This window comes from Arthrobacter sp. 3Tela_A (genome assembly GCF_049311025.1).
Taxonomy (GTDB): domain Bacteria; phylum Actinomycetota; class Actinomycetes; order Actinomycetales; family Micrococcaceae; genus Arthrobacter_B.
In genome coordinates this window covers 1-112,424 of the sequence record NZ_JAXIOM010000003.1, presented here as the reverse complement: position 1 = coordinate 112,424, position 112,424 = coordinate 1, and the positions used below count along the sequence as shown (strand labels likewise).

The window sequence follows — 112,424 nt, the reverse complement described above, 5'->3', positions numbered from 1 at the left end:
TCCAGGATGCGTGCGCCGGCTGCACGGGCATGCTGCGCGAGTTCCTCGTCAAAGCCGAGGCGGGTGCGGACCAGCCCGTAGCCGGGGAAGTCCTCGAGGTCCGGCCAGGGCAGTTCGATGGTGCGGCCGGCAGCGATCAGGCGCAGCCCCTTGTTGCGGCGCCAGCCGTCGGCTTCCTTGTGCGGCAGGCCGAGGAGCTGGATTTCGCGCACGGCGCGCGGGGTCAGGCCGTCACCGCAGACCTTTTCCCGCGGAAAGGCAGTCTTCTCCAGAACCGTCACGTCAATCCCGGCCGAGGCCAGGTAGTAGGCGGCGGTGGAGCCGGCCGGGCCGGCGCCGACGATGAGGACGCTCACGCTCCGGCTGCCTCCGCAGGCTTCACTGCAGGCTTCACTGCACGGTGGATCGCAACGATTCCGCCCGAAAGATTACGGTAGGCGACGTCGTCCCAGCCCTCACCGGCAATCCAGGCTGCCAGTTCATCCTGGTTGGGCCAGGCGCGGATGGATTCGGCGAGATAAACGTAGGCGTCCGGGTTGGAGGCCACCTTGCGCGCAATCGGCGGCAGGGCGCGCATCAGGTATTCGGTGTACATGGTGCGCCACAGCGGAACCACCGGGGAGGAGAACTCGGCGATGACCAGTTTCCCGCCCGGCTTCGTGACCCGGAGCATCTCTGCCAGGGCCTTCTTCGGCTCGTTGACGTTGCGCAGCCCGAAGGAAATCGTGGTTGCGTCGAAGGAGTTGTCCTCGAAGGGCAGGTTGGTGGCGTCACCCGCTACGAAGTCAATGTCCGGGCGGCGGCGCTTGCCCACCTTGAGCATGCCAAGGGAGAAGTCGCAGGCGACAACTGAAACTCCGGCGTCGGCATAGGGCTCGCTGGAGGTGCCGGTACCGGCTGCGAGGTCCAGCACCCGGGAACCCGGGCGGGCGCCGACGGCGTCCACCACCAGGCGGCGCCAGCGGCGGGTCTGACCCATGGACAGCACATCGTTGACGATGTCGTACTTGGGAGCCACCTCATCGAACATGGCAGCGACTTCATCGGGGCGTTTTTCCAAAGTTGCGCGCTTCACCCGCTCATTGTCTCAAACAATGTTCAGGCGGCCGAACCGGCGGGTACTGGTTTGCTTTTGGCCACATACCCATGTGTTCCCGAACGCGGACGTGCTTGGCCAATGCGGGTCTCTCAGGGAGGCGGAGTAGGGTTGGAGGCATTATGACCACCCTGCGTTCCCTAACCATTCCTTTGGGCGTGCCGTCGGCCGCCATCGGGCTCCTGGAGTATCTGGTCCGCGATGACCAGCTGTGCTGGATCCGCCACGGCGAAGGCCTGGTGGGCTTCGGTGAAGTCCTGCGCCACACCTCCACCGGTCCGGACCGCTTTGACTCCGCCCGCACCTGGTGGAACGCAGTCAGCGCCGAAGCCGTCGTTGAAGACGAGGTGGAGGTTCCTGGAACGGGCCTGGCGGCTTTCGGGTCCTTCGCTTTCTCCAAGCGCTCCCCCTTCCTCTCCCGTGTAGTGGTACCCGAAATCATCGTTGGTTCCCGCAACGGCACGGCCTGGATCACGCAGACCACCGTCGATCCTGATGCAGTACTGGACCGTGAATCCGTAGTCGCGGCTCTGGCCGGGTACCTCGAGGAAATCTCTTCGGACTCGCTGTCCCTCGGCAGCGACACCATCCTTCCCGGCATGCTGTCCGAATCCGAGTGGAAGAACGCCGTCGCCCGTTCGGTGGCGCACATCGCCGCCGGCGAGCTGAGCAAGATCGTTCTGGCCCGGGACATCGTGGCCAGCCTGTCCGCTCCCATTGCCACCGCCCAGGTGCTGCGGGAACTTGCGCTGCGCTACGAGAGCTGCTGGACGTACTCCGTGGACGGGCTGATCGGGTCCACCCCGGAAATGCTGATCAAGGTGGAGGACGGCAAGGCCCGGGCCAGGGTACTGGCCGGTACGCTGGACCGTGCAACAGCCCCGCTGGATGATCCGGGCTACGCCAAGCGGGTCCTGGCCGGCTCGGAGAAGCAGCAGCACGAGCACGCGATCGCCATTGACTCGGTGACCCGCCAGCTGGAGCCCTTCACGTCTTCCATGACCTCACACAGCGAGCCGTTTGTGCTGGAGCTGCCCAACGTGTGGCACCTCGCCTCGGATGTCACCGCCGAGCTCCGGATGGAAGACGGTGCCGTACCCACGTCCCTGGACCTGGTTGAAGCGCTTCACCCGACGGCCGCCGTTTGCGGGTACCCGACCAGTGTTGCAGGCGAACTGATCAGTGAACTTGAACACATGGACCGGGGACCGTATGCCGGTCCGGTGGGATGGTTCGACGCCGCCGGCAACGGAGAATGGGGCATCGCCCTGCGCGGTGCCGTGATCGAAGAGCCCCAGACAGTCCGCCTTTATGCGGGCTGCGGGATCGTCTCAGGGTCCAATCCGGCTGCGGAGCTGGAGGAAACCTGGTCCAAGTTCCGTCCCATGCTCGAAGCGCTGGGACTGGACCGGGCACGGGTGCTCTCCGGCCAGCCTTCCTGAGCGGCGCGTACAATTTATTCCCGGAGCGCGGCTGTCTGCCGCCCTTTTCCTGCCCCCAACCGGAGCTGATGCTCCGTTCCGACCTAAGGTTCTAAACCCATGCACCACAAAGCACGCAAAGCCGTCGCCGCTGTTCTGGCCGTCGGTGCCCTCAGCCTCGCAGCCTGCAGCTCGGGGTCCGATTCGGCTGAGGACTCCGGCCTGGGACTGGTCAATGACGGCACGCTGACTGTCTGCTCCAACGTTCCGTTCCAGCCGTTCGAGTACGTGGATGACAACGGCGAGTACACCGGCTTTGACATGGACCTGACCCGCGAGATCGCCGCAGGCATGGATCTGGACTGGGAAATGCAGAATGTGAGCTTTGACGGCCTGCAGAGCGGCACCGTGCTGGCCGCCGGTCAGTGCGACGTAATCGCCGCCGCCATGTCCGTGACGCCGGAACGTGAAGCGAAGATGACGTTCTCCGAGCCGTATTATGACTCCCTCCAGTCCCTGCTGGTTCCGGCGAACTCCTCCGTGAAGTCCCTGGAGGACCTGGCCGGCAAGAAGATCGGCGTACAGCAGGGCACCACCGGTGAGTCCTACGCCCGCGACAACGCAGGCGACGCCGAGGTTGTCTCCTTCCAGACCGACGCCGAGCTCTTCCCCGCCCTGCAGGCCGGAGCCATCGACGCCGTTCTCCAGGACCTGCCGGTGAACCTGGACCACACCGACGGCGGTGCCTTCACCATCTCCGCGACCTACGAAACGGATGAAGTTTACGGCTTCGCCATGAAGAAGGACGGCAGTGAAGAACTGGCTTCCGCGGTGAACGCCCAGCTCACCGAGCTGCGGAACAACGGCAAGTACCAGGAGCTGTACGACAAGTACTTCACCGAATAGCACCCGAAGCTGCACGACGGCGCTGGCCCCGGTTCTCCCGGGTCCGCGCCGTCTGCCGTGCAGGGCATGCCGCGGCACGCTGTGACCTGCGGCACCCGGCCGAAATGGAATGCGTACAATCAAGACTGCTCGCCCATAACGACCGGGACCACCCGTGGTTCCGCCCAGCACCAAGAGAAGGTACCAATCCATGCCGTACAAAGCACGATCCTCCGTCCTGGCCGCTGCGGCGCTGTCCGCACTGGCGCTCTCCGCGTGCGGCGGCGGAAGCGACTCCGCCTCAGACTCAGGAATGAATCTGGTTTCCGAGGGCACACTCACAGTGTGCTCCGATGTTCCTTACGCTCCGTTTGAATTCGTAGGCGATGACGGCGAATACACCGGGTTCGACATGGACCTGGTCAAGGAAATCGCCGCCGGCATGGAGCTGGAACTCTCCGTACAGGATGTGGGCTTCGACGGCCTGCAGAGCGGTACCTCCCTGGCCGCAGGACAGTGCGACCTGGTAGCCAGCGCCATGACCATCACCGATGAGCGGAAGCAGAACCTCACGTTCTCCGATCCGTACTACGACTCGCTGCAGTCCATCCTCGTGCCTGAGGGCTCGGACATCACCAGCATCGAAGACCTCGCCGGCAAGAACCTGGGTGTCCAGCAGGGCACCACCGGTGAAGCGTACGCACGGGAGAACGCACCCGAGGCCGAGATCAGCTCCTTCCCGTCCGACGCCGAACTGTTCCCTGCCCTGCAGGCCGGACGGGTCGACGCCGTGCTCCAGGATCTCCCGGTCAACCTGGGCCACACCCAGGAAGGCGCCTTCACCATCGCGGAGAAGTTCGAGACCGACGAGTCCTACGGCTTTGCCATGGCCAAGGACGCCAATGAAGATCTGGTCTCCGCCGTTAACTCACAGCTCGCTGAGCTGCGTGAAAACGGAAAGTACCAGGAGATTTACGACAAGTACTTCACCGAGTAAGACCTGACTGACCGATTGCCGTCCCGGGTGGAAGACCCTGCCCGGGACGGCACCTCACTTCCGCGGAAGGCTCTCCCCCTTGAAACCGTCCACCCGCAGACGCCTCACCCGGGGCATCCTGTATGCCGTCTTCGTCCTGGCCGTTCTTGCCGTAGTCCTGCTCGCGGACTGGAAGGCAATCGGGGTCAACTTCTTTGACCCCGAAGTGGCCCGCAGGGCGTTCCCGGACATCATCACGGTGGCCGTGAAGAACACCGTCGTCTACACCATCATTGCGTTCATCGGCGGCCTGATCCTGGGCCTGATCCTCGCGCTGATGAAGCTCTCGCCCGTGGGTCCCTACCGCTGGGCGGCGACGATCTACATCGAGATCTTCCGTGGGCTCCCGGCCCTGCTGGTCATCTTCGCGATCGCCTTCGCCGTACCGATTGCGTTCAACTGGCGACCGCCGGGAGGCAGCGCCGGAGCAGGCCTCATCGCCCTCATCATGGTTTCCGGCGCCTACATTGCAGAAACCATCCGCGCCGGCATCCAGGCGGTTCCGGCCGGCCAGACTGAAGCCGCCCGCTCCCTGGGCATGGGCCCGGCCTGGACCATGATCTCCGTGACCCTTCCGCAGGCGTTCCGCATCATCACGCCGCCGCTGACCAACGAGCTGGTTATCCTGATCAAGGACACCTCGCTGCTGTTCATCGCCGGCATGGCCCTGCAGGACCGCGAACTGACCACCTTCGCCCGGGACTCCGTCTCGCAGTCCGCCAACGCCACCCCGCTGGTCCTGGCTGCGGTCATGTACCTGATCATCACCCTGCCGCTGACGCAGCTGGTCGCGAAACTCGAACGCCACAACCAGAGAGGCCGGTAACCCAGCGTGAGCACAGCTGCCCTCAATCCGTCCCCGAACAGCCCCGCCATCGAAGTTAAGAACCTGCACAAGTCCTTCGGCGACAATGAAGTCCTCAAGGGGATCGACTTCCACGTCAACCAGGGCGAAGTCGTCTGCGTCATCGGCCCGTCCGGCTCCGGCAAGTCCACGCTGCTTCGCTGCGTGAACCGGCTGGAAGAACCGACGTCCGGAACCATCCTGGTTGAGGGCACGGACATCACCGACCCTGAGACGGACCTGGACGCGGTCCGGACCCGCATCGGCATGGTGTTCCAGCAGTTCAACCTCTTCCCGCACCTGAACGTGCTGCAGAACCTGACCCTGGCCCAGCGCCGGGCGAAGAAGCGCGGCAAGGCCGAAGCCGAGGAAACCGCCATGAAGAACCTGGCGAAGGTAGGCCTGGCCGACCGTGCCAAGGCTTTCCCGGCCCAGCTCTCCGGCGGCCAGCAGCAGCGCGTGGCGATCGCCCGCGCCCTGTCCATGGACCCGGACATGATGCTCTTCGATGAACCCACCTCCGCTTTGGACCCCGAACTGGTCGGTGATGTCCTGGAGGTCATGCGCCAGCTGGCCCAGGAGGGCATGACCATGATGGTGGTGACCCATGAGATGGGCTTCGCCCGTGAAGTTGGCGACCGTGTGGTGTTCATGGACGGCGGCGTCGTCGTCGAACAGGGCGCACCGGAGGCCGTGCTGGGCAACCCGCAGCACGAGCGGACCCGTTCATTCCTCTCCAAGGTCCTTTAGCTCTTTACAACAAACGGCTGTGGCCTGCACCCTTCCCGGTGCAGGCCACAGCCGTTTTTGCTGCCGCTTTGCAGTTAGCCGACGGCGCTGTGCACCGCGGCCTGCACCCGGCGGTGCAGGGCGCGCAGGCCGGAGCGCTCCACCTTCACTTCGATGACGGACCGGCCCTGCACCGGCGCCTGCAGTGCGGCTTCCAGCTCCTCGGCCGTGCCCGCTGCCTGGTGCCGCACGCCGTAGCCTGCTGCCAGGGCAGCGAGGTCAGCCCGGTGCGGGGTTCCGAAGAAACGCTCGACGACGTCCCGGTACTCCTCCCGCTCCCCCAGTTCGCCGTGCTCAAGGGTGGTGAAGATTCCGCCGCCGGCGTCGTTCAGCACCACCAGCTGCAGGTCCGGCTCCGTCTCGCCGTCGCCAAGGAGAAGGCCGCCGGCATCGTGCAGGAAGGTGAGGTCACCAAGCAGCAGGCGTGTAGGGATTCCGTTGGACAGGGCGATGCCCGACGCCGTGGAGATGGTTCCGTCGATACCGGCCAGGCCCCGGTTGGCGTAGACGTCCAGCGGATGCCAGTTCCCGGAGGCCACCAGGTCGACGTCACGGATGGTGTTGGAGGAGCCGAGCACCAGGTTGGCATCGGAGTTCTCCCACACCAGGCCGGCAACGTGCAGCCCGCTCAGCCCGGCTTCGGCATCGAGCAGGTTCCGGATAGCGGTTCCAGCCGCGTCCGAGGCCCGCTGCCAGGTCTCCAGCCAGCCGGGGGCTCCCCGTCCTGCGAAAGCAAGCAGCGAAGCCAGGTCCGCAACAATCGTTTCGGGCCGCTTGCCGGGCGTAAACCAGTTCACCGGGCGCGGCACGTAGAGGACCTTCTTCACGTCGGGCCGGGCCAGCAGTGCGGACACCGGCCGGGACAGCGTTGGGCGGCCGAAGATGACTACACGTTCAATCTCCGGACCGAGGTCCGCAAGGAGCAGCCGGTACGCCGTGATGGCGTTGGGCCCGAAGCGGGCGTTGGAGGAGGGTTCGGCCAGCAGCGGCAGTCCGGCCCGCCGGGCGAAGATCGCGGCGGTCTCCCCTGCACCGTCGCCAGCAATCACCACCGTCCGGTGGATTCCGCCGAGCTCCGCGAGGGCGCCCGGTGTTTCCTCCGCCCCGCCAGGCGGAAGGGCATCGAAAGCTGGCTCCCCGGCGGCGCCAAGCGCGTCTGCCCCGGTGGGAATGAGCGGATCTCGGAACTGCAGGTTAATGTGCACCGGGCCGGCGGGTGTGGACCCGTCCAGCTTCGCAAACGCTGCCGCGATGGGTCCGGCGGGGTCCATGCCGGCTTCGATGTCCGCTGCCACGGCCGGGAAACGGCCGAAGATGCCGTCCTGGACGGTGGTCTGGTTGGCTCCCGTGCCGTGAAGTTCTGCCGGGCGGTCAGCGGAGAGGACCACGAGCGGAATGCCCGCGTGGTGGGCTTCCATCACGGCCGGGAGCAGTTCGCCTACGGCAGTGCCCGACGTCGTGACGACAGCTGCCGGGCGGCCGCCGCCGCGGGCAAGTCCCAGGGCTGTGAAGCCGGCGACCCGCTCATCGATGCGGACGTGCACGTGGACCCGGCCCTGCGCCTGGGCTTCGGCCAGGGCGTAGGCCAGAGGTGCGCTGCGGGATCCGGGAGCGAGCACCACATCCCTCACGCCGGTGCGGGCCAGGGCCGAGATGGCCGACCGTGCTGCCTGCAGGGAACTGAGGTCGTTTCCTTCCGCAGGTCCGGTGGTGGACTGGGTGGAGGACTGGCTGGACGAATAAGAGGATCCGGTCACTTCTCCATCCTAGGGTTCGGCGGTCCCGGGCGGTGCCTTCGAATCCGGTAACGGCCGCTGCATGACCCAACCTGCCGACCCCGGGAAGCCCCGCAGGCGCTGCAGCACACTCGTCTGCTGCAGCAGAAAGGTTTGCCCCTGAGGCAGGCGGGATTACGCCTGCCGGGCGAGCAGCCGGGCGTGCACCCGGGCCAGCCGGTCCAGCCACCACTGCTTCCGCTCCGGGGCAGCCGCGTAGCGCTCCAGCAGCTCCGCGGAAACCGGCACCCCGCGCACTGCCAGGGCACCGCCGTCGGCCACCAGCGGCTCAGCGGTGACATCGCCCTCCATCAGCGACAGGGTGCCGAGACCGCAGGCGTAGGGCAGTTCTGGCAGGGAAGCGGCCAGCGCGACTCCGGTACGGATGCCCACTGACGTGTCCAGCGCGGAGCTGACGACGGCGGGAAGCCCGGCGGCTGCCACCACCTCCAGGGCGCGGCGCACCCCGCCCAGCGGTGCTGCCTTGACCACGATCAGGTCTGCGGCGTCCTCGCGGGCCACCAGCAATGGATCGGTTTCCTTACGGACACTTTCGTCCGCGGCGATCAGCACGGGAATGCCGCGGCGGCCCAGTTCCTCCCGGACGGTGCGCAGTCCCGGAATGCCGGGGACGGGCTGTTCGGCGTATTCGAGTCCCGCTTCGGCCAGGGCTTCCAGGGCGCCGACGGCGGTGGCCACGTCCCAGCCGCCGTTGGCGTCGATGCGGATACCGGCGTTCGGCAGCAGCCGGCGTACTTCGGCCACGCGGGCGAGGTCGTCGGCGACGCTCTGTCCGCGTTCAGCGACTTTGACCTTGACGGCTGGGACGTCCCCGAACCGGGCCAGGACCTGCCCGACCTGTTCCACGCCCACGGCGGGAACAGTTCCGTTCACGGGGATCGAGGTGCGCACCGGTTCCGGATAGCCCTGCCAGGCCGCTTCGATGCCCGCTGCCAGCCAGGCGGCTGCCTCCTGGTCACCGTATTCCGGGAACGGGGAGAACTCTCCCCAGCCGGCCGGTCCGCGGAAGAGGAGCGCTTCCCGGTGCAGTATCCCGCGGAACTTCACGCGCATGGGAAGGGAAACCACGTGGGCGTTTTCCTGCAGGTCGTTCAGGGAGGGCAAGTCGTTCGGGTCCACCCGGCCAGCCTACCGCGCCGGCCCGGCGGCGCTGCCGGAGCCCGATGCACAGCCACTCCCATCGGGCCGCGTAGTCCTGCAGTACCGGCCCTGGGCAGCTGCGGTGTGGAACACTGCCCGAAGCTGCCGGGCTCACAGGAAACCTGCACGGAGGTATGGCACGCTTGAGGGGATGGATACGCGCAATCTCCTGAACAACCGCCGTCCCGTGCGGAGGCTGGCCGGGCACAATCCTGCCCTCTTTCTTTTCGCTGCACTGCTGGCTGCTGCCGGCGCCGCGGTAACGTATTTTGGCTTCGTCCGGACCACTACCGGGCAGTTCGCCGATGAATCAGCCTGGCGTGAGGCGGAGCTGGTCGCCCCGGGAACCCGGCTCCCCGCGCTTCGGTTCCTGGACAGCCTTCCCCTGGTGTCGGTGTTCATTGCGCTGGCGGTCATCGTTGCAGTAACCCTGTACCGCAGGCGCCTCTCCCCTGGCGTCATTGCCCTGGCCACGATGGCCGCAGCCAACCTTGCCACGCAGCTGCTCAAGAACCTGCTGCTGGACCGTCCCGACCGCGGCGTCATCACCCTGGACTTCAACTCCCTGCCGTCGGGCCACACCACCATGGCAGCTTCCGCCATGGCCGCGGTGTTCCTCGTCTCTTCACCCCGCTGGCGTCCGGCTGTGGCGGCCCTGGGCGGGACCTATGCCGTACTGGCAGGCTCGGCAACGTTCTTTAATCTCTGGCACCGGCCGGCCGACGTCGTTGCCGCCTTCTTCATCGTCTCGGCCTGCACTCTGGTGGGCGGCCTGATCATGATGCGCACCAACCGGGACTGGAACACCCTGCCCGCAGGCAGCCGCGGTGCGGCCGGGCGGCTTTGGACCGGGCTTTCCGTGACGGCCGGCCTGCTCGCCCTCGCGCTCTCGGCAGCCCTGTACGCCTATGCCCGCTGGGGCGGCGGCGTGGCGGGCCTGGATGAGCGTCCGCTCTACTTCTGGTGCGGACTGTCACTGATCGTTGGTGTGGGCTACGTGCTGGCTGCCCTGGGCTCCTGGCTGTTCACGCAGCAGGCCGGGGACCGCTAAGGGCCGATCCGGCGCCCTTTCGGCACGTACTTCCACAGCACTCCGGCCCCGGCGAGGCCCATGACGGCCGTGGCCGTAATTCCGGCCGAGAGCGACACCGCCGCAGTCACCGCGGAGAGCAGGCCGGGGCCGGAGAGGATCCCGATGTCCGAGAGCAGCCGCCACAGGCCCAGGAACTGCGGCCGGCCCGGCTGCGGGGAGAAATCCGCGCCCAGCGTCATGACGATGCCGGAGCCGATTCCGTTGCCGAAGCCGATCAGCAGCGCCGCCAGCAGCAGCTGCAGCGGTGTGGAGGTCAGCGGCAGCAGGCCCAGCCCGGCGGCCATCAGCAGCATGCACGGCACCGCTACGGCACGGCGGCCGCGCAGGTCCATGACCCGTCCGGCCGGATAAAAGATCAGCATGTCGATGCCGGCGGAGATGCCGTAGATCAGCGCCGTCTGGGCGGGATCAATGCCCAGGTGCTGTGCCCAGAGCGGGATGACGGCCTGCCGGGTAGCCCTCACGGCAGCAATAAGCAGCACCCCGATGCCCACCGTGCCGAAGACGCGTGAGTGGCTGTGGAGAATTGAACCGATGGTGGGCGCAGCCGTGGCCTCGTCCGCTTCCTCCGGCTGTGCATCCCGTGCTGCCCGCTTTCCCCTGCCGGGTGTACGCACGCTCAGGTCCGGAACAGTCAGGCTCAGCAGGCCTGCGGCGAACGCGGCCACGGCACCCACCCAGTACGCACCCGGCGTTCCGGCGAAGGACATCACGCCGGCAGCCGCAAACGGACCGATGAAGACACCAATGCGGTTGGAGCCGCCCAGCGTGGACAGCGCCCTCGCCCGGAACTCCAGCGGCACCGCTTCTGTGACGTAGCTCTGGCGTGCCAGCCCAAAGACGGCGCCGGCCATTCCCACCATAAAAACTGACAGGGCAAAGACCCAGAGCACGGGCACCGAAGCGGCCAGCACCATGGCCAGCGCACACCACGCCGCCGCTCCGGCCAGGGCCCACTTCTCCCCGAACCGGGTGGTGACCAGCGTGGCAGGGACGTTGGTGAGCAGGGAACCGATGCCGGTCAGCGTAACGATCGCGGCAGCAAGGGCCACGGTGGCGCCGAGGTCACGAGCGGTCAGCGCAACGACCGGGAGGATTGCCCCGATTGCCGTTCCGTAGAGCACGGTGGGGCCGAAGGCCGGGACGGCGATGCTCCGCAGTCTGAAGGTATTTATTGCTTCAGCCACTTCCAGCGTGCCAGTGTCCGCAGCCGGGTCAGCAGCGCCCGGGACTGCTCGGGTCCGTAAGGCAGGATGGGGATGGCCTTGGTCATGTCCGTCGAGGCCTGGTCCATGGCGCTGCGGGTTACGGCGACGGCGGTGCGCATCTTGTTCATTTGGGTGGTCACGAAGTCCATGTCCACCGGTTTGCCGTGTCCGGGCACCACTGTGCTGTACAGGTCTTCCAGCGCGGTGATCTTCCCCAGCGTGCGGATCCACTCTTTGGGGTAGGAGTCGCCGAAGTTCGGATCAGCTCCCTGCTCCACGAGGTCCCCGGCGAACAACACATCCCCGGCACCGACCAGCAGGTCGTGGTCGGTATGCCCGCGGCCCAGGTGGAAAAGCGTCACGGACATTCCGCCCAGGTCCAGGTCGACCGGGGCGCCATCAACCAGTTTCTGCGGCGCCACGATCGCGGTGCCCGGCCCGGTTCCGGCTGCCATGCCCGGCTCGACGGCGGCAACGGAGGAACGCTGTTCCTCACCCGAGTCGCTGATCGTCCGTGCGCAGGCGCTGGTCGCCCAGATCTCCTCGACGCCGTTGTCCATCAGGTAGGCGTTGCCGAAGTAGTGGTCGAAGTGCGCGTGGGTGTTTACGGCGATGACCGGCAGGTCAGTCAGCTTGCGGATGCCGTCCAGCAGGGCCTTCGCCTGCGCCGGACCGGCCCCGGTATCCACCAGCAGCGCCCGCTCCTGCCCGATAATCAGGCCTGAGTTCATGCCCCAGCCGGGGCTTGACCGCACATAGGTGTGCGGTGCCAGCTCCAGCCAGTCATCGGGGGTTTGCGGGGTGGTCTGCGTCATGGCGTCCGTCCTTCTGGTATCTGCGCTAACCAACCTACCGTGTGCCGGCAGTTACAGGTCAGCCAGGACGCTTCCCGGGTTCTCTATTGCATCCGCTACGTAACGAAGGAACCCGCCGGCCGTGCCGCCGTCGCACACCCGGTGGTCAAAGACCAGGGTCAGCTCCGTCATTTTCCGCACGGCCAGCTGGCCGTCCACCACCCAGGGCTTGTCGATGATGCGGCCGATGCCCAGGATCGCCGACTCCGGATAGTTGATGATCGCGGCGCTGCCGTCCACGCCGAAGACACCGTAGTTGTTCAGTGTGAAGGTTCCGCTGGTCAGTTCCGCCGGGGTGGCGGCGCCGGAGCGGGCCGACGCCGTCAGCCGCCGGATCTCGGCGTCCAGTTCCCGGGCGCTGAGCTTTTCGGCGTGCCGGATGGAGGGAACCATCAGGCCGCGGTCTGTCTGCGCGGCGAAGCCGAGGTTGACGCCGTCGAAGGCCACCAGTTCGGCATCCGGTCCGGTTCCTGCGACGTAGCGGGTGTTCAGTTCCGGGAACCGGCGCAGGCCGGCCAGTGTGAACCGGGCCAGGAAAGCCATCAGGCCCGGGGTGTTTTCCGGGTCCCGGCGCTTGAGGTCCGCACGCAGTTCCAGCAGCGCCGTGGCATCCACGTCCACCCAGACGGTGGCTTCCGGGATTTCACTGCGGCTGGCGCTGAGGTTCGCGGCGACGGTGCGGCGCAGTCCCTTGACCGGGGTGCGGGACGCGACGCCCAGGCCGGAACGCGGGTCCGTATCGCCGGGTGCCGGAGCTGCCGGCGACGCGGGCACGGGGGCCGTTGCAGGTGCGGCGGTAGATCCGGCGCTGATGGCCAGTTCGACGTCGCGGCGCAGGATCAGGCCGTCGCGTCCGGTGCCGTGTACAGAGCGCAGCGCGATTCCGGATTCGCGGGCCAGGCGGCGGACCAGCGGCGAGATGCACCGCGGTGCCTCCGAGGTTGCGGGAGCCGGGTCAGCCACCGCAACGGGTGCCGGAGCCGGCGCGGCTGCGGCCCGGCGCGGAGCGCGGGTGCGGCGGTTGGTCCCATGCCCTCCCGGAGTTCCGTAGCCGATCAGCACGTTGCCGGAACCGGCCCGTTCTTCCTGCCGGTAGGCTTCGCCGGCAGGATCGGGGTCGCCCGGTGCTGCCGGGGCGGTCGCTTCCGGTGCCGGGGCATCCGCCGTCGTGCGCACCGAAATCAGCGGCTTGCCGACGTCGATACTCTCGCCGGCAGCACCGTGCAGCGTCTGCACTACGCCCGCGAACGGGGAAGGGACCTCCACGAGCGACTTGGCGGTTTCAACTTCGGCAACGGGCTGGTCCACGGTGATGGTGTCGCCCTCGGCAACGAGCCAGTTCACCAGTTCCGCGTCGGTCAGGCCTTCTCCCAGGTCGGGGAGCAGGAAAGTGCGCACGCTCATTTGTCCTCCCACTGCAGTTCATCAACGGCGTCCAGAATCCGGTCCACGCCGGGCAGGAAGAAGTGCTCCAGTTTCGGCGCCGGATACGGGATGTCGAAGCCGGTTACCCGCAGCACGGGCGCTGCGAGTGAGTGGAAGCAGCGCTCCTGGATGCGGGCCACGATTTCGGAGGCAACAGACGCGAAGCCGGGGGCCTCGGAGATCACGACGGCGCGGCCGGTCTTGCGGACGGAAGCGCACACTGTTTCGTCGTCAAAGGGAACGATGCTGCGGACGTCGATGACCTCCAGGCTGCGGCCCTCGGCGGCAGCGGCTTCCGCGGCGGACAGGGCCGTGGAGACAGACGGCCCGTAGGCGATCAGGGTTGCGTCGGTGCCTTCGCGGGCAACCGCGGCCTTGCCGATCGCGGGGTCCGACGCGGTGGAGTGCGCTTCGAACGGTGCGCGCAGGGCTGCCAGGTCAACGACTTCCTTGGTCCAGTACAGCTTCTTGGGTTCCAGGAAGACCACCGGATCAGGGAAGCGGATGGCTTCGCGGAGCATGGTGTAGGCGTCCGCAACGGTGGCCGGGGCCAGGACGGTCAGGCCCGGAGTGTGGGCGTAGTAGGACTCGGAGGAGTCGCAGTGGTGCTCCACTCCCCCAATCCCGCCGGCGTACGGAATACGGATCACCAGGGGCAGTCTGACCTTGCCCCGGGTGCGGTTGGACATCTTGGCAACGTGGCTGACCACCTGCTCGAACGCCGGGTAGGCGAAGGCGTCGAACTGCATTTCGACCACCGGGCGGATCCCGTTCATGGCCATGCCCACGGCCATGCCCATGATGCCGGACTCCGCCAGCGGGGTATCGAAGCAGCGTTCCTCGCCGAATCGTGCGGTCAGGCCGTCGGTAATGCGGAAGACGCCGCCGAGCGGGCCGACGTCCTCGCCGAACATCACCACGGCGGAATCCGCGGCCATTTCGTCTGCCAGGGCGGTGTTCAGTGCCTTCGCGAAGGTCAGGCTGACGCGGGTGTCTTCGGGCGCAGGCGCCTGTGCTGTGACTGTCATTGGTGGCTCCTGTTAGTCCTGTGCCCGGGAAAGCTCGTCCGCGAGCAGTGCGGCCTGCTCGGCGAGCTGCGGGGTGCGGCTGTCATAGACGAAGTTGAAGAGGTCCATGGGCTCGGGCACGATGTCCGTGTTCAGGCCTTCGCGGATGCGGGCGGCAACCGTCTCTGCTGCTGCCGTCATGGTTTCCTCGGCAGCGGCGTCGAGCACCCCGAGGCCGGTGAGATAGCTGCGCAGCCGGGTCAGCGGATCGCGCGGCACCCACTTGGCGACGTCGTCGTCGGAACGGTAGCGGGTAGCGTCGTCGGCATTGGTGTGGGCCTGCATACGGTAGGTGTGCGCCTCGACCAGGGCCGGGCCGCCGCCTTCGCGGGCACGCTCGACGGCGGCGCCCAATACGGCCAGCAGTGCGGCGGCGTCGTTGCCGTCCACCCGCTCACCGGGCATGCCGTAGCCGATTGCCTTGTGCGCCAGGGACGGGGCAACGCTCTGGTTCTTCAGCGGCACGGAGATGGCGTATTCGTTGTTCTGCACAAAGAAGACCACGGGAACGTGGAAGACGGCCGCGAAGTTCAGCGCCTCGTGGAAGTCGCCTTCGCTGGTCGCGCCGTCGCCGCACATGGCCAGCACCACGGTGTTCTCACCGCGGAGCTTGGCTGCATGGGCCACGCCGACGGCGTGCAGCAGCTGGGTGGCCAGCGGCGTCGCCTGGGGTGCCACGTTGTGCTCATACGGGTCGTAGCCGGCATGCCAGTCACCCTTGAGCAGGGTCAGCACCTGCAGCGGGTCAACGCCGCGGTGGATGACGGCAACCGTGTCGCGGTAAGTCGGGAACAGCCAGTCCCCGTCGGCCAGCACGGCGGCGGCGGCAATCTGGCAGGCTTCCTGGCCGTGGGAGGAGGGGTAGACCGCCAGGCGGCCCTGCCGGACCAGGGCGTTGGCCTGGTCGTTGATGCGCCGTCCGGCCACCAGTCCTTCAAACGCGGACTTCAGGGCGTCGCCGTCGGGCAGCGGGTACTTTTCGCTGTGCCGGTGGGTGCCGTCAGCGTCGATCAGCTGGACCGGTTCGGCGGAGGGCAGCATGGTGGCGGTGCGGTCCTCGTTGTCCTCCGGCCGCGTGCCCTGTGCGGACCCGGCGCTTGTGTTCCCGGTGGGAATAGTCATTGGAATCTCCGTCTGCCGCGGCGGATGCCGGAGGGCTTTCCGGGCGTCCCGGTTCCTCCGGCGTGGGTGGAATTTCTGTAAGCCCAGTATGCGGAAGCAGACGATTCGCATCTAGCGGAGGCGGAAATCCTAGATTTTCTGCATCCTTCTGCGTATTGTGATGGACGAGTTGTAAAAGTGAGCTGGATTACTTTGAAGGACGTAGACACTATGGCCCAGGCGCCGGCGGCATTGGATGACATCGACAAGCGGATCCTGGCAGAGCTCACGCGGGACGGCCGGGCGTCCGTCAGTGCGGTGGCCGAGGCGGTCCACATTTCCCGCGCACACGCCTACTCTCGGATCTCCAAGCTGACAGGTTCCGGCGTCCTGACCCGCTTCACCGCACTGGTGGACCCGGTCAAGGCAGGCCTGCGGTCCAGTGCGTACGTCACGCTGAAGGTCCGCCAGCAGTCCTGGCGGGAACTGAAGGAAGTGCTGCGGAAAATCCCCGAGGTGCACCACGTTGCCCTGGTCGGCGGGTCCTTCGACGTGATCCTGCTGGTCCGTGCGGAGGACAACCTGCATCTGCGGCAGGTGATCTTCGACCAGCTGCAGTCCGCTCCGGGGGTGCTCGACACCCAGACGTTCCTCGTCTTTGAGGACCTCGACGTCCGCTAGCCCTCCAGGGACGGGAGGTCAGTTCTCGTCGTGCCCCTGGTCCATGCTCATCTGATCCTCGGCGGGGGGCGTCTCTCCCGGCGGAACCCCGCCGCCGGGCTCCAGGCCGGTGATGTTGCCTTCGGCCGGATCAGGATTCACCCGCCGGCCCTTCTCACCGCTGCCGGCATGGTTTCCGGTGCCCTCCTGAGTATCCGGACCCTTCTGCGCCTCGGCGGCGTTGTCAGCGTCCTTGGGCTTGTCCGGGTTGGCAGGATCATTGTTCGGATCGTAGCTTTGCGTCATCGTGGCCTTTCGGTGATGTCCCGCAGGGGGAAAACATTTAGTCAGCATACTGACGTTTCCAACCTAGCTGGATTACCGGCGGCCGGGCAATCCCTATTCGAAGAGCTCCTCTCCCACGAATCCGCCCTCCCTGGCTCCCGGCGGCACGGCGAAGACAGCCGACCCGATCGGCGTCGTCCACTCGTTGAGCAGGTCCAGCTTGTCCAGGCGCTGCTGGATCGGCACGAACTGCGCTGCGACGTCGGCCTGGAACGCCACGAAGATCTGCCCGGCGTTGGAGACCGGGCCGCCCGGCTCCGGGGCGTCGTCGTAGTTGTAGCCGCGGCGGAAGATCCGCTGGCGCGGATCATCGGGGCGGGCACGGCGCATGTGTGCGTACTCGGGGATGACCTTGAACCCGAGTCCGGTCACGGCGTCGAAATCCGGTTCGTCCCGCTCATTTTCGCCGGTCAGCGGCGCACCGTTGGCGAGCCTGCGTCCCACCGCTTCTTCCCGGCCCCGCCGGTCCAGTTCATCCCAGGTGTCCAGGTTCATCGCGATCCGGCGGACCACCATCGAGGTGCCGCCTTCCAGCCAGGCCGGAATCTCTGCGTCGCCCCACACCACCCGGTCGAATTCGGGGCTTCCGGGCAGCGCGTTCGCGGAACCGTCCACCTGACCGAACAGATTGCGCATGGTGGTGCCGGCAGGTTCGCTCCCGTAGGCATGGCGGAACCCGGGCTGGATCCAGCGCACGACGGCGAACGCACGGCTGTCCTTCAGCAGCATCCGCTGGGCGTGGGCAAGGGTCAGCGGGTCGTCGGCGCACAGCTGGAGCATCAGGTCTCCCCCGCTCCAGCGATCTTCGAGTGCATCGATGCTGAAGGAAGGAAGCGGCCCCAGCCAGGCCGGGGCCAGCTTCGGTGCGACGGCAGCCACGAGGCCGGGTCCGAACCCGAAAGTCACCGTCAGCCGTGCCGGATTCCGGGCCAGCTCAGGTTCGGTGTCCGCCAGTGCCGGTTCGCCCTGGGTGAGGGCAGCGGCGTCGTCACTGAGCATCCGCAGCCAGGACCGAATCCGGTCCCCGCCTATGCCCTCGCGCAGGTCAAGGGCAACGAAGGCAGCATATGCCCCCGGTGGCGTGGCGATCCCGGCCTGGTGGGGACCATAGAACTGAACAGTTTCCCTGCCGTTGAGCCCGGCCTCGTCCAGGCCCGTGCGTTCCAGCTCCGCGGCCGTGCCGCGGCTGCCGACCAGATGACCACCGGCAGCCGCTACAGCACCCAGACCGGCGGCAGCACCGCCGAAGAGCAGGCGGCGCCGAGCTACGCCGTGGGGTGCGGTCTCACCGCTCATCAGTGCTCCGCGGAATCGTGGGTTTCCCCACTGCCATGGCCCTCAGCGCCGTGGGTTTCAGTTCCGTGGTCCTCGTTTCCGTGGCCATCTTCGGCCCCATAGCTTTCGTTGGCTCCGGCAAAGTCCTTTGCCACTGCGTCGACGTCCAGGGTGGAACCGTCGGCCAGTTCCAGGGTGATGGTCACGGTGTCTCCGGCCAGCAGCCCGTCCGTCAGACCCATCAGCATCAGGTGGCTGGCTCCGGGCTCCAGGAGGTATTCGCTGCCGGCGGGGACCACAAATCCGCCTTCAATTTCGCGCATCACCATGGCGCCGTCGTCGTCCATGGCCACCTCGTGCAGCTCCACGGCGGACGCTGCGGAAGAGCTTGCGGCAACGACCGTCAGATCCTCATCGCCGGAGTTTTCAAGCGTGCCGAAGGCGCCGGTCATTCCCCCGGCTTCTGCGGCCTTGGTCCAGGCACCGGTCATGGACAGAGCCGCGGCGTCATCCGCGGCGGATGTGTCAGCAGCGGGGGTGGAGGATCCACAGCCGGTCAGCGCTGCAGCGGAGACGGCAAGCACGGCTGCCGCAAGGGTGAATTTCTTCATGTTTTTCGGTACTCCAAAGGTGTGTTCCGCGCATTCGGCGCGGGCAAGGGAAAGGTGCGGCAGTGCCGGAGCACCCCCGCAGGAATTGCCGTGTGGCGGCAGTTTTGGTTAGGCGCTGGTACCGCGGCGCTTCTTCACCTGGACCACGATTGCCCAGGCTGCGAGGGCTGCAGCTGCTCCTACGCCGGCACCGGCGAGGGCCCACGGCAGGTGGGATGCCACACCGGACTCCTCCGCTGCCGGTTCTGCCTCTGCCGGATCTGCGGAAGCGCTGGGAGCGGGCTCACTGGCTGCCGGGCTGGCGGCAGATTCAGAGACCGCCGGTGCGGGGGTTTCCTCCGCACCTGCCGGAGCGTTCACGGTGAAGCTGAAAGTGCCGGTGATGGGGTGTCCGTCGCCGGACACTGCGCGCCAGTTGACCTTGTATTCGCCGGCGCCGAGGGCGGGCACAGCCTGCACCAGGGTCTCCCGGGTCAGCACCGGCTCGGACTCAGCCAGGTTGGTCCCGGCAGCGTCCTCGACGATGACCTGGTTGCCCAGGTCCATGAGTTCCGAGCTGAAGACCAGTTCGATTTCGGAAGGAGCGGTGTCCAGGACAGCGCCGTCCGCCGGGTTGGAGGACACAAGTTCATCGTGCGCGTGTGCCGGTGCTGCAAGGAAGATAACCGCAGCGAAGGCTGCGAGGAGAGCTGCGGCAAGGAGCGAGGCACGTGTGCGGGCCTGGCGGTAAAAGGTGGTAGGCATAGCTGCTTTCCGTTCCGGGTAGGAACTGGGATTCGTGTGGGTGCGCGGGTGCGCCTAGCTGGACACGAATGCAGCAGGTGGGCCCCGGTGCCGGAGCGTCAGAAGGGGAATGCCGAGGTTGCGCAGCCCGAGCGGCCGCACGGCCAGGACTGCAGCGACGGGCCGGGGAAGGTGCGCGGGCCGGAACAGCGGCAGCAGTGCGCCGGGCCGGACGCCGAGAGCCTCGACGAGCCGGCCCAGCGTCCGTTCGCCGTGGGCAATGATCCACACCGTTGCGGCTGCGGCCAGCGCGTGGCTGAGCCACATCGCCAGGCCGTGCGCAGGTGCCGCGGTTGAAGCGGCCGCTGCCGCGGTGCCGGCCTCTGCCAGGGAAGACGCCGCATGATGGGCGTGGGCGGTGTGCTCACCGACTGCTGCCGGGGCAGAGCCGAAACTGAAGATGAGGTGGAACAGGCCCTGGCTGAACACTACGGCGGTGCTGAGCCGGGGAAGAGAAAGACCGCGTCCGGCGAGGAGGCAGCTGACCATCCCGGAGACTGCCAGGCAGAACAGTACGAGGGCCGGTTCGGGAGCGGCACCGCCGCCAAGCACGTGCGACGCAGCAGCCACGGCCGTGGCCGCGAATGCTCCGGCCCAGCCGCGCACCAAGCGTACGGCACGCGCTGTCATCGGTCCTCCTCAGGCACCGTGTACCGGGCGGGGTCGCATCCGGCCCTGTAATTCTCCCGAAGTTTCGACGCCGTGTCGAATACCCACTCCGCCATTACCGCCGAAAGGCCAGTTACGGCTCCTATGACGCGTGAAAAGAGCCGCAACTGGCCTTTCGGCGGGTTGAAGACGGGAAGGGGAAAGCTAGCCCTTAAACTCGGGCTTGCGCTTTTCCTTGAAGGCGGCGAAGCCTTCGGCATAGTCTTCGGTGCCGCAGAGCACACCCTGGGCCTTGTTCTCATCCTCGATGGAATCCCACAGGCCCAGGCGGGCGTCGCGGATCTGGGCAACCAGTTCCTTCGATGCCCGGAACGCTTCGGTGGCACCGGAGGCGACCCGGGCCACAGTCTCCCGCGTGGTTTCCAGCAGGTCGTCCGCGGGGAAAGCCCGGCTGAACAGCCCGGACCTCACGGCTTCGGCCCCGCTCATCAGATCCGCCGTGTAAATCAGGTCCAGCGTGCGGTGCGCGCCGAGCCGTTCGGTGAACAGCCAGTGCCCGCCCGAATCCAGGGTGGCGCCGAGGTTCGCGAACGGAGAACCGATCTTGGCGTTCTCAGCCACGTAAACCACATCGGTGGCTACAAGCAGGCCCAGTCCGACGCCGAGGCTGGCGCCCTGCGCGGCCGCGAACGTCGGTGCCGGGAAGGCCGCCATCTTCTTCAGCAGCGGGGTGACCAGATCGCCCAGGTAGGCGTAGGCGTCGTCGTCCGCGGGTACGACGGCGGAGATGTCCCGTCCGGCGCAGAACGCCCGGCCCTCGCCGCGCAGCAGCAGCGCCCGCACTCCGGCGGCTTCCGCGTCGTCGTACGCCTTGTAGAGATCTGCCAGTGCCTGCTCGTCCAGCGAATTGAGCTTGTGCGGGGCGTTGAGGACAACCTCGGCGACGCCGCCGTCAATGTTCAGTTCAACCATGGACTTCGTGGTTTTCTGCTCGCTCATCGGTGGCTTGGCTCCTAGGCGTCGTAGTCGACAGTGACTTCGGGACTGGTGGGGCGGCTCTGGCAGGTCAGGATGTAGCCCTTTTCGATTTCATCCGGTTCCAGCGCGTAGTTTTCTTCCATCTCCACGGTTCCGGAGACGACCTTCGCGCGGCAGGTGCCGCACACGCCGCCGGCGCAGGCGAACGGAACGTCCGGGCGCACGCGCAGCGCGGCGTTCAGGATCGATTCGCGGGCGTGGGTGGGGCTGGCAACCTTGCCCTGCAGCCCGTCCAGCCGGAAGCTGATCTCGAAGTTGTCTGCCGAGGGGTCCACCTGGATCGGACGGCCGATCTGGCCTTCCGGCTTTCCGGGCTGGCCGGTGGTGAAGAGTTCAAAGCGGACCTTCTCCGAGTCAACACCGCGCTCGGCCAAGGTGTCGCGGCACAGCTGCACCAGTTCGAACGGGCCGCAGAGGAACCATTCGTCCACGTCGCGGGTAGGCAGCACGGATTCGATCAGGGCGGAGAGCTTCTCCGAGTCGATCCGGCCGGAGAGCAGCGGGGAGATGCGCTGTTCGCGGGAGAGCACGTGATGCAGGGCGAACCGCGCCGGGTACTTGTCCTTCAGGTCTGCCAGTTCCTCGAGGAACATCACGTCCATGGCCGCCTTGTTGGCGTAGACCAGGTCAAAACGAACGTTCTCGGAGGCTGCCAGCACGGTGCGGGCAATCGAGATCACCGGGGTGATGCCGGACCCGGCGGCGACGGCGACGAACACGTTCTCGTCGCTGACGTTAATCTCCTCGGGGTGGTTCAGCGCCGTCATGGGGTGCTTGGAGATGAAACCGCCGGTGGGGCTCATGACGTCCAGGACGTCGCCTGCCTTCAGGTTTTCGTTTGCCCAGGTGGAGAACCTGCCGCCGAGGTCGCGCTTGATGGCAACGCGGATTTCTCCAGGCTTGGGCTCGGCGCAGATGGAGTAGCTGCGGCGGATCTCGGTGCCGTCCAGCGTGGTGCGCAGGGCCACGTACTGGCCGGGCAGGTAGTCGAAGGAACCGGTCAGTTCTTCGGGGACCGCGAAGGTGACTTCGATGGCGTCTTCGGTGAGCCGGCGGACAGCACTGACCGTCAGCGGGTGGAAGGCGGTGCGGCGCGAGGCGGGGGCTGCGCCTGCCTCGGTGGTGGAGGTTGTCATGGTTTTAGAGCACCTTGAAGTAGTCGAAGGGTTCCTGGCAGTCGCGGCAGACGTACAGCGCCTTGCAGGAAGTAGAGCCAAAGCGTGTCATTTCACGCGTGTTGAGTGAGGAGCACTGGGGGCACTTGACGCTCAGGCCAAGCCGGACGGGGCCGGCAGCTGCCCGGCCGGTGGGCGGGGCGATGCCGTACTCGTTGAGCTTGGTCTTGCCGGATTCGCTCATCCAGTCCGTGGTCCAGGCCGGGGCCAGGACCAGGTCCACCCGGACCTGGCCGTAGCCGGCGGCACGGAGCGCGGCGGTGACGTCGTCGCGGATGGCGTCCATGGCGGGGCAGCCGGAGTAGGTGGGGGTGATGGCCACCCGCACCGAGTTGTCCTGCTGCACCTGAACGGCCCGCAGAACGCCCAGGTCCTCAATGGTCAGGACCGGGATTTCCGGGTCGCAGACTGTTGCGGCGACGTCCCAGGCGGCCGCTGCGGCGGGGTCCGTGGGACGCAGCTGCGTGCTGGCTGCGGCGTCGGCGGCGGGTGCTGCCTCAGTCTCGTTCATCGCTGTTACCAGGTTGCGCCGGGGTGCTGGCGGGCCAGGACCTGGAGCTCAGCCAGGATGTAGCCGAGGTATTCGCTGTGCGCGCCGCGGCGTCCGCCGCCCGGCGCGGGCTGCACCTCGGGAGCCGTCAGCTCGGCCTCAGCCAGCACGGCGCCGACCTTTTCGTCGAAGGCTGCCCGCAGTGTGGAGGGCAGGACGGCGATTCCCTCGAGGGAGCGAACCAGGTCATCGTCCTCGAACAGCTCGCCGACGTACGGCCAGATGAGTTCCAGGGCGCGGATCATGCGGGTGCGTGATTCCTCGGTGCCCTGGCCCAGGCGCAGCACCCACTGGGCGCTGTGGTCGCGGTGGTAGTCAACTTCCTTGACCGCCTTGGCTGCGATGGCCGCCAGGGTCTCATCCTTGGAGGAGAGCATGGCGGTGTAGAGCTCGTACTGGAAGAAGGAGACCACCAGCTGGCGGGCGATCGTCTTGGCGAAGTCGCCGTTTTCCTGCTCCACAATGTGGGCGGAACGGTATTCTTCTTCGCCGCGCCAGTAGGCCAGGTCATCCTCGGTCTTATCCCAGGCAGTGCCGGCGTAAGTGAGGAAGGACCGGGCATGGCCGATCAGGTCCAGGGCGATATTGGAGAGGGCAATGTCCTCTTCCAGTTCCGGTGCACGGGCAACCCACCAGCCCAGGCGCTGGGCCAGGATCAGTGCGTCGTCGCCCAGACGCAGCGCGTACTCCGCGACGGCCTCGGGGGCCTTGGCGTCAGAGGCTGCGATGTCCTCCGGACGGAGGGCGTTGCCCGGGGTGATGCGGGTGGCGCTGTCCGTGTTCACAGGTGCTTCACCCCTTCAGACTTGCGGTAGTACGTGGCGTGCCGGTAGTCCTTGCCCTGCGGGGACTCGAAGAACTGGCCCTTGGCGTCGGGGTCGGAAGAGATGATCGCCTCGGCCGGAACCACCCAGAGTGAAACGCCTTCGTTGCGCCGGGTGTAAAGGTCGCGTGCGTTGCGCACTGCCATGTCGGCGTCGGGCGCATGCAGCGAACCCGCGTGGACGTGGGAGAGCCCGCGGGAGGAGCGGACGAATACTTCCCACAGCGGCCAGGCCGCGTTGACGCCCGTGTCAGGAGCTACCGAGCCGGACGTTGCCGCCGTCTTGGTGCCGTCGTCGCCCGTTGTCGAACCGGAAACCATGCTTATGCCACCTCTGTCTTTCGTGCCTGCTTTGCCGCGTATGCGGCTGCTGCTTCGCGCACCCAGGCGCCGTCTTCGTGTGCTTCGCGGCGGCGGGCGAGCCGCTGCGAGTTGCACGGGCCGCGTCCGGCGAGGACTTCCTTGAACTCGTTCCAGTCCAGCGGTCCGTGCTCCCATTTGCCGGTTTCTTCGTTGAACCGGATCTGGTCATCGGGGAGGGTCAGGCCAAGGACCTTTACCTGCTCGTAGATCATGCCGACGAAGCGCTGGCGCAGTTCGTCATTGGAGAAGCGCTTGATGTTCCACGCCATGGACTGGCGGGAATTGGGGGAATCGTCATCCGGCGGGCCGAACATCATCAGGGCGGGTGCGTACCAGCGGTTGATGGCGTCCTGGGCCATCTGCTTCTGCGCCTCGGTGCCATTGGCGAGTTCGAGCAGGATCTCGAAGCCCTGGCGCTGGTGGAAGGACTCTTCCTTGCAGATGCGGACCATGGCACGGCCGTAGGGCCCGTAGGAGGCTCGGCAGAGCGGCACCTGGTTGCAGATGGCGGCACCGTCAACGAGCCAGCCGATTGCACCCATGTCAGCCCAGCTGCGGGTGGGGTAGTTGAAGATGCTGGAGTAGCGGGCCTTGCCGGCGATCAGGTCTTCGGTCATCTTCTCGCGCGGGGTGCCGAGGGTCTCGGCGGCGGAGTAGAGGTAAAGCCCGTGGCCTGCTTCGTCCTGGACCTTGGCCAGGAGGATGGCCTTGCGCTTCAGTGAGGGTGCGCGCGTGATCCAGTTGGCTTCGGGCTGCATGCCGATGATCTCGGAGTGTGCGTGCTGGGAGACCTGGCGGACCAGCGTCTTCCGATAGCCTTCCGGCATCCAGTCACGCGGTTCGATCCGAGAATCGTCGGCGATGATCGCATCGAATGCCGCCTGTCCGGCTGCGTCATCATCCTGCTGGGCCGGGACTGCGTACAACTCTGTCTGCGTAGCCATAGATGTCACCTCACTGTTTTCCACGGGGCCGCGGACAGCTCCGCGGAAGTCGTTCGGCCAATAATTACCGACCGTTCGTTCAGGATATGCGTGTGAGCGATCGCACGTCAAGGCGGGAACGCTGTTTACGCGTGCGTTGCGCCGGTCCCGCGGCGGCTTCACGCCGGACCAGCGGATACCTTTGATCTATCGGACCCGGCAGGGAGGAAACACAGCATGGCAGGCAGCGGTTCACCCGAGAGCACCCGGACACGGCCGGGCCTGGGAACCTCCGCGCCGGGGCTCGCCGCGCACCTGCTGGTGCCCATCCTGCTGGGACTGCTGGGATTCTGCGCCGTTGCCGCGGCCGTGGCATCCACCGGCGGTGTCCTGGGAATCACAGCCAGCGGCCTGGCCGTGGTGCTGACCCTCCTGATCGCCGCGGGAGCCGCGCCGCGCTACCTGTCGGTGCTGCTTGCCGGCAGGGCCGGCCGTCCGCTCGCCCTCATCGCCGCTGTCGTGCTTTTGCATTTCCTTCTGTTCTGGACAGTGGGCGGCACCGTGGTCCTCGCCCTTCCCGCCTTTCCGGTCGCCGCGGCCGGCGGCGGGCTGCTGCTGGCCACTTCCCTGTGGTCCCAGTTCCGCCGCGGCCCGGCCGCTGAGAAACCCGGCCAGCCAGCGGGTGGCGTGCACCGGCCGTTCACCCACACATTGGTGCTGGTGCTGGCCAACTGGGTGTTCTTCGCTGCGGCTGGCATGTTCAGCGGCTGGATCCTGCTGGGGCGCTAGCTCGCCGCCTCTTCCAGCCGAACGGCGCACGCGCCCGGCGCACGGCGCGCGGCACGCGGCGCGCCCGCTCCGCCGCAAGCATAAAGGCGGTGCTGCCCGTCGCGGGCCGTTGGCCGGCTCGATATATTCGGGACATGACTACACCCACTCCCCCGGCCGCGAAAAAAGTCCCCGTCGAACGCACCCACCACGGTGAAACGTTCACCGATGACTACGAGTGGCTGCGGGAGAAGGAAAACCCGGAGGTGGTAGAACACCTCAACGCGGAGAACGCCTACACCGAGGCCGTCACTGCGGACCAGGAACCGCTGCGGCAGCAGATCTTCGACGAGATCAAGGCCCGCACCGTTGAAACCGACCTTTCCGTTCCGGCCCGCAAGCGCGGCTGGTGGTACTACACACGCACCGAGGAAGGTCAGCAGTACTCGATCCACTGCCGGACCGCCGCCCAGGACACCGGCGACCTGCATGCGGACTGGACGCCTCCCGTCGTCGAACCGGGCGTTCCCGTCCCCGGGGAACAGATCCTGATTGACGGCAATACCGAGGCGGAAGGCAAACCCTTCTTCTCGCTCGGCGGCCTGGCCGTCACCGAGGACGGCAACCTGCTGGCCTACTGCGAGGACAACGCCGGAGATGAGCGCTTCACCCTGCGGATCAAGGACCTGCGCACCGGGGAACTGCTGCCCGACGTCGTATCCAACGTCTTCTACTCTCTCGCCTTCTCCCCGGACGGCACGCGCGTCTTCTACACCGTCGTCGACGATTCCTGGCGCCCGTACCAGATCAAGGCACACACCCTGGGCACGGACGTCCGTGAAGACACCGTGATTTACCAGGAAGACGACGTCGCCATGTGGACGGGCTTCGACCTCTCCGCAGACCGGAAGCAGCTGCTGATCGGCATCAGCTGCTCCGAGTACAGCGAGTACCGGGTGATGGATTTCGACGATGCCGCGGACACCGTGCGGACCCTGATTCCGCGCAGCGAGCGGATCCTCTATGAAGCAGAACCGTTCACCCGCGACGGTGAGCGCCTGTACCTGATCACCCATAACAGGAACGCCCTGAACTCAATGGTTTCCCTGGTCGCGGAGGCTGAGTTCGCCAAGCCGCTGGCCGAGCAGCAGTGGCAGACGGTGGTGGCGCACGACGACGCCGTTCGGGTCAACGGCGTGTCCGTCACCTCCACGCACATCCTGGTTTCGGTCCGCAAGGACACCACCGAGCGCGTGCAGATCCTGCCGCTGGCCGGGATCGGCACCGCGGCGCAGGCGGCGCCCGCTGAGCCTGCCTTTGACGAGGAGCTTTACACCGCAGGCCTGACCAACGCCGAGTACGATTCTCCGATCATCCGGCTGAGCTACACCTCCTACCTGACCCCGCCGCGGGTCTACGACTACGTGCTGGCCACCGGTGAGCTCCAGCTGCGCCGGGAAACCCCGGTACGCGGCGGCTACGATCCCGCCCAGTACGTGGCCGAACGCGACTGGGCGACGGCGCCCGACGGCACCCGGATTCCGCTCTCCGTGCTGCGCCGGGCCGAAGTAACCCGCGACGGGTCAAATCCCGCACTGGTCTACGCCTACGGCAGCTACGAAATCTCCATGGACCCGGCGTTCAACATTTCCCGGCTCTCCCTGCTGGACCGCGGTGTCATCTTTGTAGTGGCGCACATCCGCGGCGGCGGAGAAATGGGCCGGGCCTGGTACGACCAGGGCAAGAAGCTGAACAAGAAGAACACCTTCACCGACTTTGTGGCGGCGACTGACCACATGGCGGCGTCGGGCTGGGTTGATCCGGCACGGATTGCGGCCATGGGCGGCTCTGCCGGCGGGCTGCTGATGGGCGCCGTCGCGAACCTGGCTCCGGAAAAGTACCGGGCAATCGTGGCCCAGGTCCCGTTCGTTGACGCGCTGACCAGCATCCTGGATCCCAACCTGCCGCTGTCAGCCCTGGAGTGGGAGGAATGGGGAAACCCCATCACCGACCCCGAGGTGTACCGCTACATGAGCGAGTACAGCCCGTATGAGAACGTGCGCCCCGTCGATTACCCGCGAATCGCGGCTGTCACCAGCTTCAACGACACCCGGGTGCTCTACGTGGAGCCGGCCAAGTGGGTGGCCAAGCTGCGCGAAACGACCACCGGTACCGAGCCGATCGTTCTGAAGATCGAAATGGACGGCGGCCACGGCGGTGCCTCCGGCCGCTATGAGGCCTGGAAGGACCGCGCCTGGGATTACGCTTTTGTGCTCTCCGCACTGGATGCCCGGGACCTGCTTCCCGGCGTCAGCTCGCCGGCGGCTGCGGCGCGGTAGCCAGCAGCCAATAACGACGGCGGAAGCCGGGTGCCCCTGGGGGTGCCCGGCTTCCGTCCTTTTTAGTCCTCTCCGGCGGCTGCTTCCGGCCGGGGGCGGGGCATTGGCCGCGGCTTCCGCACGCCCTTCTGCTCCGGCACGTCTTTTGGCTTCGCCGATCGCTGCGTGCGGCGGCCGGGCCGGAACAGTCCCGCGAGAACAAAGATGAGGGTCAGGCCGATGACACCCAGGAAAATCAGGTCCAGGTTGTCCCGCACAAACGGGACGCGGTCCCCCAGGATGTAGCCGAGCATCGTGACACTCAGCGCCCAGACCACACCGCCGATCGCGTTGTAGGCAATGAAGGTGGCATAGTGCATCCGGCCGACGCCTGCCACTACCGGGGTAAACGTGCGGATCACCGGGATGAAGCGGGCCAGCACCACGGCTTTGCCCCCGTGGCGGGCGAAGAAGGTCTCGGCACGGTCCACGTTCTCCTGGTGGAAGAACCTGGATTCGGGTCTGTTAAAGACCACCGGCCCGGCCTTGCGGCCGATGAAATACCCGAGCTGGTCGCCGGCGAAGGCGCACAGGGCGATCAGCAGGATCAGCACCCAGATGTTGATCTGCACGGCTCCGGTGGCAACAAGGAGGCCTGCGGTAAAGAGCAGGGAGTCCCCCGGCAGGAAAAAGCCGATGAGCAGCCCGGTCTCCACAAAGACGATTCCGCAGATCAGCAGCACCACCCATGGGCCTATGGCCGGGTCGGAAAGGAAGACCTGGGGATCCAGCCATTCCGGCAAGAGGGAGGACTTGGGCTGCAGCGCGCCCGGCGCTGCTGTGGCAAAGATCACTCCAATAGGTTAGACCATGGGCCTCCGTGCAGGCTGGGAGAGCCGTCTTGTTACGCGGCTGGACGGGCGTCACACAGCGCCGCGCCCCCTGCTTCAACTTGACAGTGATAACGCTCACAGGATTACCTAATGAACATTCGGTAAAGAAAAGAGAGGGTTCCCATGGCAGACTCCGGTGTCACTGCCCCGGTCCGCGAAAAGCGCCTGGCACATCCCATCCTTGAGCACGACGCCACGTCCGAATGGCTTGGCATATCGGTGCAGGACCTGGCTGACGGCTACGCCGTGATCACCATGGACCTGCGGCCAGAGATGCTCAACGGTTTTTCGATCGCCCACGGCGGCATGGTCTTCGCCTTCGCAGACACCGCTTTTGCCCTCGCCTGCAACCCGTCCGGCGCCGACTCCCTGGCCAACATGGACACCATCACCGTGGCATCCGGCGCCGATATCAACTTCATCTCCTCAGCCCGTGCCGGGGACAAGCTGCGGGCAGAGGCCAGCCGCCGTGCAGCGGCAGGCCGCAGCGGCGTGTATGACATTGAAGTCACCGCCGAGTCCCCGGACGGTGCCACCCGCGTCATCGCTGAATTCAGGGGCCGCTCACGAACCATTCCCAATCCCGCCCGCCGGTCCTAAAAGGTCAGCCGTTCTCCAGCCGGATCCGCCCTTTCGTTTTCCTTCCCAACACTGCACAATCAAGCCCCACCCCTCTCCCCCGAAGGTTCTACGCAATGAATACCGCCTCCGCAATCAAGGCCACCGCAGCAGATCCCGCCACCCTCGACGCCGAGGAGCTCATGAGCCGGGACCAGATCGAGGCCCTGCAGCTCACCCGCCTCCAGGAGACGGTCCGCTACGCCTATGACCGCGTACCGCTGTACACGAAGAAGTTCGACGACGCCGGCGTCCACCCGGACGATCTCAAGGAACTCTCGGACCTGGCCAAGTTCCCGTACACCACCAAGGAAGACCTGCGCCAGAGCTACCCGTTTGGCATGTTCGCCGTGCCGATGGACCAGGTCTCCCGCATCCACGCCTCTTCCGGCACCACCGGCCGCCCCACCGTGGTCGGCTACACCAAAGGCGACCTTGACCGCTGGGGCACCCTGGTGGCCCGCTCACTGCGTGCCTCCGGCGTGAAGTCCAACTACAAGGTCCACAACGCCTACGGCTACGGCCTCTTCACCGGCGGCCTGGGCGCCCACTTCGGCGCCGAAAAGCTGGGCTGCACGGTCATTCCGATGTCCGGCGGCCAGACCGAACGCCAGATCCAGCTGATCCAGGACTTCCAGCCGGACACCATCCTGGCGACTCCCACCTACCTGCTGACCATCGCCGATGCCATGAAGCGCGCGGGTATTGATCCCCGCTCCACCTCGCTGAAGAACGCCGTCCTGGGCGCCGAGCCGTGGACCGAGGAAATGCGGCATGAGCTGGAGCAGATGATGGACATCGACGCCTGTGACATCTATGGCCTCTCCGAGGTCATGGGCCCGGGTGTGGCCGGCGAATGCGTTGAAACCAAGGACGGCGCCCACATCTGGGAGGACCACTTCCGTCCGGAGATCATCGACCCGTTCGATGACACCAAGGTCCTTGACGACGGCGAGCACGGTGAACTGGTCTTCACTTCCCTGACCAAGGAAGCGCTGCCGATCATCCGTTACCGGACCCACGACCTGACTCGTCTGCTGCCGGGCACGGCACGTCCGGGCATGCGCCGCATGGGCCGCATCACGGGCCGCAACGATGACATGATCATCCTGCGCGGCGTGAACCTTTTCCCGAGCCAGATCGAGGAAATCGCGCTGCGGATTCCGGCCCTGAGCCCGCACTTCCAGCTCGAGATCACCCGCCCGGACCGCATGGACGAGCTGGCGGTGAAGATCGAGCGCCGCGCTGAATCCTCCGCCGACGAGTGCAGCAAGGCAGCCGCCGAGCTGAAGAACCAGATCAAGATCCACATCGGTTCCTCCTGCGCCATCCACGTTGTGGAGCCCGGCTCCCTCGCACGCTCCAGCGGCAAGCTGCGCCGCATCTATGACCTGCGCAAGCAGGAGAACAAGCCGGCCTAGGGCCGTGATGATCGTTCGGGTGTGCGGGGGGGGAGGGGGCGCCCCCCCCCACCCCGAACGTTCATGCGAAAATATTCAGATGCCTAGTCCAACGAGTTCCGCGACTTCCTCTCCCTCCGGCGCCAACGGCACCCGCAGGGGGCGGCCCGGCTACGACCAGCAGACCGTGCTGAACATCGCCGTTGACGTGTTTAACCGTCACGGGTACGAAGCTACGTCGATGGGCATCCTCGCGGAGAACCTGGGCATCACCAAGTCCGCGATCTATCACCACGTTCCGTCCAAGGGTGACCTGCTGCGCCTTGCGCTCGAGAACGCGCTGGGCGGCCTTGAAGGCGTGCTGGACGACCCGCAAGCTTCGTCCGGACCGGCCGATGCCCGGCTGGAGTTCGTGCTCCGGGGCACCATCAAAGTCCTGACCGAGCGGCTGCCCTTCGTCACCTTGCTCCTGCGGCTGCGGGGCAACACTGAAGTCGAGCGCGACGCCATGGAGCGCCGCCGCCAGTTCGACCGCCGCGTGGCGGAACTCGTAGACGCCGCCCGCTCCGAAGGCTCCCTGCGCAGCGACATCGATCCCCGGACCACTACCCGCCTGCTGTTCGGAACAATCAACTCGATCGTTGAGTGGTACAAGCCCGGCGGCTCGCTGAGCGCGGAGAAGCTCGCCGACGACATCATTTCAATGATGTTCGACGGCCTGCACGGCAAGCCCTGATCCCGTTCTCGGTATCTGGATCTCCCCCTACATCGAGAGGCCAGTTACGGCCCGTTTGGTGCTCCAAACAAGCCGTAACTGGCCTCTCGATGTATATGGGTGAAGGAGGCTAGGCGCGCTTCTTCTCCACGAGGGTGAGCACGTCGTAGGTGGCCACGATCTCGTCGTTCTGGTTGTGCAGGACGGCGTCCCAGGCAACCTCTCCGTACTCGTCGGTCTCACGCGGGGTGATGCGCTTTGCCGTCAGCGTCACACGGATGGAGTCACCCGCGGCCACCGGAGTGATGAAGCGCAGGTTTTCCAGTCCGTAGTTAGCCAGTACCGGCCCCGGGGCGGGCTCGACGAACAGTCCGGCGCCCCAGGAGAGCAGCAGGTAGCCGTGCGCCACGATGCCCGGGAAGAACGGGTTCGCCTCGGCAGCTTCCTGGTTAGTGTGCGCGTAAAACGTGTCGCCGGTGCTGTTTGCGAACGCGGTGATGTCTTCGAGGGTGACCTCGCGCAGCTCCGAGGCCATCGCGTCGCCGATCTTCAGCGTGGCGAGGTCCTTGCGGAACGGGTGGGTTTCGTCGAAGTTCTGGTCTGCGCCGGTGTGCCAGACGCCGGTGATGGCGGTGAGCATGTTGGGCGAGCCCTGGATGGCGGTGCGCTGCATGTGGTGCTTGACGGCGCGGATGCCGCCGAGTTCCTCGCCGCCGCCGGCACGGCCGGGTCCGCCGTGGACCAGGTGCGGGACGGGCGAGCCGTGGCCGGTGGAGGTGCGGGCGGTTTCCCGGTTCAGCACGTGCACACGGCCGTGGTGGCCGGCGATGCCGGTAACAACTTCGCGGACCGTTGACGGGTCGTTGCTGCAGACGGTGGCAACCAGCGAGCCGCCGCCCAGGGCAGCCAGCCGCACGGCGTCGGCCGTGTCTTCGTAGCCGACCACGGAGGAAACCGGACCGAACGCTTCAACCGAGTGCAGTGCCTCAGCGTTGGGATCGTCCCAGGTGAGCAGCACCGGTGCCATAAAGGCACCGTCTTCAACGACGCCGCGGCTGCCGTCAGCCTGTACCGTTTCCGGGGCATCCAGGCTGCCGAACGCGATCTTGGCGCCGGCATCCAGGAACGTCTGGACGGAAGAGCGGACGCCGTCGCGCTGCTCAACCGAGGCCAGGGCACCCATGGTGACGCCTTCGGCGCGCGGGTCGCCGAGCACAACGCGCTCTTCGATGCGCTTGGCAGCGGCAGCGACGACGTCGTTCACCAGGGCCTTGGGCACGATGGCGCGGCGGATAGAGGTGCATTTCTGGCCGGCCTTGACGGTCATTTCGGTGACCAGCGACTTCACGTACGCGTCGAATTCCGGGGTTCCGGGAACAGCGTCCGGGCCCAGGATGGAGGCGTTCAGCGAGTCGGTTTCGCTGGTGAAGCGTACGCCGCCTTCGATGACGTTGGTGTGGTTCTTCAGCTTGTTGGCGGTCGACGCCGAGCCCGTGAACGAGACCATGTCCCGGTAGTCGAGGTGGTCCAGCAGGTCACGCGCGGATCCGGAGATCAGCTGCAGCGAGCCGGCGGGCAGGATGCCGGATTCGACCATCATGCGCACGGCGGCTTCGGTGAGGTAGCCGGTGGGGGTGGCGGGCTTGACGATGGTGGGAACACCGGCGAGGAAGGCCGGAGCGAACTTCTCCAGCATGCCCCAGACCGGGAAGTTGAAGGCGTTGATCTGTACGGCGACGCCCGGGATGGACGTGTAGATGTGCTCGCCGATGAAGGAGCCGTCCTTGGACAGGACCTCCGGGGTTCCGTCAATCACAACGGTGGAGTTCGGCAGTTCGCGCCGGCCCTTGGAGCCGAAGGTAAAGAGCACGCCGATGCCGCCGTCAATGTCCACGAGGGAATCGATCTTGGTAGCGCCGGTGCGGGCGGAGATTTCGTAGAGTTCGGGACGGCGGCCGTTGAGGTACTGGGCCAGTTCCTTCAACTTCAGGGCTCGCTGGTGGAACGTGAGGCCGGCCAGTCCGCGGTGGCCCACTGTGCGGCCGTGCTCGACGGCGGCAGCGGTGTCCAGGCCGTCGGTGCTGACCAGGGCGAGCAGTTCGCCGGTGGAGGCATCACGGACTTCGGTGGAACTGGCGGAGGTGTTCTCCGGGGTCCACCATTCGTCCTGGACGAAGCTGGGGACGACTTGCACGTCTATGGCGGTTGAGGTCATCGTTGACGGACCCTTTCGATACTGGACGTTCGTTTGCCAGTCCGGGCCGGCTGGCCGCAGCTGCAGCGCAGGCCGATAACTGACCGGACGGTCGGTAATGAATCCAGCCTACATGAGAGTGCCGTGCGGCACATCACCTGGGAGTGTGCCGGTCCTCAACATTTCGCCTGCGGGTGCCGCTGCGCCGCCTTCGTGTTCCGCCGTGGAAGCACGGCCGTTAGCGTGGTCCGCTACGCAGCACTGCACTGCGGACCACGACGGCGGAAGGCAAGGACATGTTCCGGTTGCGCAAATGGGGACGGGCAGCGGCGCTGTTGTCCGCAGGATGTCTCCTCACGGCAGGATCTCTGGTGCTGCCTGCGGCCGGTGCCGCGGCGGACGCTACCCCATGGACCGCTGCGGGTGCCGGTGCCGACCGGGACCGCGGCCACCACGGACCCCACAAGGGATGGGACCGCGGGCCGAAATGGTCCGTTGATTACGTAGCCCTCGGCGACTCCTATGCAGCCGGCTTCGGCGGCGGCGCAGTACTCGATGCCTGCGGGCGGACAGCCGAGGGCTACCCGGCCCTGTTGGATGCCCTGCGCAAGGTTGAGCTGGATGCCAACGTGACCTGCGGCGGCGCCACGGCGGCCAGCACTCCTCCGCCGGCCCCCGCGGGTCCGGTAGACCTGCCGGAGCAAATCGCAGCACTTCAGGCTGCAGGCAGCATCGACCGGAACACCGACCTGGTGACGCTGACCATCGGCGGCAATGATGTCCGCTTCACGGACGTCGTAGCGGCCTGCGCCGGCACTGAGCTTCCGGCGACCTGCGCTCCCGCTCTCGCGGCGGCGCAGGCGTACGCCGAAACGACGCTGGCTCCACAGATGCGCCAGTCGCTGGAGCAGCTGCGTGCCCTGGCTCCGCGAGCGGAGCTGGTGCTGGTGGGGTACCCGCACCTCTTCGACGAGGCCGGAGTTCCGGGACTGCTCTCCGCCGAGGCAGCCGGGCTGTTCAATGCGGGCACTGATGCGCTGAACGCCGTCCTGGCCGCGCAGCTGCCGGATCGCCGGTCCACGTATGTGGACGTGGTGGATGAGTTCGCCGGGCACGGCGTCGGCTCCGCCGATCCGTGGATCATCTTTGGCCAGGCCGCCCAGGCCAACCTGCATCCCAACGCCACGGGGTACCGGGAGGGTTACCTCGCGGCCATCACTGCGGACGTCGACCTCCCGGGCAAGGGGCATCACTGCCGCGGCCGCAGCTGAGTTCAACCCGGACCACCCGTCGAGAGGCCAGTTGCGGTTCCTTTCGCGGCTGAAAAGAGCCGCAACTGCCCTCTCGATGGGTGTACCGGTGTCCCTGGTGCCTGCTAACGTAATCAGTGCTTCACGAGACATGGCCTCCGCACCTTCCCGGTACGGAAAAGCTCCGACTGGCCATGCACCAACCCCAATGTTCGGCGGGTGGTTCGGATGACGAAGCGGCCCGCGTCCAACCGGAGCGGGCAAGGACACTCCCACGAAGGACACGCTGTGATTCCCTCCAGTGACCCGCGCTGCACGGCTTTCTACCCCGGCCACAAGATCCATTGGATCCACGGCGGCCGCCTCATGAGGTACGACGACTGGATCGACGTCGAGGTCCACGCCGACCCGGAACTGGACCTCATCTATCTGGTCCTCGACGGCGAGCAGCAGCTTATGTGGCACCATGATGTTCCCTTGGTCGCAGAGGCCCTTGCTGCCACCCCCGGGCAGCCGCAGTGGTGCACCCGGTACTCCTCCCTGATGGTCCCCGGCGCCTATGAGGGCCGGAACCGGAGCTCTTTTTTCTACTTAGCCACTCCTGAGAGGGTGGTGCCCTGCCGCGGCCGGGTTCCGCGGAATGACGTGACCATGCAGGACCACGGGTCCGCTTAGCTCCTCGCCCCATCGAGATGGCAGAAACTGCCCGTATGAGCGCCCGCTGTATCGTGCAGTTTCTGTCATCTCGGTGAGGAGCCGAGCATCCGGGAGCGGAGCCGGGCGAGGGTTTCCTCCCCGGTTCCGGCCCGGCGCAGGTAGGCAGCGGCGTCGAATTCCTGCAGGAAACCCAGCAGCTCACCCTCCGCGGCATCGGCGCGGGCCGCCAGTTCGGCGTCGTCCAGCGGGCGCTCCCGCGGCTGCTGCTGGGTTCGGTGCCAGTCATTGATGCCGGTCAGGGCAGCACGGTAGTCGGCGGCGATGTCCGCCGGCCGCACGCCGGCCACGCCAAGCAGCAGCGCCGTCACCAGCCCGGTGCGGTCGCGCCCGGCTGAGCAGTGCAGTACGACGCCGCCGGGCGGCGCATCAGCGACGGCACGGGCAATTGCCGCGAACTTTTCCGGCCAGCGGCGCAAATTCTCGGCGTAGAACCGCGGTGAGCTCATGTAGGGGCCGGTCAGTGCCGTGAAGTCCGGATCGTCGGGTTCCTGGGTGGGAAGGTTCAGGAACCGGATGCCGCGGACTGCCGACGGCGGCACCACCGGGTCGGTGTCCCTCCGGCCGGTCTCCGCCGCGTTGCGCAGGTCAATCACCGTGCGGACACCGGCATCGTATGCCTGCTGCCAACCGCGGGCGGTGAGCCATTCGGAGCGGCCCATCCGGTAGAGCCGGCTGGGCTGGATGCGCCCGTTGCCCGCAGGAACTCCACCCAGGTCCCGCGCATTGGCGGCACCTTCCCAGTCGACGTTGCGGTTCGGCGGGTTCCCCATGCTCCCAGCGTAGGCGGAACTGCAGGGTGCGCGCCCTCGAAGAGCCGTCCGGAAGCAATACTTGACTCTGACACTGTGGAAGGCAGGAGAACTGGATCATGTTATCCATTGGAGCGTTCGCGCAGATCGGTCAGGTCACCCACCGCATGCTGCGGCACTGGGACACCGCCGGCCTGCTCGTGCCCGCCCACGTGGATGAGTTCAGCGGCTACCGCTCCTACGATCCGTCCCAGCTTGAACGGCTGCACCGGATTGTGGCCCTGCGTTCCCTGGGCTTCGGCCTGGACGATATTTCCGCGATGCTCGCGTCCGGGGTGGGCTCGGGCCGGATCGCTGACCTGCTGCGCCTGCGGCGGGCAGAGGTCGCGGAAGAGGCGAGGGTAGCGGCTGCACGGCTCATCGACGTCGAGCGCAGGCTCCACCTCATTGAAAAGGAAAATGCCATGTCCCAGATCGAGATCATTGAAAAGCCACTTCCTGCCATTCGGCTCGCTGCCCGCAGCGCCGTGGTGGCCGAACAGCCCGAGGTCCCGGGCGTCGTCGGGCCTCTCTTCGACAGTGTTGCCGCAATCCTGGTCCCTGCCGGCGTGCCCGGCGGTGTGCCGGTAGCGGAGTACGACATGGGCGAGGACGGTCTGCGGATCACCGCCGGGTTCGCGCACTCGGGTCCGGTGCCCGACGGCGCGGAGGCAGCTGACCTGCCCGCGGTTCCGGCTGCGGTCTGCGGCGTTCACCTTGGCTCGATGGAGCACATCGGCGAGAGCTGGCAGGCGGTGCATGCCGAGATCATCGCCCGCGGTTTCACCCTCTCAGGCCCGTGCCGTGAGGTGTATCTGCGGTCAGAGTCCAAGGACCAGGCAGATTGGGTGACTGAGCTGCAGCAGCCCGTCGCCCGGGCATAGGCGGAGCCTGGAACCAGAGAGGCAGCAAATGGAGCAGGCCCAGGTGCGGTTGTGGTGGCTCCCCGTGGGCGCGGGCGGGCACGTGGTGATCCACACCAGCCGGTGGTGGGAGCTCTGGCGCTCCGTCCGCGAACACCGCCGCCCTCAGCCGCTGTTTCATGCAGCCCTGGAAGTAACCGCCGGGACCCGCTGCACGATTGAGATGACGCCGGCGTGGGGCCAGGGCTCCGGACCGCGGGGAGTGGTGGCAACCGGGTCCGTAGGCGCGCAGCGTCTCGGGGCACTGAAGCTCTTCCGCTATGAGGTCCGCTGCTGGCAGGACGGTGTGATTCCGGACCTCGCCTACGCTCCGGAACCTCCGGTGCTGTTCGAGATGGCTGGCTCGGAAGCATCCGCGCTGCTGGCCCGGGTGCCGCAGGTGCCCCGCCTGGTCTGGGGTGCGAAGATGCCCGGCGGCGACATGTGGAATTCGAATTCCCTGATCTCCTGGTTGCTTCAAACCTCAGGCATCGATGCCGCGGCGCTGTATCCGCCGCGCGGAGGACGGGCTCCCGGATGGCGTGCAGGGATCGATGCCGCGCGCTGACTGATCTGTACCTGGGGCCGGTCGGCGCACCGTGCCCGCCCGCCCTGGCGGCAGGAAATTACCGGTCACGGCGGAAAACACTCAGTGAAGGATGCGGCCGCAGCGGTGTTCCGGCTGCGCTCGGTGTTCATGCAGCTGGGTCGGATTGGGCCGGCGTCCTGTGCTGCAATAACGTCGCTTAGCCCGGCTCTGCGAAATCCAGTGGCGCAATAACGTCGCTTCAAACCGGCGAGGGCAGCGTTATTGCGACACAGGACGCAGCAACCGTACCCAGAGCAGCGTTATTGCGACACAGGACGCGGGACAGGCCAGGCAAAACGACCCAGAATCAGCTCCGCCCCGCTCCCGGTCCGGCCCGCAAGGCCCGGGCCACAAGTCCGCAGCATTAACGGCAGCAAGCCCGCATGCTCCCTCAAGAGGCGAAGCATGCGGGCTTGCTGCCGAGCTCAGCGGCGCAAGAACTAGCTCCAGTCGAAGAAACCCTTGCCGGACTTGCGGCCGAGTTCACCGCGGGCAACCTTGTCCCGCAGGATCTGCGGCGGCTCGAAGCGCGGGCCGAGGGTGGAGGCGAGGTACTCCGCGATGCCCAGGCGCACGTCCAGTCCCACGATGTCCGTGGTCTTCAGCGGGCCTGTCGGGTGCTTGTAGCCCAGAACCATGGCGGCGTCGATGTCTTCGGCAGAGGCCACACCCTCCTCAACCATGCGCATGGCCTCGAGAGCAATCGCCACCCCGAGGCGGGAGCTGGCGAAACCGGGAGCGTCGTTGACGACGACGGGCGTCTTGGCGAGGTCTGCCACCCAGGTCCGGGCGGCGGACGCGAGTTCCTCTGAGGTCTGCTTGCCCAGCACCACCTCGATCAGGGTGGAAGCCGGAACGGGGTTGAAGAAGTGCAGGCCGCAGAACCGCTCCGGACGCTGCAGCTTTTCCGCCAGCTCCGAAACAGACAGTGAGGAGGTGTTCGACGCGAGCCAGGCATCGGCGTCGAGCTGTTCCTCCACAGCCGTCAGCGCGGTGGCCTTCAGCGAAAAGTCTTCCGGAACTGCCTCGACGACCAGGCCGGAGCCGGCGAAGTCTGCATAATCGGTGGAGACGCTAAGCCGGGCCACCAGGGCATCGAGGGTCTCATCCGTGGTGCCGCGCTCAACGCTCTTGGCGAGATTGGAGGCAACGCGCTCGTAGGCTGCACTGGCGGCCTGCTCGTCACGCTCGACGACGACGACGGAGGCACCGGCCGTGCAGAAGGCGTGGGCGATGCCCGCACCCATGCGGCCGCCGCCGAGAACACCAACCTTGGAGGGAACTGTCATTTCTTTTTCTTCCTTTCCAGGAATGCCTGCATACGGTCGAACTTCGCCTCGGACTCGAAGAGGATGCCCTGGGCGAGGGTGTCGATCACGGGGTGCGCCTCGGCGGGCGCAGCGAAGACGGACTTGGTGATGCGTACGGCCAGCGGATCCTGCTTGGCGATCCGGTCGGCCAGGGCGTTGGCGGCTGCCAGCAGTTCCTCTGGCTCGTGGATTTCGGTGACCAGGCGGGCAGCCAGGGCTTCCTCGGCGTTCAGGATCCGGCCGGCAAGGAGGATTTCCTTGGCCAGCGGTTCCCCGACGAGTTCCTTCAGGCGCCAGGTGGCTCCGGCTGCGGCCATGATGCCCAGCGAGGTTTCCGGGTTGCCGATCTTCACCGACGGGGTACTGATGCGGAAATCGGCGGCGAAGGCCAGCTCCGCTCCCCCGCCCAGCGCGAAGCCGTCCAGCGCGGCGATGACCGGCATGGGCAGCTTGGCGATGCGGTGGAAGATCGTCGAGTTGATCCCGCGCAGGGCGTCCTCGCGGCGGCGTTCACGCAGCTGCGCGATGTCCGCGCCGGAAGCGAAAATGCCGTCGGTGCCGGAGAGGATCAGGATCTTCGGGTTGTTCTCGAGTTCAGTGCAGAGGGCATGCAGCTCGTCGACCATGGCCTGGTCGATGGCGTTGCGGACCTCGGGCCGGTTCAGGACCGCTGAGATGCGGTCTTCCCCGATGGTGACCTTGAGCGTGGTGAAGTGCGCGGAGACTTCCGCGAAGTCCGGCACTACACGGCCTCGATCAACATGGCGGTGCCCTGGCCGACGCCGACGCACATGGTCGCGATGCCGTGCGAGGCGCCTTCGCGTTCCATGCGGCCCAGCAGGGTGATGGCGATGCGGGAGCCGGAGGAGCCCAGCGGGTGGCCTAGGGCGATGGCGCCGCCGTCGTTGTTCACGATTCCCTCGTCAACGCCGAGGCGGCGGATGCAGGCCAGGGACTGGGTGGCGAAGGCTTCGTTGAGCTCGAAGGCACCAACCTGGTCCAGGTTGATGCCGCTGCGCTGCAGGACCTTCTGCGTGGCCGGAACCGGACCGATGCCCATGATTTCCGGCGGGACGCCGGCGGAGGCGCCGTCGACGATCCGGGCGCGGGCGGTGAGGCCGTATTCCTTGATAGCGCGCTCGGAGGCGATGATGATCGCCGAGGCGCCGTCGTTCAATGAGCTGGCGTTGCCTGCGGTGACGATTCCGCCGGGCTTCACCACGGGACGCAGCTTGGAGAGGACTTCCAGGGTGGTGCCTTCGCGGGGCCCTTCATCGGTGTCAACAACGGTGTCGCCCTTGCGGCCCTTGATGGTGACGGGAACGATTTCGTCCTTGAAGCGTCCGGCGGCGATGGCAGCCAGGGCCTTTTCGTGCGAGCGGACGGCGAACGCGTCGGCGTCTTCGCGGGAAATGCTGTCCGTGGAAGCCAGTTCCTCGGCCGTTTCAGGCATGGAGTACGTCATCTTGCCGCCGCGGGAGAGGTCTCCGGAGACGAAGCGTTCGTTGGCGAAGCGCCAGCCGATCGAGGTGTCGAAGGTGTCTCCGGGCTTGGCGAACGCCTTGGTCGGCTTCTCGGTAACCCAGGGGGCGCGGCTCATCGATTCCGTGCCGCCGGCGATGACGATGTCCGCGGCGCCTGCCTTGATCATGTGCGAGGCCATGATGATCGCGGACAGGCCGGAGGCACAGAGGCGGTTCACGGTGATGCCCGGAACGGTGTCCGGGAAACCTGCCAGCAGTGCGGCCATACGGGCTACGTTGCGGTTTTCTTCGCCTGCACCGTTGGCATTGCCGAGGATGACTTCGTCTACGACGGCGGGATCCAGGCCTTCGCGCGCGACGAGTTCACTTAGTGTCAGTGCTGCGAGGTCATCCGGGCGGACGCTGGAGAGCGCACCCCCGTAGCGGCCCACCGGAGTCCGTACTCCGCCAACGAGAAAAGCCTCAGCCATGTCTGCTCCCAAAGAGTTGCCAGTACGCCGCCGGGCTTCACTGCCCGCACGGCTGCCGGATTTACCGACCAATCGTTCTATAAACAATCGCAGAACAGGCAGGGGCGGTCAAACACGTGACGGTTCTTCCGGGGCATTCGGGTAACGCAGCCGCATTCGACGCCGATACTCCGTGAGGTCGATTTCGCCCCCGATCTCCGCCACAAGGTCCGCCACGTCCCGCCGGTCCGGAGCAGTCCATCCCGTGCACCAGACAGCAGCGCAGGCCTCCCGCACAGCGGTGGCCTCCCGCTGTGGCAGGTTCCGAAAAAGCGCCGGCCAGCGGAGAAGGGCGTCCAAGCCTGCAGGAATGGGCTTCGGTGCCATCCAGTTGGGCTGCCTGCCCAGCAGCCGCAGCATTGCGTCGTCGTGGAACTCAAGCATCATTCCCCCTGCCATATTTGCCGCCCAGTCTAGGGGCAGGCCTCGATTCCGGACGGCACTTGTCCGCATTATGAAGGCCGCGCGGCCGAAGCTGCTTTAGGTTTGGCCCTATGGCTTACGACATCCAGATCTGCATCGACTGCAAGAACGCCCACGACCAGGCCGACTGGTGGGCGGAAACCCTCGGCTGGCCGGTCGAGGAAACCAATCAGGACTTCATCGACGAGATGCTCGCGAAGGGCTTTGCCTCCCCGGATGACGTCATTGACCACAACGGAACCCGAATGTGGGCGGCCGGATCAGCGGTCCTGCAGCCGGTTCCGCCGGGGTCCCCTGTGACTCCCATGCGCATCCTGTTCCAGCCGGTTCCGGAGCCCAAGACGGTCAAGGACCGCATCCACTTGGACATCCGGCTCTCGGGAGACGACATCAACGCCACCCGCGCAGCCCTTGAAGCCCGCGGCGCCACGTTCCTCTGGGAAGCCAGCCAGGGTCCGCATCTCTGGTACACGATGGCGGATCCCGAAGGCAACGAGTTCTGCATCAGCTAGCTACTGCTGCAGCAGCTCCGCCGGCACAGCGTAGGTGAGGACCACGGCCAGCAGGTTCTTCGCGGCATGCACAAAGTAGGACAGCATGAAGTTGTTGCCCGCCCAGACGTAGACCCCCACCAGCACAGCTCCCATGGCCAGATACGGCACCAGCACAGCCACGGAGAACTCAGACTCCCCCAGCACGTGGATGCCGGAGAACAGCAGCACCGAGAGCAGGCAGCAGATCCAGATGTTCCAGCGTTTCGAGAGCTTGCCGATCAGCAGGTGCCGGTAGATGTACTCCTCCACGAACGGAGCCAGCACAACAAACAGCGGCACGATCAGCCACGGGGACACCGACGTCATCAGATCCTGTGCCGCCACCTGGTTCACTGCGGTTTCCGGCGGGCCCGTGAGCAGAACGAGGATCATGGTGGCTACCAGCATCGCGATGATGGACAGCGGAATGACACCCAGCGTGAGCCAGGGCCGGGTCGCCAGGATCCGGGCTTCCCGGACTGCATAGGCCCGGGCTGCAATGAACGCGAGGATTCCGGCGATCAGGTAGAACGTGAAGTTCACTGCGTACGACGCCGTTACCGGGTCCTGGATTACGGCCGTCACCGCGAGCGCAGCTGGAGTCAGGCTCAGCAATGCCATCGCCCCGATGTAGAAACCAAGTGCGGCGCCGTCGCCCCTCGAGAACCGGTAGGACAGGGGCGGCTCCTGCAGGACGGTACGGCGGCGTGAGCGGGCCGGGAGGTCAGGTGTTGCCATCAATCCACAGTATCGGCCCGGCCGGGCGCAGGCATCAGCCGCCTGCTATTCCGCAGCCAATTCCCGCTCGCGCGCCAGGAGTCCATCCAGCCCGTCCAGAATGATCCCCAGACCAAATCCGAACTCGTCTCCGAAGGCATAGGCCGGCTGCATCACGCGGTACATGGCCGTTTCGGCGAGGTAGGGCAGGTCAGACGGGGAAAAGGACCTCGCCATTGCCTCCACGACCTCGGGGTCTGAGTCCGGAGTGCCAACGGGCAGGCCCGCCTCCTGCAGCGCGAACCCGTAGATATAGCTGTCCAGCAGCGCATACGCATGCCCTGCTCCCTCAATGCTGAAACCAGCCTCCCGCAGCACGCGCAGCACAGCATTGTGGTGCTGCAGGGTGGCAGCGCCCGGAGACGTGCGCGTTTCCAGCAACCCCACCGACCAGGGATGCCTGGCAAGGGCGCTCCGCAGGGATGCCGCCCGGTGTTCCATCTCCCGGCGCCACGGCCCATCCGACGGCAGGTCGACTTCCGCGAAGACGAGGTCCACCAGGCCGTCCAGGATTTCATCCTTGTTGGCAACGTGGTGGTAGAGGGACATGGGCTTGACCCCCAGTGCCTGCGCCAGTGAGCGCATGGTGAGCGCACTGAGCCCGCCTTCATCAGCGAGTTCGACGGCGCGGCGGAGCACCAGTTCGCGGGTCAGCGGGCGGCGGGAGAAATCCAGTTGTTCATTCATTTCCGCCAACTCTACCGCCGCCTTACTTTGTACGGTAGCGTCTGCCTTACTAAGTAAGGTAACGATGCCAGGAAGGGCTTCTTATGTTTGGAACCAGCTCCCGATCACCCCTCAGCCGAACCGTGCCCGGGCAAGGCGCCGCCCTGCCTCCACAGATGACCGCCGTGGTTCAGGACGGTTACGGCGGCACTGACGTACTCAAGATAAAAACGCTGCCGCTTCCGGTTATCTCGGCAGGCGACGTCCTTGTCCAAGTGCACGCCGCAGGACTTGCCAAAGGAGCCTGGCACGTGATGACGGGGACTCCCTATCTGCTCAGAGTGTTCTTTGGTCTCCGTTCCCCTCGCCAGCCGGTGGCGGGGCACAACCTGGCCGGGACCGTCATGGCCGTCGGCGAGGGTGTCACGCGGTTCAAACCCGGAGACCGGGTGTACGGCATCGGGAAGGGCTCCTTCGCCGGCTACGCCGCGGCACTGGAACGCAAGCTGGCGCCGATGCCCGAGGGCCTGGATTTCGAACAGGCTGCTGCCGTCCCGGTCTCCGGGCTTACCGCGCTTCAGGCTGTGGCCGACGTCGCACGGGTGTCCAGCGGGCAGCGGGTCCTGGTCACCGGCGCCTCCGGCGGGGTGGGCAGTCTCGCCGTGCAGCTCGCGGTTGCGGCCGGCGCGGAGGTCACCGGCGTCTGCTCCGCCGGAAAGGCCGGTTTCGTGCGTGATCTGGGGGCGCAGAACGTCCTGGATTACCAGTCGGAGGACTTCGCCGCGTCAGCAGGCGCCTATGACGCGGTCATCGACATCGCAGGCAACCCTTCCCTCGCCCGGCTCCGGCGCGCACTGAAACCGGGCGGAACCGCTGCACTGGTAGGCGGCGAGGAAGGCGGACGGGTGACCGGCGGAATGATCGAGCGCCAAATAGCCGGAAGCTTCCTCTCAATGCTGGACCGGGGCCACAGGCGCTTTCGGAATGTGCTGGCGAAGGAGAGCGGTGCGGAACTCGAGCGGCTGAACGGCCTGCTGGAATCGGGCGCTGTTGTGCCGCACGTTGACAGCCGGTTCCCGCTGGCCGACGTCGCGGCTGCCATGGAACGACTTGAATCCGGCAAGGTGCAGGGTGCAATCGTCCTGACGGTTACCCGGGATTGAGGCCTCCCCGGATTGCGCCCGACGTGCCGGCGGCGTTACACCGTCAGTTCCGTCATCACCTGCGGCATGGCTTCGAGCAGTTCACTGGCCAGGAAACTCAGCGGGCCCTTGGCAGAAGAGAGCCGGTCACCCGCTGCGGCATGCAGGTAGGTGCCCCAGCAGGCTGCCTGGTCAGGAGTTGCTCCCCGGGCCAGGAAGCCTGCCACGGCTCCGGCCAGGACGTCTCCGCTTCCCGAGGTGGCCAGGCCGGGATTGCCCGCCGGTATTTCCCAGGCACGGCCGTCCGGGGCGGTGATCCGCCCCTTGCTGGTGACCACCGCGCCGTAGCGGCGGGCGATTTCAAGGGCTGCGGCGTCGGCGTCCTGAACCTCATCGGTGTCCAGCAGGCGTGCAGCTTCGGTTCGGTTGGGGGTGAGCACCAGGCGCCCGGAGAGCAGCTCACGCAGTTCCGGCAGACCGGGCAGCACACCCAGCGCGTAGGCGTCCAGCACCACGGCTGCGTCCTGCGGGATCTTGGAGCTGATGCTGCGCAGCAGATCCGCGGTGTCCTCGGCATTGTCCAGGCCGGGTCCCACCACCAGCACGTCCGCGGTTTCAAGATCTGCACCGAGTGCGTCGGCAGCAGCGCTCCCGTCGATGCGCTGCCCCTTTTCCGGCAGACCCACAGTGCCGCACTCGGGCAGCGAAACCGCCGAGGCAACAGCGGCCGCTTCGGCTACGGCTAGCGTCAGCCGGCCGGCGCCGGCACGCAGCGCCGTCCTGCCGGTGAGAATCGCGGCACCGGGTGTCCGCCGGGCACCGCCAATCACCAGGACCGTCCCCCGGTCATCCTTGCCTTCGGCGTCGCGGGAGACCTGCCAGGACCGCAGCAGTGCGGGGGTGACCAGTTCAGCGCGGGTGGACATTTTCATCTCCTGCATGTTCGGTGACCGGGGCGCCGCCTGCGGCCAGATGGTCCACTCCATTGAAGTCCGCGACGTTCCAGAAACCGGTCCCCGAGGGACGCACCAGACGGGTAATTGAGCCGTTCCGGACGCTGGTCGCGGATGCGATGTCCAGCAGCTCGGCTTCCAGCAGCCCTTCACAGACGTAGCGCAGCAGCAGAATCACCGCGTCATGGCACACGACCGATACCCGGCGCCCGTCCTCGGCGTCGTCCAGGTCCCGCAGCAGCGAGCGCAGCCGGAGGGCAACGTCTGCCCAGGACTCCCCTCCCGGTGGCCGGTACGCGAATTTACCCAGCCACTGTTTACGTTCGGCTTCCACCGGATAGCGTGCGGCGACGCCCCGGGAAGTCAGCAGGTCAAGTATTCCCAGTTCGCGGTCCCGCAGACGTTCATCCACCCGGAAGGGGGACAGCCCGGCCAGTTCAGCTGTCTGCCGGGCCCGCAGGTAAGGCGAACACCACACGGAGTCCGGCCGCTCCTCGGCGGGCAGCGAGGCCAGCCATGCGCCCAGGGCCACGGCCTGCCGCTCCCCGTCAGCGCTGAGCGGCACATCCGGATCCCGGAGCCCGACGTCGATCACCTCGGCTCCGGTGCGCTGGGCGTGGGTTGCGGCGACGTTGCCGGCGCTCTCGCCGTGACGGATGAGGATCAGCTCTGTTGCACCCATCGTCCGACTCTACTCCGGCGCCCGCCGGGGCCAAGGGCTACGACGACGGCACCGCCGCCCGTTCGTCCGTTTTTCCGCCGTTGCGCACGGTGAACGTCAGCAGCAGCGCCAGCGCCGCGAAGACCGCCAGCAGGGTCAGGCCCACAAAGTAGCTGGAGTTCTCGGCGTCGTAGGTTGCCCCCATCACCAGCGGCGGGAAATAGCCGCCCAGTCCTCCCGCGGCGGCGATGATCCCGCCGACCGTACCCACGTCCTTCGGAGGGGTCACCCGCCCCACCCAGGCGAACACGCCTCCCGTGCCCAGCCCCAGGAACACGGCCATAAGCAGGAACGCTGTTCCGTAGACCCGTTCCTGGCTGGGCTGGAAGGCCACCACCATGGCCAGGACCACGGTGCCCGCGAAGGACACCAGGGTCACGATCCTGGGCCCGATTTTGTCTGCCATCGTGCCGCCGATGGGCCGCGCGATCACCGCAGCGACGGCGAAGCCTGCGGTCCGCGTCCCGGCGTCGGTGGCGTCCCAGTTATACACATTGCCCAGATAGGTGGGCAGGTAGTTGGAGAACGCTACGAAGGCACCGAACACGATGCCGTAGAGGAAACACAGCTGCCAGGTGGCTCTCAGGGTGAACGCGTGCCGGATCTTGGGCAGCGTCGGATCGGTGGGCCTGCTCCAGGCCGGCGATTCACGCAGTACCAGCCAGCTGATTACGGCCATCAGGGCTACGACTCCGGCAATGATCAGGTGGGCGTTGAAGTACCCGATGCCGGTGACCAGCCGGGGGGTGAAGAACGCGGACACGGCGGTGCCCACCATCCCTGCTCCGAAAACCCCGGTGGCGAACCCTTTCCGGCTCCGGTCGTACCAGGCGGAACAGAACGGAATCCCGATCGCGAAGACCGTCCCTGCGATGCCGAGGAAAAACGCGACGATGATGAGCAGGGCGTAGCTGCCGCTTTCCCCGGCGACGGCGGTGAGCAGCACCAGCGGCGCCGTCACACCCAGCACCAGCGTGAACATGCGCCGCCCGCCGTACCGGTCGGTCCAGGCACCCACCGGGATCCGGGCCAGGGATCCCACCAGGATGGGCATGGCCACCAGGATGGAGGCCTGGCTGGGATTCAGGTCAAGTGTCTGCGTGTAGCGGGCCGAGAGCGGCCCGATGATGGTCCAGGCCCAGAAGCCGACGGTGGAGGCAACCGTGGCTGTGATCAGGTTCAGCAGCTGCCCCGATTTCAGGTCCGGGGCGGCAGGTGCGGATGGTGCCGATGCCATGGCTGTCCTCTCCGTGGTCCTTATTGCGGGGGAACACCCCGGCGGTCCCGGTCCGGTGTGCCGACCGGAGCCCAGCCGCGGCGCGGCGGTACCGCGCCGGGCGTCTTCCGCTTCCCACGGGAGCGGTAGACGATGTACGGGCGGAAGATGTACTGCAGCGGAGCCGTGAAGGCGTGCACCAGCCGGGTGAACGGCCAGATGGCGAACAGTGCCAGGCCCCACAGGGTATGGATCTTGAAGGAGAGGCTCGCGGCGGTCATCGCCGCGATGTCCGGCTGGAAGATGAAGATGGACCGGAACCAGGGTGAGACCGTTTCCCGGTAGTCGGTGATGTTCGGATCGAACACTGAGATCAGGGTGGTCGCCAGCCCGGCGAACAGTGCAGCAACCAGGACGATGTACATCAGCTTGTCATTGCGGGTGGTCGCCATGAACACCGGGCCGGTGGTGCGCCGCCGGTAAATCAGCAGAACCACGCCCACCATGGTTCCAATACCGGCGATGAGCCCGATCCCCAGGGCCATCGCGTGGTACAGCCCCTCGGAGATCCCAACGTCCTTCGTCCAGGCCTGGGGAATCACCAGCCCGATGAAGTGACCGGCAATTACTGCCAGGATCCCGAAGTGGAACAGCGGAGAGGCGATGCGAAGGATCCGCGCTTCGTAGAGCTGGGAGGACCGGGTGGTCCAGCCGAACTGGTCGTACCGGTACCGCCAGATGGAGCCCAGCACCAGGACGGCGATCACCACATAGGGCAGCACACCCCAGAGCATGACGTCCCCCAGCGTGACCTGGACGTTCTCCGCCGGAGCGACGTCAGCCGGCAGGGAGGCCGGCAGGTCTGCGGGCAGCATCGCTGTGCTTCTCATGGCCGGTTCCTTTCGGACAGGGGCAGCAGCCGGGAGCTGTACGGTTCCAGTCCCACGGTTTCGGTGGGCGGGCCGTAGCCGGCGGTGCGCATCACCGTCTGCGCGTCCTCGGGTGACACCCCGGGGAGGGTCGAACAGACCAGGGACAGCACATGCGTGTGCGGCAGGCCGGCGTCCCGCAGTGCCAGGCGCAGCAGTTCAAGGGACGGCCGGTAGCGCTGCAGCAGCTCATACCCGTCCGCAGGTGACACCTTGGCAGCAAATTCGAGGACCAGCGGAAGGTAGTCCGGCAGCTCTGTACCTTCCGGAAGCATCCCGTGTTCGCGGTAGACCTCCTTGAACGCTGCCAGCGCTTCACCCCGCCGCCGTGTGTCACCGTCCGTCCAGTACGTCAGGTGCAGGCTGTGCCGTTTGGACAGGTCGAACTCCTGGACGTACTCGCTCTGGACCTCCGTCAGCGGCCGGGCGGAGAACGAGGCGAAAAGCTCCTCCATGCCGTCGGTGAGTGCCCCGGCCTCCTCCAGTGCGGTGCGCAGCAGCGGCAGTGAGGCCTGCAGGTCTTCGTCCGGATACTGAAGCAGCAGCGACGCCACCTGGCGGACGACGGCGCTGCGCCGGGGATTCCTGTCGGCATACGCTTCGGGCGCCACCGTGCCCTTGCCTGGTTTGCCGAGGAGCTTCTCCAGCAGGCTCATTTCCGCTCACCCCCGTCCTGGGGACCGGGCGGAAACAGACCCTGGGTGCCTCCCCGGCCGTCCCAGTTCAGCAGGTTGACCCGGCCGGTCATGTCCCGGTTCCCGGCCGGGTCGTCGCCGCGCTGCCGGGCGTCCAGGGCGTTAAAGTTCTCCACTGCCACGGGCATGGGACGCCCGGACGCTTCGCCGAACACCCCGGTCTGGCCCATGCCGGGCCCGCCGTCCGTATCCAGCGAGCAGCCGATCTCCTCGAGGTTGTGGGCGTCCTCCAGATGGGCGCTGGGAATGACGTACCGTTCCTCGTATTTGGCCACTGCCATCAGGCGGTACATCCGAACGATGGATTCACCGGTCATGCCCACGTCCGTGGCGATCGATTCTTCCGGAGCGTCGCCCAGGGTGATTGCCCGCATGTAGGCACGCATGGCCGCCAGCTTGCGCAGCACTGCGGTCACCAGGTCCGTGTCCCCGGCGGTAAAGAGTTCCGCGAGGTATTCCACCGGGATGCGCAGCGCCTCGATGGCGCCGAACAGGTTGGCGGCGTCCTCGCCGTCGTGCCCTTGGTCCTTGAGCACGTCCACGATCGGGGACAGCGGCGGGACGTACCAGACCATGGGCATGGTCCGGTATTCCGGGTGCAGCGGCAGCGCCACCCTCAGCTCCTTCGCCAGCGCGTACACCGGCGACCGGCGTGCTGCATCGAGCCAGTCCTCCGGGATGCCTTCGGCCCGCGCGGCGGCAATGACCTCCGGGTCGTTCGGATCCATCATCAGGTCCAGCTGCGCTTCGTAGAGGTCCTGCTCGTTGGGGGTGGCCGCCGCCTCGGTGACGCGGTCGGCGTCGTACAGGAAAATCCCGATGTACCGCAGCCGTCCCACGCAGGTCTCCGCGCACACGGGGGGCAGCCCCACCTCGATCCGGGGATAACAGAACGTGCACTTCTCCGCCTTGCCGGAGCGGTGGTTGAAGTACATCTTCTTGTACGGGCAGCCGGTGACGCACTGCCGCCAGCCGCGGCAGCGGTCCTGGTCCACCAGGACGATTCCGTCTTCCTCCCGCTTGTAGATGGCACCGGAGGGGCAGGAGGCCATGCAGGACGGGTTCAGGCAGTGTTCGCAGATCCGCGGCAGGTAGAACATAAACGTCTGGTCGAACTCGAACTTGACCTTCTCCTCGGCGTCCCGGCGCAGCTTCTCCACCACAGGATCCTGCTGCGCGGTTTCCGGGGCGCCGCCCAGATTGTCGTCCCAGTTCGCCGACCACTGGATCTTCATGTTCTCCCCGGTGATCAGGGACTTGGGCCGGGCCACCGGAAAATCGTTCCCGGCCGGGGCCTGGATGAGGTTCTCGTAGTCATAGGTCCACGGTTCGTAGTAATCGCTGAGCTCGGGCTGCACGGGTGAAGCAAACAGGCCAAAAAGCTTCGCGGCCCGCCCGCCGGACTTCAGCTTCAGGTTCCCGCGCCGGTTCAGTTCCCATCCGCCGCGCCATTTTTCCTGGTCTTCCCAGCGCCGGGGATAGCCCTGCCCGGGCCGGGTCTCCACGTTGTTGAACCACACGTACTCGGTGCCGGCCCGGTTGGTCCACGCCTGCTTGCAGGTCACCGAACAGGTGTGGCAGCCAATGCACTTGTCCAGCGCCATCACCATTGCCGTCTGCGCCATGATCCTCATCAGAAATCCACCTCCTGCGAGCGCCGCCGGACCACCGAGACAATGTCCCGCTGGTTACCCGTGGGGCCCAGGTAGTTGAAGGCCCAGGACAGCTGGGCATAGCCGCCGATCATGTGACTGGGTTTGACCAGGATCCGCGTCACGGAGTTGTGGATCCCGCCGCGCCGGCCGGTGGCCTCGGACTTCGGGGTATCGATAATGCGTTCCTGGGCGTGATGGACGTACACCACCCCGGCGGGCATCCGGCTGGAGACGATGGCCCGGCCCACCAGCACCCCGTTGGTGTTCACGCATTCCACCCAGTCGTTGTCCGCCACCTGGATCAGCTCCGCGTCCTGCGGACTCATCCACACTGCTGTGCCGCCGCGGGAGAGCGAGAGCATAAAGAGGTTGTCCTGGTACTCGGAGTGGATGGACCACTTGTTGTGCGGGGTCAGGTACCGTACCGCCACGGACAGCTCGCCTCTGGTTCCGAGCTGGGGTTCGCCGAAGAGCCGGTGCATATCCAGGGGCGGGCGGAACACCGGAAGCGCCTCACCCATGTCCCGGATCCAGTCGTGGTCCAGGAAGAAGTGCATCCGCCCGGTGAGGGTGTGGAAGGGCTTGAGCCGTTCAATGTTGATGGTGAACGGGGCGTAGCGCCTGCCGCCGGACTCCGAACCGGACCATTCCGGGGAGGTGATCACCGGCGTCGGGCGGTCCTGTGTGTCACGGAAGGTGATGATCTTGTCTTCCGCGCCCATAGCCAGGTCAGCCAGCGGGGTGCCGGTGCGCTGTTCCAGGGTTTCGAAGCCCTGGACTGCCAGTTCGCCGTTGGTGGTGCCGGAGAAGAGCAGGATTGCCTCCGCCATCCGTGCGTCGGTGTCCACGGCCGGCCTGCCGCGGGCTGCACCGGAGTCGAAGACACCGTGTTTCTGCGCCAGCTGCCGCACCTGTTTGTCAACTTTGTAGGTGACGTACTTGGTGGTGAAGCCCAGCTTCTCCGCCAGCGGGCCCATCGCAACGAACTTGTCCGCGATGGCTGTGTAGTCGCGTTCCACAACCGCAAGATTGGGCAGGTTCCGCCCCGGCACGGCGGGAATGTCCGTGCCTTTCCAGTCCGGGGCATGGCCGCCGGGCTGGGCGATCTCCCCCGGGGTGTCATGGGTCAGGGCCGTGGCCACCAGGTCGTTCCGGACGCCCAGGTGCGTGGCGGCCTGCCGGGAGAACTCCACGGAAAGCAGCCGGAAGAGCTCGAAGTCCGACTTTGACTCCCACGGAGGCGCGATGGCCGGGGTGAAGGCGTGCACGTAGGGGTGCATGTCTGTGGAGGACAGGTCGTATTTCTCGTACCAGGTGGCGGCCGGGAACACGACGTCGGACAGCAGGGTGGAACTTGTCATCCGGAAGTCGGCGGAGACCAGCAGGTCGAGCTTGCCCTGTGGTGCTTCCTCCCGCCACACCACGTCCCTGGGACGGGCATCGCCGTGGTCAGTGCCCAGGACATTGTTCAGGGTGCCCAGCAGGTGCTTCTGGAAGTACTCCTCGCCTTTGGCCGACGAGCCCAGCAGGTTGGAGCGCCACAGGATCAGCGTCCGCGGCCAGTTCGCCGGGGCGTCCACGTCCTCCACCGCAAAACGCAGCTGCCCCTCCTTCAGCCGGTCCGCCACCCAGCGGGCCGGTGTTTCGGCTTCCCCGCGTTCGACGCCGGCGGCGGCCTCGTCCGCGACGTCCAGCGAGTTCTTCGCGTCAAACTGCGGGAAGAACGGCATCCAGCCCATCCGGGTGGACTTGGCAATCACGTCCGCGGAGTGCATGCCGCGCAGGTGGCCTTCCGCCAGCGGGGACTGAACACCGTCGGTGGAGTACCCGTCGGAGCGGAACTGGTCCGTGTGCATGTACCAGAACGCGGTGCCGATCATAAAGCGCGGCGGGCGGTTCCAGTCCCCGGCCGAGGCCATGGCGGCCCAGCCGGTGATGGGCCGGCACTTCTCCTGGCCCACGTAGTGCGCCCAGCCGCCGCCGTTGCGTCCCTCGCACCCGGTCAGCATGAGCATGGCCAGGATGGCCCGGTACGTCACGTCCCCGTGGTACCACTGGCAGATTCCGGCGCCGAGGATGATCATGGACCGGCCGTTGGATTTCTCCGCGTTGGCCGCGAATTCCCTGGCGGTGCGGATGACTGCCGATGGTTTGACCGAGGTCAGTTCCTCCTGCCAGGCGGGCGTGTAGGCCGTGGCGGCGTCGTCATACCCCGCTGCCCAGATCCCGGGCAGCCCCTCCCGGCCCACGCCGTACTGGGCCAGCATCAGGTCAAAGACGGTGGTGACCCGCTTTCCGGCCACCTGCGTTACCGGCACGCCTCGGTGCACCACGGAACCCGTACCGGACGGGTCGGAGAACACGGGGAGGTCGACGCCGCTGGTCTCGCCCAGCCAGCCGGCGGCGTCGGCCAGGGACAGTGCGGGTACCACGCCGCCCAGATCCAGGTTCCATTTGCCGGCGTCGGCGTCGTTGTAGCGGAAGCCCAGTGAACCGTTGGGCACCACCGCGGCGCCGCTGGACCTATCCAGCAGGACGGTCTTGAACGCGGCGTCCGCAGCCTGCGCGCTCTCGCCGCCCAGGTCCTGAGCTGTGAGGAACTTCCCGGGAACGGTGGTGCCGTCCGGGCCGTCCACCAGGGTGACCAGGAACGGCAGGTCGGTGTACTGCAGCACATAGTCCTCGAAGAACGGTACCCGCCGGTCCACGAAGTTCTCCTTGAGGATCACATGCCCCATGGCCATCGCCATGGCGGCATCGGAGCCGGCCTGGACCGGCAGCCATTCGTCGGCGAACTTGGTGTTGTCCGCGTAGTCCGGGCTGACGGAGACCACCTTCGTGCCCCGGTAGCGTCCTTCCACCATCCAGTGCGCGTCCGGGGTCCGGGTCACGGGAATGTTGGAGCCCCACATCATCAGGTAGGTCGCGTCCCACCAGTCACCGGATTCCGGGACGTCCGTCTGGTCGCCGAAGACCTGTGGGGACGCTACCGGAAGGTCCGCGTACCAGTCGTAGAAACTGTTCATCACCCCGCCGATCAGGTTGATGAACCGGGCCCCGGCAGCGTGGGAAACCATGGACATGGCCGGGATCGGCGAGAAGCCGGTGCAGCGGTCCGGGCCGAAGTTCTTGACCGTGGCGACGTGCGCCGCCGCCGTCATCTCCAGGGCCTCCTGCCAGCTGGAACGCACCAGCCCGCCCTTGCCGCGGGCCTGCTGCCAGGTGCGGCGCTTGTCGGGATCAGCCACCAGGGCTTCCCAGGCCAGCACCGGATCCCCGCCGGAAGAGCGCTTTGCTTCCCGGTACATTTCCAGCAGCACCCCGCGGATGTAGGGGTAGCGCACGCGGGTTGGCGAATAGGTGTACCAGGAGAATGCAGCGCCGCGCGGGCAGCCGCGGGGCTCGTATTCCGGCCGGTCCGGACCCACCGTGGGATAGTCGGTTTCCTGCGCTTCCCAGGTGATGATCCCGTCCTTGACGTAGACCTTCCAGGAGCAGGACCCGGTGCAGTTCACCCCGTGCGTGGAGCGGACCACCTTGTCATGGCTCCACCGGTTCCGGTAGAACGCGTCGCCTTTCCGTCCGCCTTCACGGAAGACCGCCCGGCCGTCGGCCGTCTCATCCCAGCGGGTGAAAAACCTGCCGAGTTTTAGGAGTGCATCGGAAGCGGGGCCGTCTGTCCCCGTTACGGAGCTGCTAGCCATTTATTCAAGTTACGCGCCGCTTCCCGGGGTCAACAGCTTGCAGCCGGATTCCCGTCCGGCGCCGGCGAAGATGCCGCCGCTGCCGGCCCGCAGGCCGGGTTTTGCGGCCGCGATAAACTCGATCCGTGAGCACACAACTTCCCGAGCAGGTCTCTGACATCTTCGATCCCACGCAGTGGAGGGTGGTTGGCGGCTTCGATGACTTCACCGACATGACCTACCACCGCCAGGTGGAGCGCGACGCCGACGGCGCCGTCGTGCGCGACCTGCCCACCGTGCGGATCGCCTTCAACCGCCCGGAGGTGCGCAACGCATTCCGTCCGGGCACCGTGGACGAGCTGTACCGGGCGATGGACCACGCGCGGATGACCCCCGACGTCGCCACCGTCCTGCTCACGGGCAACGGCCCCTCCCCCAAGGACAGCGGGCACTCCTTCTGCTCCGGCGGAGACCAGCGGATCCGCGGCCGGGACGGGTACCGGTACGCCGACGGCGAGACCCAGGAAACAATTGATCCGGCCCGCGCCGGCCGGCTGCACATCCTGGAAGTGCAGCGCCTGATGCGCACCATGCCCAAGGTGGTCATCGCCGTCGTCAACGGCTGGGCAGCCGGGGGCGGGCACAGCCTGCATGTTGTTTCCGACCTGACCATCGCTTCCCGCCAGCACGGAAAGTTCAAGCAGACCGATGCCACTGTTGGCAGTTTCGACGCCGGCTACGGTTCGGCGCTGCTGGCCCGCCAGATCGGCCAGAAGCGTGCCCGGGAGATCTTCTTCCTGGCCCGCGAATACTCCGCCGAGGACATGGTGGCCATGGGCGCCGTCAACGAAGCGGTGGACCACGAAAACCTTGAAAAAGTGGCGCTTGAATATGCCGCGGACATTGCCCGGCAGTCGCCGCAGGCAATCCGCATGCTCAAGTTCGCCTTCAACCTGGCCGACGACGGCCTGGCCGGCCAGCAGGTGTTCGCCGGCGAAGCCACCCGGCTGGCGTACATGACTGATGAGGCGGTGGAGGGCAAGGAAGCGTTCCTGGCGAAACGGGACCCGGACTGGTCCAACTTCCCCTACTACTTCTAGGACGTCATGGAACTGCTTCCCGTCCACACCCCGTCCGGCTACAACGCCGGAGACCTGCTGCCGCCGCTGGCTGCGGCGCTGGCCGGGGAAGGACCCGCCGTCGCCCCGCACGCCGACCCGGCGCAGACCTTCACCGGTGAACTGCCCAATGACGACGTCGCGCTGGTTATCAGCACCTCGGGATCCACCGGCACACCCAAGCAGACCATGCTCAGCACCGATGCGTTGGCGGCGTCTTCCATGGCCACCGCAATGCATCTGGGCAGGGACGGACAGTGGCTGCTGGCGCTGCCGGTCCACTACATTGCCGGGGTCCAGGTGCTGGTGCGGTCCCTCTACGCCGGAACTGAACCGGTACTGATGGACACCGGAGCACCTTTCAGCCCCGATGCATTCACCACTGCCGCCCAGGCCATGACCGACCGGACCCGGCTCACCTCGCTGGTGCCCACCCAGCTGCACCGGCTGCTCACCGATCCGGCTCCGGACACACTCGCCGTGCTGCGCCGGTTCGACACCATCCTGCTCGGCGGCGCGGCTGCCAGCCCGGCACTGCTGGCGCGGGCGAAGGAGTTCGGGCTGAACGTGGTGCGCACCTACGGCATGAGCGAAACGGCGGGCGGCTGCGTGTACGACGGCGTTCCGCTTCCCGGCGTCGAGGTCCAGGAACACGAGGGCCGGCTCTGGATTGCCGGGGACATGCTGGCCGACGGATATCTGGGTGCTCCTGAGCTGAGCGCTGAGCGGTTTGCGTTCCACTCCGGCAAGCGCTGGTTCCGCACGGATGACACCGGCTCGGTAGCTGCGGACGGGATTGTCTCGGTGTCCGGCCGGCTAGACGACGTGATCGTCACCGGCGGCGTGAAAGTCTCCGGTGCCGCGGTAGCCGCTGCGGCTGAGCAGCTTCCCGAGGTGCACCAGGCCGTGGCCATGGGCCTCGAGGACCCGGAGTGGGGCGCCGTGGTGGGCATCGTCGTCGTCGGCTCCGTGGATACGGGCAAGCTGCGCAGCGCCGTCCGCTCCGCACTGGGTGCACCTGCCGTGCCCAAGGTCGTGGTGGAGCTTGAGCGGCTGCCCCTCCTGCCCGGCGGCAAGACCGACCGGCTTGCTGTCCGCCAGCTGCTGGCTGCCGCCCGCGGTTAGGACTGCCCTGTTCTCTCATCGAGATGACAGAAAGTGCACGTCTCAGCGCTGAGACGTGCACTTTCTGCTATCTCGGCGCGCGGAGGGGCGTTTTCGCGCTCCCGGCGGAGGTGCGGGAGAATGAAGCTGCCCGGCAGGTGCGGTTCCTGCCGGAGAGCATCAGCACTAAGCCAACATAGAAGGAATTGACTGTGGCCACAGCGGCGCAATGGTTCGAGGGGGCACGCCCCCGGACACTCCCGATGGCGGTTGCTCCGGTGATTATCGGTTCCGCGGCGGCGTTCGACCTGGGCGGCTTCCGCTGGCTCAATGCAGTGCTTGCTGCTGTGGTGGCGATCCTGCTGCAGGTGGGCGTGAACTACGCGAATGACTACTCCGACGGCGTGCGCGGCACGGATGACAACAGGGTTGGCCCGCTGCGGCTTACCGGCTCCGGTGCCGCACCTGCCAAATCGGTGAAGTACGCGGCATTCCTCTGCTTTGGCCTGGCCATGGCGGCCGGCCTTGCGCTGGTAATCCTCTCCCAGGCCTGGTTCCTCCTGCTGGTAGGCGTGGGCTGCATCGCAGCAGCCTGGGGCTACACCGGGGGCCGGAACCCTTACGGGTACCTGGGCCTGGGGGACGTTTTTGTTTTTGTCTTCTTTGGCCTCGTTGCCACGCTGGGCACCACCTACACGCAGGCCGGCCAGGTGAATGCCGCCGCGTGGATCGGCGCAGTCTCCACCGGGCTGATCGCCACCGCCCTGCTGATGGCCAACAACGTAAGGGACATCCCCACCGACCGCGAGTCGGGCAAGCGCACCCTGGCGGTCCGCCTGGGCGACGACGCCGCCCGCATCAGTTACGTGATGATGCTGGCACTGGCACTGCTGCTTCCGCTGCTGCTCGTGGGCGACTATCCCTGGGTCCTGCTGGTCCTGCTGCTGCTGCCTGCGTGCCTGATGCCGAGCTGGCTTATGCTCAAAGGCAAGAAGCGCCGCAGCCTGATTCCGGTGCTAAAGCAGACCGGCCTGATCAACCTTGGCTTCAGCGTGATCTACGGCCTGGCGCTGGTGCTGACCCGGATGCTGGCCTAGCTTCGACGCGCACTCCCCCGGATCTGCGGGGCCCGGCTGGTTGCCGGTTCGCGGCGGCCGCCTCAGCTCCCCAGCAGACGGCGCTCGTGGGCAAAGGACACCAGCTGGATCCGGGTGCGCAGCTGAAGTTTGTCCAGGACGCTGCGCAGATGCGTTTTTACAGTGGCCTCTGAGACGAAGAGGTTCTGTGCCATCTCCCCGTTGCTCAGGCCCTTTCCCGCCAACAGGAACACGTCGCGTTCCCGGGCCGAGAGGACCTCGAGGACGGCCAGGTCCGGTTCCCGCGCCGGGGCGTTGCGGGCGGCGTGATCGAACAGGGAGTGGATGGATCCGGGCGCGATCACGGAATAGCCAGAATGCACTGTCCGGACGGCGGCCAGAAGGAACTCTGGTTCAGCGCTCTTGAGCAGATACCCGCTGGCGCCGGCCTGGACAGCCTGCACCACGGCCTGGTCCCGGTTGAAGGTTGTCAGCGCGATGATCCGCGGCGGTTCAGTTCCGGCGCCGTCGGCTGCCGCAATAATCCGGCGAGTGGCTTCCACCCCGTCCATAACAGGCATCCGGAGGTCCATCAGCATGACGTCGGGGCGCTGCTCCGAGGACAGTTCAACCGCTTCCCTCCCATCGCCCGCCTGCCAGCAGAAGGCCATGTCCTTCTGGCTGTCGATGAGCATACGGATGCCTGCAAGGAACAACGGCTGATCGTCGACGAGGGCGACGGAGATCCGCGCATCTGGTTCACGCATTCCCAATGGCCTTTACCGAAAAGCCGCCAACTGTTGTCGCCAGACCTGCGGGCTCTTTGGCCTGGTCCCCGGCACCGGGGTTTCTGCCTTCCAATGTCCCGTACGGCACGAAGACGGTCACCCGGAATGTCTCGCCGTCGGGTCCAGCAGTGAGCCAGCCGCCCGCCATGTGAGCCCGCTCCCGCATACCGGGGATGCCGCGACCGTGACGGGTGGAGTCCGGTTCCTCCTGACGGGTACGCTGCGGCAGATCTGACGCCGCATGCAGCGTCAGGCCCGGACCACTCCAGTCAAAGTGCAGCCGCACTGCAGTTCCACGCCCGCCATGCTTCAAGGCATTGGTCAGGCATTCCTGCACAATCCGGTACACCGCTACCTGCTGGCCGCTGGAAAGGTCCACGGGCTCACCGGAAACGCTGTCTCTTATGTCCAGGCTGCTGCGCATGCCGGCGATCAGGTTGGCAATGTCCTTTACCTGAGGCTGCGGCGCCGTCATGCCTTCGTCCTCCACACCCTCGATGACCCGCTGTGCATCAACCAGTGCACTCCTTGCGGAACCGGCAATCGCCTCCAGTGCCTTGAGGACAGGCTCCGGCTGGTTCTTCACCGAGTACCGGGCGCCGTCGGCCTGCGCAGCGATGACCGCCAGTGAATGTGCCAGCACGTCATGCAGGTCCCGGGAAATACGTGTCCGTTCCTGCTCAACAATGAGGTCCACTTCCCTGTCCTTCAGCTTTGACTGCGCCAGTTCCCGGGCCTGGAACAGACTCCCCCGTTCTTCGGCCAGCGCCAGGACGAGTCCGACGGCGAAACACCCGGCCGCAATCAGCAGGAAAAGGGCAAACAGCTGGGGCCCGAACGCACTGAGCGTAAACCTGTCCCCGGAATAGAGCTGCGGAAACCAGCCCACGCCATTCCCGTAACGCCAGGAAAGCATCATAAACGCCATGACAGCCGCAAAAACGGCGTTCACTGTGAAGGCGATAATCCGGATCCGCCGCGTAGCGGTCCACGCGATCAGTCCGAGCGAGATGAAGGAACCGATATAGATAGCCCAGTGATTGGAGTGCATGGGCGGAACGACGTGCAGGAGCTGGCCGAGCAGGAGCACTCCGGTAAGGCTCAGGGACAATACCGGCCACCGGATGGCGACGGCGATTACCGTCGTCATGATCACTAGCGGAACGGTGCCCGGCCAGTACATCGGCACGATGCCCATAACCGGCCCCATACGGCCGGCCTCTGCCACACACCACAAAATGAAAAAGACGGCGGCTGCAGCAGAGGCAACCCAGCGCCGTGCCTTGGTAAGGAGGGATCTCATGCCAGCCACACTAGCGACGACATGTGCCCTGAATTCCCGTGAACACCTCTCACACCCGAATCTCAGTCCGCAGGTGGACGGGATTCATCCCGCAAGCCAGTCCGGTACGCGTTTACCAGGGCGCAGGCACGGGCGGCTGTCTCGGCGTCAGGCATTGAGAACACAAACCGCTGTTTGTTCCCTGCCGTCAGGACCAGAGCCGGACCGCTGCGCATGATGAAGCCCGTGCCGGCCCCGCTGATCCGGTACCCCCAGCCGCCAAAGTCCATCGCCTGGATGTCCTCAACGGACGCTGACCGAACCTGCTTGTGGGAAAGCGGCATCAGCTTCCAGAACCCGCCCGCCAGAACCCGGGTCCCGGCGTCGTCAACCACCACGGTTCCCGAGCAGAAGATCCACAGCAGAGCGGCGGCGGGAAGTCCCAGCAGGGCCAGCGCCGGATGGATAAAGACCAGGCTCAGGGCGACCACCGCTCCGGTGCCCAGGCTGAGCAGCCAGCTGACCGGACCCATTGAGACCTTGATGGCCAGGCTTTCCCTGCTGGCAGCGTTCCGGCGCGCATCGGCGGCCAGGGATGAATCCTCGCCGGCTGCTGCCGCATCGGCTGCCTGGGTATCCGGGCTGGGCGTCCGGTCCACGTCCGCGGGGCGGTAGAGCCAGCCGCAGAGGCCGCCGGCAATGCAGCCTACGACGGCGGACGCCCACATCACCGGACCGGAGATCTCCGCCTGTGAGGCGTCTGCCAGATCGAGCTGGCCTGCGGCGACAGCCACCGCCAACCCGGTTATGAGCAGTCCGAAACCGACTCCGAAGCCAACCCCGAGCCGAGCAGTACAAGCCGAATAGCCGCGGGTCAGGACGGACAATCCGGAAATGAGCGCTCCACTGCCTCCGCCGACGAACACGGCAATACCTGCGTTGCCCCAGACGGACATGTAGCCGTCTACGCCGTTCGGGCCCCAGTGGCTTGCCATCGGTTCCGGCAGGCGGCTTGCAGCTGTCGCCATCCAGGCCGCCGCAGCAAGGCCGAGTGCGAAGAGTCCGGTTACAAGACCAATTAGCCAGCGCCGGTTGTAGGTGCTCTCGACCTGCTCTGAACGGTTCCTAAGTTCGGTACTCCCCATGCGCTCCCCCGCTGCTCACCCGACTCACGATGCCGGTCAAGATTGTCCGTCGACCCTAACAGGCACGGCGGGAGGGACCGGCGTCAGCTCTCGCGGGGTTTGCGGTCGGCGTCGATTGTGACGTCCGGATTGGCGTCGTGCAGGGAGTCCTCGGCTGCGGAGTCATCCAGCTCAGCCCGGTTGCGCGACGGCGGCGTCTTTTCGCTGAAGCGGCTCTGCAGGCCTACGGCAGCGGCGTCGCGCATGTCCCGGAAGAACAGGTACGTGACGCACCAGGCCAGGACGGCAGAGACGATGGCAGAGAGCACCAGCCCAAGCTGCAGGTAGATACCTGCAACGAAGAAGACGGCCACCAGTCCAAGGCGGAGAGCGGTAAATTTCCAGAAAGCCACGTGCCCATTCTACGGGTACGGCCTGAAAGCCTCTCCCAGCTTGCTCCTTGGACCGTAAACCCTCAATTAGGTGCCTTTGGAAACTATTCAGGCCGCCTTCAGCTGGCTCCACTACACTGGGGGAATGCCCCGCATCGTACTTCTCAGCGTCATCGTCGTCGCAGCTGTCATCATCTACGCCGTCATCGACTGCCTTATGTCCCGGGCCCATGAAGTGCGGAGCATCTCCAAACCCTTTTGGATCGCCGTGATCGTGCTGCTGCCTGTGCTCGGCGCGATCCTGTGGTTCCTCTTTGGGCGTCCGGGCCACGGGCCAGAGCCCAAGCCCCGTGCCCCGCGGCACCCCACCGCTCCGGATGATGACCCCGAGTTCCTCCGCAATCTGGAGATCCGCCGCCGGCAGAAGGCGAAGGAAGAAGAGCTCAAGCGCCGCGAGCAGGAAATCGCCGACCGCGAGAAGCGTTCAAAGCAGAACGACGACGAGAAGCCCAGCAGCAGCTAACCGAAGCTTCACGTGGGAAGCCCCGTTCCGGATCAATTTCGGAATGGGGCTTTTCTTGTCCCTGCGGCTACCCTGCCGCGCCACAGCCGGGAGATTCCTTCCGGTTTGGGACACTTTTCCCTGCTCTTGGGGACATTCCTGCCGGTTCGGGACATTCCTCCGCGGCGCCGCGGCAGGAAAGACCCAAAGTGGCAGGGATCTCCCAAACCGGAGCGCTCCCGGCCAACCCGCCCTCACACGCCCCGGCTCCCGCCCCAAGCCGCACCCCACCGAAACAGCAAAAACCCCGCCCCGGCAGAAGCCGGAGCGGGGCCTTGAAGCGGTAGGGCCTAGACGCCCGAGTAGGAGTGCAGGCCGGCGAAGTAGACGTTGACGATCGTGAAGTTGAAGACCACGCAGAGGTAGCCAACGATCGAGAGCCAGGCGGCACGGGTACCGGTCCAGCCGCGGGTGGCACGTGCGTGCAGGTAGCCGGCGTAGACAACCCAGATCACGAAGGTCCAGACTTCCTTGGTGTCCCAGCCCCAGTAACGGCCCCAGGCCTGCTCTGCCCAGACAGCGCCGGCCATCAGGGTGAAGGTCCAGAGCACAAAGGCAACGGCGTTGATGCGGTAGGAGAAGTTCTCCAGGGACTGTGCCGAGGGAACGATCTTCAGGAACGCGAAGCGTTCCTTCGCGCCGGCACGGGCCTTGGCCTCGCGGTCAGCCTGCAGCAGCTGCAGCACCGACATGGCAAAGGTCAGGGTGAACAGGGCCGAGGCAATAACCGCAACAGAGACATGGATGATCAGCCAGTAGCTCTGCAGCGCGGGGATCAGGTGCCCAACCGGGGTGGGGAAACCGATGGTGGCCGCCATCATCATGATCAGCACCAGGCCAACCACGAAGGTGCCCAGGAACCTGAGATCGCGGCGCAGCAGCACCAGCAGGAAGACCACCGAGACCACCAGGGCTCCGGTGGTGCAGAACTCGTACATGTTGCCCCACGGCACGCGGTGTGCGGCCAGTCCCCGGGCCACCACTGCGGCTGCATGGATGAGCGTGGCCAGTGCGGTGAGGGCGACGGCGACGCGGGCTGCGTTGCGGCGGGCGCCCGTGTAACCCATCGCGTCGTCGGCGGTTACGGCTTCGCCGGTGTTCCACTGGCGGTTGGAGTCCGCCGGTCCGGACGGGGCTCCCGCAGTCGCCATGACCTTCGGAGCGGACTGGACTGCTGCCTTCTGGTCAATGGCCTTCAGCGTCTTGCTGCTCTTGGCCAGATCCCAGGCGAAGGCAAGCAGCGCGACCGTGTAGGTGAACGCCGCCAGCAGCATAAAAAGGTCGCTGTATTCCGCGAGCTGGTAGTCGATGGAGGGCATTAGGAGTCCTTACCTTTTTCTTCCGTGCGTCCGGTGCTGCCGGTCACTGATGCATCGGCCAGGGTTTCCGGGCCTTCCGCTGGGGTTGCGGCGGGGGCGTCCGCCAGCCACTTCTTTTCAAGCAGGGTCCGCAGTGCTGCACCCTCAGTTACCAGCCGCGGATCTTCGCCGCGGGCCAGCAATCCGTACTCGACCATTATGCGGCCATCCTCGGCCGTTCCGGTACGAACCCAAACACGCCGGCGGGCGATAAAGAGGGACGCGGAGAGCCCGGCGAGGCTGAGCGCCGCGAAGATTCCCACCGCTGTCTTGGCCGGATCGTAGTGGACGTCCAGCGCCGCGTAGCGCAGCAGTCCGTCGAAACTGATGGAGCCCTTGCCTTCCGGCAGGTCATAGCTCTGGTTCATGCCCAGGACAATGCCGCCGGAATCCAGGTCGCGGTTGTTCAGCTCGGTAAGGTCATCGGTGTCCAGGACAAAGACGTTGGACGGCACGCCGCCGTCCAGGCCCAGGTCACCGTAGTAGGAGTTCAGGTTCAGCTGCGGATTGACCGGGTCGGGGTCGCCTGAGAAGGAGACTCCGTTTGAATCCAGCATGGCCGTGGGCAGGAAGAACCCAACAAAACCGAGCTGGTCCGGCTTGGCATCTGGCGCTTTGATGACCATCAGCGAGGTGTACACACCATCGGTGGGAACACCCACCACCGGGCCCTGGAAGGCGATCTCGCCCTCGCCGTCGCGCACGGTGACAACCGGTGCGTAGCCGTTGCCGACCAGATAGACCTTGGTGCCGCCGATGTTCAGCGGTTCGTTGACTTTCAGGGTTTCTTTGCGCGGTTCCTCATCCGGGTCTTCCTGCACCGTGACTTCGGCATTAAAGTCCAGCGGCTGGACGTTGCCGTTGGGCTGCCGGTCGAAGGTGACATCGAAGTCATCCAGTGTCAGCGAGTAGGGGCTCAGCTGGGACTCGGAGAAGTTGGTGCCGGGCGTAAAGGTGTCGTACCCCACCAGCGTGTTCACGAAGGTGTCCCCTTCCACCACGATCCGCTGGCCGTTGTAGCCCAGCAGACCGCCCACGGCAACGGACGCCAGGACACCGATCAGGGAGACGTGGAAGACGAGGTTGCCGGTTTCCTTGGCGAAACCGCGCTCGGCGCCGACGGACGGACGGTCGCCGTCCAGGTCCCGCGCCTCCACCCGGTAACCCCGCTTCCGGAGAATTGCCTCAGCGTCGCGGGCAGCCTGCGAGGCGGTCAGCCCCGTACCGGCGGGCACCGCCATCGTGCCGTATTCGGGCAGGCGGGAGAGCTTGGTGGGGGTCCGGGGCGGCTTGGAGCGCAGGGCCTTCCAATGCACCTTGGCGCGGGGAATGACGCAGCCGATCAGGGAGATGAACAGCAGCAGGTAGATCGCGGAGAACCAGACCGAGGAGTACACGTCGAAGAGCTGGAAGCGGTCCAGCCAGGGTCCGGAGCCCGGGTTGTCCTGGATGTACTGGGTGACGGCCCCGGGGTTGGCCGGGCGCTGGGGAAACAGCGAGCCGGGCACCGCTGCCACGGCGAGCAGCAGCAGCAGGAAGAGAGCGGTGCGCATGCTGGTGAGCTGTGTCCACGCCCAGCGCAGGGTGCCGCGCAGTCCCAGGGCGGGAAGCGCGACGTCGTTCTCAGCTTTGGTGCCCTTGCTGTCCGCGGGCGGCTGTTGCGTCATTTCGCTGTCCGGTTCAGGTTTCAACTGGTTCTCATTGTTCTCTGGGGACGGGTTCGGAGGTGTATTCATCAGATGGGCAGGGTCACGCTGTCCAGCCAGCCCTGGAGCTGGTTGATCCAGAGGTTCCAGACGCCGGTGACCATCAGCAGGCCAAGGGCGATCAGCATGCCGCCGCCGAAACGCTGCAGCGCAACGCGGTGGCGGCGGAAGAAGCCCAAGGCACCCATGCCGCGCCGGAAGCCGAGCGCGATCAGCAGGAAGGGAAGCCCAAGGCCAAGGCAGTATACGAAGGTGAGCAGCGCACCCTTCGCCGCGGAGGCGTCGTCGCCGGAGAAGGAGAGCAGCTGCACGGCGGAAAGCGTGGGGCCCAGACATGGAGCCCAGCCCAGCCCGAAGGTGACGCCCAGCAGCGGAGCACCCCAGAGCCCGGCCGGTGGGCGGGCCTCAATCTTGCGGTCACGCTGGAACCAGGACAGGCCACCCATAAAAATGATGCCCAGGAGGATGATCAGCGCACCCAGCACCTGCTGGATCCACGCCTGCTCGGCGCCTCGCAGCCAGGAGCCCAGCTGACCGATTCCGGCACCGATGGCCACGAAGACCACTGAGAAGCCCAGCACAAACAGGGCAATTCCGGTGAACATCCGTCCGCGGCGCTGCTTCTGCAAATCGATTCCGGTCAGGCCGGTGACGTAGCCCAGGTAGCCCGGCACAAGCGGCAGCACACACGGGGACAGGAAGGAAACCAGCCCGGCCAGCACGGCAACGGGAATCGCCAGAAGCATCGACCCGTTCAGGATCGTTTCGGCGAAGACGTTGGCTGCCGGCACGGCGGCAGCGGGAAGCACGGGCGGCACGTCGGCTACGCGGCCAGCGCGTCGGCGATGAGGGTCTTCAGGGTTCCCTTGTCGGCCAGGCCCAGGATGCGTGCAGCAACCCGGCCCTCGCGGTCAAGGACCAGCGTGGTGGGAACGGCCTGCGGCGGCACGAAGCTGGTCATGGCCAGCAGCACTCCCCCGTTGCGGTCCTCGAAGCTGGGGTAGGGAATGGCGAAGTTGCGCTCGAACGCCTCGGCGGTCTTGGCTTCGTCCCGGATGTTCACGCCGTAGAAGCGTGCGCCCTCCGGGGCATAGGTGTCATGCAGTTCCACCAGATCCGGCGCTTCCTTCCGGCAGGGCGCACAGGCGGCGTACCAGAAGTTCAGGACGACGACGTCGCCGGCCCAGTCGGCAGCGCTGACTTCAGTGCCGTCAAAGAGGGTTCCGGTCAGCCGGACCGGTTCGCCGCGCTCGGATGGTGCGTACTCAGTGACGGAACCGTCACCGGCAATGTAGTTCTTGTTGTCTCCGGCCTTGGCCTGTTCAGCCAGCGGATCATCCGCCGAGCAACCCGCCAGGGCGGCCGCCAGCGGCACGCCAACTGCCAGTCCGGCACCAAGCCGCAGGAAGGACCTGCGGTGCATGGCAGCAGGCTGTGTTTCGCTTTCGGGTTTCTTCACGGAGATCCAGCTTTCATCGCGGCAGGGGGCGGCCACTTCTACAACGCGTAGTAATTGTATTATGCGCCCGGCAGGTTTGCTGCCCCGGGCAGAAGATCGGCGGAAGGCTCGGCGTAGCGGACGCCGGTCAGTTCCATGTCGTTGAAGTCCAAAGTGGTCACCGAGGTGAGCGTGCACTCACGGCTGCGGGGATCATGCCAGAGCCTGCGCCCTTCGGCAGCGAGCCTGGTGACCCAGATGGGCAGCTGATGGCTGACCAGTACAGCTTCAGCTCCGCTGCCACCCAGTTCCAGGGCCCGGATGCGGGCATCGTGCACTGCTGCCATGACCCTCTCCACCTGCTGCGCATACGGTTCACCCCACGAGGGCTTCATTGGATTGCGCAGCAGGGGCCAGTACCTGGGATTGCGCAGCTGCCGCTTCACGCCGGGCAGCCCTTCGAAACGGTTCTCCGCCTCAAGGATCCGCTCATCCGTGACGGCTTCCACTCCGAGTGCGCGGGAGATCGGAGCCGCGGTCTCCTGGGCCCGGGTCAGCGGTGAGGCAACCAGGTACACCAGCTTCGCGCCGTCGCTGCGGCGTTCCTGGAAGTGCTGAGCTACCCGGTCTGCCATTTCCCGGCCGAGGTCCGAGAGATGGAACTCCGGAAGCCGGCCGTAGAGAATGCCATCCGGATTGAAGACTTCACCATGACGAACGAGGTGGATCGAGGCGCGGGACATGCCTCCCAGTCTCGCAGACACGCCGGGGAAGATTAAATCTTCACAATCACTTGAACCTTTGACCATTGTGTGTAATAGTGAATGCAAATGCATCTACTGGTGGTGCGGCGAACGGTCTGCCACCGACTTACCCAAGGAGAAAAACATGATCCCCTCCGGTCTCACCGCAGGCACCTGGAACCTCGACTCTTCGCACAGCGAGGTTGGCTTCACCGTCCGCCACGCAGGCATCAGCAAGGTCCGCGGCAACTTCGACAAGGTGAACGCCGTGCTGGAAGTTGGCCAGGACCTCAGCGACTCCAAGATCAGCGCCGAGATTGACGCCGCATCCTTCAACTCGAACGACGCCAACCGCGACGCACACGTCAAGGGCGCCGACTTCTTCGACGTCGAGCAGTTCCCCGAACTGCGCTTCACCGCCACCGGCATTGAAGGCTCCGGGGAAACCTACAAGCTCACCGGCGACCTGACCATCAAGGGAACCACCCGCCCGGTGACGCTCGACGTCGAGTTCAACGGTGTTGCCGTTGACCCCTTCGGCGCCACCCGCGCCGGCTTCGCCGGCACAACGGCCATCAGCCGCAAGGAATTCGGCCTGACCTGGAACGCTGCCCTGGAGACCGGCGGTGTCCTGGTTGGTGACAAGGTCACCATCAACGTGGACGTTGCCTTCGTCAAGGCCTAATGACCCGCTGGGCATGACGGCAGGCCCGGGGCGCTGCGAAGCGCTCCGGACCTGCTGCTCGTTAAGGACTCTTCCCGGCCCGGAAAAGCCCGCGTCCGGTGTGGTGCGGCGGGCGGAGGACTAGACTGGCTTCCGACTTCGCAGATGGGTTATCTGCCCTGCCGGAGGCTCTCCCGGCAGGCCACTCCAGACGGCAGGCGGGCCCAAATGAGCACTCCCAACGTTCCTGAACCCCGGGACAACGGCAATCCCGTACCTGGTGACGGCGGGCCGGAACAGCGTCCGGAACCGCGCTATGGCCAGTACGGACAGCCATCCGGTCAGCCGGGTCAGCCGGGCCAGCCGCAGATTCCGCCGGAGCCCGGCCAGCACCCGGTGCAGGGAAGCGAGCCGGCAGGTGGTCAGTACGGGCAGGGCCAATATGCGCAGGGCCAGTACGGCCAGTCCTACGGCTACCAGCCGGCCCAGCCTTCCGGCTACAGCTACCCCGGCTCCCCGGCGGGACCGGGCCAGGCCAAAGGACCGGCACCGCGGGAAGTCGTGATCGGCTTCTGGCTGATCATCGCGGCAGGCGTGCTTTCCCTCATCAACAACCTGGTGACCTCCTTCCGGATCCCGGACGTCCTGACCAGTGACCAGATCAATTCACTGCGGGACGCGAACGTTGATGTCCAGGATGCCGGCGGCTTCATCGTGTGGTTCTCGGTAGTCCTGAGCATCATTGGACTGGGCATCTACGTACTCATTGCCTGGTTCATCCTCAAGGGACACAACTGGGCGCGGATCCTCGGCACGGTATTCGCTGCCTTCTCCCTTGTTGGACTGCTGGTCTCCTTCCCCGTCTACGTGCTCTCCCTGATCGGCTGGCTTTCCATCCTGTCCTCGCTGGCCGGCATCGCCGGAATCGTCATGCTCTATCTGCGGCCCAGCATCCCCTACTTCCAGCGCCGCGAGTTCAATCCGTACCGCACCTATTAGGGCCACGGAGACGGCACCGGACCCCGCGGAGGGAAATCTGCGACCTCCGGATACAGGTTCCGGCCGGCACAGGTCACAGCCTGGTCCGTGACGCGTAGCGTTGAGTCTCCGCCGGGCTCCTTTCGGGATCCGGGCGGTTTCCATCACCCGGTCTTGTGAAGGCGGCAACGGCTATGAGGACTCCCGGCGCAACGCCCCGCTCCTCCGGAGCTGGCATCAATTCCCTCGCAAACCGCCTCCTGCACCACGGCTTCCGCCGGGCGCCGCAGGAAGACATTCCTGCCGGGGGCCCGGGCCCCGGCGGGAGCGGCGCGGCAGACGGCCTCACACCCGGCGGCGGCTCCCTCTGGCCTGGCGCGCATTGGCGGACGCCTGCTGAGCTGGCCCCGTTTTCCCGACGCTGTCATTCAGCTGGCACTCTCAGCACCTGCCGCCGCCGAACCGCAGCGAAAGGCTCCGCCGGAAGCGCCGGAAGCGCCGGCGGCACCGTCCGGGTCCGGCGAAGCGAAACCGGACTCCGTCCCGGCGAGTTCAGGCTCGGGATCAGCGGCGGCGCTTAAGCCGCCGGTACAGCCGCGCCCGGCTGCCAAAGCCCCGCCGCGCCCGGACCGTTCGCCATCGCCGCCGACTGCGGCACAGCAGCCGCCGCGGATCTCGGACCGCAGGACCAGGCGGCGGGCGCCCCTTGCTGTGAATGCCGCGGCACTGATCATCCTGGCAGCCGGCGCACTGCATCTGGTGGCCAGCCTGCGCGCAGCCTTCGATCCCCTGCGCCCGGCGCCGCCGGCAGCCATCCAGCTGCAGGAGCTTGGCGTTCCGGCGGACATGATCCTCTCCCTGGCCCGGATAGCGGACGTTGCCGTTGCAGCCGTGGCCTTCGGCATTTTCCTGCTCCTGGCTTCCCTCATCCGTGACGGCAGGAACTGGGCCCGGGCTGGGGTATGCGTGCTGGTTGCCGCCGGCCTGTTCTTCGGTTTCCGGGACGGATCATTCCCGCACGTGGCGGCGGCCCTGATAACGGCACTCGGAACCGGGCTGCTGTTCCTGCCCTCCAGCAACCGGTACCTGGCCACGCACGGCGGCAGGACCGGTTAGAAGATCAGCGCAGCAGGCGCGCCTGGGCATCCGTCGCGAGGGCGGCAACCTGGGCGCGCTGCGCGTGGTAGGCCAGGATCTGCAGCTCGGTGGCCATGTCCACTTTGCGGATCTGGACTTCGGGAGGAGCCTGCAGCACTACCGGAGCGAAGCTGAGGATTGACGTGATGCCGGCATCAACCAGGCGGGTGCACATGTCCTGGGCAGCTTCGGCGGGCACGGCCAGGACGGCCATGTTGGCCCGGGTCTTTTCCAGGACAGCTTCCAGTGACTGCACCGGGCTGATCCGCAGCCACCCGACTTCCCGCCCTACGGCCAGCGGGTCGGCGTCGAACAGCGCCACCACTTCGAATCCCCTGGAACCAAAACCGGAATAGCCGGCCAGGGCCCGTCCCAGATGCCCAGCCCCCACAATGGCTACCCGCCAGTCCAGGGTCAGGCCCAGGGCGGCTGAGATCTGGCCGCTGAGATACGGCACGTCATATCCCACACCGCGGGTCCCGTAGGAGCCCAGGTAGGACAGGTCCTTGCGCAGTTTGGGCGAGTTCACCCCCGCAGCTTCCGCAAGCTCTTCGGAGGAAACCCTCTCGATGCCCTCGGTGAGCATGGTGCCCAGGACCCTCAGGTAAACGGTCAGCCGCGCCAGGGATGCCGGCGGTATATGCCGCCCGTGCGCAGACGCGACAGGACCAGCTGCGTCTGGTTCCTCCGGCATACTCACTTCTGCAACTTTCGTCTGCTACTGGGCTGCGGCACGGTTCCTGCGAAGACCTGACGGTCCGGCAGGTTTCCCACTTTAGGACGCGCCCGCTCCCCCACCAAGTGTGTTGAGCGTCTGGTTACGCGGCCAGCAGGCGGCGCAGCCGGGCTTCGTCGATCTGCCAGAAGTCCCGCTGCACGCCGTCAATCATCAGGACGGGGATCTCTTCCGCGAAACGTTCCTGCAGCTGGGGGTCATCTTCGATTGAACGTTCCTGCCAGGGAACGCCGAGATCCGCGGACACCCGGTCCAGCACGTCACGGGCCGCCTGGCACAGGTGGCATCCCGGGCGGGTCAGCAGCAGCAGTTCGGGTACGCGGGCGGAAGTATCGTTCATGACTTCCAACTTAGTCTCCGCGCTGCGCATCAGCGTTCCGGTGAGGTTTTTCTATAGACTTCTTCCATGCCCCGTCCCACGCTCGTCCGTGCCGCCGATTCTCCGGCCGCGGCAGGGCACCCGGGAGAAGCAGCATTTTTCGACGTCGACAACACGCTTATGCGCGGCGCGAGCCTGTTCCATGTGGGCCGGAAGATGTACCAGAAGAAGGTCTTCACACTGCGTGAGGCCGCCGGATTCGCCGTCAAGCAGCTTCGCTTTATGCTGCAGGGCGAGAACCTGAAGGACGTGCACAGCGTCCGCGACGCCGCCCTGGCGTTCGCCACCGGGCTGGCCGCCGAAGACGTGCGGATCCTGGGCGAGGAAGTCTATGACGAGATGATCGTCTCGAAGATCTGGCCGGGTACGCGCGCGCTCACCGAGCAGCACCTGAAAGCCGGCCGGCCAGTCTGGCTGGTTACCGGCACACCGGTCGAAGTCGCCTCCGTGATTGCCAGCAGGCTATCTCTCACCGGAGCCCTGGGCACGGTCAGCGAAGTCACGGACGGCCTCTACACCGGGCGGCTGGTCGGCGAATTCCTGCACGGACCGGCGAAGGCAGCCGGCGTGAAGGAACTGGCCGACCAGGAGGGCCTGGACCTGGAACGCTGCTGGGCGTACAGCGATTCCTACAACGACGTCCCGCTGCTCAGCATGGTGGGACACCCCGTTGCCATCAACCCGGATGCCCGGCTGCGCCGCCATGCCCGGGACCACAACTGGCCCGTCTACGATTTCCGCTCGGGCCGGCGTGCAGCCACGCTGGGCCTGAAAACGGCCTCATTCGCCGGGGCAGCCTACGGGCTGTGGCGCGGCTTCTCCTGGGTCCGCTCCCGCTAGCACCTGCCCTGCGTCAGCGGCCCGGCGTTAAAAAGCGGAAGCCCGCCATGTCCGGCTACGGACGGCGGGCTTCGGCGGCAGCTAAGAAGAAGAATTTACTTCTTGTTACGGCGCTGGTGGCGGGTCTTACGAAGCAGCTTACGGTGCTTCTTCTTGGCCATACGCTTGCGGCGCTTCTTGATTACTGAACCCACAGAGTCCTCACAAACTTGAATTAGGAGCCATGCCGGTCCCCGCTTCCGCCAGGCCTCGTGGCCCGCCAGCATCGGTTCCGGCAGTTACTAGCCAGAATGAAAACGTTCCTTAACAGGGTACCGCCTCCGCGCTGTCTTTATGGACAGCGCCGGGAGCACCCCAAAATCAGGTTACGGCCCGGAAGTGCCTAAGCCGTTCCGGACTGCCGGTCGATGACGGCGTTGCGCAAAACCTGCTGCACCGCAGACTCCGGCACGCGGTACGACCGTCCGAAGCGGACTGCCGGGAGTTCCCCGGAATGCACCAGCCGGTAAACGGTCATCTTGGACACGCGCATGACATCCGCGACCTCTGACACCGTCAGAAACCGCACGTCCGAGAAATTGCTCTCGTCTGCCATTTATCTCTTGTTCCTTCGCTCGGAAGCAACCTGCGCCTTGCACAACACCGGCGGCGTGTCGCCTTGATGACCATCTCGTGACCGTCTAGCACTCTACTCTAGTGGCTGGAGTAACCATAGTGGAAGTTTCTCCCCGCAAACCGTCGCGCTTATGACGCATTTCGGCGGCTGCGCGCTGCCTGCGCCAGCACAGTCAGCACCCCTGCGGAGGTGTCCCAGTCCATGCACTTGTCCGTGATGCTCTGGCCGTAGACCAGCGGAGCCGGATTAGCGGCGTCGTGCGCCTGGGCCCCGCCCACCAGGAAGCTCTCCAGCATGACGCCGGCCAGGATGCCGGCGCCTGCGGTCCCCGACTCCAGCTGGGCTGCCAGTTCAAGGGCCACTTCAGCCTGCCGGTGGTGGTTCTTTCCGGAGTTCGCGTGGCTGGCGTCAACAATCAGCCGCGGGTTCAGCCCGCGGGCGGCCAGCGCCTGCGAGGCGGCAGCGACATCGGCGGCGGAGTAGTTGGGTCCGGCGCTTCCGCCGCGCAGGATCAGGTGTGTGTCCGGGTTCCCGGCGGTGCGGACCATCGAGGCCCGGCCGGCGCCGTCGATCCCCAGGAAGGACTGCGGGGCAGCTGCTGCCGCACAGGCGTCCAGGGCGATCTGGAGCGACCCGTCCGTGCCGTTCTTGAAGCCCACGGGCATGGACAGACCGGAGGCCAGCTGGCGGTGGATCTGGCTTTCGGTAGTCCGGGCGCCGATGGCTCCCCAGCTGACCAGGTCCGCGACGTACTGCGGGCTGATGGGTTCCAGGAACTCGGTGGCAACCGGGAGCCCCAGCTCGCCGGCAGCGATCAGGAACCGCCGGGCGGCGTACAGCCCGGCCTCAATGTCGTGGCTGCCGTCCAGGTGCGGATCATTGATCAAACCCTTCCAGCCCACCGTGGTGCGGGGCTTTTCGAAGTACGCCCGCAGCACGATCAGCAGGTCGTCCCGGTGCTGCTCAGCAGCAGCCGCAAGGCGGCGCGCGTAGTCAAGGCCGGCGTCCGGATCATGGATGGAGCAGGGCCCGACGACGACGAGCAGGCGGTCATCAACGCCGTCGAGCACCGCACGGACAGCTTCCCGGCCGCTGCGGACCGTCTCTGCCAGTTCCGTGGACAGCGGCAGTTCAGCCAGCAGCTGCTCCGGCGCAGGCAGCGGGCGGAACTCGCTGATGCGAAGGTCTGAGGTGGTCTGGAAGTGCTGTGTGGCGGTGAGGTTCATGGTCCCGTATCCGTTTTGAGAATGGACCGGCGGGACTCGTCTTCAGAACCCGCCGGATATGGCGAAGGACAGGGAATGATCCCTGTCCTGTTGGCTCTGAAGGTTGGCGTCAGCGTATTATCGCGCGGGCTCCTCCAGAGCCAACGAAAAATACGCATACCAACGGTTAGTCATGGGTAAGACCGTAAACCCGAACCCGGGCTGCCGCAAGTTCCGGTGTTCACATTCTTCCTATGTGACGTGCGTCCCTCCGGGTCCGGCGTAGGCTCGGGTGCCAGGAACACAGTGAAAGTGAGTTGTTGGTGACGACAAAACCCCGGGCCCTCACCCGCAGGATTCCCCGCGTCCAGGATCTGGCGCCCCTGATGCAGTTCAAGAAGCCCCAGCTGGGAACGGCTGCCCGCCTGGAGCGGGCCAGCACTGTCTGGGACCTCAGGGACATGGCCAGGCGGCGCACCCCGAAGGCCCCCTTTGACTACACGGACGGAGCAGCGGAAGCGGAGATTACCCTGCGCCGGGCGCGGGAGGCCTTCGCTGAGCTGCAGTTCCGTCCCGGGGTGCTCCGCAATGTTGAGTCCGTGGACCTTTCGACCACCGTGCTGGGCGCCCCGTCCGCCCTGCCGTTCGGCATCGCCCCTACCGGATTCACCCGGATGATGCAGTCCGAAGGTGAATACGCAGGCTCACAGGCGGCCGAAGCCGCAGGCATCCCGTACACACTCTCCACCATGGGCACAGCGTCCATTGAAGATGTGGCCGAGGCCGCTCCCGGGGGACGGAACTGGTTCCAGCTCTACCTGTGGACGGACCGTGAGCGGTCCCTTGAACTGATCAACCGTGCCGCGGCAGCCGGGTTCGACACCCTGATGGTCACTGTGGATACCGCAGTGGCCGGTGAGCGGCTGCGGGACGTTCGCAACGGCATGACCATTCCTCCGGCACTGACCCTGAAGACGGTGCTGGATGCCTCCTACCGGCCGGGGTGGTGGTTCAACTTCCTGACCCACGAACCGCTGTCCTTCGCCTCGCTGAACCGGTACTCCGGAACGGTGGCTGAGCTCATCAACTCAATGTTCGACCCCACCCTGACCTACGAGGACCTGGACTGGCTCCGCGGTGTCTGGAAGGGAAACCTGGTGGTCAAGGGCATCCAGACCCTGGACGATGCGCAGCGGGCGGTGGATCACGGAGCTGACGGCATTGTGCTCTCCAACCACGGCGGGCGGCAGCTTGACCGTGCACCCATTCCGCTGCTGCTGCTCCCGGAGGTTGCGGCCCGGCTGAAGGGCAAAACCAGCATCATCCTGGACACCGGAATCATGAGCGGCGGAGATATTGTTGCGGCCCTGGCCCTGGGCGCTGACTTCACGCTGATCGGCCGGGCCTACCTGTACGGGCTGATGGCCGGCGGCCGGGCCGGAGTGGACCGCAGCATCGGTATCCTCTCCGCCCAGGCGGCCCGGACCATGGCCCTGATGGGAGTGGCCGGCGTCAGCGAACTGACACCGGACCACGTCCGGCTGGGGACCTCCCGCTAGATGACGCCGAGTGCCAGCATCGCGTCGGCAACCTTGACGAAGCCGCCGATGTTGGCGCCCACCACGTAGTTTCCGGGGGAACCGTACTCGTCCGCGGTGGCGGCGCAGCGGTCGTGAATGTTGACCATGATCTGGCTCAGCCGCTGCTCGGTGTGCTCGAAGGACCAGGAATCGCGGCTGGCGTTCTGCTGCATTTCCAGGGCGGAGGTAGCCACGCCGCCGGCGTTGGCTGCCTTGCCCGGGCCGAAGAGCACCTTGGCTTCCTGGAAGATCTCTATCGCCTTGGGGGTGCAGGGCATGTTGGCGCCCTCCGCCACCGCAATGACGCCGGACTTCAGCAGCGAGGCGGCGTCGTCTTCACCCAGTTCGTTCTGCGTGGCGCAGGGCAGTGCCACATTGGCACCGGCATCCCACACCGAACCACCGGCAACGAAGGAGACGTTCCCGCCGCGGCGCTGGGCGTACTCGGAGATGCGCCCGCGCTCGTGTTCCTTGATCTGGCGCAGCAGGGCGACGTCGATTCCCGCTTCATCCACTACGTAGCCGGAGGAATCGGAGCAGGCCACAACCTTGCCGCCGAGCTCCTGGGCCTTGGCGATCGCGTTAATGGCCACGTTGCCGGAGCCGGAGACGATCACGCGCTGTCCGTCCAGGCTCAGGCCGCGGGTCTTGAGCATTTCCTCCACGAACATCACGACGCCGTAGCCGGTGGCCTCCGGGCGGACGAGTGAACCGCCCCAGCTGACGCCCTTGCCGGTGAGCACACCGGATTCGTAGCGGTTGGTGATGCGCTTGTACTGGCCGAAGAGATAGCCGATCTCACGGCCGCTCACGCCGATGTCCCCCGCCGGCACGTCGGTGTACTCGCCGATGTGGCGGTAAAGCTCAGTCATAAAGGACTGGCAGAAGCGCATGACCTCGGCGTCGGATTTCCCGCGCGGGTCAAAGTCCGAGCCGCCCTTGCCGCCGCCGATCGGCATCCCGGTGAGGGCGTTCTTGAAGATCTGTTCGAAACCGAGGAACTTAACAATTCCCAGGTAAACACTGGGGTGGAAGCGCAGGCCGCCCTTGTACGGGCCCAGGGCAGAGTTGAACTCGACACGGAAACCGCGGTTGATGCGGACATGGCCCTGGTCATCGACCCACGGCACACGGAAGATGATCTGGCGCTCGGGCTCGCAGATGCGCTGGAGAATCGCGGCCTCACCGAACTCCGGGTGCTTGCGCAGTACCGGTTCGAGGGATTCGAAGACTTCAACCACCGCCTGGTGGAATTCTGTTTCGCCGGGGTTGCGGCGGAAGACTTCGTCGCGCACGCGTGTGAGTGTTGCGTCCATGTGTTGCTCCTTATCGATGCCCCCACCCGTTTACTACGCTAGACCGGTCAGCGCCGGTTAGCGATCCGGGACCGGGTTGGGGTGCCGCCTACGGGCGGCGACGGCGGAACTTGGGCAGTGCTCCCAACAGATCAGCAGCGCGTTCCGCGGCGCGGCCTACAGTTCGGCCCAGCTGCTGCTGGACGCTGGCGTCGGCTGCTGCAGCCTCAGTTTCGGCGGCGCCGGACGGCAGTTTGGCCGAGGCGGCGGCAGCAGCGGTTTGCCGTGTTGTGCCGGGCAGTCCGGCAAACAGGGATCGGCCGCGGGCTTCGCCGCTGTGTCCGGCGGCGAGGCCTGCCAGACTCGGAGTAGGTGCCTGGGCGGCCGTAAGTGATGGCAGATCAAATGCGCTTAGCCATAGTACTACTTCGTCGAGGGGCGCCGTCTTCAGCGAGTAGTAGCGCCGCTGGCCTTCGGCCCGCATATCCACCAGTCCCGCTTCACGGAGCACCTTCAGGTGCTTGGAAACCGTCGGCTGGCTGACCTCCAGTTCCTGGACCAGTGCCCCAACGGACTTGTCACCGCAGCGCAGTGCGCCCAGGATTTCCCGCCGGGTTCCCTCTGCTATGACAGCGAAAACATCGTCAATGACCATAAGCATTACCTTAGCGGCATATGGGGCAGGACCCTGCCGCGGCGGGCGGCGGCCCGCTCAGTCGAACCAGGGGTCCAGTCCGTGGAGCGGGAAGATTTCCTTGCGGGTGGCCATGACCGTCCGGTCAATGTCGTCATTCGGGTCGTAGCCGACTTCCCAGGACCGCCACCACATGTCCACGCCGTCGCCCATGGCCGGCGGGGTATCGACTCCGTGCTTCTCGCGCACGTAGTCCCGCCAGGCCTGGGGCACCGGGGTGGTCAGCGGCATGCGGGTGTTGGCGGCCACCGCGAGCAGGAGCGCCCAGGAGCGCGGAACCACGCTGGCCACGTTGTAGCCTCCGCCGCCGGTGGCAATCCAGCGGCCTTCGCAGAACTGGTCTGCCAGGGAGGAGATGGTCAGCGCCGCCTGCCGCTGGGTGTCCACGGACAGCCGCAGGTTGGACAGCGGGTCATCACGGTGCCCGTCGCAGCCGTGCTGGCTGATGATCACTTCGGGTTCGAAGGCGGCAGCCAGCTGGGGCACGACGGCGTGGAAGGCCCGCAGCCAGCCGGCGTCCCGGGTGCCGGGCGGCAGGGCGACGTTGGCGGCGGTGCCCGGAGCGTCCGGTCCGCCTGATTCGTTGGCGAACCCGGTGCCGGGAAAGAGGGAGATCCCGGTTTCGTGGATTGAAATGGTCATCACGCGGGGGTCATTCCAGAAGATCGACTGGGTGCCGTCACCGTGGTGCGCGTCGACGTCGATGTAGAGAACACGGGTGTAGCCGGTGTCCAGGAACCGGGCTACGGCGGCTGCGGCGTCGTTGTAGATGCAGAACCCTGCAGCCTTGCCCGCCGAAGCGTGATGCATTCCGCCGGCGAAATTCACCGCGTGCCGCGCCCTGCCGGAGAGGACGGCCTCGGCCGCGGCGAGGGAGCCGCCCACTAGCCGGGCACTGGCTTCGTGCATGCCCTCAAAGGCAGGATCGTCCTCGGTGCCCAATCCCAGGGCAGCATTGGACCTCTCCGGGTTCCGGCTGACTTCCCGGACCGCGGCGACGTAGGCGGGGTCATGGACCCGGGCCAGCTGCGCATCCTCAGCGACGTACGGAGCGCCCAGACTGACCTGGGGAAGGTCAAAGATGCCCAGCTCCTTCGCCAGGCGGGCGGTGAGATCAAGCCGCAGCGGACTCATCGGATGGTTCTGCCCAAAGTTATACGCCAGCAACGATTCGTCCCACACAATGTGCGTGGGCACAGCGGGAAGGCTCAGCCCGTTACTCGTCATGGTCACAGGCTACGCGATCGGGCCTGCCTGTCCTGCACTGCCGGGCGCCGGGTTAAGTGGTTTACTACTTTGCAGGACCCCGCGCACGAGAACTGGACTTTTCTACCCATGGCATCCCAACCGCAGCGCACGCTGCAGACGCGGCAGCGCCGTCCGCTGAGCTTTATTGTCGCAGGCCGGGACTTTATCGACGCCGTGGCCAACTCGTCCCCGGCCCGGCTGGCCCTGATCGTCTTCTCCCTTGTCATCCTGGTGTTCACTGCCCTGCTGGCCCTGCCCCTGGCTTCCTCGTCAGGGCAGGCCACAGCCCTGCATGACGCCCTGTTTACGGCTGTCTCGGCGGTCTGCGTGACCGGGCTGACCGTAGTTTCCACCGCCGCCTACTGGTCCGGTTTCGGCCAGGTGCTGATTCTCGTGGCCATCCAGGTGGGCGGCCTGGGCATCCTGACCATGGCATCGCTGCTGGCCCTGGCGGTAAACCGGCGGCTGGGTGTGCGCGGGAAACTGATCGCGCAGGAAGGCATGAACACCGGCCGTCTGGGCGAAGTGGGCAACCTGCTCCGAATTGTCGTGAGCACCACGGTGCTGATCGAACTCGCGCTGGCGGCCGTCCTGGCGCCGCGCTTCATGATCCTGGGCGAGTCCCCTGGACAAGCCATCTGGCACGCCGTTTTCTACGCCGTCTCCTCCTTCAACAACGCCGGGTTCACGCCGCACTCGGACGGTCTGGTGCCCTACGAAAATGACTTGTGGGTGCTGGTGCCGATCATGGCCGGCGTCTTCATCGGCAGCCTTGGTTTCCCGGTGATCATGGTGCTGCTCCAGAGCCGGATGAAGGCCCGGCGGTGGAACCTGCACACCAAGCTCACCGTGCTGGTGTCCCTCATCCTGCTGTTCGCCGGCACGCTGCTCTGGGCGGCACTGGAATGGTTCAACCAGCGCACCATCGCCGGAATGGGTGTGGGCGAGAAGATCCTGCACGCCCTCTTCGCCTCCGTGATGATGCGTTCGGGCGGCTTCAGCCTGGTGGACATGGCGGATCAGGACGCCTCCACCCTGGTCATCACGGACATGCTCATGTTCGCGGGCGGCGGCTCGGCTTCCACCGCCGGCGGCATCAAGGTCACCACGATTGCCGTGATTTTCCTGGCGATCGTTGCCGAGGCCCGCGGCGACACGGACGTACGTGCCTTCGGCCGCAACATTCCCGCCGGTGCGCTGCGCGTGGCTATTTCCGTGGTCATCCTGGGCGCCACGATGGTGGCCGTCGCCACCATCGGCCTGCTGATCGTCACGGAGGAAACCCTGCAGCCGGTACTGTTCGAAGTGATCTCCGCCTTCGCTACCGTGGGACTGAGCATCGGGCTCAGTCCCGAGCTGCCGCCGTCGGGCAAGTACATCCTGGCCGGCCTGATGTTCGCCGGGCGCGTGGGTACGATCACCCTGGCAGCAGCCCTGGCGCTGCGGCAGCGCAAGCCGCTGTACCACTACCCCGAAGAAAGGCCCATCATTGGCTGAGAGACCGCCGCATAACGCCCCCGTCCTGGTCATCGGGCTGGGCCGCTTCGGTTCTGCCACCGCTGAACAGCTGGTGAAGCAGGGCCGTGAAGTCCTGGCGATCGAGCGGGACCCGGACCTGGTGCAGAAGGCCTCCGGCAAGCTCACGCACGTGGTCCAGGCAGATGCCACCAACATCGACGCGCTGAAGCAGCTGGGGGCCCAGGACTTCTCCGCCGCCGTCGTGGGTGTGGGCACGTCCATCGAGTCCAGCGTGCTGATCACGGTGAACCTGGTGGACCTGGGCATTGAGCACCTGTGGGTGAAGGCGATTACCCCGGCGCACGGAAAGATCCTCACCCGGATCGGCGCCAACCACGTGATCTACCCTGAGGCGGACGCCGGGCAGCGCGCCGCGCACCTGGTGGGCGGCCGGATGCTGGATTTCATTGAGTTCGACGACGACTTCGCGATTGTGAAGATGTACCCGCCGAAGGAAACCCAGGGCTTCACGCTGCGCGAGTCCAACGTGCGGTCGAAGTACGGCGTGACCGTGGTCGGGGTGAAGTCCCCGGGTGAGGACTTCACCTACGCGCAGGCGGACACCAGGGTGTCCAGCCGGGACATGCTGATCGTGTCCGGGCACGTAGACCTGCTGGAACGCTTCGCGTCCCGGCCGTAGCCCCGGTTACCGGGCGGCGCTGAGCTCCGCGGTGATCTCCGCGGAGCGGTCCGCTGCGGCCCGCATGCCCTCGTCTATGATCCCCGGCAGCCCGCGGGCATCAAAGACGCCGATGGCTGCCTCGGTGGTGCCGTTGGGGCTGGTCACGGCCTTGCGCAGGGCCGCGGCGTCGGCACCGGGTTCCGCCAGCATAGCGCCGGCCCCGGCGACGGTTTCCGCCGCCAGCAGTGCTGCCAGCTCCGGGTCAAGGCCGAGTTCCGTGCCTGCCCTGGCCATCGCTTCAGCCAGGTAGAAGGCGTAGGCCGGTCCGGATCCGCTGACGGATCCGACAGCATTGATCTGGTCTTCACGCACCTCAACCACGCGGCCGGTACCCGAGAGCAGGGATGTCACCAGCTTGACGGAATCCGGTGTGGCAGCCGATCCCGGCGCCAGCGCGGTGACGCCGCGGCCCAGCTTCGCAGGTGTGTTGGGCATGGTGCGGATGACCTGGGCGCCGGCAGGCAGGGCAGCTTCCATCAGTTCCAGCGGAACGGCGGCGGCAACGCTGACGACGACGGCGTCCGGGCGCAGCGCGGCGGCCACTGTTTCCAGCATGGCGCGCACACCCACCGGCTTCACACCGACAATGACGACGTCCGCGCCTTGTGCGGCGGTACGGTTCGCCTCGCTGTCCTCGGACTCGGCCAGCACGGTGATTCCGTGGCGTTCGCGCAGTTCAGCGGCGCGTTCGGCCCGCCGGACCGTGGCGGTGACGAGTTCTGCGGGGAAGCCTCCGGCCAGGATGCCGCCGAGGATGGCTTCGTTCATTGAACCGCAGCCGAGGAAGGTGAGACGGGGAAGATTCTGCATGTCCCGATTCTTTCACGGTGCCCTGCACGGACCCGAATGTGCAGATTCAAAGCCGGCATTCAGCCTGCATTAGGCATGTGCACAACTTTGCTTAGTAACTTGGATAGTGCCTCTTGGAGGTGCGAGTGATGAAAGGCCGGTTTACCGGCCTGGTGGTGCCGGCGATCTTCGGATGTTTCCCCCCAACCGTCCGATTGGAATCGCCGGCACCCACTCGTTTAAGCGGCTATTCGTCCAGCACCTGGTTCAGGTTCACGCGTGCGAACTCCAGCGTCTGCCGCAGCATTTCCTCCCGCTCCCCCGGCTCCTTGGCCTTGCGGGTGCTCACTTCGATGGCCACCGTGCCGGTGTATCCGGTTTCGGAGAGGTACTGCAGCGCCTCGGCGCAGCGCTGGGTGCCTTCGCCGGGCAGCAGATGTTCGTCGCGTCCGTTAGGTGTGCCGTCCGTGAGGTGGACGTGGCTGAGCCGGCTTCCGAGCTTGCGGATCTCTTCATAGGAATCCATTCCGGCGATCGCGGCGTGGGAGAAGTCCCAGGTGACGTGTTCGTAGGGCTCGGGCAGCGGGTTCCAGTGCGGCAGGTAGGCCTTGGCTTCCCGGCCCCGGACCCGCCAGGGGTACATGTTCTCAACTGCGATGGTGACGCCGTATTCTTCAGCGATCCGCCGCACGCCCTCGGCGAAGTTCTCCGCGTAGCCGGACTGCCAGCGGAACGGCGGATGGGCCACCACGGTGGTGGCACCCACTTCCGCGGCCATCGCCGCTGAGAGTTCGATTTTGGTCCAGGCCTTGCCCCACACCTGCTGCGTAAGCAGCAGGGTCGGTGCGTGGATGGCCAGCACCGGCATCTGGTACCGCTCGCTCAGTCCTTTGATGGTCTCCGGGCTGCGGCTGATCTGGCTGCCCGTCACCATCACCTCCACACCGTCGTAGCCGAGGTCATGGGCCACGGCGAAGGTGTCGTGGACGGAGAGCGGGTACACGGACGAACTGGACAGCGCCACGGGGATCTGCGGCAGGTTCGCCGCGGGCTGCGCGTTCTGTGGGGAGGTCAGTGTCATTGTGGTGCACTTCCATTCGGTTCGCCGGCCGCGGCCAGGACAAGTGCCCCGGCCGGTCCCGGCGGGAGGGTTTGCGGCCCGGTCGGCAAGGAGACCGGCAGGTCAACAGGCATCGAGTCGAAGCGCAGCGTGTCGAAACGCTGCAGGATCAGGCCTTCCCGAAGCGCCCAGGGGCAGATCCGCAGGGACTTGATATCAAAGGCTGTCATGGCAGCTTCCGCGACCAGGGCTCCGGCCAGTACCTGCGGCGCGCGCAGGGCCGAAACGCCGTCGAGCTCCGCACGCCGGGCCGCGGTCATCTCCGCCAGCCGCGGAATCAGCGCGGAAAGATCCGCGCGGCGCAGCCTGCGGCGGGCATATGGACCGGCGGCCGACGGCGCAGCACCCGTGAGGCGGGCCAGGGACCGGAAGGTCTTGGAGGTTCCCGTGGCAAGATCCGGGCGGCCGTACTCGCGGAACTCGGCTGCAGCTTCCTCCACCACGGCGCGGATGTGGCTGCGCAGGGCCTGCACCGCGGCGGGGCCGGGCGGGTCTTCGCGCAGCCAGTCCCGGGTTAGCCGGCCGGCGCCCAGCGGCACCGAAACAGCGACGTCGGGCAGTTCGTCCTGCCCCTGTGCCATCTCGAAGGACCCGCCGCCAATGTCCAGATCCAGCAGTGTGCCGGCGCCCCAGCCGAACCAGCGCCGAGCCGCCAGATAGGTCATGGAGGCTTCCTGCCGGCCGCTCAGTTCCCTGAGCTCCACACCGGTTTCAAGCTCCACGAAATCCAGGACGCTCTGGCCGTTGGCAGATTCGCGGATCGCCGAGGTGCTGAAGGCGAGCATGTCCTGCGCGCGGTGGCGGGCGGCGAAGTCCCGTGCCTCCGCGACGAAGTCGGCCAGCAGGCGCTGGCCCTCACCGGTGATCGCCCCCTCGGCGTCCAGATGGGCGACCAGCTGCAGGGGCCGTTTGTGGGAAGCGAAGGGAACCGGGCGTGCGCCGGGGTGTGCATCCACCAAAAGCAGATGCACGGTATTGGATCCGACGTCCAGGACTCCTAGTCGCATGATCCTATTATGCGGCCGCGCCGGCCGCGCTCTGTTCCGGTCCCCCGTGCAGGGAACCGGAACAGTCGCACGGCAGCGGGCACCGTATTACTTCTTGGCCGCTGCGGCGCGCTTGCGGACCGGCTTCTTGGCCGGACCCTTTTCACGCTTCTCCGCGAGCAGCTCAAGTGCCCGTTCCCGCGTCAGCTCCTCAATCGCCATGGACCGCGGAACGGTGATGTTCGTGATGCCGTCGGTGATGTAGGGACCAAAGCGGCCGTCCTTGACCACCACAGGCTTCTCCGAGACCGGGTCGGTGCCGAACTCGGCCAGCGGTGCCGCCGCCTGCCGTCCGCCGCGCTGCTTGGGCTGGGAGTAGATCTCCAGTGCCTGCTCGAGGGTGATCGTGAAGATCTCCTCTTCGGAGCCGATCGACCGGGAGTCCGTACCCTTTTTCAGGTAGGGACCGAATCGGCCGTTCTGCACGGTGATCTCGTTGCCTTCTGCGTCAGTGCCCAGCACGCGGGGCAGCCGCATCAGCTTCAGTGCCTCGTCAAGGGTGACCGTTTCCACGCTCATGGACTTGAACAGCGAACCGGTGCGCGGCTTCACCTTGGTGGGCTTCTTCGGCGGCTTGGGCTTGCCGTTCTTGTAATACTCCACCGGCTGGTTCGCCAGTTCCTCGGCCGTTGGCTCCGGAATGAGTTCAATGACGTACGGTCCGTAGCGGCCGTTGCGGGCCACGATGGTGCGCCCGGTCTCCGGGTCCTCGCCCAGCACACGCTCTTCGGGGCCGGCGCTGTTCATCAGCTCGATAGCCTTCTCGGCGGTCAGCTCATCCGGGGCCAGTTCCTCCGGCACGTTGGCGCGTTCGGGCTCGGTACCTTCCGGGGCGTCCGCCGGCAGCGGGCGCTCCAGGTACGGGCCGAACTTGCCTACGCGCAGCACAATGCCGTCCGCGATCTCGATGGAGTTCACTGCACGGGCGTCGATCTCGCCCAGGTCATTGACGATGGTGTGCAGGCCGGTGTCTTTCCGGTCACCGTAGTAGAACTGGTTCAGCCACTCCACCCGGCCGGCCTCGCCGCGGGCAATGCGGTCCAGGTCCTCTTCCATCTCGGCCGTGAAGTCGTAGTCCACATAATCCGTGAAGTGCTCCTCCAGCAGGCGCACCACGGAGAACGCGATCCAGCTCGGCACCAGGGCCTGGCCGCGCTGCGTGACGTAGCCGCGGTCCATGATGGTGGAGATCGTTGCTGCGTAAGTGGACGGGCGTCCGATTCCCAGCTCTTCGAGCGTCTTCACCAGCGAGGCTTCGGTGAAGCGCGGCGGCGGGGAGGTTTCATGGCCGCTGGCGGCCAGGTCGGCAGCGCTCAGCGGATCGTCCTTCTTCAGGATCGGCAGGCGGCCGTCCTCGGAGCCTTCATCCTCATCCCGGGTGGCGTCATGGCCTTCTTCGTACGCAGCCATAAAGCCGCGGAACGTGATGACTGTGCCGCTGGCGGAGAATTCGGCGTCGCGCCCGTCGGCGGAGACGGCACCCAGCTTGACCGACGCCGTCGAGCCCTTGGCGTCTGCCATCTGGGAGGCGACGGTGCGCTTCCAGATCAGTTCGTAGAGCTTGAACTCGTCCCCGCGCAGCGAGGAGGCGACCTGCGCCGGGGTGCGGAAGGAGTCGCCGGCGGGGCGGATGGCCTCGTGGGCTTCCTGCGCGTTCTTCGACTTGCCCTTGTACACACGCCGCGCTTCGGGCACGTATTCGGGGCCGTAGAGTTCCGAGGCCTGGCGGCGGGCGGCGTTGATGGCCTGGTCCGACAGCGCCGAGGAGTCGGTACGCATATAGGTGATGTAGCCGTTTTCGTACAGCCGCTGGGCCACCTGCATGGTCACGCGGGAGGAGAAGCGCAGCTTGCGGCTGGCTTCCTGCTGCAGCGTGGAGGTGGTGAACGGGGCTGCCGGGCGGCGGGTGTACGGCTTGGTTTCCAGGGACCGGACAGTGAACGACGCCGACTGCAGGCCCTCGGCGAGGGACAGGGCTGCCGCTTCGTCCAGGTGGGTGACGTTCTTGGACTTGAGTTCACCGCGGTCTGTGAAGTCCTTGCCGGAAGCGATCCGGGCGCCGTCGACCGAGGTCAGGCGGGCTTTGAAGGACTCCGAGGAAGCCGTGGAGAACGTGCCGAGCAGATCCCAGTAGGAGGCGGAGCGGAACGCCATGCGCTCACGCTCGCGTTCCACGACCAGGCGGGTGGCAACGGACTGCACCCGGCCGGCGGAGAGGCCGCGGGCCACCTTCCGCCAGAGCACCGGGGAAATCTCGTAGCCGTAGAGCCGGTCCAGGATGCGGCGGGTTTCCTGAGCGTCGACCATGGAGATGTCGATGTCCCGCATTTCCTGCAGCGCCCGCTGGATCGCTTCCTTGGTGATTTCGGGGAAGGTCAGGCGGTGGACGGGAACCTTGGGCTTGAGCACCTGGAGCAGGTGCCACGCGATGGCTTCGCCTTCGCGGTCACCGTCAGTTGCCAGGTAAAGTTCGTCGGCATCCTTCAGCGCAGCCTTGAGCTCGGCCACCTTCTTCTTCTTGTCCGTGGAGACAACGTAGTAAGGCTCGAAGTCCTTATCCAGGTCCACAGCGAACTTGCCCACAGAGCTCTTCTTGAGCTCAGCGGGAAGGTCCGAGGGCTGGGGCAGGTCACGGATGTGACCCATCGACGCCGTGACTTCGAAGCCGTCGCCAAGATAGGCGGCGATCGTCTTGCCCTTGGCCGGTGACTCGACAATTACCAGCTTCTTCTTCTTGCCGGCGGACTTGTCCGTTGCCTTAACTGGCACTGTTCTCCTACGTACGGGGGTGGATCAAAACGAATGAGGAATGGCGCAGCAGTGCTCCGCAGGCTCGCTCATCCTTAGACAGTATGGGGAATCCCCAAGCACAAGGGTAACCATAACCGCACTGCCGGGCGGACGCGGACCAATTTCGCTGTGCTCTGGGTTACGGTGCAGCCGGCAGCAGGAAGCCGTCCAGCACCAGGTTGCGCACCTCTTCTTCGAGCCCGGCGGCGAATTCCGGGTCGTCCCGGCCCAGCAGCGAGCCAAGGGCAGCGATGATCGCGCCGGCGGGCAGGTCGCCGTCGCACGCTGAAACAAAGCCGGTCAGCTCCGTACTCATCAGGTTGGTCCGGCGCAGGCCGGCACCCTGGCGGAGCAGGATGACACCCGGATGTTCGGCTCCGGGGCGGGCATGGCGTTCCTCGGTCACGTCGTCCGCCACCACCAGGTGTTCGGCGCCCAGGTCCGGGTGCGCGGCGCACCAGTCAAAGCGGTCGACGGCGGCGGCCAGGTGCGGTGCGAGCGGGGACTCGAGCGGGTGGGTGATTTCCTCAAACCGGCGCAGCGGCGCTGCCTGCGGATCCTGCCGCCGGCGCATCCACACCGACCCGAAGCCGACGCCGGTGGTCCCGCGGGAGGCGAAGTCGCGCAGGTACGCAGCATAGGAGGCGGCGTATTCGTTCCGGTCCCGGTTTTCCGCGGCGTCGCGGAGCCACATTTCCGCGTACTCGGCCGGGCTGAGGACTTCACGCTGGATGACCCACGCGTCCATGGACTCCGGCAGCCAGGAGCGCAGCCGGGCGTTCCAGGCGTCTTTCCCGCCATCCTCCCCCTGGATCTCCCAGTTCCCCAGCATCTGTGCGATGCCGCATGGAGCCAGCACGGATTCAAGGTTCCGGAATAGCCCGGAAACGATCTGGTCCCCGGGGAGTCCGCCGTCACGGTAGGTGAAGCGGTCTTCCTCGTCCTCGCCGGCCACACGCGGGGTGATCACGAACGGCGGGTTGGAGACCACCTGGTCAAAGCGCTCCCCTGCCACCGGTTCCAGCATGCTGCCGAGCCGCAGGTCCACGCGCTGCTCCGGCTTTTTAGGATCCAGCCCGAGCGCGGGTGCGTTGAGCACCAGGTTGAACCGGGTGAAGCCCAGCGCCCGCTCGGAAATATCCGTGGCGGTGACGTGCCGGACGTGGCCCAGCAGGTGGAAAACCTGGATGCCGCAGCCGGTTCCCAGGTCCAGGGCGCGTTCCACGGGATTGTTGATGCTCAGCTGGGCCAGTGAGAGCGAGGCCTGTCCGATACCCAGCACGTGGCCGTGCGGAAGGACACCGGGGCGCTGGTGCGCGCCGAGGTCGCTGGCGACCCAGAGGTGGGTGGCGCCGTTGCCGGCTTCGAATTCGTAGGGCCGCAGGTCCACCGAGGCGCGCACCAGTTCCGGTGCCTCCGGGTCCTCCTCCGCCAGCCCCAGCTCCGCCAGGCCGTCAGCGCCGGTGCGCGGAAACGCGGCCCGAACCTGCTGCGCCGGAACGGACGAGCCCACCAGCCACAGCGCCACCGCGGCGGCCACCGGTGCCGGAGTGCCGCCGTCGGCTGCTGCCTGGCAGGCGAGCATGGCGGGAACCAGCTGGTCCCGGGACAGCGCGGCGCTGGCCTCCTCGCCGAGGAAGGCGGCGACGCCGTCGACCGTGTAGCCGGCGTCGCCCAGATCGGCTGCGAGCGCGGTCAGCAGCGGGAGGTTGGAACTTTGGGGCGTGCCCGGAATGCGGGAGAAGTCAGTCACCCATCCAGTCTAGGTTCCGGATTCCACGGTCCTCTCTCCCCCGCCCCGGATTAGGCCCGGCGCGGAATCTTGATGAACGGCGCCAGGATGAGTCCGGCCGTGGCTAGGAGCGCGCCGATGATGAAGGCTGTGTGCGCGCCGGAGAACAGGGCATCCACCAGGGCTGAACCTTCATCGAGCCTGGCCGCTGAGAGCATGGACAGGACCGTCACGAAGATGGTGGTGCCGATCGCGCCTCCAAGCTGCTGGCCGGTGTTGAAGATCGCCGAACCATGGCCGTAGAGCCTGGGCTCCACAGTTGCCAGGGCTGACGAGAGCAGGCCTGTCATCAGCATGGCCAGGCCGATGCTGAACACGATGTGGGCGACGGTAAAGACCCAGAGTGCGGACTCCGGCGTGATTCCCACATAAATCCACTGTCCGAGCGCCAGCATGGCCGCACCCGGAATAAGGACGGGGCGGGGGCCAAAGCGGTCAAACACACGGCCAAAGACGGGTCCGACGGCGGCCTGCGCCAGACCGCCGGGAAGCAGCATCATGCCGATGGTCAGGGTGTCCAGGCCGCGGCCGCTCTGCAGCATGATCGGAACGGTCACAACGGTGCCAATCAGGGTTCCCATGGCGATCATGATCAGGACGACGCTGAGGGTGAAGTTTCGGTTCCGGAACGGTGCCAGGTTCAGCAGTTCACGGCCGGTCCGTGCCAGCCGTACCTGCCGGCGGATGAACAGCACCAGGGACACTGCACCCACCACGAAGCTGACACCGGTGAGGACCAGGTTGTCCGAGGCATGCTCCAAGCTGGAAATTGCGTAGACCAGGAACCCGAAGGCCAGGGCGGAGAGCATCACCGAGGGAACGTCCACGGGCAGTTTGCGAGTTGCAGAGGGGATCTTGATGAAGGTGATCCCCAGCAGCAGAATGATCACTGCGATGGGCAGCATCAGGACGAAGATCCAGTGCCAGCTCAGAGAGTTGACGATCGCTCCGGACACAGTAGGGCCAATGGCCGGCCCCACGGAAATGACAATTGAGTTCAGGCCCATGATGGCGCCGCGTTTGTGCATTGGAACCAGCGTCAGCGTGGTGGTCATCAGCAGCGGCAGCACAATGGCCGTGCCTACAGCCTGGATGATTCGGGCAATCAGCAGGACGGCGAAACTGGGGGCGAACACTGCCAGCACGGTGCCGGCCAGGAAGCTGGCCAGCGCAAAGATGAACAGGCTCCGGGTACTAAACCGCTGGAGCAGGAACCCGGTGGTGGGGATGACTACGGAGACGGTCAGCAGGAACCCCGTGGTCAGCCACTGCCCTGCAGTGGCTGAAACGTCCAGGTCCGCCATGATCGAGGGCAGCGCCACGGTGAGGACGGTTTCGTTCAGGATCATCAGGAAGGCGGCCAGCGCCAGCGCTCCGATGATTCCGGTCAGCTGCCTGGTGGACAGTGCCGAAGCGGCTGTCTCCCCGGCGGGTTGGACGGTGGTGCTTTTGGTGCTCAAGGATTCCTCGGTTTCTTACGGACTGGAACCGGAAAATACTGTCACACACTGACATATTCTCCTAACGAAAGTGGCATACTGTGACAGAAGACAATGCCCCGACAGGCACGGCGAAGGCGGAAACAGCATGGGTAAGCGCGCGGACCATAAGGCCGCTACGCGGCGGGAGATCCAGCTGGCCACTCTCGATTTGCTGGAAGCCGACGGCGTCGAGGCGACGACGGTGGCGCGCATTGCCGAAAGGGCAGGGGTCTCTGAGCGGACCTTCTTCCGCTACTACGACTCCAAGGAAGCGGCTGCCGTACCCGGACAGGGCGAACTGCTGGAGGCGCTGCTCTCCCGCGAAGCACCCGAGGGGTCTCCCCCGCTGATTCTCCGCGAGCTGATTGATGCCTGCCGCGAGCAGTTCGCCTATGAGGTGGAGCAATCTGATTTCAAGCGGATTTCCCGGCTGCTGCTGCGGGAGCCAAGACTGCTTCAGGTCGTTTCCCGGCAGGAAATCCAGCTTGTGAGGGAGCTCAGCGACTCACTGCAGGAACGCGGCCTGCTGGACCGGATGCAGGCACAGACCGTCGCCGAACTGATTGCCTGCACCTGGCGCATAGCCTGGCAGTGCTTTGCCCGTGAACAGGCAGCTGGCAGCACATCGAATCCGGCGGACCTCTTCGAACAGGCGGTCCGGAGCCTGGCCGAGACGACGGCCCCGGCCGCGTTCGGGAACTGATTCAGGGGGCGCTGCCGGAAACCGGCCGGCAGCGTTAGTCCTCGCAGCCGTCCGGGCAGCGCAGGGTGGACGGGTCCGCAGCACATTCGGCGCAGTACAGCGTCAGCTTGCGGCAGGACGGGTTGGAGCAGTTCTCGAACTTGCTGGTGGGCGCGTGGCACCGCACGCACTCGCCGATGGTGACGGCGTCGTCGGTGAATTCCATGTGCATCCGCTTGTCGAAGACGTACAGCGAGCCTTCCCAGAGGCCCTTGTCCCCGTAGGTCTCCCCGTAGCGGACGATGCCGCCCTTCATCTGGTAGACCTCCTGGAAGCCGCGGTTCACCATCAGCGCGGAAAGCACTTCGCAGCGCACGCCGCCGGTGCAGTAGGTGACCACCGGCTTGTCCTTGAGATCGTCGTACTTGCCGGACTCGAGCTCCTTGATGAAGTCGTGGGTGGTGGACACATCCGGAACCACGGCACCCTTGAACTTGCCGATCTGCGCTTCGAAGGCGTTGCGTCCGTCAAAGAAGACGACGTCCTCGCCGGCGGCCTTCTTCGCCTCAACCAGCTCGTGCAGTTCTTCGGGGCGCAGGTGCGTTCCGCCGCCCATCACGCCGTTCTCATCGACCTTCAGTTCCCCGGGCGCTCCGAAGCTGACGATCTCGGGGCGGACTTTCACGCTCAGGCGCGGGAAATCCTCGGCTGAACCTTCGGAGTACTTGATGTCCATCTTCTTGAACGCGGGGTACTCACGGGTGGCCTTAACGTAGGCCTTCACCGCGCCGAGTTCACCGCCCACGGTTCCGTTGATGCCGTCCTGCGAGATCAGGATCCGGCCCCGCAGGCCGAGCTTTTCGCACAGGGCGCGCTGCCACAGCCGGATCGCCTCGGGATCCGGGAGAGGCGTGAAGGCGTAGTAGAGAGCAATTCGATTCATGGCCACGTATTAAGGGTAGACCGAGGGATGAAATCGTGATTTGCGCGGCCGCTCTCCCGCCGGCGTTAGAGGCGGGCTAGTGTTTCTGCATGAACGGACTAACCGATGATCTCCTGGAGACCTGGGTGACTGGGTGGGCGAAGGCCCGCGGATATCAAACACGCCACGAGGGTCGGTTTCCGGCCGCTTTCCTGCATGACAAGACCAATGACTGGGAGTACTTCGCGCTCGAGCCGTCCCATGATGAGTTCGCCGCGCTGGCCTCTTCTGCCCGGCAGGGTGCGGGACGGTTGTTCACGATCGTGACGTCCAAGGTGTCCGAACTCTACGGTGCCGCGAACGTCTACGGCTTGTCCGTCCGGTCCACGGACGAGGTGTTCATGATCCTGCCGATGGAAGGGCAGGACATTGAGGATCCGCTGCCCCCGGACGGCTTCAGCGCCCAGACCATCCGCAACTCCACCGGCGGACAGGTGGAGGTGAACTCCGGGGAGGCCCCGGCAGCCCGCGGACACGTGGCAGTGGTGGACGGGTTCGCGGTCTATGACCAGATAGCCACCGATCCCGAGTTCAGACGGCAGGGGCTTGGCAGCTACGTAATGCGGGCGCTGACGGCCCTGGCACTGGAGCACGACGCCGAAACGGGGCTGTTGATCTCCCCGGCAACCGGTCTGGAACTGTACCGGTATCTGGGCTGGGAGTCCCTGGCCAGCGTCATGATGTTTGAGCCGCGGCTCTAGATTTCGCCCGCCGCGGACCCGACGCGGTCTGTGTCCCGAACTCCCGGGTGCCGGTGGGAGAATGGCCGCGTGGCCATTTCTGATTCCCTGATCCCGCTGCTCGGCGGCGGAGCCGACCCGGAGCAGCTGGTCCACATCCACCGGATTCCCGCAAGGGAAGCCCAGTCGGCGCCCTGGCCGGACTGGGTCCACCCTGACCTGGTTGAGGCGTACGCTTCCCTGGGTGTGCACTCGCCCTGGCAGCACCAGGCCGAAGCTGCTGACAGCGCCCACGCCGGGCGGCACACCATCATTTCCACCGGCACGGCGTCCGGTAAGTCGCTCGCCTACCAGCTGCCGGTACTGGACGAGATCCACCGCACCGCCCTGGACGACCGGATTTCCCTGGAACCGACCGGGTCCGTGGCCCTGTACCTCTCCCCCACCAAGGCGCTCGCCGCTGACCAGCTGGCGGCCCTGAATGCGCTTCACCTGCCGACGCTGCGTGCCGAGACGTACGACGGCGACACGGACCCGGGTGCCCGCCGCTGGATCCGGGACCACGCCAATCTGGTGCTGGCGAATCCGGACATGCTGCACTTTGGTGTGCTTCCCAACCATGCCTGGTGGGCCCGGTTCTTCCGCCGCCTGAAGTACGTCATCATCGACGAAGCGCACAGCTACCGAGGGGTTTTCGGTTCCAACGTGGCCAACCTGATGCGCCGGCTGCGGCGGATCTGCGCCTACTACGGCGCGGATCCGGTGTTCATTGGTGCGTCCGCCACCTCGGCGGATCCTGCACAGTCCTTCGGCCGGCTGATCGGCAGCGAGGTGGAATCCTTCACCCGGGACTATTCCCCGCACGGAGCCACGACCGTGGCCCTGTGGGAACCGCAGCTCACCGACGGCAAGGGCGAAAACGGTGCCCGCGAGCGCCGCACCGTGATTGCTGAAACCTCGGACCTGCTGGCCAACCTGGTCTCCGCCCAGGTGCGGACCATTGCCTTCATCAAGTCCCGCCGGGGTGCTGAAACCATTGCCACCATCACCCGGCGGCTGCTGGAGGAGGTGCATCCCTCCCTCCCGGACCGGGTGGCTGCCTACCGCTCCGGGTACCTGCCGGAGGAGCGCCGGGCCCTGGAGAACCAGCTGCGCAGCGGGCAGCTCCTGGGCATTGCCAGCACCTCGGCGCTGGAGCTGGGAATCGATATCTCCGGGCTGGACGCCGTGCTGGTGGCCGGCTGGCCGGGAACCCGAGCATCGCTGTTCCAGCAGATCGGCCGGGCCGGACGCTCCGGGCAGGACGCACTGGCGGCCTTTGTGGCCAGTGACGATCCGCTGGATACCTATCTGGTGCATCATCCCGAAGCCATCTTCGACATATCCGTGGAGGCCACCGTCTTTGACCCCTCCAACCCGTATGTGCTGGGTCCGCACCTGTGCGCTGCGGCGGCTGAGCTGCCGCTGAAGCCGGAGGAACGTGAGATGTTCGGCCCGACGGCAGCTGGCCTGCTGGATTCGCTGGTGACCCAGGGCTACCTCCGGCGCCGTCCGGCCGGCTGGTTCTGGACCCACGCGGAGAGCGCAGCGTCGATGGTGAACCTCCGGGCCGCCGGCGGCGGACCCATCAACATTGTGGAGGCGGAGACCGGCACCCTGCTGGGCACCATGGACGGGGCGCAGAGCCAGTACCAGGCCCACACCGGGGCGGTGTACGTGCATCAGGGGCAGACCTTCCTGGTCGAGGAACTGAACGAAGCGGACCATTGCGCGGTGGTGACCCGGGCGAATCCGGAGTTCTACACCCAGGCCCGGGACATCACCCAGATTGAGGTGATGGAGACTGAGCGATCCGTACAGTGGGGCGAGGTCCAGGTGTGCTTCGGCACCGTGAAGGTCACCACCCAGGTGGTCTCCTTCCAGCGCAAGGCCCTGGTCTCCAATGAGATCCTCGGCGAGGAGCCGCTGGAGCTCGAGGCCAAGGAACTGTTCACCAAGGCCGTGTGGTTCATCATTGACGAGAAACTGCTGCTCGGCGCCGGGCTGGCTGCCGCCGACTTCCCCGGATCCCTGCACGCCGCCGAGCACGCCTCAATCGGCATGCTGCCGCTGGTGGCGACCTCGGACCGCTGGGACATCGGCGGGGTTTCCACCGCCCTGCACGCAGACACCGGCAAGCCGACGATCTTTGTGTACGACGGCCATCCCGGCGGCGCCGGTTTCGCCGAACGTGCCTACGAGGCGGCCACCATCTGGCTGGCTGCCACCCGGGATGCCATCCGCGCCTGCGAGTGCGACGGCGGCTGCCCTTCCTGCGTGCAGTCCCCCAAGTGCGGCAACAAGAACAACCCCCTGGACAAGAAGGGCGCCGTGACGCTGATCGAGGTGCTGCTGGCGAACGCACCCGACGCCGGGATTGCATCAGCAGAAGCCCCTGCCCAGGGCACCGTCGGCACCCGCCGGTAACGGCGGCCGCGGCGGGTTCGTCCGAGTTCGCAGGTGTTACCGGTTCCCGTCAGCCTGGTCCCCGGAAGTGGCTCTGGGGCGGCCCGGCCCGTGCTTCCGCGGAAGCCCGCCAGGGGAGCAGAGGCGCAGAAGCATAGACCGTGACAGTCACTATTCCCTCCTCTTGCTCGGGTGTGCAGAGGGCCACTTCGGCCCGGTTTCGGGCGGCAACGGCGGCCGCCACCGCACAGGCGTCCCCGGCTCTCAGCCCGCGCAGGGCATCCGCGCCGGCGAGCGCCGCGAGGTTGGCTGCCGTACCAGCTCTGGCTCCACCCACCACCGCGGCGGAGAACAGGGCCGCAGCAACGACCAGAGTGATGGTTCCGAGCGCGATGCCCAGCATCAGGACTGTCCCGGCCCCCGCGTCTCTTTCAAAGCCCCCGCTGGAGCTGCTCATCACTGGTCCTCCTGCGGAGCTGAGGCTTCGGCGGAGAGAGTGATGGGCAGCAGTTCCAGCATTGGCGCCCTGAGCGCGGACTCCACCCGGACGTGTACCCAGCCTTCGCTTTCGGACAGTTTCAGGACGGCTCCGTCACCAGCAAGGCGTGCCACCGCGCCGGCCGCTTCACCGCCATCCCCCCGCATCACAAGCCGGGCTGCCACCCCGGCGGCTTCCTCCAGCCGCAGCTGGGTCAGCCCGGCCGCGGCGCCGGTCAGCAGACCGGCCAGCAGAATCGCCACCGCGGGCATCGCCACCGCCAGCTCGGCGGTGACTGCTCCCAGCTCGTGTCTCCCGGGGCCGGAACTACCCGAAGCTGAGCGCGGCACGGATCAGCGACATCAGCAGCTCCCGCACGTCTCCGCTGCTCAGCACAGCCACGAGCAGTGCGGCGAACGCTACGGCTGCCAGGGTGGCGATCGCGTACTCAGCGGTGGCCATTCCCGCTTCACGGTCCTCGCGCTGAACGGCGCAGCGCTTCCTCTCCGGAAACGGAATCACCGTGGCCAAAGGGATGGCAGGTACACCAACCGGCTTGTCGGGCCGGCTGCCCGGCTCCAGGACGGCGCCCGGTTTTCCCGGAACGGCCCCCGGCGCGCCGGAACTCACCGTTCCGGCTGACCGTCGGGACAGTGCAGTTGGTGCTGTTGGTTCGAGCGGCATTGACGACATGTTGTGCTCCTCCGTGGTGTGGATGGACCGCCGTGGACGGGTCGTTCACGGCGTTAACCGAGTCTCGCCGTGTGAGGATCAGGCTGGGAAAACGGGTCCCCCGTTTCTGGAAACCTGTGTCCGCGAACAAGCTTGTGGAGGAGTCCAGAGTCCACGCCCGGCTTTCCTCCACAAGTCCGGCGGCAGCGCCGAACGGTCTCAGAATTCCGGCAGCAGGGCCAGCAGCAGCGGAACCACCGTGAAGCATAGAAAGGCGGGCAGAGCGCACAGGCCCAGCGGCAGGACCAGATGGATGCCGAGTGCAGCTGCGCGCCTTTCGGCTTCCCGCGCCCTGCGTCTGCGAAGCTGGGCGGCCTGCGCGTGGAGTACCTGCGCAGAAGGCGCCCCGCTCGACGCTGCGAAGGCCAGCGCATCGCGCAGGACCGCTGCCGGTGCGGCCGCACTCCGGGCGGAAGGTGTTCCCTGCTTCCCGGCCAGGTCCCAGGCCTGTTCCCACGAAGCACCCAGTTCCAGCGCCGTTACGGCCCTGCGCAGGACTGAGTTGAGCGGGGGTTCGGCTGCGTCTGAGAGTACCTGCAGAACCGTGTTAAGGGGACGCCCGGCGGTGAGCATGGCTGCAGCAAGGTCAAGCATCAGCGCAGGATCCCGGATACCGTGCCCTTCCGGCCCCGGGCCCCTGCGCTCATCTGCCGGTTCGGCAGGTCCGGCTCTCCGGTTTCCGGGCAATGTGACGGATGACGTTCCTGGCCACAGCAAGGCGGCGGCAGCGCAGAACAGCAGGCCCACCGCCAGGCCCGTCATTTCCCGTACATGGGTTTCATCCCTTCCCTTCCTCCTCCGGCACAGCCCGGGAGATCAGGCGCCTGGACCAGAAGCGTGCAGCCAGGCCCAGCGCCGTGCCGGATGCGGCCGCTGCCCAGCCAACCGGGTTCTGCGCCAGGACTGCCAGCGGGTTGGTGCCCAGCAGGAAGCCCAGCCCCAGCCCTGCCAGCGGCAGCCACGTCAGCAGTCGGACGGTAGCTTTGGGCCCGGATAGAGCTGAGGCGCGGGCAGCCCGGGAATCAAGGACCGCTTCGAGCCCTTGTGCGTAGCGGCCCAGGATCTCGGCCAGCGGAGCCCCGCTTAGTTCAGAGGCCTGCACACACGCCGCCAGGTCACCCCAGAACATGGCGTGCAGGCCGGATGAGGCGTGTGCGGCCTGTTGAAGCACCGGCACGGGGCTGAGCCCGAGTGCTGCTGTCCGGGCAGCGCGTTCAAGTGTCGGAGACACGAGGTCCACAGGGGAGGCGCCCGCTGCGCTCCGGTTAAGCCGGGAAGCGTCGGCCCAGAGCTGTCCCGGGGTGCGGCCTGCAGCGAGCAGGCCCGCCAACTGGTGCACCAGGAGCGGCAGCCGGTGCAGCTCGTCCTCGGTGGTCCGGTTCTGCCGCCGGCGGTTTTGCTGAGCCTGCGGAACGGACCTGCCTGTACTGCCGGGAGACCGGGAGCCGGAACCGTAACGCAGCACAGTCTGTTCCTGCCCGGCAAGGAGGACCATCCAGGCGCAGGCGAGCAGCCCCGCAACCCAGAACCCCGTCATGCAGCCGCCTGCTTCCCGTACGCGGCGGAAGGCATGCGCCGGCGAACTCCTGAACGGTGCCGGACACCGGAACTCACCGCACCCTTCCTGCCGTGAGGCGTGCCTGCAGCCTGTCCCACCCGGGCCCGGGGGTGGATAGCCCCGCGCGGCACTTCAGCGCGGTGATGGTAACGAGCTGACCGTCACCGGGCGAGTCGAGGACCGCGATTTCAGCTACATAGCGTCCCTCCGGCCCGCGTTCAAGATGGACAACGGCGTCCAGTGCACCAGATGCCTGCAGCGCAAGGGCACGTGAATCCAGTCCGGCGAGCGCACCAAGCGCTGCCAGCCGCGCCGGCACGGTGGCGGCAGCACTTGAATGGATGGTGCCGCCGGCGCCGTCGTGTCCCGTGTTCATGGCGGCGAGCAGTTCCCGCACTTCGGCCCCGCGGCACTCCCCCACCACCAGGCGGTCCGGACGCATCCGCATGGCCTGCCGGAGCAGGTCAGGCAAATCCACGGCACCGGCGCGTTCTATGTTGGTGTGCCTGGCCTGCAGCCCAATGACGTGGGGATGACGGGGCAGCAGCTCGGCTGCGTCCTCGATCAATACCAGCCGCTCGTCCGGTTCGCACAGCGACAACAGGCTGGAGAGCAGGGTGGTTTTCCCGGTTCCCGTGGCACCGCTGATCAGGAAATTCTGCCGGGATGCAACGATCTGCTTCAGGATGCCTGCGCACTGTGCATCCATCATTCCGGCGGCGGCAAGGTCCTCCAGAGAGAAGGTCTCCCCGGCCCTCAGCCGTATCGAGAGCAGGGTGGATCCGGTGGAGACCGGCGGCAGGACCGCGTGCACCCGGTATCCCCGAAGCTGTACGTCGGCGCACGGGCAGGAATCGTCTAATCGACGCCCGCCGGCGGCGATCAGGCGAACGGCCAGCCCCTGCAGCTCGGCCTCGGAGTCGAAGCGGACCTCTGTCCGGGCCAGTCCCGTTCCGGTATCAATCCATACTTCATGCGGGCCGTTGACCAGGATGTCCGTCAGCCCTGGAATCCGGAGCAGCGCCTGCAGCGGCCCAAGTCCCTGCAGGTCTGCATGTACCCGGTCAACGGCACGGAGCCCGCCCTCCGATCCCAGCAGCCTCCCGCTCGCATGCACCGCCGCAGCCAGCCGCGCCCCGGTGACGGGGACATCGCCGGCGAGCACGTCCTCGCGGATCTGATTCACCAGTCCCGCGGCATACGTGTCCGGGCCTTCAGGCGGCAGTATTCGGCGTGCCCGCCGCCCCGGTCCGCTCACAGCTCCCTGCCCGTTCCCGGCCCGGCTGCCGTGAGGATACGGGTGACTGCCCGGCGGATTCGTCGGCGCCGGACCTCCAGCAGCCGTCCGCCGTCGGACGCCACGGCCACGGAACGCATCCAGGGCAGATACCCCGCCAGGTCCATCCCCAGCAGGTCCGCAGCTCTAACCTCGTCCATGCCTTCCGGCAGCGGGCCGCGGACAACGGCGAAGGCCTGCGGGATGCCGGGTCCCAGACTGTTCCACCATGACCGTGCCGCCAAGAGCCGGGCCGTGCCGCCACCCACCACTGCCAGCAGCACGTCGCTCTGTTCCAGTGCCGGGGAGTGCCGCGGCGGGCAGGAACCCAGATCCAGGACAGTCAGCTCAAAGGCTGCCCGCCCCGCCTGCAGGACCGCCGGCTGCACCTCGTTCTCCAATCCCTCCGGGACGGGCTCACCGGCACCATGGCTGAGCACGGCAAATCCTCCGGCTTCAGGAAGCGCCGCGGCCAGCTGCGCCGGATTGACTGTGCCCTCGATGCCTGCCAAATCGGACCATCGCAGCCCGCCCGTCTCTACCGCGCCCAGCAGATACTCAAGCCCTCCTCCGTTGCTGCCCGCCTCGGCGAGCAGCACCTGCTGCCCGGATTCGGCAGCTTCCCTGGCCAGCAGGCAAGCCAGCGTGGAACCGCCGGCCCCGCCGAACATGCCGGCCACTCCGAGGATGCGGCCGGTGGGACTGTTGCGGCGGGCCAGATGCTCTGCCAGCCAGGCAGCGGCCTGGGGCAGGACTGCCACCCCGTCTACCCCGTACCGTGCGGACTGCCGCCATGGTTCATCCGCTTCGAAACCCACGCAGATGGTTTCTGCACTGCGGACAGCGCCGAGTGCCCGGCCCCCTCGTTCGAGCTCATGCGTGTCCACCAGCAGAATGCCCGGAGAGAACGCCAAAGCCCCGGCAAGGGTGTCAGCCGTCTCCAGCGCTATGCCCGCTGCCACAGCTATCCGCGCTACTTCGTCCTGGAGCCGCTGGTTTCGGGGCAGCACCAGCACGGCGTCCGGGCCGCCGGTCTCCGGAAAAGACTGCCGGTCCGGCTGCGCCCGCCGAGTCGGCGGGGTCCAGGGAAGAGTGTCCGTCATGTGCTCCACCATCTGTGTCCGGCGGCGGCCACAGCGCCACCGCGGGCAAGCTGGGGACAGAAGGACAGCCGAACAGCTGCCGGCCACCGGTGTGGAGGGAAAGCCAGCCAGACGCCCATCACGTAGCGCCGTCCGTTCCTGTTCCCGGAACAGGGAAGAATGAAGGCATGTACCTTGTCCTCGCTCCCGCACCCGGTGGCGCCGATGCCTGGGTCCTGCAGCCGGCCGACGCCGCGGGGGCACCCACCGCACCGGCCGCCGTCGTCCCCGGAGCGAAGCTGGCGGGCGCCGTGGCGCACGCGGAGCAGCAGCCCGTCCGCTGGGTCTGGGACCGGAGCCGGGACACCTACGGCAGGCTCCTGGCCGCAGGAATCAGCGTGGAGCGCAGCCACGACCTCACGCTGTGCCGGGAGATCCTGCGCAACTCCGAATTCGCCGCCGCAACGCCCTACATCAAGGAACTGCGGGCCCGGCGCCCGGAGGACGAACCGGACCTGGCACCCCGCCAGCTGCTGCCGGTGCCGCCGGCACCGGACCAGGGTTCCCTGTTCGAAGGGCTCGACGGCGAAGAGTCCCTCGACCCCCGCACCCGGCAGCACACCCGCACGGCCGAGGAACTCACCGAAGAGCTCCAGGACCAGCTCGCCGCCGTCGCCGGAAGCCCGGAGCGGCGCCGGCTTACCCTGCTGCTCGCGGCCGAATCAGCCGGTGGTCTGGTCGCCGCGGAAATGGAGCACGCCGGCATTCCCTGGCGCCGGGACCTGCACGAAGCCATGCTCGAAGAGCAGCTGGGCCCGCGCCCGCCGGAAGGCCAGCGCCCAGCGAAACTGGAAGCCGCGGCCGCAGAGCTGCGGACCAAACTTGGCAACCCTTCCTTCAACCCCGATTCCCCCCAGGAACTGCTGCGGGCCCTGCACCGTGCCGGCGTTGAAGTCCGCACCACCCGCACCTGGGAGCTGGAGCAGCAGAACCACCCCGCGATCGAACCGCTGCTGCGGTACAAAAAACTAGCCCGGCTGCTCTCCTCCAGCGGCTGGAACTGGCTCGATGACTGGGTGGAGAACGGCAGGTTCCGTACCGAGTATGTAGTCGGCGGCGTGGTGTCCGGACGCTGGTCCTCCCGCGGCGGCGGTGCCCTGCAGATCCCGAAATACGTCCGCGACGCCGTGCGCGCAGATCCCGGCCACAAACTCCTGGTGGCCGACGCTGCCCAGCTCGAACCGCGCGTTCTTGCCGCACTGGGCCAGGATTCGGCGCTGGCCGCCGCAGCCCGGGGCAAGGACCTGTACCAGGGCATCGCGGACCAGGGCTTTAACGGGGACAGGTCGCTGGCGAAGGTCGCAATGCTCGGCGCCATGTACGGAGCGACCAGCGGCGAAGCCGGCCGGCTGATGCCCGTCCTGACGCGCAATTATCCCCGGGCGATCGCCGTCGTGGAACGCGCCGCGCGCACCGGCGAAACCGGCGGGACGGTTTCCAGCCGGCTCGGCCGCAGCACTCCCCCGGCCTCCGAACGCTGGCTGGCCTCGCAGCGGACAGCATCGGCCGAGGAGCAGCGCCGGGCGGACAACCTCGCCCGCTCCCGGGGCCGTTTCACGCGGAACTTCGTGGTGCAGGGCACCGCTGCCGAGTGGGCGACCTGCTGGCTGGCGGGAATACGACGGCGGCTGCGGGCGGCGTCGGGGCCCTCACCGGCGGGGCGGCTCGTGTTTTTCCTGCATGACGAGGTGATGCTCGAGGTTCCTGCCGCGCGCGTCCAGGAGGCAGAGGCGATCGTCACCGAAGCGGCTGCAGAAGCTACGGAGCTGCTCTTCGGCAGGATTCCGCTGGAGTTCCCCGTGGTGTGTGCCGCCGTCGACTCCTACGCCGAGGCGAAGTAGCTACAGCGGCGGAACCATTTCACGGGTCTCGTCCCAGGGCAGGGTCCAGCCGAGCTGGTTGAAAACCTCGTCCAGCAGCAGGGCGGTGAAACCCCAGACCACCACACCGTTGACCAGGAACGCCGGCCCGCGGTGTTCCTGCGCGCCTCGGCGCAGCACGGTGGTCCGCCGGTTGGCCGGGTTCAGCAGGTCAGCAACCGGTACCCGGAACACCGAGGCGGATTCGGCTTCGTCCACCACGTCCACCGGGGTGGGTTTATCCCACCAGCCCAGGACCGGGGTGACCAGGAAGTTGCTGACCGGCAGCCCTACCTTGGGCAGGGTGCCCAGCACCCGCACGCCGCTGGGGTCCAGCCCGGTTTCCTCGTTCGCTTCGCGCAGGGCCGCGGCTATCGCATCGGCGTCGGCGGCGTCCACCCCGCCGCCCGGGAAAGCCACCTGGCCGGGGTGGTCGTTCAGGGTGGAGGCACGTTCAACGAACAGAACGTCGAGGTCGTCGGGGACCGCCTCGGAATGGAAGCGGGCGGGCTTGTTGTCCAGGACACCAAAGAGGATGAGCACCGCGGCCTCCCGGGCCACCGCCGGGTCGACGGCGCGGGTAAGGAAACGCAGGTCCCGGCCGAAGCGTCCGCCTCCGTTGCTGATTAGGCTGCCAAACGCTTCCAGTTGCGCCTGAGCGCTCATGCTTCGAGCCCGTAGCCGGCAGCCCGCAGCTGGGCCCTGGTTTCGGAGGCCATCATCCGGGCCAGCAGATCCTCGCGTCCGGGGGCAAGCTCGTACTTGAGCAGCTTCCGTGCCTTGTCCGGGTCCGTTTCGCCTTCCCCGTAGGAAGGGCAGAGCTGCGCGACGGCGCACGCACCGCAGGCGGGCTTCTTGGCGTGGCAGACCCGGCGGCCGTGGAAGACCACCCGGTTGGACAGCGGCGTCCAGTCCTTGGGCTCAAAAAGCTGCGCCACGTCCTCCTCGACCTTCACCGGATCCTTCGACTCCGTCCAGCCGAACCGGCGGGACAGGCGCAGGAAGTGGGTGTCTACCGTGATCCCGGGGACCCCGAAGGCGTTGCCGAGCACGACGTTGGCGGTTTTGCGGCCGACGCCGGCCAGCTTCACCAGGTCTTCGAGCTTGTTGGGCACCTCACCGTCGTAATCGTCAACGATCTGGGTGGCAAGCTTCTTGATCGCGGCCGACTTGGCGCGGAAGAAACCGGTGGGCCGGATCAGTTCCTGCAGCTCGGCCTCGTCCGCCTCGGCGAGGGCCCGGGCATCCGGATAGCGGGCGAACAGGACGGGGGTGACGGCGTTGACGCGCACGTCGGTGGTCTGGGCGGAGAGCACCGTGGCGATGAGCAGCTCAAAGGCGTTGGTGAAGTCCAGTTCCGCTACAGCGTAGGGGTACAGCTCCCCCAGCAGGCGGTTGATTTTCCGCGCACGCCGCTTCAGTGCCAGCGGTGAGGCATCGTTGCCGGTTGGCATCTCAGATGGTGTCCTTCGCAGTCAACGATGCCCCGGCGCTTTCGGAAGAATCCGGGCGCCGGGGCATCGGTGGGGTGGTCTGTTAGTGGCCGGAGCTGTCGTCGCTGACACGCTCGATGTTGGTCAGGTCCCGCAGGACGCCAATCCGACCGGTGCGCTTGTCCTGGACGAGGAACTCGTGGCCGCGGTCTTCCAGTCCCAGCTCCCAGTCACCCGGGTAGAACATAAACAGCGGCAGGCCGGTGCGTTCGTCGACGATCTGCCGCGGCGTGCCGACTGCGAACCAGAAGGCCTCCACCACGTTCTCATTCTCTTCGCGCGTGGCGGAGATGGACTCCTGGGACTGGGTGTTCGACGCCGCTGCCCCGCCCTGGACGGCAGGGTTCACTGTGGTGGCGGGAAGCGGATCTTCGCCGGCGGGGACAGCGGTTTCCCGCTCTGTTCCGGCCGAGCCGGTACCGCTCCCGGTTGCGTTTGTTCCCGGCGCACCGGGCATGCCCCCGTTGCCGGGGGTGCCGGCCGTGCCGGACGTGCCGGACGTGCCGGACGTGCCCGCGGTGGTGGGCGTCGCCGCAGCTCCGGCAGCGGCTGCGCCGGCCATCCCTGCACCCGTGCCGGTGCCTGCACCAGCGCCGCGTTCCGAACCAGTCTGGGCCGTTCCGGTCCGGTCACCTGACGGTGCGCCTGCTGCGCCCGCTGCGCCGTCGGACTGTCCTGCGGTGCCGGAACCGGCAGGCCCATGGCCTGCGGCGGCAGGCTGCTGCGGGGTTCCGCCGGTCGCCATGCCAGTCTGCGGAGCACCGCCCTGAACGGGCCCGGCAGGCTTGCCCTGGCCGAATACACCCGGGGCGGTGGCATCTGCAGGCTCACCGGCAGCGCCGGGCTTAGGCGCCGGTGCCGGTGCCGGCTTGGGCACCCGGATAAGCGGCTTGGCGTCCCGTGCAACGGGGTGCGCGGGGATTTCGGTGCGGGCACTGAACTCAGCCGCGAACGGCGGAATATGCGGAGCAAAGGTGGTTGCGGCCAGCAGCGCCACGGATCCGATCAGCCCAAGCAGGGAGCCGACGCTGAACACGTAGACGATCTGCAGGAAGAAGAAGATGGCGGCCAGAACCGCGATCACGGAAGCGAACTGGTCCAGGGAAAGGGACCCGACCCGCAGCCGGGTGGACGGGGCGAGCCGGCGGGCAGCGAAAAGCCCTGCCACCACCAGGGGCATAATGATGCCGATCCCGACGTAGAACAGGCTGAAAGCTGTCCACAGGTTGCGTCCGCTGCCGATGGTGAAGGGAAGGATGCTCCCGATCAGCATCACCAGCACGGCAGAGCCAACAATAACGTCACGCAGCCCGAAGGGCCCCGCTACCGCACGAACCCCTGATCCCGGTTCAGCGCCCTGCGGGCCTGCGGCATCCGCGGCAGCGCGTTCCTCGTGTTCAACGTGGGGCTGGTTCATTCTGTTCTCCGTTCCGACAGCAGCCATCCGGAAGGCGGGTGCGCCGACCGTGCAGGGCACCGCCACGGCGGCACCTCAAGCGGTTTGCTCTCAGTGACAGCCTAGTCAACGCCAGCAGGCCAGACTACCGGTTCACCCCCGTGCCGGGGCCCCGGGGCTACCGTTTATCGCATAATTACATCGTTTCACGGAGGCCGCTGTGACCGGTGCCACACCTTCGCCGCTGCCGCGTTAGGGTAAGGACAACATCACTAACAGCCCCGCCGGCCGGGCAGAAGCCCGGCCCCGGCGCCGGGTCCAAGCCAACGGAAAGGGTCCGAGATGTCTGAACAGCCTCCGGTCAAGCAGCACGGTGACGCACTGGAGAACCTCTACCACGAGCGCCGCAGCTTTCCGCCAAGCGCGGAATTCGCCGCCTCAGCCGTGGCGCAGCCCGGTCTCTACGAAGAGGCTGCCGAGTCCGGCCCTGAGTTCTGGGCCAAGCAGGCGCGCGAACTGCTCAGCTGGGATGAGGACTTCACCCAGACCCTGGACTGGAGCGACGCACCGTTCGCCAAGTGGTTCGTGGGCGGCAAGCTGAACGCTTCCTACAACGCCCTTGACCGGCATGTGGAAGAGGGCCGCGGAGACCGCGTCGCCATCTACTTTGAAGGCGAGCCAGGAGACACCCGCACCTACACGTATGCCCAGCTCACCGAGGAAGTGAAGAAAGCAGCCAACGCCTTCGAATCCCTCGGTGTCACCAAGGGCGACCGCGTAGCCGTCTACCTGCCCATGATTCCCGAAGCCGTGATCACCATGCTGGCCTGCGCGCGCATCGGAGCCGTGCATTCAGTGGTTTTCGGCGGCTTCTCTGCTGACGCCCTGCGCAGCCGCATCGACGACGCCGAGGCCAAGCTGGTCGTCACCGCTGACGGTTCCTACCGGCGGGGAAAGCCCAGCCTCCTCAAGCCGGCAGTCGATGAGTCCCTGGTGAAGGAAGGGCACACCGTCACCAACGTCGTCGTCGTCAAGCGCAACGGTGAGCCCGTCGAGTGGACCGAAGGCCGCGATCTCTGGTGGGACGACGTCGTCGGTTCCGCCGCCACCGAGCACACCCCGGTACCGCACGACTCCGAGCACCCGCTGTTCATCCTCTACACCTCCGGCACCACCGGGAAGCCGAAGGGCATCCTGCACACCACCGGCGGCTACCTGGCGCAGACTGCGTTCACCCACCGGGCTACCTTCGACCTGAAGCCGGAGAGCGACGTCTACTGGTGCACCGCCGACGTCGGCTGGGTCACCGGCCACAGCTACGTCGCCTACGCGCCGCTGGTCAACGGCGCCACGCAGCTGATGTACGAGGGCACCCCGGACACCCCGCACCAGGGACGCTGGTGGGAGCTGGTGGAGAAGTACAAGGTCTCCATCCTCTACACCGCGCCGACCGCGATCCGGACGTGCATGAAGTGGGGGCGGGACATCCCCGGCAAGTTCAACCTGGACTCCATCCGGGTGCTGGGCACGGTGGGCGAACCCATCAACCCCGAAGCGTGGATGTGGTACCGGCAGGTCATCGGTGCCAACGGCGGCAAGAAGGAAATCCCGGCACCGATCGTGGACACCTGGTGGCAGACCGAAACCGGTGCGCACATGATCGCTCCGATGCCCGGTGTGACCGCTACCAAGCCCGGCTCGGCCCAGGTTCCGGTGCCCGGCATCTCCGTGGACGTCGTTGACGAGATGGGCGAAACGGTCCCGAACGGCTCCGGCGGCTTCCTGGTGGTCAAGGAGCCGTGGCCGTCCATGCTGCGCGGCATCTGGGGAGACCCGGAACGTTTCAAGGACACCTACTGGTCCCGGTTCGACAACATGTACTTCGCGGGCGACGGCGCCAAGAAGGACGAGGACGGGGACATCTGGCTGCTGGGCCGCGTGGATGATGTGATGAACGTTTCCGGGCATCGGCTCTCCACCACGGAAATCGAATCCGCGCTGGTTAGCCATCCTTCGGTGGCTGAAGCTGCCGTGGTCGGCGCCACCGATGACACCACCGGCGAGGCAGTGGTCGCGTTCGTGATCCTGCGCGGCAGCGCCAAGGACGACGACGACATCGTCACCACGCTGCGCAACCACGTGGGCAAGGAGATCGGCCCGATCGCCAAGCCCCGGCACATCCTCGTGGTTCCCGAGCTGCCCAAGACCCGTTCCGGAAAGATCATGCGGCGCCTGCTCAAGGATGTGGCAGAAGGCCGCGAGCCGGGCGATTCAAGCACTCTGGCGGACAACACAGTGATGTCCCAGATCGCGGAGTCCCTGCGCAAGTAGGTTCCGCTCAACGCACATCGAGATAACAGAAACTGCCCGTATCGAGCCTGATACGGGCAGTTTCTGTTATCTCGTTTTGTTCGTCCCGCGGGGATAGGTGCGGATTAGCCGACGACGGCGTCCACATCCACCTCGATGTTGCCGCGGGTGGCGTTCGAGTAGGGGCACACCTGGTGGGCTTCCTGGACCAGCTTGTCCGCCATGGCCTGGTCGACGCCGGACATCTCCACGTGCAGGGCGACGGAGAGCTGGAAGCCGCCCTCTTCATTCGGGTTAATGCTGACCTCGGAGGTTACGGCGCTGTCGCTGATCTCAACCTTGGCCTGGCGGGCCACCATCTTCAGAGCTGAGTGAAAGCACGCGGCATAGCCTACGGCGAAAAGCTGCTCGGGGTTGGTGGCACCGCCGGCGCCGCCCATCTCGGTGGGAACGGCGAGGTCCACTTCCAGCAGGCCGTCGCTGGTGCGGGCCTCTCCGTTCCGGCCGTCGCCGGTAGCCGTGGCAACTGCTGTGTAAAGGGCGCTCATCGGGTTCTCCTTCAAGTTGGAAACACTTGGCATGCGAAGAGCGGAGCTTTCCGCCGTTCTGCTTGTAGACTAACTAGTAAGTCTACAAATGGCCAGTCCCTCCGGACGGCTTTCCCAGGAGATCCGAATGGCAGCACAGCAGCCCGGCGCGGCTCCGGTCCGCGAGCGCATCCTCGACGCCGCAACCGAGGCCTTCTACCGCGACGGCATCCGCGCAGTCAGCGCAGACAAGATCATTGCCGCCGCAGCGACCACCAAGGTCACCTTCTACCGCCACTTCCCCACCAAGGACGATCTGGTGGCTGCCTACCTTGACCGTCAGTCCGCACAGATCCGCACAGCAGCCGGGACGCTGCCGGAGGATCCCTGCGAGGCACTCAGGGCCCTAGCCGAGGCCATGGGCACCGAAGCGTGCCGGCCTGGATTCCGCGGCTGCCCGTTCATCAACGCCGCCGCCGAATACCCCGCCGCCGATCACCCGGTCCGGGCCGCCGTCGGGCGCCACCGGGACTGGTTCCGCGGCCTGGTGGCCGAGCTGGCAGGCCGGCTGGGGGCGCAGCACCCGGAGCTGGCCGCGGACCAGTTGATCATGCTGCGCGACGGCGCCATGGTCCACGGCTACGTGGACGACCCGGCTGCGGTCGCGGATTCTCTCCTTCAGGCCGGACGCGCCGTCCTTGAGCAGCACATTCCCGCAGACCGCTCCTAAGCCGGCGGTCCCCTGTTTCCGGCGGTTGCCTGAGCTGCCGTTCGGCGCAGGAGGGCTGCGCCCAGCGACCCAATTGGTGACGTTCGGCTCTGCGAGTGGCGAAAGTCGCACACAAATAGCACAATCAGCACTTGTGTCTACTTCCTCCACAACGGTGAACCCCGTACAGCGCTCCCGGATGGCCCGCAGGGTCGCCGGCGCATCCTTCGTCGGTACAGCACTTGAATCCTATGATTTCTACGTCTTTGGCACCGCCGCCGCCCTGATCCTCAATCGGGTGTTCTTCCCGGACGTGGACCCGCTGACCGGCACCCTGCTGGCATTCCTGTCCCTGGGCATGGGCTTCGTTGCCCGGCCACTGGGCGCCGTGCTGTTCGGCCACATCGGTGACCGGGTGGGCCGGAAGAAGTCCCTCATCTACACGATCGTCCTGATGGGCCTGGCCACCGGCGTCATCGGCCTGCTGCCTGACTATTCCGCAATCGGGGTCTGGGCCCCGGTTCTCCTGGTAGCCCTGCGGCTGCTGCAGGGCCTGGCCGTGGGCGGGGAATGGGGCGGCGCCGTCCTGATTGCGAGTGAACACGCCGAACCACGCAAACGTGCCCTCTACGCAGCCATCCCGCAGATCGGCTCACCGGTCGGCACCATCATGGTCACCGCAACCTTCCTGATCCTCACGCAGGTCTCCCCCGAAGCCATGGAAGCCGGCGTCTGGCGCATTCCGTTCCTGCTCGCGTTCCCTTTTATGGCCGTGGCGCTCTACCTGCGTCTGGCTATTGATGAGACCCCGGTCTTCAAGGACGTCGCAGAGCACCACCAGGTGGCCCGTGTTCCGGTCCTGGAGGTGCTGCGCAGCCAGCCCGCCGCCGTCGTCATTGCCATGGCCGCCGCACTGCTGGGCATCGGATCGTACTTCCTCATGACCACCTATACACAGGCCTACGGCACCACCGTCCTGGGACTGTCTGAATCCACGGTGCTCAACGCCGCACTCGTGGGCTCGGTGCTGCAGCTGGCCACCATTCCCGCCTTCGGGTGGCTGGCGACCAAAATCGGTTCGGCGAAGGTAGTTGCCGGCGGCGCCGCGGCAACAGCGCTGATTTCCTTCCCGCTGTACTACCTGATCAGCATCGCCGACCAGCCGCTGTACATCCTGACCATCCTGGTCGGCGGCATCGCCCCGACGGCAGCCTGGGCTGCGCTGGGCGGGCTGATGGCGGACCTCTTCCCTGCCCGGACCGGTTACACGGCCATGTCCCTGGCCTACAGCTTTGCGGGAATCGCCGCCGGCTTCACGCCGGCAGTGACCCAGCTCTTCTCCGAGGCTACCTCCGCAGCCTGGTGGCATCCCGGGGCGGTGCTGGCCCTGATGTCCCTGATTACCATTGCCGGCGCCCTCGCCGCGGCACGCAGGATCCGGGCACAGTCACAGACGCAGGAGGGCGCCGCGGTTGAGGCATAGTTGAATCCATGACTACCGAACGCACCCGCAACCTCCTGGTCCTGAACGGCCCCAACCTGAACCTGCTCGGCACGCGTGAACCCGCGGTTTACGGGACGGACACCCTGGATGACGTTGAGGCAGCCGCCGTAGCGGCCGCCGAAGCCCACGGCTGGACGGCGGACTGCATCCAGTCCAACCACGAGGGCGACCTGATTGACGCCATCCATGGGGCACCGGGCCTGGCCGACGCTATTGTCATCAACCCCGCCGCATACAGCCACACGTCCGTGGCGATCCGCGACGCCCTCTCCGGTGTGGGCCTGCCAGTGGTGGAGGTACACCTGAGCAACATCCACAAGCGTGAGGAGTTCCGCCACCACTCCTACGTCTCCGCAGTCGCTGAAGTGGTTATCTGCGGTGCCGGGATTGCCGGCTACCGGATGGCCGTGGACTACATTGCCGCGAAGCTGGACAACGCAGCCGGGGACGCTACTCGCTGATGCACTCCCCCGGGGAAACCGCACTGCGGTACTCCGAGGCGGCCTCGGCGATCGGCCCCAGTTCGGCCAGGGACAGCGCATAGCCGATCGGCTGGTCGCCGGTGGTCTTGGCGAACACCACACCGGCCACCTGGCCGTCGATGTCCAGCAGCGGGCCGCCGGAGTTGCCCTGCTGCACGTTCGCGGCCAGCGTGTACACCTCCAGCACCTCAGGGGAGGTCCCGTAAATGCTCCGCACGGACACATCGCCAAGGTTCTGCACGACGGCGGTCTGAAGCCGGAACGGTCCGCCTGCCGGGTAGCCTGCGAATGCCGCTGTGGTTCCGCCGGCCAGCTCGGTGCCGAGTTCCAGCGGCTCCGCAGCCAGGTTTTCCACCGCAATAACTGCCAGGTCGCGGGCCGGGTCAAAGTGCACCACCCGTCCGGGAAGCACACCGCCGCCGGGCACCTGGACCACCGGTTCGCTCACACCGGCCACCACATGGGCATTGGTAATGACCCGGTCCTCGGCCACCACGAACCCGGATCCCGTCTGGTTCTGCCCACACTGGAATGCCGTGCCGGTGATTTTCAAGACCGACGCCGAGGCCGCGGTCAGTGCCTCCGAGCTGATGCCCTCAGCGGGAAGCTCCACTGCTTCGGGGGCAGCGCCGTCGAAAATCCGCGGCAGTCCCTCATCCAGGGTGAAGGAACGCACCTGGGCCGCCACCGATTTCACCGCGTTGGGGGTAATTGAATCGATGGTCATTAGGACCTTCGAAGCAGCGATCTGCTGCGACAGGAAGGGCATGCCCAGCGTTCCGATGCTGAACGCCAGCATGGACATCACCAGGGCGGCGACCACTACGTTCAGTGCCCCGCCGAGAATCCGGTCCAGTGCCCGCAGGGGCGCGAAGTTAAACCAGCGCCGCACGGCACCGCCCAGCGCCGCCCCCGCAGCGTGGCCCACCAGGACCAGCACGACGGCGGTCGCGATCACCGCAGCCAGACGCCACCCCTCATCCGGCACCCACCCTGAGACCAGCGGAATGGCGAAGAACGCGGCGGTAGCCCCGGCGACGAAGCCCACAATGCCGCCGAGCGTTACCGCAAGCCCGTTCCGCAGCCCTGCCAGCAGGTAAAAAAGCAGGGACAGCCCCAGAATGATGTCCAGAACGGTGAATCCGAGCACAAAGAGCTCCAATATGATGTAAGTACACGTGCGGGGCGGGGAGGGTTTTCGCTTTTGCCTCCCGAGTCTAACGGTCTGCACTGACCGTTCCTTAGGCGCTGTAACGCCGCCCACAGTGGTCCGGGCGTTTTCTCATCCGAGGGCGAACAAAGCTATTACAGCTGTCACATGCCCGTTCGGTGCGGCAAGATAGTAGAAGCGACAACTATTAACAGGAGATTTCATGGATATCGAGGTATTGCGCCGCGCGCCTTTGTTCGCCTCACTGGGAGACGACGTCTTCGCCGCTCTGACCGACGAACTCACCGAGGTCGATCTGTCCCGCGGAGCCTCTGTCTTCCGCGAAGGTGACCAGGGCGACCAGCTCTATTTCATCGTGTCCGGAAAGATCAAGCTGGGGCGTTCAGCTCCTGACGGACGCGAGAACCTGCTGGCAATTCTTGGCCCGGGCGAGCTCTTCGGCGAGATGGCCCTGTTTGACCCGAGCCCCCGCACCGCCACAGCCACCGCTGTGTCTGAAACGCGTCTTGCCGGACTGCGCCACGAGAACCTGCGTGCCCTCATCGAGACGCGCCCGGAGGTGTCGGTGCAGTTGCTGCAGGCTCTGGCCCGCCGCCTGCGCCGCACCAACGAGTCCCTGGCGGACCTGGTCTTCTCGGACGTTCCGGGCCGCGTGGCCAAGGCACTGCTGGACCTCGCGGACCGCTTCGGCCGCCCCGCGACGGACGGCATCCTTGTTGCCCACGAGCTGACGCAGGAAGAACTGGCCCAGCTGGTCGGCGCTTCCCGCGAAACCGTCAACAAGGCCCTGGCCGAGTTCGTGCAGCGCGGCTGGCTGCGCCTGGAAGCACGCGCCGTCGTCATTCTGGACGTTCAGCGGCTGCGCCAGCGCTCCCGCTAGGTTTTTCCAGCACACAAGAAGGCGGGCCCCCCCCCCCCTGGGGAGGGGGGGCCGGGTTTTTTTTGAGCGGGGGCCTTGG

Annotated in this window: 110 protein-coding genes and 1 riboswitch (1 of these 111 running past the window's edge); of the genes, 38 read left to right on the top strand and 72 right to left on the bottom strand. The window is 66.5% G+C overall.

The window, feature by feature from the left end; genetic code table 11:
• Positions 1-356, bottom strand: the beginning of a protein-coding gene (locus tag TVC13_RS02185; RefSeq protein ID WP_422399604.1) for a geranylgeranyl reductase family protein. 982 nt of this gene lie to the left of the window's left edge; only the first 356 of its 1,338 coding nucleotides appear in the window; the start codon lies at positions 354-356; its stop codon lies off the left edge, out of view.
• Positions 353-1,075, bottom strand: a complete 723-nt coding sequence (locus TVC13_RS02180; RefSeq protein WP_422399603.1) for a demethylmenaquinone methyltransferase — start codon at positions 1,073-1,075, stop codon at positions 353-355. Before TVC13_RS02180 ends, TVC13_RS02185 begins: the two co-directional genes overlap by 4 nt.
• A gap of 140 nt (positions 1,076-1,215) precedes the next feature.
• Here TVC13_RS02180 and TVC13_RS02175 point away from each other — a divergent pair, with 140 nt between their 5' ends.
• The 5 genes from TVC13_RS02175 to TVC13_RS02155 all read left to right on the top strand — a co-directional run bounded on the left by TVC13_RS02175 (position 1,216) and on the right by TVC13_RS02155 (position 6,032).
• Positions 1,216-2,538 carry an isochorismate synthase gene (locus tag TVC13_RS02175; protein ID WP_422399619.1) on the top strand — a complete coding sequence of 441 codons (1,323 nt, stop codon included), beginning with the start codon at positions 1,216-1,218 and terminating at the stop codon, positions 2,536-2,538.
• Between the two features lie 99 nt (positions 2,539-2,637).
• Entirely contained in the window at positions 2,638-3,423 is a 786-nt protein-coding gene (locus tag TVC13_RS02170; protein WP_422399602.1) for a basic amino acid ABC transporter substrate-binding protein, read from the top strand.
• A 190-nt stretch (positions 3,424-3,613) separates the two neighbouring features.
• The gene (locus TVC13_RS02165) at positions 3,614-4,399 is read left to right on the top strand and encodes a basic amino acid ABC transporter substrate-binding protein (RefSeq protein WP_422399601.1); all 786 of its coding nucleotides are present in this window, start codon (positions 3,614-3,616) and stop codon (positions 4,397-4,399) included.
• A gap of 79 nt (positions 4,400-4,478) precedes the next feature.
• A complete protein-coding gene (locus TVC13_RS02160) occupies positions 4,479-5,264 on the top strand; it encodes an amino acid ABC transporter permease (RefSeq protein WP_422399600.1) in 786 nt (261 codons plus the stop codon).
• Positions 5,265-5,270: 6 nt separating this feature from the next.
• Entirely contained in the window at positions 5,271-6,032 is a 762-nt protein-coding gene (locus TVC13_RS02155; protein ID WP_422399599.1) for an amino acid ABC transporter ATP-binding protein, read from the top strand.
• 74 nt (positions 6,033-6,106) lie between these two features.
• On the opposite strand, the gene menD is transcribed toward TVC13_RS02155, so the two are convergent.
• Both menD and TVC13_RS02145 read right to left on the bottom strand, forming a co-directional pair.
• Complete coding sequence (gene menD / locus TVC13_RS02150; protein ID WP_422399598.1) at positions 6,107-7,828, bottom strand: 2-succinyl-5-enolpyruvyl-6-hydroxy-3-cyclohexene-1-carboxylic-acid synthase; 1,722 nt, start codon at positions 7,826-7,828, stop codon at positions 6,107-6,109.
• 153 nt (positions 7,829-7,981) lie between these two features.
• A complete protein-coding gene (locus tag TVC13_RS02145) occupies positions 7,982-8,986 on the bottom strand; it encodes an o-succinylbenzoate synthase (RefSeq protein WP_422399597.1) in 1,005 nt (334 codons plus the stop codon).
• A 172-nt stretch (positions 8,987-9,158) separates the two neighbouring features.
• Here TVC13_RS02145 and TVC13_RS02140 point away from each other — a divergent pair, with 172 nt between their 5' ends.
• A complete protein-coding gene (locus TVC13_RS02140; RefSeq protein WP_422399596.1) occupies positions 9,159-10,058 on the top strand; it encodes a phosphatase PAP2 family protein in 900 nt (299 codons plus the stop codon).
• Here TVC13_RS02140 and TVC13_RS02135 read toward each other — a convergent pair.
• From TVC13_RS02135 to pdhA, 5 genes are read right to left on the bottom strand one after another with little or no spacing between them, the layout of a single operon-like run.
• Positions 10,055-11,293: an MFS transporter gene (locus tag TVC13_RS02135; RefSeq protein WP_422399618.1), complete on the bottom strand. Its 1,239-nt coding sequence runs from the start codon at positions 11,291-11,293 to the stop codon at positions 10,055-10,057. The genes TVC13_RS02140 and TVC13_RS02135 overlap by 4 nt on opposite strands.
• Complete coding sequence (locus TVC13_RS02130) at positions 11,272-12,123, bottom strand: MBL fold metallo-hydrolase (protein WP_422399595.1); 852 nt, start codon at positions 12,121-12,123, stop codon at positions 11,272-11,274. The genes TVC13_RS02135 and TVC13_RS02130 overlap by 22 nt, the downstream gene beginning before the upstream one ends.
• Before the next feature lie 51 nt (positions 12,124-12,174).
• Positions 12,175-13,566 (bottom strand): dihydrolipoamide acetyltransferase family protein, encoded by a 1,392-nt coding sequence (locus TVC13_RS02125; protein ID WP_422399594.1) that lies wholly within the window; start codon positions 13,564-13,566, stop codon positions 12,175-12,177.
• Complete coding sequence (locus TVC13_RS02120; protein WP_422399593.1) at positions 13,563-14,615, bottom strand: alpha-ketoacid dehydrogenase subunit beta; 1,053 nt, start codon at positions 14,613-14,615, stop codon at positions 13,563-13,565. The genes TVC13_RS02125 and TVC13_RS02120 overlap by 4 nt, the downstream gene beginning before the upstream one ends.
• 12 nt (positions 14,616-14,627) lie before the next feature.
• On the bottom strand, positions 14,628-15,776 hold the full coding sequence (gene pdhA, locus TVC13_RS02115; protein ID WP_422399592.1) for a pyruvate dehydrogenase (acetyl-transferring) E1 component subunit alpha: 1,149 nt from the start codon (positions 15,774-15,776) through the stop codon (positions 14,628-14,630).
• 210 nt (positions 15,777-15,986) lie between these two features.
• On the opposite strand from pdhA, the gene TVC13_RS02110 reads away from it, so the two are divergent.
• Positions 15,987-16,436: an Lrp/AsnC family transcriptional regulator gene (locus tag TVC13_RS02110; RefSeq protein WP_422399591.1), complete on the top strand. Its 450-nt coding sequence runs from the start codon at positions 15,987-15,989 to the stop codon at positions 16,434-16,436.
• An 18-nt stretch (positions 16,437-16,454) separates the two neighbouring features.
• Here TVC13_RS02110 and TVC13_RS02105 read toward each other — a convergent pair whose 3' ends face one another.
• The 11 genes from TVC13_RS02105 to paaA all read right to left on the bottom strand — a co-directional run bounded on the left by TVC13_RS02105 (position 16,455) and on the right by paaA (position 24,931).
• Positions 16,455-16,721, bottom strand: coding sequence for a DUF6480 family protein (locus tag TVC13_RS02105; protein WP_422399590.1), 267 nt, complete (start codon positions 16,719-16,721; stop codon positions 16,455-16,457).
• 93 nt (positions 16,722-16,814) lie between these two features.
• On the bottom strand, positions 16,815-18,056 hold the full coding sequence (locus tag TVC13_RS02100) for a Dyp-type peroxidase (RefSeq protein WP_422399589.1): 1,242 nt from the start codon (positions 18,054-18,056) through the stop codon (positions 16,815-16,817).
• Positions 18,056-18,646, bottom strand: coding sequence for a copper chaperone PCu(A)C (locus TVC13_RS02095; protein ID WP_422399588.1), 591 nt, complete (start codon positions 18,644-18,646; stop codon positions 18,056-18,058). The genes TVC13_RS02100 and TVC13_RS02095 overlap by 1 nt, the downstream gene beginning before the upstream one ends.
• Before the next feature lie 108 nt (positions 18,647-18,754).
• Positions 18,755-19,390 (bottom strand): copper resistance CopC family protein, encoded by a 636-nt coding sequence (locus TVC13_RS02090; protein ID WP_422399587.1) that lies wholly within the window; start codon positions 19,388-19,390, stop codon positions 18,755-18,757.
• Positions 19,391-19,444: 54 nt separating this feature from the next.
• The gene (locus TVC13_RS02085) at positions 19,445-20,059 is read right to left on the bottom strand and encodes a hypothetical protein (protein ID WP_422399586.1); all 615 of its coding nucleotides are present in this window, start codon (positions 20,057-20,059) and stop codon (positions 19,445-19,447) included.
• 183 nt (positions 20,060-20,242) lie between these two features.
• Positions 20,243-21,037, bottom strand: coding sequence for an enoyl-CoA hydratase/isomerase family protein (locus TVC13_RS02080; protein ID WP_422399585.1), 795 nt, complete (start codon positions 21,035-21,037; stop codon positions 20,243-20,245).
• Positions 21,038-21,051: 14 nt separating this feature from the next.
• Positions 21,052-22,212: a 1,2-phenylacetyl-CoA epoxidase subunit PaaE gene (gene paaE, locus TVC13_RS02075; RefSeq protein ID WP_422399584.1), complete on the bottom strand. Its 1,161-nt coding sequence runs from the start codon at positions 22,210-22,212 to the stop codon at positions 21,052-21,054.
• Between the two features lie 4 nt (positions 22,213-22,216).
• Entirely contained in the window at positions 22,217-22,762 is a 546-nt protein-coding gene (gene paaD / locus TVC13_RS02070; RefSeq protein WP_422399583.1) for a 1,2-phenylacetyl-CoA epoxidase subunit PaaD, read from the bottom strand.
• 5 nt (positions 22,763-22,767) lie between these two features.
• The gene (gene paaC / locus TVC13_RS02065) at positions 22,768-23,586 is read right to left on the bottom strand and encodes a 1,2-phenylacetyl-CoA epoxidase subunit PaaC (protein ID WP_422399582.1); all 819 of its coding nucleotides are present in this window, start codon (positions 23,584-23,586) and stop codon (positions 22,768-22,770) included.
• The gene (gene paaB, locus TVC13_RS02060) at positions 23,583-23,945 is read right to left on the bottom strand and encodes a 1,2-phenylacetyl-CoA epoxidase subunit PaaB (protein ID WP_325791826.1); all 363 of its coding nucleotides are present in this window, start codon (positions 23,943-23,945) and stop codon (positions 23,583-23,585) included. Before paaB ends, paaC begins: the two co-directional genes overlap by 4 nt.
• A 2-nt stretch (positions 23,946-23,947) precedes the next feature.
• Complete coding sequence (paaA, locus tag TVC13_RS02055; protein ID WP_422399581.1) at positions 23,948-24,931, bottom strand: 1,2-phenylacetyl-CoA epoxidase subunit PaaA; 984 nt, start codon at positions 24,929-24,931, stop codon at positions 23,948-23,950.
• A 216-nt stretch (positions 24,932-25,147) separates the two neighbouring features.
• Here paaA and TVC13_RS02050 point away from each other — a divergent pair, with 216 nt between their 5' ends.
• The gene (locus TVC13_RS02050; RefSeq protein WP_422399580.1) at positions 25,148-25,699 is read left to right on the top strand and encodes a hypothetical protein; all 552 of its coding nucleotides are present in this window, start codon (positions 25,148-25,150) and stop codon (positions 25,697-25,699) included.
• A gap of 134 nt (positions 25,700-25,833) precedes the next feature.
• On the top strand, positions 25,834-28,017 hold the full coding sequence (locus TVC13_RS02045; RefSeq protein ID WP_422399579.1) for a S9 family peptidase: 2,184 nt from the start codon (positions 25,834-25,836) through the stop codon (positions 28,015-28,017).
• A gap of 62 nt (positions 28,018-28,079) precedes the next feature.
• Here TVC13_RS02045 and TVC13_RS02040 read toward each other — a convergent pair whose 3' ends face one another.
• Complete coding sequence (locus tag TVC13_RS02040; RefSeq protein WP_422399578.1) at positions 28,080-28,850, bottom strand: DedA family protein; 771 nt, start codon at positions 28,848-28,850, stop codon at positions 28,080-28,082.
• A 162-nt stretch (positions 28,851-29,012) separates the two neighbouring features.
• On the opposite strand from TVC13_RS02040, the gene TVC13_RS02035 reads away from it, so the two are divergent.
• From TVC13_RS02035 to TVC13_RS02025, 3 genes are all read left to right on the top strand, one after another.
• On the top strand, positions 29,013-29,489 hold the full coding sequence (locus TVC13_RS02035) for a hotdog fold thioesterase (RefSeq protein ID WP_422399577.1): 477 nt from the start codon (positions 29,013-29,015) through the stop codon (positions 29,487-29,489).
• A gap of 95 nt (positions 29,490-29,584) precedes the next feature.
• Positions 29,585-30,928, top strand: coding sequence for a phenylacetate--CoA ligase PaaK (gene paaK, locus TVC13_RS02030; protein WP_422399576.1), 1,344 nt, complete (start codon positions 29,585-29,587; stop codon positions 30,926-30,928).
• Positions 30,929-31,007: 79 nt separating this feature from the next.
• Positions 31,008-31,643: a TetR/AcrR family transcriptional regulator gene (locus tag TVC13_RS02025; RefSeq protein ID WP_422399575.1), complete on the top strand. Its 636-nt coding sequence runs from the start codon at positions 31,008-31,010 to the stop codon at positions 31,641-31,643.
• A 109-nt stretch (positions 31,644-31,752) separates the two neighbouring features.
• Here TVC13_RS02025 and paaZ read toward each other — a convergent pair whose 3' ends face one another.
• Complete coding sequence (gene paaZ / locus TVC13_RS02020) at positions 31,753-33,837, bottom strand: phenylacetic acid degradation bifunctional protein PaaZ (protein WP_422399574.1); 2,085 nt, start codon at positions 33,835-33,837, stop codon at positions 31,753-31,755.
• Between the two features lie 350 nt (positions 33,838-34,187).
• On the opposite strand from paaZ, the gene TVC13_RS02015 reads away from it, so the two are divergent.
• Positions 34,188-35,087, top strand: a complete 900-nt coding sequence (locus TVC13_RS02015) for an SGNH/GDSL hydrolase family protein (protein ID WP_422399573.1) — start codon at positions 34,188-34,190, stop codon at positions 35,085-35,087.
• A 119-nt stretch (positions 35,088-35,206) separates the two neighbouring features.
• A riboswitch (SAM riboswitch) is annotated at positions 35,207-35,339 on the top strand.
• Between the two features lie 15 nt (positions 35,340-35,354).
• Positions 35,355-35,741, top strand: a complete 387-nt coding sequence (locus TVC13_RS02010; RefSeq protein WP_422399572.1) for a hypothetical protein — start codon at positions 35,355-35,357, stop codon at positions 35,739-35,741.
• Positions 35,742-35,806: 65 nt separating this feature from the next.
• Here the strand turns inward: TVC13_RS02010 and TVC13_RS02005 are convergent, their stop codons facing one another.
• Positions 35,807-36,553, bottom strand: a complete 747-nt coding sequence (locus TVC13_RS02005; RefSeq protein ID WP_422399571.1) for a tyrosine-protein phosphatase — start codon at positions 36,551-36,553, stop codon at positions 35,807-35,809.
• Positions 36,554-36,651: 98 nt separating this feature from the next.
• On the opposite strand from TVC13_RS02005, the gene TVC13_RS02000 reads away from it, so the two are divergent.
• Together TVC13_RS02000 and TVC13_RS01995 are read left to right on the top strand one after the other, a co-directional pair.
• The gene (locus TVC13_RS02000) at positions 36,652-37,455 is read left to right on the top strand and encodes a MerR family transcriptional regulator (protein WP_422399570.1); all 804 of its coding nucleotides are present in this window, start codon (positions 36,652-36,654) and stop codon (positions 37,453-37,455) included.
• A gap of 28 nt (positions 37,456-37,483) precedes the next feature.
• Positions 37,484-38,041 carry a hypothetical protein gene (locus tag TVC13_RS01995; RefSeq protein WP_422399569.1) on the top strand — a complete coding sequence of 186 codons (558 nt, stop codon included), beginning with the start codon at positions 37,484-37,486 and terminating at the stop codon, positions 38,039-38,041.
• Positions 38,042-38,502: 461 nt separating this feature from the next.
• Here the strand turns inward: TVC13_RS01995 and TVC13_RS01990 are convergent, their stop codons facing one another.
• The 4 genes from TVC13_RS01990 to TVC13_RS01975 all read right to left on the bottom strand — a co-directional run bounded on the left by TVC13_RS01990 (position 38,503) and on the right by TVC13_RS01975 (position 41,764).
• On the bottom strand, positions 38,503-39,351 hold the full coding sequence (locus TVC13_RS01990) for a 3-hydroxyacyl-CoA dehydrogenase family protein (protein WP_422399568.1): 849 nt from the start codon (positions 39,349-39,351) through the stop codon (positions 38,503-38,505).
• Positions 39,348-40,115 (bottom strand): enoyl-CoA hydratase/isomerase family protein, encoded by a 768-nt coding sequence (locus tag TVC13_RS01985; protein ID WP_422399567.1) that lies wholly within the window; start codon positions 40,113-40,115, stop codon positions 39,348-39,350. Before TVC13_RS01985 ends, TVC13_RS01990 begins: the two co-directional genes overlap by 4 nt.
• On the bottom strand, positions 40,115-41,326 hold the full coding sequence (locus TVC13_RS01980) for a thiolase family protein (RefSeq protein WP_422399566.1): 1,212 nt from the start codon (positions 41,324-41,326) through the stop codon (positions 40,115-40,117). Before TVC13_RS01980 ends, TVC13_RS01985 begins: the two co-directional genes overlap by 1 nt.
• A gap of 108 nt (positions 41,327-41,434) precedes the next feature.
• A complete protein-coding gene (locus tag TVC13_RS01975) occupies positions 41,435-41,764 on the bottom strand; it encodes a hypothetical protein (RefSeq protein WP_422399565.1) in 330 nt (109 codons plus the stop codon).
• A 95-nt stretch (positions 41,765-41,859) separates the two neighbouring features.
• Here TVC13_RS01975 and TVC13_RS01970 point away from each other — a divergent pair, with 95 nt between their 5' ends.
• The gene (locus TVC13_RS01970; protein WP_422399564.1) at positions 41,860-42,300 is read left to right on the top strand and encodes a VOC family protein; all 441 of its coding nucleotides are present in this window, start codon (positions 41,860-41,862) and stop codon (positions 42,298-42,300) included.
• On the opposite strand, the gene TVC13_RS01965 is transcribed toward TVC13_RS01970, so the two are convergent.
• Both TVC13_RS01965 and TVC13_RS01960 read right to left on the bottom strand, forming a co-directional pair.
• Positions 42,301-43,059, bottom strand: a complete 759-nt coding sequence (locus TVC13_RS01965; protein WP_422399563.1) for a CPBP family intramembrane glutamic endopeptidase — start codon at positions 43,057-43,059, stop codon at positions 42,301-42,303. It lies immediately after the preceding gene.
• A 45-nt stretch (positions 43,060-43,104) separates the two neighbouring features.
• On the bottom strand, positions 43,105-43,785 hold the full coding sequence (locus TVC13_RS01960) for a TetR/AcrR family transcriptional regulator C-terminal domain-containing protein (RefSeq protein ID WP_422399562.1): 681 nt from the start codon (positions 43,783-43,785) through the stop codon (positions 43,105-43,107).
• A gap of 155 nt (positions 43,786-43,940) precedes the next feature.
• On the opposite strand from TVC13_RS01960, the gene TVC13_RS01955 reads away from it, so the two are divergent.
• Positions 43,941-44,927 carry an NAD(P)-dependent alcohol dehydrogenase gene (locus TVC13_RS01955; RefSeq protein WP_422399561.1) on the top strand — a complete coding sequence of 329 codons (987 nt, stop codon included), beginning with the start codon at positions 43,941-43,943 and terminating at the stop codon, positions 44,925-44,927.
• Positions 44,928-44,962: 35 nt separating this feature from the next.
• Here the strand turns inward: TVC13_RS01955 and TVC13_RS01950 are convergent, their stop codons facing one another.
• From TVC13_RS01950 to TVC13_RS01920, 7 genes are read right to left on the bottom strand one after another with little or no spacing between them, the layout of a single operon-like run.
• Positions 44,963-45,832 (bottom strand): NAD(P)H-hydrate dehydratase, encoded by an 870-nt coding sequence (locus TVC13_RS01950; protein ID WP_422399560.1) that lies wholly within the window; start codon positions 45,830-45,832, stop codon positions 44,963-44,965.
• Positions 45,816-46,541, bottom strand: coding sequence for a histidine phosphatase family protein (locus tag TVC13_RS01945; RefSeq protein ID WP_422399559.1), 726 nt, complete (start codon positions 46,539-46,541; stop codon positions 45,816-45,818). Before TVC13_RS01945 ends, TVC13_RS01950 begins: the two co-directional genes overlap by 17 nt.
• 37 nt (positions 46,542-46,578) lie before the next feature.
• Positions 46,579-47,817, bottom strand: a complete 1,239-nt coding sequence (locus TVC13_RS01940; RefSeq protein WP_422399558.1) for a nitrate/nitrite transporter — start codon at positions 47,815-47,817, stop codon at positions 46,579-46,581.
• Between the two features lie 20 nt (positions 47,818-47,837).
• The gene (narI, locus tag TVC13_RS01935) at positions 47,838-48,686 is read right to left on the bottom strand and encodes a respiratory nitrate reductase subunit gamma (protein ID WP_422399557.1); all 849 of its coding nucleotides are present in this window, start codon (positions 48,684-48,686) and stop codon (positions 47,838-47,840) included.
• Positions 48,683-49,381 carry a nitrate reductase molybdenum cofactor assembly chaperone gene (narJ, locus tag TVC13_RS01930; protein ID WP_422399556.1) on the bottom strand — a complete coding sequence of 233 codons (699 nt, stop codon included), beginning with the start codon at positions 49,379-49,381 and terminating at the stop codon, positions 48,683-48,685. Before narJ ends, narI begins: the two co-directional genes overlap by 4 nt.
• A complete protein-coding gene (gene narH, locus TVC13_RS01925) occupies positions 49,378-51,054 on the bottom strand; it encodes a nitrate reductase subunit beta (RefSeq protein ID WP_422399555.1) in 1,677 nt (558 codons plus the stop codon). The genes narJ and narH overlap by 4 nt, the downstream gene beginning before the upstream one ends.
• Positions 51,054-54,779: a nitrate reductase subunit alpha gene (locus TVC13_RS01920; RefSeq protein WP_422399554.1), complete on the bottom strand. Its 3,726-nt coding sequence runs from the start codon at positions 54,777-54,779 to the stop codon at positions 51,054-51,056. Before TVC13_RS01920 ends, narH begins: the two co-directional genes overlap by 1 nt.
• Positions 54,780-54,904: 125 nt before the next feature.
• Between TVC13_RS01920 and TVC13_RS01915 the strand changes: the two genes are divergently transcribed.
• From TVC13_RS01915 to TVC13_RS01905, 3 genes are all read left to right on the top strand, one after another.
• Positions 54,905-55,858, top strand: a complete 954-nt coding sequence (locus tag TVC13_RS01915) for a 1,4-dihydroxy-2-naphthoyl-CoA synthase (protein ID WP_422399553.1) — start codon at positions 54,905-54,907, stop codon at positions 55,856-55,858.
• A gap of 6 nt (positions 55,859-55,864) precedes the next feature.
• Positions 55,865-57,001 (top strand): AMP-binding protein, encoded by a 1,137-nt coding sequence (locus TVC13_RS01910; RefSeq protein ID WP_422399552.1) that lies wholly within the window; start codon positions 55,865-55,867, stop codon positions 56,999-57,001.
• Between the two features lie 191 nt (positions 57,002-57,192).
• Complete coding sequence (locus tag TVC13_RS01905; RefSeq protein ID WP_422399551.1) at positions 57,193-58,077, top strand: 1,4-dihydroxy-2-naphthoate polyprenyltransferase; 885 nt, start codon at positions 57,193-57,195, stop codon at positions 58,075-58,077.
• A gap of 62 nt (positions 58,078-58,139) precedes the next feature.
• Here the strand turns inward: TVC13_RS01905 and TVC13_RS01900 are convergent, their stop codons facing one another.
• The 4 genes from TVC13_RS01900 to TVC13_RS01885 all read right to left on the bottom strand — a co-directional run bounded on the left by TVC13_RS01900 (position 58,140) and on the right by TVC13_RS01885 (position 61,663).
• On the bottom strand, positions 58,140-58,823 hold the full coding sequence (locus TVC13_RS01900; protein ID WP_422399550.1) for a response regulator: 684 nt from the start codon (positions 58,821-58,823) through the stop codon (positions 58,140-58,142).
• Complete coding sequence (locus TVC13_RS01895; protein ID WP_422399549.1) at positions 58,816-60,147, bottom strand: sensor histidine kinase; 1,332 nt, start codon at positions 60,145-60,147, stop codon at positions 58,816-58,818. Before TVC13_RS01895 ends, TVC13_RS01900 begins: the two co-directional genes overlap by 8 nt.
• A gap of 62 nt (positions 60,148-60,209) precedes the next feature.
• A complete protein-coding gene (locus TVC13_RS01890) occupies positions 60,210-61,271 on the bottom strand; it encodes a hypothetical protein (protein ID WP_422399548.1) in 1,062 nt (353 codons plus the stop codon).
• Positions 61,272-61,354: 83 nt separating this feature from the next.
• A complete protein-coding gene (locus TVC13_RS01885; protein WP_422399547.1) occupies positions 61,355-61,663 on the bottom strand; it encodes a DUF4229 domain-containing protein in 309 nt (102 codons plus the stop codon).
• A gap of 124 nt (positions 61,664-61,787) precedes the next feature.
• On the opposite strand from TVC13_RS01885, the gene TVC13_RS01880 reads away from it, so the two are divergent.
• The gene (locus TVC13_RS01880) at positions 61,788-62,165 is read left to right on the top strand and encodes a PLDc N-terminal domain-containing protein (protein ID WP_422399546.1); all 378 of its coding nucleotides are present in this window, start codon (positions 61,788-61,790) and stop codon (positions 62,163-62,165) included.
• A gap of 329 nt (positions 62,166-62,494) precedes the next feature.
• On the opposite strand, the gene ccsB is transcribed toward TVC13_RS01880, so the two are convergent.
• The 5 genes from ccsB to TVC13_RS01855 form a co-directional block, all read right to left on the bottom strand.
• On the bottom strand, positions 62,495-63,523 hold the full coding sequence (gene ccsB, locus TVC13_RS01875; RefSeq protein WP_422399545.1) for a c-type cytochrome biogenesis protein CcsB: 1,029 nt from the start codon (positions 63,521-63,523) through the stop codon (positions 62,495-62,497).
• Complete coding sequence (gene resB / locus TVC13_RS01870; RefSeq protein WP_422399544.1) at positions 63,523-65,229, bottom strand: cytochrome c biogenesis protein ResB; 1,707 nt, start codon at positions 65,227-65,229, stop codon at positions 63,523-63,525. Before resB ends, ccsB begins: the two co-directional genes overlap by 1 nt.
• Positions 65,230-65,297: 68 nt before the next feature.
• Positions 65,298-66,014 carry a cytochrome c biogenesis CcdA family protein gene (locus tag TVC13_RS01865; RefSeq protein ID WP_422399617.1) on the bottom strand — a complete coding sequence of 239 codons (717 nt, stop codon included), beginning with the start codon at positions 66,012-66,014 and terminating at the stop codon, positions 65,298-65,300.
• A gap of 77 nt (positions 66,015-66,091) precedes the next feature.
• On the bottom strand, positions 66,092-66,691 hold the full coding sequence (locus tag TVC13_RS01860; protein WP_422399616.1) for a redoxin domain-containing protein: 600 nt from the start codon (positions 66,689-66,691) through the stop codon (positions 66,092-66,094).
• 95 nt (positions 66,692-66,786) lie between these two features.
• Entirely contained in the window at positions 66,787-67,449 is a 663-nt protein-coding gene (locus TVC13_RS01855) for a histidine phosphatase family protein (RefSeq protein ID WP_422399615.1), read from the bottom strand.
• A 145-nt stretch (positions 67,450-67,594) separates the two neighbouring features.
• Between TVC13_RS01855 and TVC13_RS01850 the strand changes: the two genes are divergently transcribed.
• The 3 genes from TVC13_RS01850 to TVC13_RS01840 all read left to right on the top strand — a co-directional run bounded on the left by TVC13_RS01850 (position 67,595) and on the right by TVC13_RS01840 (position 70,207).
• Positions 67,595-68,134, top strand: coding sequence for a YceI family protein (locus tag TVC13_RS01850; protein ID WP_422399543.1), 540 nt, complete (start codon positions 67,595-67,597; stop codon positions 68,132-68,134).
• 207 nt (positions 68,135-68,341) lie between these two features.
• Complete coding sequence (locus tag TVC13_RS01845) at positions 68,342-69,112, top strand: hypothetical protein (protein WP_422399542.1); 771 nt, start codon at positions 68,342-68,344, stop codon at positions 69,110-69,112.
• A gap of 690 nt (positions 69,113-69,802) precedes the next feature.
• Positions 69,803-70,207: a hypothetical protein gene (locus TVC13_RS01840; protein ID WP_422399541.1), complete on the top strand. Its 405-nt coding sequence runs from the start codon at positions 69,803-69,805 to the stop codon at positions 70,205-70,207.
• 4 nt (positions 70,208-70,211) lie between these two features.
• Here TVC13_RS01840 and TVC13_RS01835 read toward each other — a convergent pair whose 3' ends face one another.
• Entirely contained in the window at positions 70,212-70,922 is a 711-nt protein-coding gene (locus tag TVC13_RS01835; protein WP_422399540.1) for a redox-sensing transcriptional repressor Rex, read from the bottom strand.
• A gap of 124 nt (positions 70,923-71,046) precedes the next feature.
• Positions 71,047-71,304 (bottom strand): glutaredoxin family protein, encoded by a 258-nt coding sequence (locus TVC13_RS01830; protein ID WP_422399539.1) that lies wholly within the window; start codon positions 71,302-71,304, stop codon positions 71,047-71,049.
• Positions 71,305-71,370: 66 nt separating this feature from the next.
• Here TVC13_RS01830 and TVC13_RS01825 point away from each other — a divergent pair, with 66 nt between their 5' ends.
• Positions 71,371-72,183: an HAD family hydrolase gene (locus TVC13_RS01825; protein ID WP_422399538.1), complete on the top strand. Its 813-nt coding sequence runs from the start codon at positions 71,371-71,373 to the stop codon at positions 72,181-72,183.
• A 95-nt stretch (positions 72,184-72,278) separates the two neighbouring features.
• On the opposite strand, the gene TVC13_RS01820 is transcribed toward TVC13_RS01825, so the two are convergent.
• The 3 genes from TVC13_RS01820 to TVC13_RS01810 form a co-directional block, all read right to left on the bottom strand.
• Positions 72,279-72,377, bottom strand: coding sequence for a 30S ribosomal protein bS22 (locus tag TVC13_RS01820; protein WP_003792170.1), 99 nt, complete (start codon positions 72,375-72,377; stop codon positions 72,279-72,281).
• A gap of 188 nt (positions 72,378-72,565) precedes the next feature.
• Positions 72,566-72,778 (bottom strand): helix-turn-helix domain-containing protein, encoded by a 213-nt coding sequence (locus TVC13_RS01815; protein WP_055239164.1) that lies wholly within the window; start codon positions 72,776-72,778, stop codon positions 72,566-72,568.
• 149 nt (positions 72,779-72,927) lie between these two features.
• Entirely contained in the window at positions 72,928-74,025 is a 1,098-nt protein-coding gene (locus TVC13_RS01810) for a 3-deoxy-7-phosphoheptulonate synthase (RefSeq protein WP_422399537.1), read from the bottom strand.
• A gap of 302 nt (positions 74,026-74,327) precedes the next feature.
• Between TVC13_RS01810 and TVC13_RS01805 the strand changes: the two genes are divergently transcribed.
• A complete protein-coding gene (locus TVC13_RS01805) occupies positions 74,328-75,563 on the top strand; it encodes an alpha-hydroxy acid oxidase (RefSeq protein ID WP_422399536.1) in 1,236 nt (411 codons plus the stop codon).
• Here TVC13_RS01805 and gdhA read toward each other — a convergent pair.
• The 3 genes from gdhA to TVC13_RS01790 form a co-directional block, all read right to left on the bottom strand.
• Positions 75,560-76,900 carry an NADP-specific glutamate dehydrogenase gene (gdhA, locus tag TVC13_RS01800; protein WP_422399535.1) on the bottom strand — a complete coding sequence of 447 codons (1,341 nt, stop codon included), beginning with the start codon at positions 76,898-76,900 and terminating at the stop codon, positions 75,560-75,562. The two genes, TVC13_RS01805 and gdhA, sit on opposite strands and share 4 nt — an antisense overlap.
• An 88-nt stretch (positions 76,901-76,988) precedes the next feature.
• Positions 76,989-77,534, bottom strand: a complete 546-nt coding sequence (locus TVC13_RS01795) for an ArsR/SmtB family transcription factor (protein WP_422399534.1) — start codon at positions 77,532-77,534, stop codon at positions 76,989-76,991.
• Between the two features lie 57 nt (positions 77,535-77,591).
• The gene (locus TVC13_RS01790) at positions 77,592-78,800 is read right to left on the bottom strand and encodes an acetoin utilization protein AcuC (protein WP_422399533.1); all 1,209 of its coding nucleotides are present in this window, start codon (positions 78,798-78,800) and stop codon (positions 77,592-77,594) included.
• 108 nt (positions 78,801-78,908) lie between these two features.
• Between TVC13_RS01790 and TVC13_RS01785 the strand changes: the two genes are divergently transcribed.
• Entirely contained in the window at positions 78,909-80,318 is a 1,410-nt protein-coding gene (locus TVC13_RS01785; RefSeq protein WP_422399532.1) for a TrkH family potassium uptake protein, read from the top strand.
• Complete coding sequence (locus TVC13_RS01780; protein WP_422399531.1) at positions 80,311-80,979, top strand: potassium channel family protein; 669 nt, start codon at positions 80,311-80,313, stop codon at positions 80,977-80,979. Before TVC13_RS01785 ends, TVC13_RS01780 begins: the two co-directional genes overlap by 8 nt.
• 6 nt (positions 80,980-80,985) lie before the next feature.
• Here the strand turns inward: TVC13_RS01780 and proC are convergent, their stop codons facing one another.
• The 6 genes from proC to TVC13_RS01750 all read right to left on the bottom strand — a co-directional run bounded on the left by proC (position 80,986) and on the right by TVC13_RS01750 (position 90,018).
• Positions 80,986-81,831 (bottom strand): pyrroline-5-carboxylate reductase, encoded by an 846-nt coding sequence (proC, locus tag TVC13_RS01775; RefSeq protein WP_422399530.1) that lies wholly within the window; start codon positions 81,829-81,831, stop codon positions 80,986-80,988.
• 226 nt (positions 81,832-82,057) lie between these two features.
• Entirely contained in the window at positions 82,058-82,891 is an 834-nt protein-coding gene (locus TVC13_RS01770) for a sugar phosphate isomerase/epimerase family protein (protein WP_422399529.1), read from the bottom strand.
• Positions 82,888-83,937, bottom strand: coding sequence for a Ppx/GppA family phosphatase (locus TVC13_RS01765; RefSeq protein ID WP_422399528.1), 1,050 nt, complete (start codon positions 83,935-83,937; stop codon positions 82,888-82,890). The genes TVC13_RS01770 and TVC13_RS01765 overlap by 4 nt, the downstream gene beginning before the upstream one ends.
• A gap of 87 nt (positions 83,938-84,024) precedes the next feature.
• Positions 84,025-86,745 (bottom strand): type I DNA topoisomerase, encoded by a 2,721-nt coding sequence (gene topA / locus TVC13_RS01760; protein ID WP_422399527.1) that lies wholly within the window; start codon positions 86,743-86,745, stop codon positions 84,025-84,027.
• Positions 86,746-86,905: 160 nt separating this feature from the next.
• Entirely contained in the window at positions 86,906-88,519 is a 1,614-nt protein-coding gene (locus TVC13_RS01755; RefSeq protein ID WP_422399526.1) for a DUF7059 domain-containing protein, read from the bottom strand.
• 50 nt (positions 88,520-88,569) lie between these two features.
• A complete protein-coding gene (locus TVC13_RS01750) occupies positions 88,570-90,018 on the bottom strand; it encodes an MDR family MFS transporter (protein ID WP_422399525.1) in 1,449 nt (482 codons plus the stop codon).
• A 127-nt stretch (positions 90,019-90,145) separates the two neighbouring features.
• Here TVC13_RS01750 and TVC13_RS01745 point away from each other — a divergent pair, with 127 nt between their 5' ends.
• Positions 90,146-90,742, top strand: coding sequence for a TetR/AcrR family transcriptional regulator (locus TVC13_RS01745; RefSeq protein ID WP_422399524.1), 597 nt, complete (start codon positions 90,146-90,148; stop codon positions 90,740-90,742).
• Between the two features lie 34 nt (positions 90,743-90,776).
• Here TVC13_RS01745 and TVC13_RS01740 read toward each other — a convergent pair whose 3' ends face one another.
• Positions 90,777-91,670, bottom strand: coding sequence for a rhodanese-related sulfurtransferase (locus TVC13_RS01740; protein WP_422399523.1), 894 nt, complete (start codon positions 91,668-91,670; stop codon positions 90,777-90,779).
• Positions 91,671-91,753: 83 nt separating this feature from the next.
• Here TVC13_RS01740 and TVC13_RS01735 point away from each other — a divergent pair, with 83 nt between their 5' ends.
• Both TVC13_RS01735 and TVC13_RS01730 read left to right on the top strand, forming a co-directional pair.
• A complete protein-coding gene (locus tag TVC13_RS01735) occupies positions 91,754-92,404 on the top strand; it encodes a GNAT family N-acetyltransferase (RefSeq protein WP_422399522.1) in 651 nt (216 codons plus the stop codon).
• A 69-nt stretch (positions 92,405-92,473) separates the two neighbouring features.
• On the top strand, positions 92,474-94,849 hold the full coding sequence (locus tag TVC13_RS01730; RefSeq protein WP_422399521.1) for a DEAD/DEAH box helicase: 2,376 nt from the start codon (positions 92,474-92,476) through the stop codon (positions 94,847-94,849).
• Positions 94,850-94,898: 49 nt separating this feature from the next.
• On the opposite strand, the gene TVC13_RS01725 is transcribed toward TVC13_RS01730, so the two are convergent.
• The 7 genes from TVC13_RS01725 to ssd form a co-directional block, all read right to left on the bottom strand.
• Complete coding sequence (locus tag TVC13_RS01725; RefSeq protein ID WP_422399520.1) at positions 94,899-95,285, bottom strand: Rv3654c family TadE-like protein; 387 nt, start codon at positions 95,283-95,285, stop codon at positions 94,899-94,901.
• A complete protein-coding gene (locus tag TVC13_RS01720) occupies positions 95,285-95,656 on the bottom strand; it encodes a TadE family type IV pilus minor pilin (RefSeq protein WP_422399519.1) in 372 nt (123 codons plus the stop codon). The genes TVC13_RS01725 and TVC13_RS01720 overlap by 1 nt, the downstream gene beginning before the upstream one ends.
• Positions 95,634-95,999: a DUF4244 domain-containing protein gene (locus tag TVC13_RS01715; RefSeq protein ID WP_422399518.1), complete on the bottom strand. Its 366-nt coding sequence runs from the start codon at positions 95,997-95,999 to the stop codon at positions 95,634-95,636. The genes TVC13_RS01720 and TVC13_RS01715 overlap by 23 nt, the downstream gene beginning before the upstream one ends.
• A 198-nt stretch (positions 96,000-96,197) precedes the next feature.
• A complete protein-coding gene (locus tag TVC13_RS01710) occupies positions 96,198-96,632 on the bottom strand; it encodes a type II secretion system F family protein (RefSeq protein ID WP_422399517.1) in 435 nt (144 codons plus the stop codon).
• Positions 96,633-96,816: 184 nt separating this feature from the next.
• The gene (locus TVC13_RS01705) at positions 96,817-97,575 is read right to left on the bottom strand and encodes a type II secretion system F family protein (RefSeq protein ID WP_422399516.1); all 759 of its coding nucleotides are present in this window, start codon (positions 97,573-97,575) and stop codon (positions 96,817-96,819) included.
• A 73-nt stretch (positions 97,576-97,648) separates the two neighbouring features.
• A complete protein-coding gene (locus TVC13_RS01700; protein WP_422399515.1) occupies positions 97,649-98,854 on the bottom strand; it encodes a TadA family conjugal transfer-associated ATPase in 1,206 nt (401 codons plus the stop codon).
• Positions 98,851-99,975 (bottom strand): septum site-determining protein Ssd, encoded by a 1,125-nt coding sequence (gene ssd / locus TVC13_RS01695; protein WP_422399514.1) that lies wholly within the window; start codon positions 99,973-99,975, stop codon positions 98,851-98,853. Before ssd ends, TVC13_RS01700 begins: the two co-directional genes overlap by 4 nt.
• A 167-nt stretch (positions 99,976-100,142) precedes the next feature.
• Here ssd and TVC13_RS01690 point away from each other — a divergent pair, with 167 nt between their 5' ends.
• Positions 100,143-101,855 (top strand): bifunctional 3'-5' exonuclease/DNA polymerase, encoded by a 1,713-nt coding sequence (locus TVC13_RS01690; protein WP_422399513.1) that lies wholly within the window; start codon positions 100,143-100,145, stop codon positions 101,853-101,855.
• Here the strand turns inward: TVC13_RS01690 and TVC13_RS01685 are convergent, their stop codons facing one another.
• The 3 genes from TVC13_RS01685 to TVC13_RS01675 all read right to left on the bottom strand — a co-directional run bounded on the left by TVC13_RS01685 (position 101,856) and on the right by TVC13_RS01675 (position 104,783).
• On the bottom strand, positions 101,856-102,539 hold the full coding sequence (locus TVC13_RS01685; protein WP_422399512.1) for an NUDIX hydrolase: 684 nt from the start codon (positions 102,537-102,539) through the stop codon (positions 101,856-101,858). It abuts the gene before it with no gap.
• Positions 102,536-103,327: an endonuclease III gene (gene nth, locus TVC13_RS01680; RefSeq protein ID WP_422399511.1), complete on the bottom strand. Its 792-nt coding sequence runs from the start codon at positions 103,325-103,327 to the stop codon at positions 102,536-102,538. Before nth ends, TVC13_RS01685 begins: the two co-directional genes overlap by 4 nt.
• An 82-nt stretch (positions 103,328-103,409) precedes the next feature.
• The gene (locus TVC13_RS01675) at positions 103,410-104,783 is read right to left on the bottom strand and encodes a hypothetical protein (protein WP_422399510.1); all 1,374 of its coding nucleotides are present in this window, start codon (positions 104,781-104,783) and stop codon (positions 103,410-103,412) included.
• A 321-nt stretch (positions 104,784-105,104) separates the two neighbouring features.
• Here TVC13_RS01675 and acs point away from each other — a divergent pair, with 321 nt between their 5' ends.
• Positions 105,105-107,093: an acetate--CoA ligase gene (gene acs, locus TVC13_RS01670; RefSeq protein ID WP_422399509.1), complete on the top strand. Its 1,989-nt coding sequence runs from the start codon at positions 105,105-105,107 to the stop codon at positions 107,091-107,093.
• Positions 107,094-107,197: 104 nt separating this feature from the next.
• Here acs and TVC13_RS01665 read toward each other — a convergent pair whose 3' ends face one another.
• The gene (locus tag TVC13_RS01665; RefSeq protein ID WP_422399508.1) at positions 107,198-107,620 is read right to left on the bottom strand and encodes an organic hydroperoxide resistance protein; all 423 of its coding nucleotides are present in this window, start codon (positions 107,618-107,620) and stop codon (positions 107,198-107,200) included.
• A gap of 127 nt (positions 107,621-107,747) precedes the next feature.
• Between TVC13_RS01665 and TVC13_RS01660 the strand changes: the two genes are divergently transcribed.
• From TVC13_RS01660 to aroQ, 3 genes are all read left to right on the top strand, one after another.
• Positions 107,748-108,329, top strand: coding sequence for a TetR/AcrR family transcriptional regulator (locus tag TVC13_RS01660; RefSeq protein WP_422399507.1), 582 nt, complete (start codon positions 107,748-107,750; stop codon positions 108,327-108,329).
• A gap of 133 nt (positions 108,330-108,462) precedes the next feature.
• Positions 108,463-109,791 (top strand): MFS transporter, encoded by a 1,329-nt coding sequence (locus TVC13_RS01655; protein WP_422399506.1) that lies wholly within the window; start codon positions 108,463-108,465, stop codon positions 109,789-109,791.
• A gap of 8 nt (positions 109,792-109,799) precedes the next feature.
• Positions 109,800-110,273: a type II 3-dehydroquinate dehydratase gene (aroQ, locus tag TVC13_RS01650; RefSeq protein ID WP_422399505.1), complete on the top strand. Its 474-nt coding sequence runs from the start codon at positions 109,800-109,802 to the stop codon at positions 110,271-110,273.
• Here aroQ and TVC13_RS01645 read toward each other — a convergent pair.
• Entirely contained in the window at positions 110,263-111,444 is a 1,182-nt protein-coding gene (locus TVC13_RS01645; RefSeq protein WP_422399504.1) for a MarP family serine protease, read from the bottom strand. The two genes, aroQ and TVC13_RS01645, sit on opposite strands and share 11 nt — an antisense overlap.
• A 223-nt stretch (positions 111,445-111,667) precedes the next feature.
• Between TVC13_RS01645 and TVC13_RS01640 the strand changes: the two genes are divergently transcribed.
• Positions 111,668-112,345 carry a Crp/Fnr family transcriptional regulator gene (locus tag TVC13_RS01640; RefSeq protein ID WP_055239104.1) on the top strand — a complete coding sequence of 226 codons (678 nt, stop codon included), beginning with the start codon at positions 111,668-111,670 and terminating at the stop codon, positions 112,343-112,345.
• The last annotated feature ends 79 nt before the right edge of the window (positions 112,346-112,424 follow it).

Coding starts and splice junctions, on each gene's coding strand:
- TVC13_RS02170 (WP_422399602.1), top strand. CDS start 2,638: ATGCACCACAAAGCACGCAAAGCCGTCGCCGCTGTTCTGGCCGTCGGT.
- TVC13_RS02165 (WP_422399601.1), top strand. CDS start 3,614: ATGCCGTACAAAGCACGATCCTCCGTCCTGGCCGCTGCGGCGCTGTCC.
- TVC13_RS02140 (WP_422399596.1), top strand. CDS start 9,159: ATGGATACGCGCAATCTCCTGAACAACCGCCGTCCCGTGCGGAGGCTG.
- TVC13_RS02130 (WP_422399595.1), bottom strand. CDS start 12,123: ATGACGCAGACCACCCCGCAAACCCCCGATGACTGGCTGGAGCTGGCA.
- TVC13_RS02125 (WP_422399594.1), bottom strand. CDS start 13,566: ATGAGCGTGCGCACTTTCCTGCTCCCCGACCTGGGAGAAGGCCTGACC.
- TVC13_RS02120 (WP_422399593.1), bottom strand. CDS start 14,615: ATGACAGTCACAGCACAGGCGCCTGCGCCCGAAGACACCCGCGTCAGC.
- pdhA (WP_422399592.1), bottom strand. CDS start 15,776: ATGACTATTCCCACCGGGAACACAAGCGCCGGGTCCGCACAGGGCACG.
- TVC13_RS02110 (WP_422399591.1), top strand. CDS start 15,987: ATGGCCCAGGCGCCGGCGGCATTGGATGACATCGACAAGCGGATCCTG.
- TVC13_RS02105 (WP_422399590.1), bottom strand. CDS start 16,721: ATGACGCAAAGCTACGATCCGAACAATGATCCTGCCAACCCGGACAAG.
- TVC13_RS02100 (WP_422399589.1), bottom strand. CDS start 18,056: ATGAGCGGTGAGACCGCACCCCACGGCGTAGCTCGGCGCCGCCTGCTC.
- TVC13_RS02095 (WP_422399588.1), bottom strand. CDS start 18,646: ATGAAGAAATTCACCCTTGCGGCAGCCGTGCTTGCCGTCTCCGCTGCA.
- TVC13_RS02090 (WP_422399587.1), bottom strand. CDS start 19,390: ATGCCTACCACCTTTTACCGCCAGGCCCGCACACGTGCCTCGCTCCTT.
- TVC13_RS02085 (WP_422399586.1), bottom strand. CDS start 20,059: ATGACAGCGCGTGCCGTACGCTTGGTGCGCGGCTGGGCCGGAGCATTC.
- TVC13_RS02080 (WP_422399585.1), bottom strand. CDS start 21,037: ATGAGCGAGCAGAAAACCACGAAGTCCATGGTTGAACTGAACATTGAC.
- paaE (WP_422399584.1), bottom strand. CDS start 22,212: ATGACAACCTCCACCACCGAGGCAGGCGCAGCCCCCGCCTCGCGCCGC.
- paaD (WP_422399583.1), bottom strand. CDS start 22,762: ATGAACGAGACTGAGGCAGCACCCGCCGCCGACGCCGCAGCCAGCACG.
- paaB (WP_325791826.1), bottom strand. CDS start 23,945: ATGGTTTCCGGTTCGACAACGGGCGACGACGGCACCAAGACGGCGGCA.
- paaA (WP_422399581.1), bottom strand. CDS start 24,931: ATGGCTACGCAGACAGAGTTGTACGCAGTCCCGGCCCAGCAGGATGAT.
- TVC13_RS02050 (WP_422399580.1), top strand. CDS start 25,148: ATGGCAGGCAGCGGTTCACCCGAGAGCACCCGGACACGGCCGGGCCTG.
- TVC13_RS02045 (WP_422399579.1), top strand. CDS start 25,834: ATGACTACACCCACTCCCCCGGCCGCGAAAAAAGTCCCCGTCGAACGC.
- TVC13_RS02035 (WP_422399577.1), top strand. CDS start 29,013: ATGGCAGACTCCGGTGTCACTGCCCCGGTCCGCGAAAAGCGCCTGGCA.
- paaK (WP_422399576.1), top strand. CDS start 29,585: ATGAATACCGCCTCCGCAATCAAGGCCACCGCAGCAGATCCCGCCACC.
- TVC13_RS02025 (WP_422399575.1), top strand. CDS start 31,008: ATGCCTAGTCCAACGAGTTCCGCGACTTCCTCTCCCTCCGGCGCCAAC.
- paaZ (WP_422399574.1), bottom strand. CDS start 33,837: ATGACCTCAACCGCCATAGACGTGCAAGTCGTCCCCAGCTTCGTCCAG.
- TVC13_RS02005 (WP_422399571.1), bottom strand. CDS start 36,553: ATGGGGAACCCGCCGAACCGCAACGTCGACTGGGAAGGTGCCGCCAAT.
- TVC13_RS02000 (WP_422399570.1), top strand. CDS start 36,652: ATGTTATCCATTGGAGCGTTCGCGCAGATCGGTCAGGTCACCCACCGC.
- TVC13_RS01995 (WP_422399569.1), top strand. CDS start 37,484: ATGGAGCAGGCCCAGGTGCGGTTGTGGTGGCTCCCCGTGGGCGCGGGC.
- TVC13_RS01990 (WP_422399568.1), bottom strand. CDS start 39,351: ATGACAGTTCCCTCCAAGGTTGGTGTTCTCGGCGGCGGCCGCATGGGT.
- TVC13_RS01980 (WP_422399566.1), bottom strand. CDS start 41,326: ATGGCTGAGGCTTTTCTCGTTGGCGGAGTACGGACTCCGGTGGGCCGC.
- TVC13_RS01975 (WP_422399565.1), bottom strand. CDS start 41,764: ATGGCAGGGGGAATGATGCTTGAGTTCCACGACGACGCAATGCTGCGG.
- TVC13_RS01970 (WP_422399564.1), top strand. CDS start 41,860: ATGGCTTACGACATCCAGATCTGCATCGACTGCAAGAACGCCCACGAC.
- TVC13_RS01965 (WP_422399563.1), bottom strand. CDS start 43,059: ATGGCAACACCTGACCTCCCGGCCCGCTCACGCCGCCGTACCGTCCTG.
- TVC13_RS01960 (WP_422399562.1), bottom strand. CDS start 43,785: ATGAATGAACAACTGGATTTCTCCCGCCGCCCGCTGACCCGCGAACTG.
- TVC13_RS01955 (WP_422399561.1), top strand. CDS start 43,941: ATGACCGCCGTGGTTCAGGACGGTTACGGCGGCACTGACGTACTCAAG.
- TVC13_RS01950 (WP_422399560.1), bottom strand. CDS start 45,832: ATGTCCACCCGCGCTGAACTGGTCACCCCCGCACTGCTGCGGTCCTGG.
- TVC13_RS01945 (WP_422399559.1), bottom strand. CDS start 46,541: ATGGGTGCAACAGAGCTGATCCTCATCCGTCACGGCGAGAGCGCCGGC.
- TVC13_RS01940 (WP_422399558.1), bottom strand. CDS start 47,817: ATGGCATCGGCACCATCCGCACCTGCCGCCCCGGACCTGAAATCGGGG.
- narI (WP_422399557.1), bottom strand. CDS start 48,686: ATGAGAAGCACAGCGATGCTGCCCGCAGACCTGCCGGCCTCCCTGCCG.
- narJ (WP_422399556.1), bottom strand. CDS start 49,381: ATGAGCCTGCTGGAGAAGCTCCTCGGCAAACCAGGCAAGGGCACGGTG.
- narH (WP_422399555.1), bottom strand. CDS start 51,054: ATGAGGATCATGGCGCAGACGGCAATGGTGATGGCGCTGGACAAGTGC.
- TVC13_RS01920 (WP_422399554.1), bottom strand. CDS start 54,779: ATGGCTAGCAGCTCCGTAACGGGGACAGACGGCCCCGCTTCCGATGCA.
- TVC13_RS01910 (WP_422399552.1), top strand. CDS start 55,865: ATGGAACTGCTTCCCGTCCACACCCCGTCCGGCTACAACGCCGGAGAC.
- TVC13_RS01900 (WP_422399550.1), bottom strand. CDS start 58,823: ATGCGTGAACCAGATGCGCGGATCTCCGTCGCCCTCGTCGACGATCAG.
- TVC13_RS01895 (WP_422399549.1), bottom strand. CDS start 60,147: ATGAGATCCCTCCTTACCAAGGCACGGCGCTGGGTTGCCTCTGCTGCA.
- TVC13_RS01890 (WP_422399548.1), bottom strand. CDS start 61,271: ATGGGGAGTACCGAACTTAGGAACCGTTCAGAGCAGGTCGAGAGCACC.
- TVC13_RS01880 (WP_422399546.1), top strand. CDS start 61,788: ATGCCCCGCATCGTACTTCTCAGCGTCATCGTCGTCGCAGCTGTCATC.
- ccsB (WP_422399545.1), bottom strand. CDS start 63,523: ATGCCCTCCATCGACTACCAGCTCGCGGAATACAGCGACCTTTTTATG.
- resB (WP_422399544.1), bottom strand. CDS start 65,229: ATGACGCAACAGCCGCCCGCGGACAGCAAGGGCACCAAAGCTGAGAAC.
- TVC13_RS01865 (WP_422399617.1), bottom strand. CDS start 66,014: ATGCTTCTGGCGATTCCCGTTGCCGTGCTGGCCGGGCTGGTTTCCTTC.
- TVC13_RS01860 (WP_422399616.1), bottom strand. CDS start 66,691: ATGCACCGCAGGTCCTTCCTGCGGCTTGGTGCCGGACTGGCAGTTGGC.
- TVC13_RS01855 (WP_422399615.1), bottom strand. CDS start 67,449: ATGTCCCGCGCCTCGATCCACCTCGTTCGTCATGGTGAAGTCTTCAAT.
- TVC13_RS01850 (WP_422399543.1), top strand. CDS start 67,595: ATGATCCCCTCCGGTCTCACCGCAGGCACCTGGAACCTCGACTCTTCG.
- TVC13_RS01845 (WP_422399542.1), top strand. CDS start 68,342: ATGAGCACTCCCAACGTTCCTGAACCCCGGGACAACGGCAATCCCGTA.
- TVC13_RS01835 (WP_422399540.1), bottom strand. CDS start 70,922: ATGCCGGAGGAACCAGACGCAGCTGGTCCTGTCGCGTCTGCGCACGGG.
- TVC13_RS01830 (WP_422399539.1), bottom strand. CDS start 71,304: ATGAACGATACTTCCGCCCGCGTACCCGAACTGCTGCTGCTGACCCGC.
- TVC13_RS01825 (WP_422399538.1), top strand. CDS start 71,371: ATGCCCCGTCCCACGCTCGTCCGTGCCGCCGATTCTCCGGCCGCGGCA.
- TVC13_RS01815 (WP_055239164.1), bottom strand. CDS start 72,778: ATGGCAGACGAGAGCAATTTCTCGGACGTGCGGTTTCTGACGGTGTCA.
- TVC13_RS01810 (WP_422399537.1), bottom strand. CDS start 74,025: ATGAACCTCACCGCCACACAGCACTTCCAGACCACCTCAGACCTTCGC.
- gdhA (WP_422399535.1), bottom strand. CDS start 76,900: ATGGACGCAACACTCACACGCGTGCGCGACGAAGTCTTCCGCCGCAAC.
- TVC13_RS01795 (WP_422399534.1), bottom strand. CDS start 77,534: ATGGTCATTGACGATGTTTTCGCTGTCATAGCAGAGGGAACCCGGCGG.
- TVC13_RS01790 (WP_422399533.1), bottom strand. CDS start 78,800: ATGACGAGTAACGGGCTGAGCCTTCCCGCTGTGCCCACGCACATTGTG.
- TVC13_RS01785 (WP_422399532.1), top strand. CDS start 78,909: ATGGCATCCCAACCGCAGCGCACGCTGCAGACGCGGCAGCGCCGTCCG.
- proC (WP_422399530.1), bottom strand. CDS start 81,831: ATGCAGAATCTTCCCCGTCTCACCTTCCTCGGCTGCGGTTCAATGAAC.
- TVC13_RS01770 (WP_422399529.1), bottom strand. CDS start 82,891: ATGACACTGACCTCCCCACAGAACGCGCAGCCCGCGGCGAACCTGCCG.
- TVC13_RS01765 (WP_422399528.1), bottom strand. CDS start 83,937: ATGCGACTAGGAGTCCTGGACGTCGGATCCAATACCGTGCATCTGCTT.
- TVC13_RS01745 (WP_422399524.1), top strand. CDS start 90,146: ATGGGTAAGCGCGCGGACCATAAGGCCGCTACGCGGCGGGAGATCCAG.
- TVC13_RS01735 (WP_422399522.1), top strand. CDS start 91,754: ATGAACGGACTAACCGATGATCTCCTGGAGACCTGGGTGACTGGGTGG.
- TVC13_RS01725 (WP_422399520.1), bottom strand. CDS start 95,285: ATGAGCAGCTCCAGCGGGGGCTTTGAAAGAGACGCGGGGGCCGGGACA.
- TVC13_RS01715 (WP_422399518.1), bottom strand. CDS start 95,999: ATGTCGTCAATGCCGCTCGAACCAACAGCACCAACTGCACTGTCCCGA.
- TVC13_RS01710 (WP_422399517.1), bottom strand. CDS start 96,632: ATGCTTGACCTTGCTGCAGCCATGCTCACCGCCGGGCGTCCCCTTAAC.
- TVC13_RS01705 (WP_422399516.1), bottom strand. CDS start 97,575: ATGACGGGGTTCTGGGTTGCGGGGCTGCTCGCCTGCGCCTGGATGGTC.
- ssd (WP_422399514.1), bottom strand. CDS start 99,975: ATGACGGACACTCTTCCCTGGACCCCGCCGACTCGGCGGGCGCAGCCG.
- TVC13_RS01690 (WP_422399513.1), top strand. CDS start 100,143: ATGTACCTTGTCCTCGCTCCCGCACCCGGTGGCGCCGATGCCTGGGTC.
- TVC13_RS01685 (WP_422399512.1), bottom strand. CDS start 102,539: ATGAGCGCTCAGGCGCAACTGGAAGCGTTTGGCAGCCTAATCAGCAAC.
- nth (WP_422399511.1), bottom strand. CDS start 103,327: ATGCCAACCGGCAACGATGCCTCACCGCTGGCACTGAAGCGGCGTGCG.
- TVC13_RS01675 (WP_422399510.1), bottom strand. CDS start 104,783: ATGAACCAGCCCCACGTTGAACACGAGGAACGCGCTGCCGCGGATGCC.
- acs (WP_422399509.1), top strand. CDS start 105,105: ATGTCTGAACAGCCTCCGGTCAAGCAGCACGGTGACGCACTGGAGAAC.
- TVC13_RS01665 (WP_422399508.1), bottom strand. CDS start 107,620: ATGAGCGCCCTTTACACAGCAGTTGCCACGGCTACCGGCGACGGCCGG.
- TVC13_RS01660 (WP_422399507.1), top strand. CDS start 107,748: ATGGCAGCACAGCAGCCCGGCGCGGCTCCGGTCCGCGAGCGCATCCTC.
- aroQ (WP_422399505.1), top strand. CDS start 109,800: ATGACTACCGAACGCACCCGCAACCTCCTGGTCCTGAACGGCCCCAAC.
- TVC13_RS01640 (WP_055239104.1), top strand. CDS start 111,668: ATGGATATCGAGGTATTGCGCCGCGCGCCTTTGTTCGCCTCACTGGGA.